This is a genomic window from Campylobacter concisus, assembly GCF_003048775.2.
GTDB lineage: Bacteria > Campylobacterota > Campylobacteria > Campylobacterales > Campylobacteraceae > Campylobacter_A > Campylobacter_A concisus_I.
The window spans coordinates 1-115,343 of record NZ_CP049272.1; the positions used below are offsets into that span (position 1 = coordinate 1).

The following is a 115,343-nucleotide window of genomic DNA, read 5'->3' on the forward strand; positions in this document are numbered from 1 at the left end:
TTGATAGCAGACGAAATTTTAGAAAATCTTTCAACACAAATTTCACCTGAAGAATACCAAAGTTATATCAAGCAATTAAAATTTAACGAAAAGGCTTCAGACGATCATATTATCGTATTTACTGCACCAAATGAGTTGATGGCTAAATTTATAAATACAAGATATGCTGATAAAATCGCTCATCTATATGAAGTTAGAACAGGCATAAAACCAAATATAGAAATTTCATCTACTAAAAGTAGCAAGGTATCAAAACAAAATCAAATAAATGTTAAGCAAATAAAAACGCAAAGTAGCATTTTAAATCCAAGCTACACATTTGAAAATTTTGTTTGTGGAGCTTCGAATCAATACGCATTTTTAAGCGCAAAAGCAGCCGCTGAAAAACCTGGCGTACTTTATAATCCACTTTTTATATATGGCACGACGGGACTTGGCAAGACTCACTTACTCCAGTCAGTCGGAAATCACTGCCTAAATAAAGGAAAAACCGTTATTTGCGTAACTAGCGAACAATTTATGATAGATTTTACCAGTCACATAAATAACCACTCAATGCCAAAATTTCGTGAAAAATATAGAAACTGCGATGTTTTACTAATAGACGATGTACAGTTTCTTGGTAAAACTGATAAAATCCAAGAGGAATTTTTCAACACATATAATGAACTTTTAGCAAAAAATGGTCAAATAGTTATGACTTCAGATCGACCTCCAAAGACACTAAAAGGCTTTGAGGATAGGATGATTTCAAGATTTGATAAGGCTTTTATGGCTGATATTACGCCGCCTGAACTTGATACAAAGATAGCCATCATCATCAAAAAATGTGAATTTGATAAAATCGATCTAAATAAAGAGGTCATAAACTACATAGCCACAAACATGGGAGATAATATCCGTGAGATTGAGGGAGCTATTATAAATCTAAACGTATTTAAAACTCTTATGAAAGAAGAGATCACACTTGATCTTGCAAAAAGTATATTAAAAGATTTAATCAAAGAAAAACGTGAAAATATAAATTTCGATACTATTGTTGAAATAGTTAGTAAAGAACTAAATATCAAACAAAGTGATATAAAAAGCAAATCAAGAGTTACGAATATCGTAGAAGCAAGACGAATCATCATATATCTTGCAAAGATGCTTACAACAAACTCAATGCCACAAATCGCAAACTATTTTGGTATGAAAGATCACAGTGCCGTTAGTCATAATATTAAAAAGATAAATGAGCTAATACAAACTAATGAAATTTTTAGTCTAAAAGTTACTGAATTAAAAAACAAAATTTTGACAAAAGGATAAAATACAATATGAAATTTGTGAATAAATGTGAAAAAGAAAATATAATTTTTCACATTTTAAATAGCTGTATTTCGATGTTTAAAAGCACTTTTCACTTTTTAACATCACCTACTAAAACAAAAAAATTAAATTTAAAAATAGAAGGAAGTTTTTAATGAAAGTTTTAATAAACAAAAATATGCTTGAAAGCATAGTAACAAATACAAATCCATATCTTGAAAAAAGAGATCTTAGTGCTATAACTTCTCACATTTATATCTCAGCAAAAGATGGTGTTTTAAATATAAAAGCAACTGATCATGAGATAGGACTAGCATATAAGCTAAGTAATGTAAAAATAGTTGATGAAGGTTATGCAACTGCAAATGGCAAAAAACTACTTGACATTATAAAAAGTCTAAAAGACGAAGAAGTGATGTTAGAAACTGTAAATAACTATCTTTACATAAAACAAAAAAACTCAAAATACAAACTTCCAATGTATAAATTTGAAGATTTTCCAGAATTTCCAACGATTGAGGGCAAATCAAAATTTGATGTTGACGCTGTTATGTTAGGAAGAAGTTTAAAGAAAATTTTACCAAGTATTGATAGCAATAACCCAAAATTTGAACTAAACGGAGCTTTTCTTGATATTAAAAAAGACTTTATAAATATCGTTGGTACTGATACAAGAAGACTTAGTGTATTTAGATTTCAAACACCAACTGAAAAAGAATTTTCACTTATAATCCCTAAAAAAGCTATCAATGAAATACAAAAATTATTTTTTGACAAGATAGAAATTTGCTATGATGAAAATATCTTAATCGCTCAAAGTCAAAATTTTGAATTTTTCACAAAACTTATAAATGGCAAATTTCCAGATTACGAGCGTGTAATACCAAAAGAGGTAAGAAAAAGACTTCAACTAAGTAGAGATAAGATGATAGAGGGCATAAAAACTATCTCGATGCTAAGTGATACAATGAAAATATCTTTTGCGAAAGATAATATAACATTTGAAAGTGTTATAGAAGATAACTCTGAAGCAAAAACTACAATAGATTATCAAACTGGTTTAGAGCTTGGAGATGAATTTTTTATAGGTATAAAAAATAGATATCTACTTGACTTTTTAAGTAGCATAGAGGATGAAAATTTTGAGCTTGGATTTAATGAAAGCTCACTAGCATTTGTTGTAAATTCAAAAGAATTAACAACAGTAATAATGCCGATAAATTTATAAGATAAGGCAAGATTATGGAAAATAATTACGGCGCAGAAAATATTAAAGTACTAAAAGGGCTTGAGGCGGTCAGGAAGCGCCCAGGCATGTATATAGGCGATACTAACATAAGCGGTCTTCACCACATGATCTACGAAGTCGTTGATAACTCTATCGACGAAGCGATGGCAGGATACTGCGATACGATAGATGTTGAGCTTACACGTGAAGGCTCAGCGATCATTAGCGATAATGGCCGTGGTATCCCAGTAGATATGCACCCAACTGAGAAAATTTCAGCTGCGACTGTTGTTCTAACTGTGCTTCACGCTGGTGGTAAATTTGACAAGGACACTTATAAGGTTTCTGGTGGTCTTCACGGCGTTGGTGTATCTGTCGTAAATGCCCTTTCTAAAAAGCTAGTCGTAAATATCAAACGCGATGGCAAGCTTCACAGACAAGAATTTGCAAAAGGCATCCCTCAAAGCGATCTTGAAGTGATAAAAACTACAAACCGCACAGGCACGCAAGTCGAGTTTTGGCCAGATGATAGTATATTTGAAGTGACTGAATTTGACGATGAAATTTTAGTAAAAAGATTTCGCGAGCTAGCCTATCTAAATCCAAAGATAACTATAAATTTCAAAGATCAAAGAAATGGCAGAAGCGAGAGCTTTCATTTTGAGGGCGGACTTGAGAGCTTTGTAACTGATATGAACAAGGCAAATGCTGTCAGCAAAGCAGTCTCATTTAGCGGCGGCGAAGATGATGTTATGGTTGATTTTGCACTGCTTTACAACGATACTTATAGTGAAAATTTACTAAGCTTTGTAAATAACATCAAAACTCCAGATGGAGGTACGCACGAGGCTGGCTTTAGAGCAGGCCTTACAAGAGTTATCACAAACTACGTTCAAGCAAACGCTGCTGCACGTGAAAAAGATACAAAGATAACTGGCGAAGATATCCGCGAGGGACTTATCGCAGTTGTAAGTGTAAAGGTGCCAGAGCCGCAGTTTGAGGGACAAACAAAGGGCAAACTAGGCTCAAGCTACGTAAAACCTATCGTTCAAAAGATGGTTTTTGACGTGCTTACAAAGTATTTTGAAGAAAATCCTATCGAAGCAAGAGCGATAATGGATAAAGCTCTAATGGCAGCTCGTGGTCGCGAGGCCGCTAAAAAAGCTAGAGATCTAACTCGTAAAAAAGAGAGCATGAGCGTAGGCACACTTCCTGGCAAACTGGCTGATTGTCAGAGTAAAGACCCAGTAATTAGCGAGCTATACCTAGTGGAGGGCGACTCTGCGGGCGGTTCTGCAAAACAAGGACGTGATAGAGTTTTTCAAGCGATATTGCCGCTTAAGGGTAAAATTCTAAACGTTGAAAAGGCAAGACTAGATAAAATTTTAAAATCTGATGAGATAAAAAATATGATAACAGCGCTAGGATGTGGTATCGGAGATGAATTTGACGCTGAAAAGCTTAGATATCATAAGATCATCATCATGACTGATGCTGATGTCGATGGTAGTCACATACAGACACTACTTTTAACCTTCTTCTTTAGATTTTTAAATAAAGTTGTAGAAAACGGCCACATTTACCTAGCTCAGCCGCCACTTTACCGCTATAAAAAAGGAAAAAAAGAAATTTATCTAAAAGATGAAAAGGCACTAAACGAATTTCTTATCGAAACTGGCATCGAGGGCGTTGATATAGAGGGCATTGGCAGTGCGGATTTGATTGATTTCTTAAAGATCGTTGCAGCTTATAGAAGCGTCTTAAAAGAGCTTGAAAAACGCTTTAACGTCCTTTCAGCGATCCGCTATATGATAGAAAATCCAGACATCGTCTCAAAAAGCTACAATGAAATTTTTGAAATTTTAAGAGACTTCTTAAAAGCTGAGGGACACAACATCCTAAACCACTACGTTAGCGATGATGAGGTTAGAATTTATGTCCAAACTGAAAGCGGCCTAGAAGAGCTCGTGGTAAATGAAAATTTATTTACAAATCCACTCTATGAAGAGGCACTTTACATCAGCCAAAAGATAAAAGAGCGCGGTCTAGACTTGCATAGTGACGTTATAGACGTGCTTGATGAAGTAGAGAAAAATGCGAAAAAAGGTGCATATATCCAGCGCTACAAAGGTCTTGGTGAGATGAACCCTGAGCAGCTTTGGGAGACTACGATGAACCCTGAGAACAGAAGACTTTTAAAGATTGATATAAACGACGCTATAAGCGCCTCTGACACGTTTAATCTCTTTATGGGCGATGAGGTCGAGCCAAGAAGAAACTACATCCAAGACCACGCAAAAGACGTTAAACACTTGGATATTTAAAAGAAAAAGGATAAAAGATGAGCGAAGAGCTAGATATAAAATATGGCGAAAAAATTTTAAAAGAATTTGACATAGAGAGTGACCTTGAGGTCTGGGAAAATAAGCAAACAAGGGATTATGTCATAAAGATCACTCTGCCTGAGTTTTGCTGCCTTTGCCCTCGCTCTGGTTATCCTGACTTTGCGACGATATATCTTGAGTACATACCAAATAAGCTTGTAGTTGAGCTAAAAGCGATAAAGCTTTATATAAATAGCTTTATGAACCGCAATATCAGCCACGAAGATAGTATAAATGAAATTTACTCTGTTTTAGAAAAAAAACTTGAGCCAAAATTTATGAAGATAGTTGGGGATTTTAACCCACGTGGAAATGTCCATACAGTTATCGAGATTAGCTCTGATCTAGTTGTAAAAAAGCCAGTTGAAGAGAAAGAATTTGCTCCAAAAAGTAGGGAGAGAAGCTTTAGCGATAAGCCACGTGAGAGACGAAGTACAAGTGATCGTGGCAGCAGCAGGGGCAGCAGAGATGATAAATTTAAAAAAGATGACAAGCCAAGAAGAAGCTCAAACAAAGAGGGCTTTAGAAAGATAAGCTATGCCGATGATAAGAAGCCAAAAGTAGTCAAAAAGGATAAATAATGATAAGTGCTAAGCTTATAGAACATATCTTTAAAGCAGCATCTATATCACGTTGGAACGACTATCCAAAGATGACAAATTTAGTCGAGCTTGATAAGCAAGCTCATAAATTTATCATCGCTTATTTCATAGCAAAACAAGAGCAAGACGCCGATATGAACTATATCATTGAGGCTGGAATTTTTGAGTTTTTAAGTAGGGTCGTGGTCACTGACATACGTCCAGACGTCTTTCACCACATCCAAAAGACAAAAAAAGAGCAGATAAATAGCTGGGTTTTAAGTAATCTTGATAGCCTTATTTCAGATATTGAAGATGGGGAGTTTTTAGAGAGATTTAAAAGTTATTTTAAAAGTGATAAAAAGCATGAAAAAGAACGCCTCATCCTAAAAGCAGCTAGCTATCTTGCCACTAGGTGGGAATTTTCTATCGTCTATCAAACGAGCCAGTTTTTAAGTGACATCGACGAGCTTAAGGCGAAGGTCGAGGAGGAGATGGAGGATTATTACGAGCTAATTGGCGTTAGAAAGATCGCTATGAATCAAAAATTAGCCCGCCTTGTTGATCTAAGTGGTAGGCTAAGGTTTCAAAAACGCTGGGCGCAAACGCCTCGTATCCCTGAAACTGCAGTCTTAGGACATATGCTAGTAGTTGCAATACTTAGCTATTTTTATTCACTAAAAGCAAAAGCTTGTAAAAAACGCCTAGAAAATAACTTCTTTTGCGCACTATTTCACGATCTACCAGAGAGCCTCACAAGGGACATTATAAGCCCTGTAAAATACGGTGTAAAAGGGCTAAACGAGATCATCAGTGAGTATGAGATGAGGCTTATTGATGAGAGGATTTTGCCATTTGTACCGGAAAAGATTAAAGATGAGTTTAGCTACATCCTTGGTATCAGAAAAGATGGCGAGAAATTTATAAAAGATGAGTTTGAAAATAGAACTTACGAGCGTAAAATCATCTGCCACGAAGGAACGATGGAGAACGTAAATGATGATAAATTTAACCCAATAGATGGTAAAGCGCTAAAATACTGCGACAAGCTATCAGCCTACATAGAAGCTGGAATTTCTATAAGCTATGGCGTCAAGTCAAAAGAGCTAACTGATGGATTTAATAATATGTATAAATTTTTTAGCGAAAAACCTAAGATCGACGGAGTGGATTTTTTAGAAATTTGTGATGATTTTAATGAACATTTTGGTTTAGAAAGACCCCCTCTCAGATAACTGCGGCACACACTTAATACAAGTGCTCTGCTGTGTTCCCACCCTGAAGCGGTGCTCATAAAAAGCATTGCACAGGTCTAAGAAGGAGCTTCGCAATCATACAGAAACTATACTTAAATTTTGTTTTATAGTTACATTTTTAAAAATTTAGCTTTAAAAGTATATAATCAGCCCAAATTTCACAAAAAGTAGAGTAATGTCTGGAAAGTTTAAACTTCGTTTTTTATCAGCTTTTAGAGATTTTTTTATCTATCATCACAAATCTTTAGAATTTCGTGCAAAAATTTTTGCCGCTATGATCTCTGCTAAATTTGACCCAGACGAAGATGATTTTTTTGTTTTAAATGACATTACAAATGAAATTTATGAAAATGACCAAACAAGAAAAGACTTTTTGATCCAAACTGTTAAAGAGTATGTAGCAAGAGTTAAAAGAAACGATAGGATCACACTTGATGCACTACTTTTAAGCATTGATAAAGACCTAAAAGATCATAAGAGATACGCCAAAAAGATAGATTTTTCTCACCTTCGTCGCTTGATGAGTGGCTGTGAGGAAGAAATTTTAGTTCAGCAAAGAGTTTATGAGTTTTTAATAAACGAAGTCAAACTCTATTCTTAAAATTATCATTCATTTTAAATTTTTAATCATCAACTAGAATAAAAATTATTTCTTCATCTGAATAGCAGTCTGGATCATCTCATCACTTGTTGTGATACTTTTTGCACTAGCCTCATAAGCCTTTTGCGTGACTATAACCTCACTTAGCGCTTGACCAAGATCGACGTTACTCATTTCAAGTTTATTTGCAAGAATTTGTGAGCCATAAATAGTCTCACCAGCTTTATTTTTATAAAAAAATGCCTCACCTGAATTTGGAGTTGCTTCATAGAGATTATCACCCACTTTTGATACGCCCTGCTCATTTTGGAAGTGATATAGAGCTATTTTTGCAACTATAAATGAGCGAGAATTGTCAAAATTTGCCATGATATTTCCACGATCATCGACGCTATATTTTGTGAGATTTCCCTCGGCATAGCCATCTGCTTTTATGACGAAGTCTTTTTTTGTATTGGCTGAGCTTGTTATGCCATTATAAATATTTTCATCACCATTGCCAAGGAAATTTAAAGCCACATCCCCAACACTTGTTAGCGTATTTGACACAAGTCTACCGCTACCATTAAATGTAAGCGACCCCATGGCTGTATTTTGTACAGCACCATTTGCATCAGTTATAGTAGCTGTTGCATTCCAAATGGTTTGATCACTACCTTGAGGGATTTGTTTTGTGAAATTTATAGTTACTAAGCTCTTTGTACCATCGCTGTTGTATATCTCTGAGCTTAGTTTTTCTTTATTGGCCACTTCAACTAGTGATGTAACTTCAGCCTTTACATCTAAATTAGCAAAATCCATAAATTTTAGGCTTTTATTGTTTATATGCCAGCTTCCATCGCTCTCTAGTGTGGTTGAAAACTCACTAAATTTACCATCACCGTCTTTTACTTTTACCACCACGCTGTCACCTGCTTTTGCACCAAAGTTCGTCTGGCTTAGTGGGATTTGTCCATTTAACGAGATAGTTTTATTTGTATTATCAAGTGTATAATTAAAATTTGCCGCATCAATGGCTGTTGTTTGTCTATTTGTTATTAGACTTGAGTTTAGGTTCCCTTTAAAATCTATATTTTTTGTTTGCTTGGCTGGCATAAATAAAAAATGAGGTAAATTTATGCCTTTTTGTGAGCCAGTATCGGCTAGTTTTAGATCTTCTTCTTTTGCAGTAAATGCCTGCGTGGTACCTTTTGTCTGACCATATTTTCTAAGAGCATTAGCACTTGGAGTGACTGGAGTAAAGCTTGTTAACGTACCAAGAAGCAAGTTGCCTTTATTATCTACTAAATTTCCAGCCCCATCTATATCGAAGCTACCTGTTCTTGTGTAGTAGTTTCTACCATTTTTATCAACGACGCCAAAAAAGCCTTTACCGCCTATGGCTAGGTCAAAGTTATTATCAGTATTTTGAAAACTACCATTTGTCATCTTTAAAGCTGTCGTTTGTTTTGTAGCTCCAAGACCTACTTGATTGTTAGTTGGACCACTTCCAGCGGAAGCCATATGTTGATTGATTAAATTTTTAAACTCAGGGATTGAAGCTTTAAAACCTACGTTGTTGATATTTGAGATATTATTTGCCCAAACATCCATGCCAAAGCTTTGTGTTTTAATGCCACTAATTCCGTTGTAAAAACCTCTCATCATGGCTTTTATCCTTCGTAAAATTCAGATATTTTATCCATTGGGACATATTCGCCTGCGATTTTTATCATAGCTTTGCCATCTACAAATTTTACTGCCTCGACTGGATAGCTACCTACTTGAGTCTTGTATGAATTACCATCTTTTCCAGTGTAATTAACAGAGACTGTATATGCGCCGTTTGGTAACTGTTTTCCAGAATCATCTTTACCATCCCAAGATATTCTGCGGACTCCTGACTTTAGATCTTTTATATCGATTGAACGAACGACCTCTCCATTTGCATTTTTAATTTCGAGCTTACCATTTGCAAGATCTGATTTAAAATAAAGTGCAAAATTTACAGTTTTTTGCTCATCTGTTAGTAAAACTGAGTTTGAACCAGTTGAGACCATTTTTCCAAGAGCTGAGATAGCGTAGGCATTTGCATTTGATTTTAACTGATTTACAAGCTCTTTCATAGCTGAGTTTGTATTTTGTTGCATCTCTAGTGATGCTAGCTGGCTAGTTTGCGTAAGCATCTTTTCAGTATCCATAGGACTTGTTGGGTCTTGATACTGAAGCTCTGTTAAAAGTAGCTTCATAAATGCATCTTTATCTAGCTGTGCATTTGGGTTAGTTCCTGTGCCAGCTGCCGCATCTTGCTTTGCTTTTGCCTTTTTCTCGGCATTTTTTTGCTGTGTTGTTTGTGTAGTTATATCTGAAACTGAAGCCATAATCTCTCCTAAATATATCTTGGTATTACTAGTTCAAGCAAGCTTTGTTCCGCTTGAGCGTTTTCGCTCTCATCACTTTGATTTGAGCTGTATTTATTCTTTGCTTGTTCTCTTTTATCTTGTCTTTGATTTTGATCTGAGAAATTCATCTCAAGCTCGGTAAATCCCATATTTACAAGGCTATTTTTAAACTCGGCTTGATTTTGCAAAAAGAGATTCATCGTAGCTGTAGTTGAGTTAAAATTTACATGCAAGTTGTTGCCACGATTTACCATCGTGATCTCAACCTCGCCTAAATTTAGAGGATTAAGCGTGATGTTAAAACGAGTGATCGGCGCTTTGTAATTTTGCACCTGCTCTTTTAGCGTAGAAGAGAAATTACTAAGTGTCTCTTTTATCTCAGCCTTTGTCTGAAGCTGGTGTTTAGCGCTATTTGCGATATCTTTTACCATTTGGTTTAGCTCTGATTTATTATCGCTACTAAATGTCTCTTTGCTCTCTAAATTCTCATTTTTTTGCTGTTCTCTCTCAGGGAATAGTAGCGACTCAAGAGTTGGAGCTTTTTGCGCCTTTTGCTCGTGTAAATTTACCTTTACTTTTGGCTCTTTTGGTTGCTCCTCTGGCTCAACATCCACTATCTCATCATCAAGCTTTACTTCACTATCTAGCTTTTTAGGCTCTTCTTTTACTAAATTTTTAGTTTCATTAGTTGGATTTGCCACTACCTCTTTTAACAAAGTATCAAGCTTTACGACCTCTTTTGGCTCGTTTTTTATGATGGTTTGCTCGACCTCATTTTTTAGCTCTTTTAGGTAAAAAGGCTTCTCTTCGGTCTTTATCGGTGTGAAAAATTCTTTCTTGCCTAAATTTTTAAACATCTCGTTTAGTTTTGGCACGTCTTCATTTGAAATTTCTATATTTTCAAGGCCAAGGTCAAATTTCTTAGCAAGGTCGATAAGATCACTAACGCTTTTAACATTGCTAAGCTCTTCAACGTTTTCAGGCACACTTAAGAAATTTGCTATTTTGTCGCTGAAATTTGGAAATTTACTTACTTTTTCATTGCCGTTTAAAATTTCTAAAACTTGTAAAAGCTGCATAAAATTTGCATTTTCATAGAGCTCATTTTTTGTATTTTCATCTAAATTTTCTTCAAGTGCAGTTGAAATTTTTGCCGCACTTTCGCTTTGTGCTTTTTGCAGTGTCTCTTTTTGAGTGGTAACCGTTTTTACTATCTCTTTGACATCTTTTTCAGTGATTTTTTGGCCGCTATTTGCCTTGCTCGCAGCTGCATCTAAAACCATCGACAAAAATTCGCCGTTGTTTTGAGATTTTTTAGAAACAGAGGGCTTTTTATTCCCAGCAGGAGCCAGCAAATCTACGTTGTTTTTCGCTGTATAAGCTTGCATTTAAACCTTTCAAATTTTTAAACTTAATGCCAAACATGCAAAATCTATTCCAAAAATTAATTTCTTGATATCAGCTTAAAATTTATAAAAATTTGGCTATAATCTGCCCCTATTTTAAAACTGACAAACGAAAAATAGCAAACTAATAAACGGAGAAAAATTTGGAAAAGATACGAAATATAGCCGTTATCGCACACGTCGACCACGGTAAAACAACAATGGTTGATGAGCTTTTGAAACAGTCAGGAACATTTAATGAGCATCAAAACCTTGGCGAGCGTGTAATGGATAGCAACGACATCGAAAGAGAGCGTGGCATCACGATCCTTTCTAAAAACACTGCTATTCGCTACAAAGATACAAAGATCAACATCATCGACACTCCGGGCCACGCCGACTTTGGTGGAGAGGTAGAGCGTGTTCTTAAGATGGTTGATGGTGTTTTGTTGCTTGTCGATGCGCAAGAAGGCGTTATGCCACAAACTAAATTCGTCGTCAAAAAGGCACTCTCACTAGGACTTCGTCCAATCGTTGTTGTAAATAAGATAGATAAACCTGCAGGCGATCCAGACCGCGTTATAAATGAAATTTTTGATCTTTTTGTTGCACTTGATGCAAACGATGAGCAGCTAGAATTTCCAGTCGTTTATGCCGCTGCTAAAAATGGCTATGCAAAGCTAAAACTAAGCGATGAAAACAAAGATATGCAGCCACTTTTTGAGACTATCTTGGCTCACGTACCAGCTCCAAGCGGTAGTGATGAAAACCCACTCCAGCTTCAAGTGTTTACTCTTGATTATGATAACTACGTCGGTAAGATCGGTATTGCAAGAATTTTTAACGGCAAGATATCAAAAAACCAAAATGTCATGCTTGCAAAGGCTGATGGCACAAAGACAACTGGTAGAATTTCAAAGTTAATTGGTTTTATGGGTCTTGAAAGAACCGATATTAACGAGTCTGGCACTGGCGATATCGTAGCGATCGCTGGCTTTGATGCGCTTGATGTTGGCGATAGTGTTGTTGATCCAAACAATCCTCATCCGCTCGATCCTCTCCATATCGAAGAGCCAACACTTAGCGTTGTATTTTCTGTAAATGATGGGCCATTAGCAGGTACTGAGGGCAAACACGTCACATCAAATAAGATTGATGAGCGCCTTGCAAACGAGATGAAGACAAATATCGCGATGAAGTATGAAAACATCGGCGAGGGCAAATTTAAAGTAAGTGGCCGTGGTGAGCTTCAGATTACTATTTTGGCTGAAAATATGCGCCGCGAGGGGTATGAATTTTTACTTGGCAGACCTGAGGTCATCGTAAAAGAGATAAACGGCGTAAAGTGCGAGCCATATGAGCTTTTAGTCATCGACGCACCTGATGATACGACAGGCACAGTCATAGAAAAACTAGGCAAAAGAAAGGCTGAAATGGTCTCTATGAACCCAACAGGTGATGGCCAAACAAGGATCGAATTTGAGATACCAGCGCGCGGCCTTATCGGCTTTAGAAGCCAGTTTTTAACTGACACAAAGGGCGAGGGCGTCATGAACCACAGCTTTTTGGAGTTTAGACCACTTAGTGGAACAGTGGAGCATAGAACAAACGGCGCACTAGTTTCTATGGAAAACGGCGTAACGCTTGCCTATTCGCTATTTAACTTGCAAGATCGTGGCGTGCTATTTCTTGATCCACAAGCAAAAGTCTATGTGGGTATGATCATCGGCGAGCACAGCCGTCCAAACGACCTTGACGTAAATCCTATCAAGGGTAAAAACCTAACAAACGTGCGTGCAAGCGGTAGCGACGATGCGATCAAGCTTGTGCCACCTAGAAAGCTAAGCCTTGAGCGCGCGCTAGAGTGGATAGAAGATGACGAGCTAGTCGAGGTTACGCCTATAAATATTCGCGTTCGCAAGCGCTATTTAGACCCAACAGAGCGCAAAAGAAAAGCGAAACTTTAATCAAATTTTATCATTTTAGCCCCTTTGTAAAGGGGCTAATAATTAAACTCTAAAAACAGTAAAAAATTTACATAAATTTCTCATACTTTTTTGCATTATTTATTTAAGTTGGCTTTGTTCAAGACGAAATAGAGCCATTCTCTCTCATCTAAAATTTATCAACCTTAAAACTATTTATGCTTTAAAATACCATACTTACTTTTCTATTTTTGCTTTTAATGTAATCAATACAAAAATGCTTAGTTTATGCTAGAATCGGCGAAAATTTAAAGGAAACCGATGAAAAAACTAAAATTTATCTTTGCTCTCGCCGCAGCGTTTATTTTTAGTGGCTGCTACGAGACTACGCTACTTACTCGCGTGCCGATCTCCGCGCTTGTTTCGGACAAAGGCTCGGACGTTAAATCCACGATCGTACTAACGGATATAACGCCGCAGACGCACGTTACGAAAACGGTAACGGACAACGTGCGGGTTTTCGTCCCGGACGCTAAATTTAAGGATTTCCCGACGGGAGAAACCGCCTATGAGATGAGCGTTAGCGTAGGCAAGGGCGAAAAGGGCGGCAAAAACTCGGATAAGCGCGCCGTGCGGATATATCTAGGCTCAGACGGCGACGTCTACGGCAAGCTTAGTAAAAACATGCTCGAGCAGTACGCGGGCGCGGCGAAGCAGAAAATGGAGCCGACGCTAAAAGCGGCGATCAAATTTGAAAACGACACGAAGGATGTCTATGAGCTGGTCGTGGGCAACGAGTTTAAGGCGAGCGACGAGGCGCAGACGGGCGGCGTTTATACCTTGGCGCCGGGGCAGGTTACGGGCGCGATCTGGGCGGATAGCGCGGCGGTAAATACGGCGATCGCGGGCAAGGCGGTCATTTAAAAAAGACGGCGAAATGAAAAACGTAAAAATAGGCTTCATCGGCGGCGGAAATATGGGCGGCGCGATGATAGAGGCGCTTTGGCGAGTGCAACCTGACGAGGTCGGCGTAGTGCGAAACTCGGCCGAGGAGGGGCGAAAATCCAGCGGCGGCAGCGAGGCGCGCGGGACTGAAAATTTAGCGCAAACGGATAAAACCCCAAGCCTGCATGAATGCGAAAAAAAGACGAAATTTGAAATCATAGCCTGCGCCAGAAACAAAAACGAAGCTTTACGGCAGAGATTCGGTATAAAAATAGCCGCGAGCGAAACGGATCTAGCGCGCGAAGCGGACGCGATCGTGCTGGCTACTAAGCCCGCTAGCTACGAGGCTATCTTGCGTCTGATCGCGCCTGATCTTGCGGGCAAAATTTTGCTTCTTTTGGCGCCTAATTTTGACATAAAACGCGCTAGGCAAATCGTAGGCGAGGGCGTTTATATAGCTCGTGTGATGCCAAATATCGCGGCTTGCATCGGAGCGTCGGCCACGGCTCTTTGCTTTGACGCTGGATTTAGCGAGGCCAAGAAAGAGACCGTGCGCGAGATAATCGCTAAAATCGGTAAAATTTACGAGATAGACGAGACTGGTTTTGCCGCATTTACGGGCATCGCAAGCAGCCTGCCCGCGTATGCGTGCGCCTTTATCGAGGCTGCGGCCGATGCCGGCGTGCGGGGCGGACTGCCTAGGCAGCTTTGCTACGACGCCGTTGCGGCAGCCGTAGAAGGGACGGCGCGTCTGATCCAAAGCGGCAAGCACCCGGCCGCGCTAAAAGACGAGGTCTGCTCGCCCGCGGGAACCACGATCGAGGGACTTGCCGCGCTTGAAAAGGGCGGATTTCGCGGCGCCTTGATGGATGCCGTCGCCGCTTGCATCGCCAAAGCGAGGGGTTAGGTAAATTTAAAGGATAAAAATGAAAATCTTATTATTTGCGCTACTTGCGGCGATAAATTTATTCGCTAGCGAGCCGGGCCTTTCGCCATTGCTAGCTGCAGATACGCTAGAAAAGCTCAAAAAATGCAAAAATCCCGACCTAAACGCCACCAAAGAGTGCGTGCAAGCGGGCATGGTAGCGGCTAACTTAAAGCAAGACTACGGCGCGGCGGAGGGGCTATTTAGCCTAGCCTGCGCCAAAGGAGACGGCGAGGGCTGTTTTTATCTGGGCGAACTTTATAAAAATAACCTAGTAAAAGCCGCGGATAAGAGCGAGCGCGAGACTAAGATTAGCGCGTATTACAAGGCTAGCTGCGTCCTTTACGAGTATTTGCCGGGTTGCTTGGCGCTAGCCAATTTCATGCAAGAAGAGTTGGGCGACGAGGCGCAGTCGTTTGCGATAAACAATACCCTATGCAACAAAAAAATACGCTCCCGGATGCTACAACGTGGGCTGGATGATAGAGCGAACGGGAGGCGATATAGGCGAGATGATGGAGTATTACGAGCGCTCGTGTAAGCTAGGCTACGTAGGCGGCTGCGCAAGAGCGGCGTGGCTGTATGAGGGAAATTTCAACGAAAACAGATACGAGCAAGTAAAAAAAGACGCGAAAAAGGCAAAGCAAATGCGAAAAAAGGCGTGCGAGCTAGGCGATAAGCAAAGCTGCTAGATTGATAATAAGGCGTTTTGATAAAAAATTTAAAACGATAAAACTCCAGAAAATCTTAACATAGCTAGCAATGTAGAGTAGTAACTTTTAGTATATTTTTGAATTCTGTAAGAAGTTTACTAGTTTTTATTTTTAAGTTTATCAAAGTCTTACCACATTTTTTGTGGTAAGTAGTGAAGTAAAGTAAAGTTTTTACTTCACTAGATCCAAAAGTAAAATTTTTACAAAACTTGTAAGCTAGAAAAATTTTACTTATACCTTCAGTAATTAAGCCATCCAATAAAACTCATTGATAAATTTTCTTCTAAATCTTATTTTTAATAAAAATGAATATTAAATTTCTTAAATAAAGCTAAATATAACAATGTAATTTTAAGCCATTAGGTTATAAGATTTTTTTAAATTTTATTTTTAAGGATTGCAACATGAAAATGCTATTTTTAGCCCCAGTGCTAGCATGTAGTCTTGCCTTTGGTGCTGATGTGATCGCAAAAGACGCAAACATTACGCTTGATGGTAAGATGATCGGTAAGATCGAGGTTTTAACGCCAGTTGAAGTCGTTGAAAAAGGCGATAAAACGAGCAAGATCAAAGTTAGTGGCGTCGTGTCGGCAAACTACTTAGCCCAGCTTCAAAGAAGCGTAGAAGATCCTGAAGTTTTTGTAGCTTTTGATGACGAGAGCGAGGCAAATTTCAAAAAAGTAAAAGACCTTGAAGATGACTACGGCGAGGTTTGGTACCAAGCTGATGGCGTTTATGAAGTGCCAAATGACGCGCTTGGTGGCAACCAAAAAGAGCTTTACGCAAAGGCAAAGAAAATTTACGAAGAGACCTGCTCAGCATGTCACAGGCTGCATGAACCAAACAGCTTCACAGCCGCTCAGTGGCCAGCAAATTTATCTGGCATGGTCGATGCGAAATTTGTTGCACTAGATGAAACTGATCTAAATTTAGTGCTTAAATACCTACAACACAATGCCAAAAAAGTAAAATAAATTTTCATAAGGGAGAAAATATGAAAAGGCGAGATTTTATAAAATTTTCTGCACTTGCTGCCACAGCAGCGCAGGCAAACAAGATAGAGGGCGTGACTAAGACCATTTTTGACCAAAACAAAACCTTTGGCGCAAATAGATTTGGGCTATTTTGGGCAAATACCAACTCAAACCAAATCGTATCTGTTGATCCATTTGAGGGCGATAAATTCCCAAATACCATGAACAACAGCTTGCCAGACCTCATCCAAAACGAAAGTCGCGTGCTCTATCCATACGTGAGAAAGAGCTACCTAAAGGCAAAAGGTGCAGCAAAGAGCGAGCTTCGTGGCAAAGAGGAATTTGTGCGCGTTAGCTGGGATACCGCCCTTGATCTAGCAGCAAAAGCCTTAAAAGAAAATTTCGACAAATATGGCCCTGAGAGCATCTACGGCGAGTGCTACTGGTGGGGCGGCAGCGGTAAGATCAGCTGGGGCAGGACTGTTGGTCACAGGATGCTAAAAGTGCTTGGCGGATATGTCGAAGAGAGCGGCGACTACTCAACGGGTGCTGGCCTTGTTATCATGCTTCACGTCCTAGGCAACAGCGCCGTTTATGATGCTCCGACAAAGTGGGAGGCTATCGCTAAAAACGCTAAAAATGTTGTATTTTGGGGCACTGACCCACTTGTAACTGATCAAATTTCATGGCAGCCACCAACACATGATGGCTATCTTGGCATCAAAAAGATAAAAGAGGCAGGCATAAAAACTTATAGCGTTTGCGTCTTTAAAAACGACACCACAAGATACCTTGACTCTGAAACTATCATCGTTCGTCCAAATACCGACGTAGCAATGATGCTTGGCATGTGCCACTATCTATATGAAAACAAGCTTTATGACGAAGAATTTATCAAAAAATACACAGTTGGCTTTAATAAATTTAAAGACTATCTACTTGGCACAACCGACAAGGTGGTAAAAGATATCAACTGGGCGAGTAAAATTTGTGGCGTAAAAGCTGAGGATATCGCTAAATTTGCAACAGCACTTGCAAAAGAGCCAAGCGTCATCATCGCAGGCAGATCACTTCAAAGACAAGATCACGGCGAGATGAGCTTTTGGGGTATCGTAACACTTAGCGCGATGTTAGGTCAGATCGGCAAAGAGGGACTTGGCTTTGAGTTTAACCTCTACCACTCAAATGGCGCTACAGACAAGATCGCTCCGTCACTAAAAGGCATCAGCACTAGCATCAGCGAAAAATACGACAACGTAGATGGCGCTCCTTGGAAGAAATTTAAAAACGTCACCATCCCATCTTCAAGATCAATCGAAGCTTTGCAAAACCCTGGCAAAGAGATAGACTATGACGGCTCAAAGATCAAGCTACCACACATGAGAGTGGCTTACATGGCGTCTGGATCGATGTTTACAAGGCATCAAGATGTAAATAACGCCGTAAAAGCGTGGCGTAAATTTGACACTGTAATAACCGCTGAGCCATTTTGGACAAGCACAGCAAAACTAAGCGACATCGTCTTGCCAGTAGCCCTTGAAGTCGAGAGAAACGACATCAACCAAAGCGTGCCTACAAACGAATACATCGTAGCTTACAAGCCTGTTGTTGAGCCTATGGGCGAGAGCAGGAGCGATTACTGGATCTGCTCACAAATTTGCAAACGCTGGGGCAGAGAAGAGGTCTTTACAGAGGGCAAAGATGAGCTTGGCTGGGCGAAAGAATTTTACGCAGACGCAGCCGAGCAAGCTAAAGGCATAAATGTCAAGATGCCAAGCTTTGATGAGTTTTGGAAAGAGGGATATGTTAGATTTGAGCAAGATGACGAAGCTAGCAGATACTACACAAGGCTTAGCGCTTTTAGAGAAAATCCTCACAAAAACCGCCTAGGCACGCCATCTGGCAAGATAGAGCTCTACTCTCCAACTATCGCTAAATTTGGCTACAAAGACTTTGCACCGCACGTTGCTTGGATCGAGCCGTTTGAGTGGCTTGGCAGCGAAAAAGCCAAAAAGTATCCATTTAGCGTCACAACCCCACACTCAAGATACCGCCTCCACTCACAGCTAAATAACTCCGTGATCAGAAACTACGCTGAAGTATGCGCAAGAGAGCCAATGCTAATAAACGTAAATGACGCCAAAGCAAAAGGTATCGCAACTGGCGACGTGGTGAGAGTATTTAACGACAGGGGCGAAATTTTAGTTGGTGCGCTTGTCACTGACATCATCCCAGAGCACGTCATCGCCATCTGCGAGGGTGCATGGTACGATCCTGAAGTGCTGGGCGAAAAGAGCCTTTGTAAGCACGGATGCATCAATGTCCTAACACGCGACAAAGGTACGTCTAGCATCGCTCAAAGTAACTGCGGACATACGATACTAGCGGATCTTGAAAAATATAAAGGCGAGATCAAGCCAATAACTGCGTTTTCTAAACCAAAAATTTTACAATCTTTGTAGAATTTATATAAATTTAGCCCTCGCATGGGGGCTAAATTATTTTTAGGTCATTTATATCTTCAAATTTGATCCTAGTTTTTACAACCATAAGAGTTTTGTTTTTGAAATTTACGTCAGAGATTAGTCCGCTAGCACTTGCATAGGTATAGCCGTCATGATAGCTCACATATACTTCATCAGCTGGTCTTAGCTCGCTTATCTTTTTTAAAATTTCATCGATCTTGCTCTCATCAAGATCTAGTTTTTCGCATTTTTCTCGCTCTTTTTGTCGCAGGGCTCGCTCTAAGGTTGAGAGAGGATTAAACGAGCTAAAAATTTTTGCTCTATCTTTACTCGCCACTTTTGTGCCCTCCGATCTTTTTATTTCGGTCTTGCCCAGTGGCTTCTGGTAGTAGATCGATCGCTCTTAAAACCGAGTTTTTACCAAATTTTTCTTTTAAGAGATTTAGGGATTTTAAAACCGCCTTTTCTTTAGCGCCATCCTCAAAAAGACTTTGATGAGCTAGGCTCTCTTTTACTACGTCGTTTGCACTGATGCTAATTTGCCTAATCAGCCCAACATTTTTTATCTTGTTTAAAAGTAGCTCTTCGGCCAAACTCATCAGCACACTTGAGATATTTGTTGGTGTCTTAAACCTAATACTTGCACGCTGGTGTGGCTCAAGCTTATCGGCAAATTTTATATTTATCGTTATTCCACTTGCCATTACTTCTTTGTTGATCATCCTAAGCGCTAGCCTATCAGCCATCTCTTTTAGTATGACTACCGCCTCGCAACGCTCATAGTCTCTTGGTAAAATTTCAGAGCTAAAGTAGGATTTTGTACTTGGTTTATATGCTTTTATATCAGCTATTGTCGTTGGCTCTATGCCATTTGCGTGATCTATCGTTATATAGGCATCAACTCCAAAAAATTTCTCAAGCAAGCTTCGCGGAGCATTTGCTATATCTTTCATACAAAAAATTCCATGTTTTTCCAGCTTTAGCCTAGTTTGCTTACCGATACGCCAAAAGTCATCTAGCGGTTGATACGTCCAAAGACGTTCTTTATAAAGCTGCTCGTCTAAAAATGCAATCCCATCATCACTATGCTTAGCCAGGATATCAAGGGCGATTTTTGCGAGGTATAAATTTGTGCCCATGCCACAGGTGGCCGTCACGCCAGTAGTTTTTAAAATTTCATCCATTATCTTTTTGGCTATGGATTTTGCATCGGTATTATAAAATTTAACATAAGAAGTAAGATCGATAAAGGCCTCATCGATAGAATAGACATAGATATCATCTTTTGAGACATACTTTAGGTATATCTCATAAATTTTAGCCGCATAGTCGATGTAAAACTGCATCCTAGGCGGTGCAATGATAAATTTTATAGCCTTTGGTATTTCAAAAAGCCTGCATCTATTTTTCACACCTTTTGCTCTAAGAGCTGGGCTAACAGCTAGGCAAACACTTCCGTTGCCACGACTATCGTCAGCTACGACTAGGTCGGCTTTAAACGGATCAAGCCCTCGCTCCACGCACTCAACTGAGGCGTAAAAGGACTTTAGATCAATGACGGCATAAAATTTTTGTACTTCGTTTTTCATGGAGTGATTATAGATGAAAATTAGTAAAAGTTCGTTTTTGAAAAATCGATCTTAAAGCTAAAATTTCTAATAAAAATTTTTTAGAAACAAAATAAGCAAAATGGATAAATTTTACTAGTGGAGCTAGGGTAAATGCAATGCACAACGAAGTTAATATAATTGGTTCTACTATCGAAAAAAGTAGACAATCAGGTGTTTATATTGATTTAACAGATAGAAGTGATGTAAATTTTAACAAAGTAAAAGCAACTCTCGTATCAAAAAGTAAAAATAAAAATGGCGAGTCTATGCTTGGGGTTTTTGCTATACCAACATTTGATAACAGCAATGAAGATGCCAAAATAGATGGTAGAGTTAGAAATTATGGACTTGGTATTTTTTCAAGGCTAAATTTACCACGTGATTTTTATATCGATCTCATGGCAAAAGCTGGTAGGAGCCAAACTAAGGTTGATGCAAAAGATGTGGATTATAAAATCTCAATACCATATTACAATGCTAGCTTTGGCGTCGGCAAAAAGATAAAATTTGATAGCTTTATACTTGATAGTGGTCTAAACTACGCACTCTCTTATGCCGGTAGCGATGAGGCAGATATCGGACAAAGCATATTAAAATTTAGCAGCGTTACATCAAGTAGAGCTAAAATTTACTCAAAAATAGCTTATGATGCTGGTAAATTTAATCCTTATGGAAAAATTAGTGCCGAGTATAAATTTAACACCAAGTCAAAAATAGCAGTGATGCAAGAAGACGAGGAGATCAGCCTAACTCAAAAAGGCACAAGCTCAGAGGTTGAGGTCGGTCTAAGATATACGCCAACTTATGCAACACTCATAAATTTTGGCATAGCACGATCTTTTGGTAAAAAAGATCAAAGCAGCGCAAAACTTCAGTTTGCTTATAGATTCTAAAAATTTAGTGGCTTTTTTGGCCACTAAATTTACTTATTTTTATAGATTTAGCTGTAAATTTTCTTTAAATTTTCAAGCTTTGTACTAGCATTTAGTAGCAACATATCGGCGATAACTAGCCTTATCATCGCGGTTGCAACGACACTTCCTCGTATGCCTATACAAGGATCATGCCTGCCTCTTAGCTCAAAGTCTACCACTTCGCCAGCTAAATTTAGCGTCTTTTGTTCTTTAAATATCGAAGGCGTCGGCTTAAAATGGCTCTTTAACACGATCTCAGCGCCACTGCTTATGCCCCCAAGTATGCCACCAGCGTTGTTGCTCAAAAAGCCAAGCTCGTCCATCTCGTCATTGTTTGCTGAGCCAAGCATAGAGCTTACATTCACGCCAGCACCTATCTCAACGGCCTTTACACCATTTATGCCCATCAAAGCCGCTGCTAACGCGCTATCTAGCTTATCATAAAGTGGCTCACCAAGACCAGCTGGCACTCCTCTAGCCACGCTTAAAACCACAGCTCCTATGCTATCGTGCTCGCTTCTAGCTTTATTTATCACTTCTTTAATCGCTTCTTCATTGCCAAGAGCATAAATTTGAGAATTTTTAGCAAAGTTAAAGTCTATTTTGTCGCTAAAAACTTTACCGATGCCAAGCACGCCGCTTAAAATTTCTATATTAAACTCATTTAAAAGCAGCTGCGCAAAAGCCCCACCAGCTACTCTAACAGCCGTCTCTCTTGCGCTTGAGCGTCCACCGCCTCTATGATCTCTAAAGCCGTATTTTTTAAAATAGGTAAAATCAGCATGGCCTGGACGGAAAATTTCACGTAAATTTTCATAGTCGTTTGATTTTTGGTTGTTATTAAAAATAGCAAAACCTATTGGCGCGCCAGTGCTCATGCCATCAAAGACGCCGCTAAAAATTTCTATCTTATCGGCTTCATCTCTTGCGGTTGTAAAGTTGCTTTGCCCAGGGCGGCGTCTATCTAGCTCACTTTGGATAAAATCTACATTGATCTTTAGTCCAGCTGGAAGTCCGTCTATCACGCCACCGATCGCCACCCCGTGGCTCTCACCAAAGGTTGTTAAGGTTAGTTTTTTGCCAAATGTATTCAAAATTTTTCCTATTTTTTGATTTTTTCTAGTGCAATTTTTGCTGCAAGCTGTTGGGCTTGCTTTTTAGAGCTGCCAACGGCGCGTGAAATTTCTTTGCCATTTAGTAGCAAGGCTATCTCAAATTCTTTCTTGTGATCAGGACCTGACGTGCCGATGAGTTCGTATGTCGGGATGACACCAAGATTAGCCTGAGTGACCTCTTGAAGAGCGGTTTTGTAGTCCTTTTCGAGGTGTGCAAAGTCGATCTGTGGATAGCAAAGTTCAAGCAGAGCGATCGAAATTTCTCGCACTTTATCAAGTCCAGCCTCAAGGTAGATAGCGCCCATCACAGCCTCAAATGCATCGCTTAAAATGCTATCTTTCTCACGTCCGCCATTGTTCTCTTCAGCCGTACTTAGCCTTAAAAATTTACCCATTTTTAGATGCCTTGCCATATTTGCAAAGCTTTTTTCATTTACAAGTGCGGCTCTTAGCTTACTCATGTCGCCCTCTGCGATCTTGCTAAATTTTTTAAAAAGATACTCAGCCACAAGCAGATCCATCACCGCATCGCCCAAAAATTCAAGCCTTTCGTTGTTTAACGCCTGTTTGGTGCTCTTGTGTGTTAGCGCCTCTTCTAAAAGCTCAGTTTTTTTAAATTTATATCCAAGATTCTTTTCAAATTCTTCTAAAATTTTCATCTTTCATTCTCATCTTTTATTTTTAATGCCTCATCTCTTGCCATCTGGTCGCACTCCTCGTTTTCAGGGTGTCCAGCGTGCCCCTTAACCCAGCTTGCCACGACTTTGTGAGGCTTTGAAATTTCTAAATACTCCTGCCAAAGCTCGACATTTTTTACGTTTTTAAAATTTCTCTTTTGCCAGTTGGAAAGCCACTCATTTATGCTATTTACCACGTATGAGCTATCGGTAAAGAGCCTCACTTCGCAAGGCTCTTTTAGCGCTTTTAGCCCCATTATTGCAGCTTTTAGCTCCATTTGGTTATTTGTCGTATATGCCTCGCCGCCACTCTCTTTTTTCTGCGCTTCGTTAAATCTCAAAATATAAGCCCAGCCGCCAGCTCCAGGGTTTCCAAGGCACGAGCCGTCGCTAAAAAGTGTTACTGTCTTCACTTGGTTTTTCTGTGATGTGGGATAAAATTTTTACACTTCCTAGCTCGTGGCAGACTGGACAGCGGTAAAAGTGCATCGGAAATGAGTTTTTGCAGCTTTTACAAACGTAGTTAAAGCTTAGCCCAGCCGCCTCAAATTTAGCATCTTTTAGTTTTTTGATGACGTTTAGCTCAAAGCCATAAATTTCGCAAAGCTCATCTATATCGCCCTTTGCGTAAAAGAGTGATTTGTACTTTGGATCGCTTAAATTTATAGGCGTTTTTAGGTTGTAAAGCAGATCGATCACATCTTCAAAACGAGCAAAATCTTTTAAATTTTCTAAATTTTCATTGTGCCTTATGAAAAGTGCTAAGATCATACGTCTTAAAAGCTCAAAATTTTGGCTAAGACGGGAGAGAATTTCTACCTTTTCATTAAAGCTTAAATTTCTATCATCAAGCGTACTGATCGCCTTTATATAGGCCTTTTGATCTTTTACATTTACACCAAGCTCTTCAAGAGAATTTAGCGCATAAAGGGCTTCTTTATAGTTTTTAAGTTTTTCATCTATCATCGTTAAAAAGCGAAGTGCAAGTACATTTCTTGGGCTTAGTTCAAGCACTTTTTCAAAGACTTCGCTAGCTTTTTTTAAAAATCCAGCCTTAAAATAGACCTCTCCAAGCTCATTTAGGATAAATTCTTTTTCATTTTTATCTCTAACTTTGCCAAGTGCTATGAGATAAACACTAATTGATTTTTCAAAATCACCATTTTTAGCAAAAGTTTGCCCTAGCATGCAAAGGCTTTGAGCGTCTATCTCTGGGCTTTGTAGCATCTGTTTATGCTCGCTACTTATGCCATCTTTGCTATCAAATTTTCTTATAAATTTTTCAATGCGTTTTTTCTCATCTTTGCTTGAAAAGATACCCCAAGCATAGCTTAATGCGGCTATCATCAAAATAATGCTAAATAAAATAATAAGGCTAAATATCGGATCTCTGTGCCCAATGAAAAAAATATCCACGCTCATACTTTGTAATAAAATTTTACTTTAATTATAACAAAGCGGTTGTATAATTTTGCTTATGATAGATCCAAAATCCATAGAAAAACTCAAAAATCAAATCGATATCGTTGACATTATAGAGCACTATTTGCCTGTTAAAAAAATGGGTGCAAACTACAAATGTGTCTGCCCATTTCACGACGATAGAAATCCTAGTATGAGCATAAGTCAAAGTAAGCAAATTTTTCACTGTTTTGCTTGCAAGGCCGGCGGAGATGCGATCAAATTTGTAATGGATTATGAGAAATTAACCTATCCAGAAGCTATCGAAAGAATAGCTAGCCTTGTAAATTTTAGCCTCGAATACACAAGCGATAAAGCCCCAACACAAAAAGAAAATAAGCACATTTTAGAAAAGGCAAATGCTTTTTATAGGAGCGAATTTTTCAAGCATGAATCCGCTGTGAGATATATCTATTCTCGTGGTATAAATGACGCGATGATCGAGAAATTTGAGCTTGGTTGGGCTGGGGATAGTGCTAGTACCATTAGGCTTTTGCAAAATGAAAATATCGAACCAAAAGAGGCGCTTGAAGTTGGAATCGTAAAGCAAAACGAGAAGGGAATTTATGCTAGTTTTATCGAGCGTATTACATTTCCCATATATGCGCACACGGCAAAACTAGTTGGCTTTGGCGGTAGAACGATCTCAGATCATCCTGCAAAATATGTAAATTCTCCACAAAGCATAGTTTTTGACAAGTCAAAGCTGCTTTACGGCTATCATTTAGCTAGACAAAGCATTTTTGAAAAAAAGCAGATTATCATCACAGAGGGATATTTAGATGTTATCATGCTGCACTTTGCTGGCTTTACAAACGCCGTTGCCGTGCTTGGGACTGCGCTTACGACTAATCACTTACCACTTTTAAAAAGAGGAGAGATAAGCGTAGTGCTTTGTTTTGATGGTGACTCGGCTGGTATAAATGCCGCTATAAAATCATCTCGTCTTTTGGTTCAAAACGAAATAGATGGAAGCGTTGTCATTATAAAAGATGGTGCAGACCCTGCGGATATGGTCTTTGCAGGCAGAAGTGACGAGCTAAAAGAGATGTTTGGCTCTGGAACTGAGCTTGGTGAGTTTTATATCGAGCAAGTTGTAAAAAAATATGATATTACGCGCCCAGTGCAAAAGCAAAAATGTTTAGAAGAGATAGTGGAATTTACAAATTCTCTAAAGCCAATAATCGCAAAAAGTTACGAATTACTAGTTTCAAATTTACTCAAAATAGAGCTAAATACTTTTAGCCTTCATGGACAAAGATATATAAACAGACAAGATCAAAATTTTACAAATGCTGCAACGACAAATAAACAAACGGCTCAAAAAAAAGATAAAACTGATATTTTGGAATTTAGCGTTTTAAAGAGTATGCTTGCAAATAAAAATTACGAAGCTATTGTTTTAAACGAGCTTGAGGAGAAATTCTTCTTGCATCATAAAGATTATTTTCAAGCTGTTTTATTGCCAAATATTGAAGATAATGCGGTGCTTGTTAGAGAAATTTATGTTGATGAGAGCTCAAATGTAGCTTTGAGCGAAGATAGCCTTAAAGAGGCCATTTTAAAGCTAAAGCTAAAATACTATGAGAAGTTTCGCGAAGATACTAGAAAATCACAAAAACCAAATAAAATCGAAATAATGCAAAAAATTTCAGAGATCATTAAAGGCTTGCACAACAAACTACAAAAGAATTAGATTTCAAAATTTAACACTTATTCAGCTTTAAATCATAAAACTAAATGTAAAATGTTCAAAGTAATAAATGTTTTTAAGATTAGTTTTATTTTTAAGGATTTATTATGATAAATTTTAAAAGATTTGAGGCGAATTTTAATGCTATAAGCAGATTTGGAGCATTAAAAGGTGGAGGGCTAACAAGGCTTGCATTTAGCAAAGAAGACTTGGAAGCTAGAAATTTTCTTATAAATTTAATAGAAGAAAATGGCTTTAAACTTAAAATTGACAATGTTGGCAATATCTTTGCCATATATGATGATGGCTGTGAGTCAGACGAGAAGCCAGTTTGTGTGGGCTCTCACATAGACAGTGTGCCAAATGGTGGCTTTTATGATGGCACGCTTGGTGTCATGGCAGGACTTGAAGCTTTAACCTCGATAAAAGAAGCTGGCATTAAACTAAAGCGTCCGCTTTGGTTAATTAACTTTTGCTGTGAAGAGTCAAGTAGGTTTAAGACAGCGACCATTGGCAGCAAGATAATAAGCGGCAAACTTGGTTTACAAAGGCTTCATGAGCTAAAAGACGAAGATGGTATCTCGCTCTTTGAAGCGATGAGTAAATTTGGACTTGAGCCACAAAATTTAAATGATTCTATTTTAAAAGAACACTCACTTCATTCATATTTAGAACTTCACATTGAACAAGGCCCAGTGCTTGAGCGAAGCGGCATAAGCGTTGGCGTAGTAAGTGGTATCGCCGCTCCTATTAGATTTGAAATTATTATTCATGGTAAGGCAGATCACAGCGGTGCAACTCCAATGAATATGCGTAGTGACGCGCTGCTAGCTGCTTCACACATCATAATCACTGCCAATAAATTTGCTAAAAATAAAAAAACAGCTGTGGCTACTGTTGGTTACGCACATGCAAAGCCAGGCGTTTTAAACGTCGTGCCAGGCGAGGCAAGGCTTGGAGTTGATCTAAGAGATATTGATAAGGTAAGCTTAGAAGAGCTAAATTTAGAGCTTAGAAATTTTATAAAAGAGCTAAGCGGTGAGCTAAAATTTAGTTATGAGATAAGAGAACTAAGTAGTGATGAGCCAGTAAAACTTAGTGAGCATGCTATAAATTTACTAAGTGAAGAGGCTGCTAAACTTGGCATAAAAACGCTTACTTTGCCAAGTGGAGCTGGACACGATGCGATGAATCTAACAAAACTTGCAAGTAGCGTTGGCATGCTTTTTATACCTTGCATTGGTGGCATCAGTCACAATATAGCAGAAGCTATAAATTTTGATGATGCTTTCAAAGCTACACAAATTTTAACAAATGCACTAATTAAACTATCAAATGAATAAGGAGAAACCTATGGATAAGATAGCAAATTTGGCTCTTTCTTTAAAAGACGAGCTGATCAAGGATCGCAGGTATTTTCACTCGCATCCAGAGACTGGCTGGTTTACATTTTTTACAACCGCCGTACTAGCAAAGAGGCTTAGTGATCTTGGTTATGAAATAAGCCTTGGTGACAAAGTCGTTAAAGCTGATGCAAGACTTGGCCTTGGCTCAAAAGAGCAATGCGAAAAAGCAATAGAAAGAGCCAAAAAGCTCCTAAGCCCTGAAGAGGCAAAATACCTTCCTTATATGAAAGATGGCTTAACAGGCCTAACTGCCTTTATAGATACGAAAAGGCCTGGTAAATTTACAGCATTTAGATTTGACATTGATAGTGTTGATGTGACAGAGAGCGACGAGCCTACTCACAGACCTTACAAAGAGGGCTTTGGTGCAGATATCGCTGGTATCACGCATGCTTGTGGGCATGATGGTCACATGTCAATAGGTCTTGGTGTGGCAAAACTTATAGCTGAAAATTTAGATGAGTTTAACGGCAAATTTAAATTTATCTTCCAAACGGCAGAAGAGGGCACAAGAGGAGCTGTAGCTATGGAAGCTGCTGGTGTGCTTGATGGTATAGAGTACCTACTTGGCGGACATATCGGCTTTCAAGCAAAAACTAACGGCGGCATCATCTGCGGAACAAATAAGCTACTTGCAACTTCAAAATTTGACGTACATATCACCGGTCGTTCAGCTCATGCAGCAGGTGCACCTCAAGACGGCGCAAACGCTCTTTTGGCCGCATCTCAAATGGCACTAAGCATGCATGGCATCACAAGACATGCAAAGGGTGTGACTAGGATAAACGTAGGCGTTTTAAAAGCAGGTGAAGGCAGAAACGTCATCGCGCCAAATGGCTATATAGCTTGCGAAACAAGGGGTGAAGATACAAATTTAAATGATTTTATGTATGAAAGATGCATGGATATCGTTAAAGGCGTTAGCCAAATTTACGGAGTAGAGAGTAAGGTCGTAATGACTGGTGGCACAAGCGGAGCCGATAGCGACAAAGAAGTAACTGAAATTTTCTATGAAGCAGCAAAAGAGAGTCCATTTATAGATGACGATAAGATCGTAAAAGAGCTTGATTTTGGTGCTTGTGAAGATTTTGCTCATTTTATGAGAGCCTTGCAAGATAGGGGCGCAAAGAGCGGATATATGATGATAGGAACAAATTTAAAAGCAGGCCATCACAACTGCAAATTTGACTTTGATGAGGAGTGCTTGGTGGCTGGGGTTGATGTCTATCTAAGATCTGCTTACAAACTAAATGGAGTGAAAAAATGAAAAATGCTTTACTAATCAGCGCTTCAAGCTATCAAGATACTGGCTATTTAAGGCACTGCAAAAACTGGGTTAAGGAATTTTTAGGTGAATGCGGCAAGGAAGAAATTTTATTTATCCCTTACGCTGGAGTTAGGCGAACAAATGACGAGTATGAGCAAAAAGTAATTGATAGATTAAAAAATAGCAATATAAAATCAATCCATCACTACGAAGATAAAATTTCTGCTATCAAAAATGCTAGAAGTATCGCAGTTGGCGGAGGAAATACCTTTATGCTTCTTTACACGCTTTATAAGCTAAATTTGATTGAGCCTATAAAAGAAGCTGTGGCAAATGGCGCAAAATACTTTGGTTGGTCGGCTGGCGCAAATATCGCCGGTAAGACGATGATGACGACAAATGATATGCCTATCATCATGCCAAAGTCCTTTGATAGCTTAAATATCTTCCCATATCAGATCAATCCGCACTTCATAAGTGGCAAGCTAGCAGGTCATAACGGTGAGAGCAGGGAGGAGAGATTGGAGGAATTTTTAATAGCTAATCCAAAAGAGACCATTTACGCACTGCCTGAGGGCACGGCTCTGCTTATAGCGGACAACGAGGCTGAGGTCATAGGACATAGTGAAATTTTAAAATTTGAGTATCAAAAAGAGATAGAAAAAATAGAAGTTGGAACTAAATTTAAAATCTAAGCAAGGAGAGAGGTATGGAAACATTTAAGCTAATTGCTGCCATTCTTGGCATCGCGGCTGTTGTAGCACTTCTAGTCTTAAAAAAGGAGACAAGAACGGTGCTAATAGGTGTTGGTTTGGTGCTTTGTATAATCGCACTAAAACCGATGGGGGCACTAAGCGCTTTTACTGACTATATGACTAAAGCAGGGCTTATAAAAGCGATTTGTGCGAGTATGGGCTTTGCTTTTGTTATGAAATATACAATGTGCGATAAGCACCTTGTTGCGCTTCTTACAAAGCCACTTAAAAATGTAGGCTTTATCTTGATCCCCGCAACAACCGTGCTAACTTATTTTATAAATATCGCTATCCCTTCAGCTGCAGGATGCTCCGCTGCTGTTGGTGCGACACTTATACCGCTCCTTATGGCCTCAGGTATCCGCCCAGCTATGGCTGGTGCTGCTGTTTTTGCAGGGACATTTGGTGGAGTCTTAAGCCCAGGATCGGCTCACAACGTCTATGTAGCTGATCTTGTTAAAAAAACGGTTGAGGGCTACACAGTTCAAGATGTTATAAAAGTACAAATTCCAAGTGCATTTACTGCTCTTGTTATCGTAGTGATCGCGTTAGTTATTGTTGCGATACTGCTTAAAGACTATCAAAAAAATACAAATTTCACTCTTGAAAGTAGTGCTGCTAGCGAAGAGAAGCCACTATTTAAAGTAAATTTCATCTACGCTATTATGCCTCTAGTTCCACTTGTTATCTTGGTTATTGGCGGAACAAGCCTTGCAAAAGATTATAGCTTTCTTGCGTGGACAAAGATGGGCGTTGCTGAGGCGATGATACTAGGTGCCATCATAGCTATCTTTGCTACACTTACAAATCCGCAAAAGATCACAAAAGAATTTTTTAACGGAATGGGCCACGCTTATGCCGATGTTATGGGTATCATAATCGCAGCTGGTGTCTTTGTCGCTGGTTTAAAGGCATGTGGAGCCGTTGATGTGGTCATCGCATGGCTAAAAACAGATCAAAGTTACGTTAAATTTGGCGGAACATTTGTGCCATTTATCATGGGTATAGTTACAGGTTCAGGTGATGCTGCTACATTTGCATTTAATGAAGCCGTCACAACAAACGCCGCTGCGCTTGGCTTTGAACAAGATAAGCTTGGTATGGCAGCAGCTATTGCTGGTGCTTTAGGTAGATCAGCTTCCCCGATTGCCGGTGCTGCTATCGTTTGTGCAGGTATTGCGATGGTTAGTCCAGTTGAAATCGCTAAAAGAACATTTTTAGGTATGTTTGTCTCTGTTGTAGCGATTGCATTTTTTGTCATCTAAAAGGATAAAAAATGGATATCGTAGAGAGATTTTTAAACTATACAAAATTTAACACCACAACAAATAAAGAGAATGGATTAAAAGGCGTCATGCCTTCTAATCCAACCGAGTATGAGCTGGCTCGTTTTTTAAAAGATGAGCTCAGCTCGCTAGGTATAAAAGATATCATTTTGCAAGACAATGCTATCTTGATAGCAAAAATTCCTGCAAATTGCGAAAATGCTCCAAGTATCGCCTTTTTTGGGCATTTAGATACAAGTAGTGAGCAAAAAAATGATACTAAAGCCAAGATAGTAAAATACACAGGTGGCGACATCTGCCTAAACGAAGAACAGGGAATTTATCTAAAATTTAGCGACAATCCAGAGCTTAAAAAATACGTTGGTGACGACATAGTCGTGACTGATGGCACTAGCTTGCTTGGGGCTGATGATAAGGCGGCGATCGCAAGTATCGTAAATATGGCTAGCTATTTTATGCAAAATTCTGAGATTAAGCACGGCAAGATCGTGATCTGCTTCGTGCCAGATGAAGAGCAGGGCTTGCTTGGTGCAAAAGCACTTGATGTAAATTTGCTGGGAGCTGATTTTGGCTACTGCCTAGACTGCTGCGAGATAGGCGAGCTAATATATGAAAACTGGAACGCGGCTGACTGCACGATGGTCTTTAAAGGCGTTTCGGCTCATCCGATGAATGCAAAGGGCAAGCTTGTAAATTCGCTACTTCTTGCGCATAAATTTATCTCGCTTTTGCCAGGCGGCGAAGTGCCAGAGTGCACCGAGGGCAAAGAGGGCTATTTCTGGGTGAAAGAGCTTAGCGGAAACAGCGCAAAAACGACGCTTAAGATCGACATTAGAGAATTTGACGAGGGGAAATTTCAAAAAAGGCTTGAGTTTTTAAGCGATATGGCAAATTCTTTTAATAAAATTTATGGTGAGTGCTGTGAGATTACGCTAAAAACACGCTATGAAAACGTCTTTAAATTTTTAAAAGATGAAAGCTCACTTCCGATAAAACTAGCAAAAGATGCCTTTAACGAGCTAAATATCACGCCAAATATAAAGCCGATGCGAGGCGGATATGACGGCGCTGTGATATCTGTAAAAGGTGTACCAACGCTAAATTTATTCACAGGGGCAAACAACTTTCACTCTATTTACGAGTATTTGCCAGTTAGCAGTCTAAAAGCCGCGAGCGAAGTCATTAAAAAAATCGTAATTAACGCTGCTAAATAAACTTCATAAAAGCCTAGATTTAGTAAATTTAGGCTTTAAATTTTACTTTCAGGATAAGAATGAAGGCTTTAGCTTTATTTAGCGGAGGGCTTGATAGCATGCTCTCAATGAAATTAATAAGCGATCAAAATATCGAAGTGGTCGCACTTTATATGGATACTGGATTTGGCGTAGACGAAGAAAAACATGAAATTTTAAGACGCCGTGCAGCTTTGGCTGGAGCTAGCTTAAAAGTGGTTGATATGAGAAACGAGTATCTTCGTGATGTGCTTTTTAACCCAAAATACGGCTACGGCAAGCAGTTTAACCCTTGCATCGACTGCCACGGATATATGTTTAAAACAGCTCTAAATATGCTAAAAAGTGAAAATGCAAATTTCATCATCACTGGCGAAGTCGTGGGTCAAAGGCCGATGAGTCAGCGCAGAGACGCACTCTTTCAGGTTAAGCGTCTAGCTGATGATGAGGACGATCTTGTGCTTCGTCCGATGTGCGCTAAGCTCTTGCCGCCAACTAAACCAGAGCGCGAGGGCTGGGTCGATAGAGAGAAGCTACTTGACATAAGCGGACGCGATAGAAAGCCGCAACTTGCTTTGGCGAAGAAATTTGGCTTTGAGGACTTTGCAACGCCTGGAGGTGGGTGTTTGCTAACGATCGAGAGCTTTGCAGTAAAGATAAAAGACTACTTGAAATTTGACAAAGAGATGCGAGATATCGATGTAACGTGGCTAAAGCTTGGTAGGCATCTGCGCTTGCCAGATGGTGCTAAAATGATAATAGGACGTGACGAGAGCGATAATAACGCACTTTTGGCTCATCCAAATGATAAATTTGACCAAGTAAATTTTAAAGAGAGCGATGACATCGTGGGAGCTGTTAGTTTTATAAGTAAAAATGCTAGTAAAGCTGATAAAGAGTTAGCTGCAAGGCTCGCATTGGCTTATACAAAAGCAAGCAGAGAAAATAAATTTGAAGTTAGCATCGATAGCGAGAAATTTAGTATCACACCTGAGGATAAATCTCTAGCTCAAAATTATTTCGTGAAATAGACATTTTATTGATTCTTGGTGCTTTTACTTTGTGTTTGTAGATAAAGATGGTTTTTATCTACAAATAAGTTTAAAAATTATATAATCCGAAACTTATTTTAAAGTGTCACGGTAGCTCAGCTGGTTAGAGCGCTGGTCTCATAAGCCGGAGGTCGGGAGTTCAAGTCTCCCCCGTGACACCATAAATACCTAAACTACGATGTTTCTACAATTTTATATTGCAGTCACCTTTCATTAAATATAGCTTAATGTTTGTAGCAAAATAAAATTTTATGTAGCAAATTTTTAAGCTTGCAGTAATTTTAACACGTTTTTTGTAAAATTTTAAAAAACAAGTAAAATTTTTTAACGAATCATCTACTATGATATAATCTGTCACTCTACTGTGTTAAATTTTTATCATAACTTAAATAAAATGAGTATAGATGCGTAGTAAAAATGGCGTTTATAGCTATTGAATATGGGCTAAAAAATATTTTTGATGATTATGATTCATTCATATTTCCTAACAACAAAACACAAAATAGAGATAGACCACATAAGCATTACGAGATCCTGCGCGTGGTCAAATACTGGCTGCCATTTATAAAGATAAAAGAACCAGAGAGCCTTAGGGTGAAATTTGATAATTTGCTTGGGGAGTATCTAGAATGCAGTTGGTAATTATGTAATCGTTTTCGTTTATTTTTAAAAAATATACATGTTATTAATAAAACATTTTTATCTTTCCGCTTAAAAATAAGGCCATTCATGGTCTATAATTTTAAGATATTTGTTTCGATTCCTAATATATATACTAGCATTAAGTAATTTATAAGTATTTTTATGCTATAAAGCCAGGAAAACCCTAGTATATCGTGCTTCTGAAATAAAAGTCAACAATTATTTACCACTTTAAACGATTTAGCCACCAAAATATCCTATAATACACGCAAATTTAAAAAAATATTTTACTCAAGGAGGTTAAGATGATTAAAACCAGTTAAAAGCAGAGGCTCTATTTAAGTTGTTAAAAGAGAACCTCTACGATAGGTTGTTAGGACTCCTATTGTAATAGTTCTCTACTTTTAAACTACTTAAATAAAAACCTATCAACATCTATCATATCAAAATAAAAGGCACACTATAAGTATGCCCATTTGGTGAGATGGCTATTGCTGTCTTTGTAAAATTTAAAAAGCTATAGGAGAAAAATATGGCTACCAAAAGAATACTTTTAAAGGACTTAAAAGTCATTAGAAAAAACGAGAAAAAAGAGGAGATTAAACAAGCATGTATTGAGGTCTTGTTTCCACAACAAGCTACGATCAAAGAGTGCAGATTAGTAATCGAAAATCGTTATAGCGTAAAGCTATCAAACAAGGAATTTTCCAAATGGAGGAAAGAGTATGATGCAAAAGACACACATCAAGCCTCTCATGCATATCATATTCCAGAGTCCAAAGAAGACGAAAAAAACGATGAGGAGCTAAGCAATGGCACTAACAATCAAGAGTAGCGATACAGCAGTTGCGGCAAATGCCGTAATTGCTCTACAAGAACATATCGAAATGAGCAATAAGGCTAGTGAAAATATTGGAAATAATATTGAACTTTTTAATCAAGCCGCAGATATCTTTGATAAAAGCTTTAAAGAAAAAATAGAACTTATAGAGCAAGGAAGTGTTGAACTTACAAATACAACAAAAGAGATTCAAAGCAACTTTAAAAATACTCTAAAAGGTGCAGACAAAACCATATCGAAGATTAACTCATCTTTTACCTCTTTGATGAAAAAGATAGTATATGCATTAATTGCCTTTGTATTTATAGAAGTGATCTTCTTTTTTGGCTACTTGTTTTATGATAGTCATAAGACGAATGAAGCCAAATCTGCACTACAAAGCAGTCTAGATAAGGCACTTTATGATGTGTCTAACCTTAAAGGCTTTATTATCCATATCTACAACCAAGATAGCCAAAAAGCTAGTGAAGATTTTACTAAATGGCTAAACACAAATGGTGACAGCAATGTTTGGTAGTAAGCAAATTTTTCTAATAGCAAGACACATACAATGTATGACACTTCGTTTTCATACCTTGTATAATCTTGCTCTGCCGAGGGCTACAATGCGAGATATAAGAAGCGTTAAAACGCTTCATCTCGCTAACACATTTTATGAAAGGATATCATATGCCAAAAAATATCAAGGATAAAGTGCTCTCCACAAGGATCACTTCTCAGCAAAATAGCAAATTATCTGATATGGCTAGAGAACTAAAAATATCAAAATCAGAAATCATTTCCTATCTTATAGATAATGGCACTGTAAATTCTGAATCCATAAAAAAGAAAGAGCTATATCCAACAATCATTACATATTTTGCTAGACCTTTTAATAACATCAATCAAATAGCAAAGAGACTAAATATAGCTTATAAGACTAGTGGTAATATAGCTTTAGAAGTGATACTGCGAGCACAAGAAGATTTGTACAAAATTCAATCAGTCCTAACTGAAATTTTAAGCCTAATAAGGAGTAGCTATGATAGTTAAGATCTCAAAGGGAGAAAAAGGCGTAGCTGATTATTTAAAAACTGGCAAGAAAAGAGATTCAAAGCTAACTAGAGATGAAAAAGATGATAGATTGCCACTGGCTGGAAATTTAGATCTTATCGAGATGTCTGAAAGGCACCAGAGCAAGAAAAAGAATAAGAAATATAACTACTATCATATATCCTTGTCATTTACTTCAGAGGAGTGGAGCAGACTATATGAAAGTGGCAATATAGATGATCTTATAATGGATTTTTTGAAGCTCACTTTCCCAAATCACGACATAGATGAGTTACTTTTTTATGCTGAAGCTCATCTGCCTATAATCAAAGAAGAGCCATATATTCCTCGCCCAGAAGGGGCGCTAGAAAACAGAGTATTAAATAAAAAACATAAAAATGGTAAACCGCTAAAAAGAGAGCCTCATATTCATCTAATAGTCTCTTTTGAAAATATGAAATTTACTCATAGCGTAAAAACTGGTGGAGCCATATATGCAAAAGGTGCAGCCAAGCAACAAGTAAAAGCTATCATGGCTAAATCAGTAGAGAAATTTAAAAGAGTGGTTAATGACATCTTATCTAACAAGTATGGTCTAAATAATATAGAGCCTTTAGGTATGGATGAAGATAAACTAGAAAAGCAATATGAAAGCTTTAAAAGTGCAGCACAAAAGGTTAAGAAAGGCAAAGAAAAAGATACGCAAATGAAGATAGAAACAGATGTAGTTATCGAGCCAAAAGACAGCACAAAAGAGCAAAACATAAGTGTTGAAGAGCTGCTAGCTGATGCTAGAAATTCTACAGCTGATTATCTATTAAGAATGATAGAAGAAGATGAGAGTTTCAAAAAAGACTACTATGATAGAGCAAAGAGGCTTAATAAAGTGGATATAAGAGAATTTTTACCTATGATCAATGCAAAATTTAACATCACCGCAAAACCTGAAGTGGTAAATGACAAATATAAAGTAAGAGTAGATGGGTTTAAGGGAACTTATAATCTAACTGATCTAATGTGCAAGATAGTCTATAATGGCAGAAAAGGAGTGTTATTTCACGTAGTTAATGAGCTAGAGCAAATGCTTATAGAACTTCAAGCTAATAAAAATGAGCCAAAGATAACATTAAGTGTAAGTAGTGACTTTAACACGCCAAATAAAGACCCAAAAACTCAAGTGCTAAATAGCTGGGAAACGATACAAATAGAGCCATACAATCTAAAATCAATACTGAAAAACTATTCAGCTATATCAGTGGCAGGTTTCAAGAATAAAAATGAAGAAGCTGGTAATATTGATAGTATAACTCCTACTCTTATATATGATATAGATAACTCTAAATTTACTGCAAATGATGCTCAAAATTTACTACAAAGTAAAGGAATAAAAGGCTTCATATACCCAACCACCTATCAAACGCCAGGCACAAAAGTAGAGAAATTTAAACTCATCATACCCACAACAAAGGCTCCAAGCTTAAATGAATATGATGAATACATAAAGGAGATAACAATAGAGCTTGGGTTATATAACATAGTAAATAACCAGAGCCTATATCCTAGTAAATTTCACTACACTCCAGTGCCAGGATCTGAACTTGTAAGCATTAGTGGAAAAACTTTTGATAATACAAGAGCCATTGAAGATGCCAGCCTAAAAACAGACATTAATAATATGGATATTAGAGCCATATATGAAGATTTACAAAATCAAAGAAAATATGAGCTTAGCCATGAGCCAAAAGATACAAACTTGCGTATTAAAAGAGCAAGCTACCAAGCCATATCATCAAAGATTTCAATAAAAGAGCTAATAGAATACTTTGACGAGAGTGCTGTGCTTAAAGAATATAAAAATCATCAAATACTTTCTGGCAAGAGTGGCAGATACCTATACCTACCAGAAGAAAACACAGCCTACTCTTTTAACCAAAATAGACACTATACTCCATATATCTACATTAGAGATAAATTTTATGAAGCAGCCAGAAAGATAAAAACTAGATTTTATGATGATGATCTCATTAAAAAGCTAGGTATTACACAAAATGAATGTGGAGGCTTTGTAAAAGGTATTGATGGTCATCTAGATATAAATAGGTACTATTTGGTGTTTATCAGTAGAATGGAAAACTTTAAAAAATATCTATCAGATATAGTTCAAATTAACTACCAAGGCCTAATTTATAACATAAAAACCTATATGAAAGATTGGCAAGATATGCAAGGTTTTAATAAGCTAAAGGAGCGTTATAAAACAGATAAGATATATCTAACAGAGGATCATATATCATTTGGTTCACTAAAAATAACAAAGCAAGAGCTATACAATCAAGGACTTGATAAGGACTTTGGAGTGGAGCAATCAAAACAACAATCAAATGAGATAGAGAGCAAAGAGCAAAATGTAAAGTTAGGATATGATGGTTTGGGGAAGTAGATTATCGTAAGCTGTTATAGAAGCCAAATTATTAGCCATCTCTCACCCCATAAAACCAAACGGCAAAGCAAACATATCTTCATCTAGCTTCATAGCCGTATCTCCAGCATAAAAAACTATGCCTTTATCAAATTTACTTTGTAAATTTTCTTTTAAGTGGTAGATATGTTTAAAGTCATCTTTGCTGATAGTTTTTGAGGATTTGACCTCTATGGCTATGAGCTTACCTGATATCTCAAGGATAAAGTCTATCTCTTTTTGATCGCTAGTTCTATAGTAGTATATGTTTGCTCTTTTTTTGCTACTTGTATTTGCCTTTAGTAGTTCATCAAATACAAACGTCTCATATATGGCACCTTTATATGAGGAATTTGCAAGCTCTTGTGCTGAAGAAATTTGCAGTAGATGTGATAGCACTCCTGTGTCAGTGGCAAAAATTTTAGGAGTTTTTATAAGTCTTTTTAGAACGTTATTAAAATACGGCTGAAGCTTTTGGATCTGATAGGTATGCTCAAGCACGCTAAAATAGCTATCAAATGTCTTATTGTCAAGCCCAGACTCTAGACATAGCTCATTTTTATTAAAGATGTTGCCGCTTCTTAGCATACACAGACGATACATCGTGATAAATTTATCCATATTTCTTATGTTACCTATCTCTTTGGCGTCTGATTCTATATATGTTCTTATATATGAGCTAAACCAGAGATATTTTGATTTTTCAGAGCTTATCTTTGTGATCTCCGGGTAGCCGCCGTTTATGATCTTTTCAGATAAGCCGCCGTTGTCATATTTTCTAAACACCAGATGGTCTATATCGCTACTTAAAATATCTATCAAATTTTCAGGACTATGACTTAACTCTTTTTGAGAAAGCGGATATAGCTCTACTATACCTATCCTACCAGCAAGTGAGTCTGAGATATCTTTAAAGCCTTTTAAATTTGCAGAGCCAGTTAGTATAAACTGACCGTTTGTTCTATCCTTATCTACAAATTCTTTTATTGCTAAAAGCAGTATAGGCACTCTTTGTATCTCATCTATCACGATAGGCTTATTACAGTGCTCTATAAAGCCTTTGGGGTCGTTTCTTGCGGATTCATAGATATTTATATCATCAAGTGTTATGTAATTTGGTATATCTAAATTTAAAGCAAGGGTTGATTTGCCAACCTGCCTAGCTCCGCTTATCAAAAGCACTGGAAAGCTTTTCATATACTCTTTTATTTCGTCGCTTATGGCTCGTTTGATGTACATAGTATTTTATCCTTAAATATTTAGGAGTATAATACTACAATATATATAAATTTACAAGGATGGGTTGGTTAAGATAATTGTGTATTTAAATTTAACTCGAACTAAAACTGGTAAGATTAAGTCAGTCACTGTGATTTTCTATCACACTGAGTATTTTATTGGTAGAGCTTTAAACAATATCACCTCAGATTTTCATATTGGCAAATGGAAGTCAAATTTTCCCTCAAAAGGAGCAGCACAATAACCATTTTTGGAATATTACACAGGCTCTTTTATGCTACGACCTAACTTCCCAATAAATTTTTTACCTCATAACTTTATCCAGTAGTGATTTATAGCTATCCACTACGTCATAGACCACGCTATCATTGCTTATAGCCTTAAAATGCTCCTTTGCGCAGTGGATTTTAGACTCTTCGACTTGGCGAAGCTGCATAGAGTTCATAGACCCTTTAGTCTCCGCAACAAAATAAATATGCTTAATATTGCCCTCATAAAACGCGATCGCCCAGTCGGGGTTGTATTTTCCCACAGGCGTGCTTATATAAAAGCCACTTGGAAGCTTAACATAAACGGCAACGTCCTTGCTCGCATCTAGTTCCATTGCAAAATTCTTCTCATTTGTCGAGTCATATACGACATGATCGTAAAGATGCTTTTTTGTTTTAACCGCATTTTTGTCTAGCTGACCTTTTATCGTAGGATCCGTAAAAACTGCAGTATCGTATTTTTCATCTAGCGCATTATAAGTAATATGTTGTATAATCGCCGTCGCTTTTTCATCATTCATAAGAGCAGCTGCTTTTATGATAAATTCCTCAGGATTTGACTTAAATTGTTCAAACGTAGTCTGCTTTATCCCTCTAAGAATTTGGATAACAGCTTTTCTTGTAAGGCCTGTCTCATCTACCAGTTTTCCTATCAAGTCATATTTGATACTTGAATTTAGAGCTATTACATGGTTGTAGTTTTGGGCTTCTTCTTTGACAAAAGATTCTCCAGACATCAACTCTTCTTTTGAGCGGATTTGCTCCATTACTCCAGTTTCGACTCTAAAGTAAATTTTTGAAACTTGCAAATTCTTATCTAAAGACTCAATTGCCTTTTTTACAAGCTCATCCGTATCAAAGTCGACTACATATACGGATTTTGAGTTGATCTTGTTCCATAGCTCCTTAAATTCAGGCATAGCAAGTTTGTCTTCATCTACTGTTAGCTCGACGTTGTTTTTACGCGCATCTTCTGGCATCAGTGCTTTGCTATCATAAACAGAGTCGATAATCGCAATGACGGATTGAGCAAAGTCAACCACTTCATCAGCAAGCTTTATATTGCCATTTGCCTTGTCTGCATAATATTTATCAGTTAGCGATCCTTGCTTGTCTATATAGCCTTCCGTACGTAAGCAAACGTATATTTCTCTAGCGGTATCATCAGTTATCACGTCGCTATTGCCGCTCGAGTCAACTATAACTTTACCGGTAAATAGCTCAGGCGTTACCGCTCGCGGTCTATCCGAAATAGCCTGGGCAAGCTCACTTTGAAGCCCTTTGGCAAAACTATCATAGCTTTCGCTAGCGATAACGGTAAGTACGTTTACGTTGTGAACATCATTTCCAAGTACATTACTATCCATACGCTCGCCGTTTTGATTTACACAAAGTCTAAGGCCACGACCGACCTCTTGGCGTTTTCTTGTCTCGCTAGTGCTTTGTTTTAAAGTGCAAATTTGAAATACATTGGGATTATCCCATCCTTCACGAAGCGCAGAGTGCGAGAATATAAATCTAACAGGGGACTTATTTGGATCTCTATCAAGTAAAAGCTCTTTATTTTTCATGATAAGATCGTACGCATCGACGTCATCGGTCGTAGTTTCTTTGCGACCTACTTTAGGATCAATCATATTTCCTTTTTTGTCGATAGAAAAATATCCCGCATGCGTACTTTTAGCGGGAATTAGATCAAGATACTTCAAATAATCATTCTCGTTTGTGTCAATCTGTAAATTTTCAACAATATCCTTATATTCTTCTTCAAACATATCAGCATAAGCACCGTTTGTAGGCTCTCCGGCTGCGCCATACTGCCTATATTTGGCTACTTCATCGATGAAAAATAGCGAAAGTACCTTGATGCCTTTATAAAAAAGCTCGCGCTCTCTTTGAATGTGAGAAATAATAGTCTCTCTTATCTGTATTCGGCGAAGCTGGTCTTCGCTTACTTTACCGATAACGTCTCCGGCGTAAATTTTAATGCCGTTAAGAAATTCCACAGAGTCGTCGCGTCCATCTATTTTTGAGATAATAAAATTCTGTTTATACTCCTCTAACTGACCGGAGTTATCATATAGGTTGTATCCATTGGTTACCGTTTTTGTGATCTTGCGGATACCGCTTGCGCCCTTGTAATCAAACTGGATGGTAGCAGTCGGTGCGGATTTTGAGAGATTAATGCTTTCAAGATAGACATAGCCCTCCGTAGCCGTGCTAGCTGATTCTGTGATGCCTTTGACTGCGATTTTCTTCACAAGTCGTTTATTGTATGCCTCCATCGCGTCTAGGCGGTAGATCATATTATAGGTACTATCGCTTTTATGCGTTGCAGAGTATCGAAGCGTCATCAGCGGATTAAATTGCTTTAAATTTTCCTTTGTTTGTTTGCCTTCCACGGATTGGGGTTCATCGATAATAACAATAGGATTTGTCTTGGCAATGATATCTATTGGCTTGCGAGAACGAAACTCATCAAGCTCCATATGAATTCGTCTCGCGTCTTTTCCTTTTGCGTTAAACGCTTGAGAATTTATGATCATAACGTTTATAGAGCTATCCGATGCGAACTGATCGATCTGCGTAAGCTGAGCAGAATTGTAAATAAAAAAGCGAACTTTTTTGCCGTATTGTTCGGCAAAGTGCTCCTGCGTCATCAAAAACGACTTATACACACCCTCACGGATAGCGATACTTGGGACAACAATGATAAATTTGCTCCAGCCATAGTGTTTATTTAGCTCAAACATCGTCTTGATATAGGTATAGGTCTTGCCGACTCCCGTTTCCATCTCGATCGTTAGGTTGTATCTGCCTTCTAGTTTGGCTGAGGGCTTGATTTGATTATCTCGTTGTAGTTTTTGTATATTTTCTAAGATGATTTTATCATTTAGCTCGGGTACTATTTTTTGATTGCTCCAGCCGGTAAAGTCCTCAAGCTCCAGTGTTTGTTGGTAGCTCCCCATGCCCTTATCTATCATATAAGTCGGCGTTAGATATGGCTGCCCGGCAAACACATCCACCACGGCTTTGGCGGCATCTGCTTGAAATTTTTGATGCTTAAATTGCAGTTTCATATCGCTTGCTCCTTATATGACTTTTACTCTAGTATCAGGTGCGAGCAGTTTAAATATCTCCGAAACATTGATCTTTGATGGACTATCCGCAAAGCTACTATCTCTAAAGACCGCGCGAAGCGGGCGTTTCTTTGCGATCTCTTTTATCACGCTCTCAGGGATATCTTCATCAAAACAAGCTATCAAATCTCCATTGTTATAATTATGTACCGTGTACTCTCCGATCTTTTCGCAACTATAAGGAAACGATAAAGGAAGCCCCCACTCTAGTAAGCAACCAAAAAGCAGGTCTAGATCGCTCCTATCAGGTTTTACGTTTGACTCGAGCTTTGAGAGTAAATTTTGGCTATATTCGCTTGGGCTATAGTAAATATCTCTCATATTTGTATCATCTAGCTTAAGCACTCTAAAGCCTGTATCTAAATTTTCAATGCCCTCTTTGCCTTTGTTCTCTTCTAAAATTTTCTTACCGGCACGGCGTATGCGCTCTTTGCCTATTTCGCAGATATTTTTATAGCCCGCTTTATAGGCTTCGCTTGTTTCGTCGCAGAGCTCTGGAAGTTGCACCATGATAAATTTACGATTTCCGCCATCTTCTAAATTTTGAGCCATTACAGCGTGAGCGGTTGTGGCTGAGCCGGAAAAGAAGTCCATGATGATGGAGTCGGAGTGAGTAGCTCTGCCTAATAAATAACTAATTAAATTTTTATCTTTAGGATAATCGAAGTTTCCTTTCCCTAGCAAACTTTGTATTTGCTTAGAGCCCTGTGTACTAGAAAATTGCTCAATAATCCCCATCGGTCTTTGTGTTCGGTCTATTTTATTACCCTCATTATCATAGTTAAGATATTGTTTAGTATATACTATCCAAGTATTATTTTTATCCTTTTTAAAAACAATATAATTATTTTTTATACCCCATGTTAGTTTTTCTTCGCTCCATCTCCAACATGCTCTATTTCCCGAATTGTTTTCTGTAGGGGTAACACAAGAACCATCCGGACATTTTATAGGGTAATCCAATCTACTTGAGTACTGAATTGACCCCATGCCTAGTTTTTGTAAATAATATTTCCCTCGATATTCATCAGCTAGTGAATATCTATCTATATTACCTATTTCTACTCCTTTAATTTCTATAACTTCAATATTTTTTGAATAACATAATATGTGCTCGTGCTTTATTCTAAATAATTTACTGTCTGAACTGCCTCCACCTTCCTTATTCATCCATATTAAATCAGCTACAAAATTTTGCATTCCAAAAACTTCATCGCAAATTTTCTTTAAATTTGCCTGCTCGTTATCATCGATACTGATAAAAATCACCCCATCATCGCTAAGCAAATTTCTTGCAAGCAGTAGTCTTGGATAGATCATAGAGCACCAATCAGAGTGAAAACTCCCGTTACTATCTGTATTTTTAAGCATACGGTTGCCATCTTCGTCGATCTCGCCTGACTTATTTGCATACTCATTTCTTTTTATCTTAAAATCATCGTTGTAGATAAAGTCGTTTCCAGTATTATAAGGCGGATCAATATAGATCATCTTTACCTTGCCTAGATAGCTCTCTTGCAAAAGTTTTAAAACCTCAAGATTGTCGCCTTCGATATACAAATTTTGCGTGTCGTCCCAATTTACGCTCTCATCTTTGCAAGGTCTAAGCGTTTTTCGTATCGGCTTGTTTGCCTCAATGATAGATGCCTTTTTGCCAACCCATGTAAATTCGTAAGCTTCGTTGCTGTCTATAGCCTCTTTTGATAACATCTGCTTTAGTAGCTCAAAATTTATAGCTTTTTTATAGACCTTGTTTTGCTCGGTACTCTTTTCTTCATCTAGCATTTCGGTTATGAAATTAGGAAACAAAGCTCCTATCTTTTCAATATTAAGAGCGGTAATATCTGCGGTCTCCATTCTCATTTTATCCATCATAGTTCCTCCAAATCTCTTTTAAGTTTTTTAAGCTCATTATTTATCTGTATCTGTTTATTTAGTTGCTTTTCTTTGCGAATTTTGGACTCTAGCGCTAAAATTTGCTTTTGCAACAGCCCCTTTTGCTCTGATCTAGCCACAGAATCTTTAAGACTTTCATCTGAAACCATTTTTTGCAATGTTTCGCCGGCTATTTGGCGAACGAAATTTTCATAGGCTGCGTCAAGGTTTAACCCCTCTAGTTTCAAAGGCAAATCTTGCTTATCTAGCCAATCGGTATAGTAGTATGAATTTACTTTAAAAGCCCTGTTTCCAGATGTAGCAGCCTCTTTATAGCTAATACAAGCCTTGTATCTGCCCTGATACTCTAAGATAAAAACTATATGATACGGCACCGCTCTATCTATATGGCGCAATAGCTCATCATCTAGGTTTGGGCTCTTTAAAGACACCTCAAAGACCTCGATCTCTTTTACGAGATTGCCGTCTGCAAGGTTAGTGCTTGAAGATGCGATTTTATAACTCCAAAGAATTTTATCTACTTGCTCTATAAATATTTTCTTTAAAGCAGGCGATATCTCTAAATTTTCATAAAATTTCTGTTTTGGGATCTTTTTATTAAACTCCGTGCTTTTTGGTAACTCTATAGCCATGGATAGCTCCGTCATTTTATAACCAAAAAGCAGATCAGCTCAAAATCATCTAACCCTGATATATCAGACATCAAGGCAGAAGTACCGCCGGCTGAGAACAAACTATCGATATCGCTTTCTTCTTTTTTGTCGATAATGGAGCTAATTGCTTCGCTTAACAGCTTTGACATTTTACTCATATCTTTTCCATCGTTGGTTTCTTGGTTAAATTTCTGACATAAAGGCGAGATAGGCTCTTTCTTCCCTCTGCAAAGAAGCCTTAAGTTGTCTAATATACTTTTTGGCTCAAGATAATCGCGGATAACGTTACCGCTTGTCCCTATATATACCATATAAAAAGGATGGATCCTGTTTCTGTTGTCGATATTGACGCTATTATTTACATTTTTAAGTATAAAAATAACGCCTCCCGGTAGCTCATTTGTCGCTGGAACAACGGCGTGTAGTCCTTTTGGCTTATTGTCCATATCGCCGTTATTTTTTACGTATTCTAGTAGATCAAGCCTAAATTCATTAAGGCCTAAGTCCATGATCGAAATGCCTGTGGCCATATCCTCGATATCCACCACCTCTTCTTGAAGTTTTTTTAGCTGTTGTTTGCGGTATTCAAGGTCGCCGTTTTCTTCCGGATTTATCAAATCATCATCGCCCGTAGAGGTCATGATGGAAATCTTCATTCTGGTTTCGACGCGTGCTTTTAAATTTATATACTCATCCAAATCCATATCCGGCCAGAAATTTACCAGCTGAATAACTTCGTTTTTACTTCCTATACGATCTATACGACCAAATCTTTGAATAATACGGACTGGATTCCAATGAATATCATAATTGACAAGATAGTCGCAATCTTGCAAATTTTGACCCTCAGATATACAATCTGTGGCAATTAGTATGTCTATTTGTGCTTTATCATCAGGCATTAGAAGGTCTTTGCCTTTAGATAAAGGCGAAAAGCATGTTAATACGTTATTTAACGTGGCTTTAAATCCTTTAATGGTCGTTTTGCCATCAATAGATCCGGTAATGACCGCCGTATCAAGGCCATATTTTTCTTTGATAAAGCTACTGACATTATCGTACAAATACTCCGCCGTATCTGAAAATGCCGAAAAGATTAGGATCTTTTTGTTTTCACGATTGATCGGATTTTCAATTTTTGCAGACATAAGCCTAAATAGCTCTTGTAGCTTGCTATCATGCTCAGGGGTAATATCGCTTATCATATTATCAAGAAGCCCTAGTATCTCCGCATCTTTAGTAAGTTCGGTCTTCCATGTCTTATAGTCCATATCGGCAAGATTGATTTTGACCTTTTTGCCCACAGTGAAAAACTCGGTATTTCCATCGTCTATATCAAATTCGTCATCTGAAGTTTCAAATATATCTATATCTGCAACGCCATTTGCTTCAAATACATCTATCGCATTAACCGTAGTATCTATATAAGATTTTATTCTTTGCAAGGTTAGTCTGAAAGAATTTATGGAGCTTTCTAGGCGTTTTAGTAGATTAATACTCATAAGCTTTCTAATGCCTTTTTCGCGGCCTACTTGGGTTAGCTCGTCGCCTTTATTATGCGTCAAGTCGATATATTTTTGCATTCTACTTGGGAAAATATAATTTGAAGGCGTGTATATACATAGCGATAGCATCATCAGGTGCTCATAAATTTGATTATAGTTTATGGCCGTGCTTATATCCGTAAGCTGCGGCCTAAGCGAAATAGGCTTATTTCTCTCCGGGAATTTACCGACTTCTGCCGTGTCATAATATTTTTCAATATGTTTTCTAGAGCGAGCAATGGTTACGCTATCAAGAAGCTCAAAAAAATCAAAATCCAAATTTCGTAATAACTTATCCGTAGTCCTTTGTTCAGGATTAAGCTTGCTCCAAGCGCTAAACGCTCTTTGAGCTTGCTTGAAAATTTCCTCTATTGTTTTATCGGTATCTAGTTTTTTGTTTATATATTCAGAATCGCCCTCGTAGGCGATGGCTAGCTGATTTTTTAAATCGATAAAGCGATTATTTACAGGAGTTGCAGATAGCATTAAAACCTTTGTCTTAACGCCGGCTTTTATGATCTTATTCATTAATTTTATATACCTATTTTCTTTTGTATTAGAGTGAGTGCCGGTGCCGTTGCGGAAGTTGTGGGATTCGTCAATCACTACCAGATCATAATTCCCCCAGTTTAAGCGATCTAGATCTAAGCCATTAGAAAAGCCTTGCGATCTTGATAGGTCGGTGTGAAATAAAACATCGTAATTTAACCTATCTGCGGCAATTGGGTTGTTTATATAGTTATCTTTATATGTGTTCCAGTTTTCTGCTAATTTCTTTGGACATAGCACGAGAACGCTTTTGTTTCTGTTTTCATAGTATTTAACGACGGCTAATGCGGTAAAGGTTTTGCCAAGTCCTACGCTATCGGCAAGGATACATCCGTTATACCGTTCTAGCTTAGAGATGATGGCAAGGACTGCATCTTTTTGAAAATCATATAACATGTTCCAAATTTTACTTTGTTTGAAGCCCGTAGCCTCATTTGGAAGTTCATCTTCGGAAATATCACTAAGAAACTCGCTAAAAATATGATACAAGGTCATAAAGTAGATAAATTCCGGAGAATTTTCCTTATATACGGCAGTAATATTTTCAATCACGACATCAGTAACATCTTGCAGTGTTTCTTTGTTGTTCCACAGTGATTCAAAAAGTGCAATATAATGATCTGTCAAGGCGGCTTCGTCAAATCGATTTACGGTGTTGTATATATTATTTCCGCGTTTATACCCAATATCTATTGTTGTAAATCCATTGATGGGAATATAGACGGTTTTATTTGTTTTATTTATTATGGTAGTAAATCCTGAGCTCATACCCGCATCTGTAGTATTAGATTTAAATTTTGCTTTTTTTCTAATCCACTCAGCGCACTCTTTAGCAATTGATTTTTGCGTCATTTCATTGCGTAGTTTTAACTCGAATTCCGTACCGTAAAGGCTGTTTTCTCTGTTTAATCTTGGAATATAAAATTCCCGCTTTTGTTTTTCTGTTTTTTCAGTTACAAATGTGGGTGAAGTAAAAATAAAACGACACTCATCTACAGAATCTAACTGCTTTTTTAGTTCTTGGTAAGCGTATATAGAAAAACAAGATGCTACGATAGATATCTTGCTGCCTTTTTCGATGGCGACCTTGAAATCGTCTCCAACGATACTATTGATGTTGTCAAAAACTTGCATAAATTTACTCCAAAACTGTATATGAATGTGAATATAGCATAGTCGTTATTTTAACATTATTGTTTATGGAATACAAAAATATCCAAACAATATCAATGAATTTATTGCAAATAAAGTCAACTATTAATTCTATATTTATTTAAAGTACTTACTACATACTGTTGTTGGTTAAATTTAAACTTTAAAATCTAATATTTGCCTCTAACCACAATTTCTTTTTAAATCCAAGTATAATAATCCTCTCTTGCTAGCCAATAGTCAAGCGGATCAAAATCGCTATACTCTTTTTCATAGTCTATGCTTTCTGCACAGTAGTCATAACACTCAAGCCCTTTTATGCTAACCTTATCTTTTTTTTGTTCAATATGCTCATATCTAAAACTTATCGCACGTTTTAAGATCTCTCTTATAAATTTTCTATCGCTGCTAAATTTTTGTGCCGTACTTTTTAAAGTTGCTATGATATTTTTTATAAACACACCTTTATAATAAGCCACACTTAGAGCCTGAAGTAGCATTATCTTTGCCTTGTCTATAACTCCATTTTCATAAAAAATTTCTGCTATTTTTATGCATATTAGCGTATCTGTTTCAAAGTAAATTTCGTTATCCCAAAGGCCAAATTCGCTTGATATTTTATGCAAACATATATTTTCTTCTACACTGCAGTTATTATAGGTGTCAAATTCGGCATCAGACCTTAAAAACCACTCAAATTTTATCTTCGCGTTTTTGCAGATGACGTAAGTTTGCCAGCTTCTCATAGAAGCTCTTATAGCGTAGTTAAATAGCTTGTGCTCGAGTTTTACGAAGTAGCACTTGTTTTTTAGTGGGATTATCTTCACTACTTCGCTTTTTGAAATTTGATCTGCGACCTCTTTGTAGTATGAGAGTGGTTTTATCTCGCTTTTGATATATTTTTCTGCCTCATCAGCTACAACGATAAATTCTTCTTTTGTTGTGGCGGCTTTTATGAGTTTTTTGAAAACTTCACGAGCCCATTTGTGAAAGCCTATATGTGAAAAAACCATCCTCTAGTTCATATACTCGCCCAAATATCTTGGCGCTTTTGTTTTTTTGCATGAGCTTGAATATAGCGGCTGCACCGGCTATGCCGTTTTTGGGCCCACCACACATCGTGCGGTATATCCATCTTGTACAGGCAAAGCATTGATTTGTCGAGTCATTTAGCAACTGACCTAGCATATCCTTTGCTTGCTTCTCTTTGCCAGCCTCAAATAATAGCTCTTTTATCTGTCTTATCTTTTTCATCATCACTCCTTTTTCTGATAAAGTTTAAAATAAAAAATGGACATTTTTTATTCCTATTTTATTGGTATGATCCCACAAAAAGACATTAAAATAAAGATCTTTTTGACGATATAGAGTAGATAAAGGAGGAATGTAATGGAAAATGAAACAAATTATATTTTAAGTGCTGGTGATATACTAGGTTGTCAAAAATATAAAATTCCAGACTATCAGCGCCCATATGTGTGGAGTGAGGATCTAGCTTTGGGACTATTTTCAAGCATTAAAAGGTCGTTTGAGAATGGAGTCTCTAACGAAATTTTATTAGGACACATTATATTGCATGTAGATGCAGGTGCCATAAATATAGTTGATGGACAACAGCGCATAACTACGCTGGCCCTTATTTTAAAAGCTTTAGGCGATAATGATGTGCTTTTTTTGGATAATAAGCTAAATATTTTATCGCATAAGGCTTTGAAAAGAAATTTTGAGCTTTTAAAATTAGAATGTGCCGATATAAAAGATAGAGAAGACCTTGTAGAGCATATAAAAGAAAAGGTTAAATTTACATTCGTAAAAACTGAAGACTTGGATGAGGCATTTTTATATTTTGATACGCACAATACTAGTGGCAGAGCTCTTAGCGAAACAGATCTACTCAAAAATCACCACCTAATGTTTATGGATGAGACAAAATCAAAACAGCTAATGCTTCACTATGCTAAAAAATGGAATGAGTATTCTTTATATGGCGTTAATACATCTTGGTTTTTGAGGGAAAATTTGATATTTCGCACACTACGAACCGCACTAACCATAAGAAATATAAAAACTAATGCATATTATCCATATATAGTATTTGGTTATTATGGAGCAGATGATGAGTGGTACAGGATAAATTATTCTATTTTTCAAGAATTTAAAAACCATTTCGATGAAAAAATAAAAATTTACAAAAGCAATATATCAGTAGCAGATGATGTGCTTGGTGGTGCAAATTTTTTTGAATACGTTTTTAAGTATTGTGATATCTTAAAATACATTGAAAGTAATTTTATATTTTTTAATGGAGATTTTACGGGATGCAGTTATTTAAATCACGCTTGTCACGTGGTTTTGCTCTATATCGCTGATAAATTTAGCGTTGAGGCACTAGACGAACTTGCGGAGCTAGTTTTTTTTAATATTCTAGGTATAGCTTGTGGATATACGAAAATTTCCTATAATAGTATGGCAAATATAGTTGAGAGGTTGGTGCAGCTCATAGATACTTCAAATGCCATAGAGACTTTAAAAACAAAGATAGAAAAAGAACTAAAAACAAATACTAACATAGCTTCTGTTTCAAGCAAAAACAGAGAAAAACATTACAATAGAATAAAAGATAAGGCCAAATATACAAAAGAATATATAACCAAGAGCTCATTTAATGTCATAAATTTTGAAGGAAAAGAAAATGGAAGCGAGCAAAAATAATATAGGCAGTTTAGATAATTATAAATTTGAAATACCTTTTTACCAAAGGGCATATTCTTGGAAAAAACAGGATATTGAAAAGTTAATAAATGATATAAACACCAAAGATAGACACTATCTTGGCAATATCGTAGTTAAAAAAAATGATGATGAATTTATAATTATAGACGGACAGCAGAGGCTAACCACTATTTATATTATTTTTATGGCACTAGGAGAAAAACTATTTGAGTTGGATTATGAAATAGATAGTGGTGACGGCGAAAAGCTAACAAATTTCGATGTAAATGAACGCAGATATACAAACAAGCAAATTTTAGATGCCGTTCTTTTTACAAAAGATAATAAAGCTTTGCTTGAGAATTCTTTTAAAGAAAAGCTAAATTCGGCTATTTTTACAATGACTATTATCCCAGAAAATGTCAAAGCTACTGAGTATTTTGAACTAGTTAATACAAAAAGTATCCAGCTTGAAAATCATCAAGTATTAAAGGCTAGATTTTTAAGTAATATTAAAGAAAACTATGCAGATGTAGCAAGAAAATGGGATATGATCTCAAATATGGATGAAAAATACGAAGATCAAATGTCAAAAAAAGGCAATAAATATCCACAATACGGCGAGTTAAGAACTATAAATGAGTTTATAGAATTAAATTTTGATGACAAACAAGAAAAACAAGACAAAACAAATTCCGATGCAAAAAGTCTGGTGAAATTTCCAGTGTTTTTGCTCCTAGTTTTAAAGGTCTTTGTTGCCAAAAAAGGCCTCAAAATAGACATTATCATAAATAAAGACAAGCTTTTAGGTGAATTTGATAAGGTTTTTAAAGAACAAGCCAATATGCACTCTGAATTTATTAAGTTCCTAGAAGATATGCGTAACAAATTTGATAAATTTGTTTATAGAGATGATGAGATGCAAAACAAAAGATTACTAAATTTACAAAGGATGTTTTACTATACCAGCGAATACGATAAGCCCGAATTTATAGCTGCACTACTAGCCTTTTTAGATAAAAGCTCGCTAGGAGAGTATAATGAGGAAAATGCGCAAAAAGTTATCAAATTTCTCGAGCAATTAGATAACAAGCTAGCAAAAAGTGCTTTAGATAGCAGTGGATATCGTAAGGTAGTGGAAACTATAAATAACGTTGTAGAAAAAATTTATAATGGTGAAAACCTAGAAGCGCCAATGCTTGAAAAAATAAACTCTAGTTTTTTGGATGATGGAACTGGGGTACCACACTATTGGTTTTATAGGTTAGAGTATCTGCTTTGGCGAGATTTTGAAAACCTAAATGTCTGCGGTATTTGCGCTGATGATATAAAAAGAGTATTTCCTAAATTTAATAAAGATGAATACCTAATCAAACCCCAAGATACAATAGAGCATATGTGGGCTACAAATTTGCAAGAAAATGCCAAAGCACTAGATGATTTTGGAAATTTGGCCTTAATAAGAAAGGATTTTAACTCTAGCTTAAGTGATTATAATTTTGGTGAGAAGCTAAAAAGGATAAAAGAAAATCCAAGCTCAAGTATAAAAATGCTGATATTTTATACACTTCAACAAGGCTATGACAGTGAAAAAATCAAAGGACTGGGAGATGTAATGAGACAAATTCTTTTTCAAGGCATAACAAATGACCCTCTCTAAATCTCTCTACATTCGCGGTCTTCAGTGCGAAAAGAGCTTGTGGCTTAAAAAGAAAAAGCCTGAGGTTTTGCAAGCTCCAGATGATGGTGCGCAGGCGGTGTTTGACACTGGTACGTCAGTTGGCGAGCTAGCCTGTGAGCTTTTTAGCGGCGGCGAGAGGATAAAGTACACTGGCGATTTTAACGCGCAAATGGCAAAAACAAAAGAGCTTATAGAGCGCGGCACAAAGGTGATTTACGAAGCTACTTTTTGCTTTGATGGCATCCTTGTGATGGTCGATATCCTTTGTGTCTGCGAGGATGGCCTCATCATCAATGAAGTAAAGAGCTCAACATTAGTAAAAGACGTCTATATCGATGATGCAAGCATCCAGTATTATGTCATTAGCTCGCTTGGCTACAAAGTAAGCGGTGCAAATATCATTCACATAGATAACACCTATGTAAGAGGCGAGAGGCTTGAACTTGAAAAGCTTTTTCACGCCGAAGATGTGACCGAGCAGATCATACAAAAACAAGCAGAAATTCCTCAAATTTTAAGTAAATTTGATGAAATTCTTAGCAAATACGTTGAGCCAGAGATTGATATCGGTCCTCACTGCTCAGACCCTTATAATTGCGACGCTTGGGAGTACTGCTGGTGCGAGCAGCGCGGCATACCAGAGTATAGCATCTTTAACATATCTAGGCTCAGAAGCGATAAGAAATTTGAGCTTTATAAAAATGGCGTGGTTAAATTTGAAGATATCAAAGATCTGGATAAATTTAACGCCTCTCAGCAGATCCAAATCCGCTCCGAGCTCTCACAAGAAGAGATCATAGACAAGGATGCCATAGGGGAGTTTTTAAAGACGCTTAGCTATCCGCTCTATCACCTTGACTTTGAGACCTTTCAGCAGGCGGTGCCAGAGTTTGTGGGGCTTAGTCCATACGAGCAGATACCTTTTCAGTTTTCTATCCACAAAGAGGACGGCAAAGGAAATTTAGAGCATTTTGAGTTTTTAGCCGAGGTCGGAGCTGATCCTAGATATGAGCTGGCGCTAAATTTGATCAAATTTATCCCGCAAGATGCCTGTGTGCTAGCCTATAACATGAGCTTTGAAAAAGGAGTGATAAGACGTCTTGCCGCAAATTACCCTCAAATTTCAAGTGAGCTTATGGCGATTCATGACAATATAAAGGACCTAATGGCACCATTTGCGAGCAAGAGCTACTATCATCCAAAGATGCAGGGCAGCTACTCTATAAAATACGTCCTGCCAGCTCTAGTGCCTGAATTTGAGTTGGCATATAAGGATCTAAATTTGATCCACAATGGCGGCGAAGCGATGCAGGCATACGAAAACATGACGCGTATGTCAGCAGATGAGCGTGATGCCTATAAAAGTGCACTTTTAGCATACTGCAAGCTAGATACTCTAGCGATGGTTAAGGTTTTAGAAAAACTGCGTGAAGTAGCAAAATAGACAAAAAAGTGTCTGATTTGCCGGCTATAATGCTTTAAAAATTAAAGGAAAAAAGTATGGATATAGAAAAATTTGAATCTATGCTAAAGCAAATCAAAATCCTAAATAACAAGCTAGAGATCAAAAACTACGCGGTAATAACGATTATAATTTGTTTTTAGCACTTCTAGATATAAACGATGAGGTGCAATTACACTCACGATTTATCTATTCACTACTTGATCCAAATTCGTCACATTATCAAAAAGAGTTATTCTTAGAGCTTTTTATAAAAGCATGCGGGCTAGAGGATTTTGGGCTAGACCCGCAAAGCGCAAAAGCCTATAAAGAATACGAAAACATAGATATCTATATAACTGATGGCGCGAAGCATATTATCTTAGAAAATAAAATAAATGCCGGCGATCAAGAGGCTCAGATTAAAAGATACATAAAAACCGTCCAAAAAGAAAACGACGGCGAAGCTGAAATTTACGTACTATTTTTATCGCCGCAGGGGCGAGAGCCTAGCGGCTATAGTTTAAGTGGGCTAAAAATCGAAGGCGGCAAAATTTTAGAAAAAAACGGTGATAAAGTGGCTAAATTTAAGGCGATTTCATACGACAAAGAGATAATTACGTGGCTTGGTTTGTGTCTTGATGAGGCTGGAAATTTGGCAAATTTAGCCGCCGTGATATCGCAATACAAAAATGTAATTGAAAAAATTTATGGAAAATATAAAGGAGTACAGATGGACGAAAGAAAAATAATCGAAATAATACTTAAAAACTATGACGTAGTTGATGAAATAAGAAATAAATACTTTGATATGGCCAATGCAAATAGACTTAACGAATTTATGTCAAATGTAAAAACTGAGCTTGAAAAAAGATTATCACAAGAATGGTGCGTAGAAATAGAAGAGGCTGATCCTAGTAGATATTTTACGCCTATATATATTTTTAAAAGAAGTTGGGATAATGGCTATTTATTGGCATTTGTTTTAGAATTTGATAGTAAAAAATTTTTATATCCATATATCGGACTTGCTTATGATACAGATAGAATAAATAAGGCATACATTGATAGCATACAAGTTAAAATTTCTAGCGAATGGAATATAGGTACAAGATTTGCCAGATGGAAATGACTAAAAAAAGATCAGTTTTTGAGAGAGATGGTTTTTTATAAATATAGCGAAGATGAGCTAGTAGACGAACTAATAAAGATGAAAGACGAACTAGAGCCACTAGCCGATGAAATCGCTAAATTAATCGAGGCATAAGTCATGCACGGCACAATACTTCAAGCAAAAGAGATCATTAAAAACGCAGACGCCATAGCCATCACAGCAGGTGCTGGCATTATTTGGATATTAATTCTTATAAAAATATAAATTTAGTTATAATGATAATATAAAATTTTACAAGGGGTAAAATATGGCTGGATTCCAACAAATAAAAATAGCAGAGGCGATACGAGAAATCGAGACGGATAAATATCTTATTCCCGCATTTCAAAGGGAGTATGTTTGGTCTGGAGAGCAAGTAGAAAGGCTATTTGATTCTATTATGCGAGGCTATCCTATTAGCTCTATGCTTTTTTGGAAAGTTAGAAGCGAAAGCGCAGAGCAATGGAAGTTTTACAGTTTTTTAAGATACTTTAGAGAATGGTATCATACTCATAACGAATACAAGCCCACCAAGAGTATTGGCGAATTTTCGGCTATACTAGATGGGCAACAAAGATTAACTTCGCTATATTTGGCGCTTTGCGGCGAATACCATACGCATAGGCCGTATAAAAAATGGGAAAATACAGACGATAAATTTAAAATTTGCGAGTTTTATTTTAACCTAACCGCAAGTCAAGAACCTAAAAATGATAACGTAGAATATGAATTTTTATGGTTGGAAAAAGCTGAAACTGGCAGAAAAACCATTTACATGGATAAATTTGGTCAAAAATGGTTTAGATGCAAAGATATATATCCTCATAGCAATAACGACGTAAAGGCTATGGAAATACAAGAAAATTTTGGTTTATCCAGCAAAGAAACTAAAAATTTAGCACTTTTTGAAAAAAGAGTATTTTCAGAAGATATTATCAGTTTCTATCAAGAAGACGACCCAAATCCTGAAAAAGCGGTGAATATATTTATTCGTATTAACTCAGGCGGGACACACCTTAGCTATTCTGATATCTTATTTAGCTATGCTATCGCTAACTGGAAACAAAAAGATGCCAGAAAAGAGATCAATGAACTTGTTGATTTTATAAATAACTCTAAAGGCTTTAATATCTCGAAGGATTTAGTACTTAAAGCGTTTTTATATTTATATCACGAAAATATAAAATTTGACATAGGTAGTTTTAATAACGGATTTATAGAAAATATCGAACAGCAATGGGATAACATAAAAATGGCCTTTCATAGCGTTTTTGATCTGCTTGAAAATTTTGGGTTTAATGCGCAAACAATGAGTTCGAATAATGCAATTTTACCAGTACTTTATTATGTATATCATAAAAATTTAGCCAGCTCCATAGTTCACGGTACTGGACAAAAACAAACTAGAGAAGTTATAAAAAAATACTTACTAAGAGCTACGCTATTTAAGCCGTTTGGAGGAAGCGCAGATAGTGTTTTAACCGCAACGAGAAAAGTATTTAAAAAGGATTTTAACGGTAAAGTATTTTTTGACGAAAACATTGATGAATTCCCATTAGAAGGTATTGAAAAGTCTTATAAATATAGCAATACTGTCGATGATGACTTTTTGCAAGACTTAATGCTGTATAGAAAAAATAGTCCAGAGGCTTTTGCCGTCTTATCTATCTTGTATCCGAATTTAGATACAAAGAATAACTTCCACAAGGATCACTTGCATCCAGAAAGTAAATACAAAGAGTATAAAAAATTGATGGAAAAAAATAAAAAAGAATACTATGACTTTTCCATGTACGATGCTCTCCCTAATTTACAGTTGCTAGATGCAAACGAAAATATGGCTAAAAACGATAAGAGTCTTGAAGAGTGGGTTGAAAGCGAATGTAGAAATAAAGACAAGAGTAAATTTTTAAAGGATCATTTAATACCTGATGTTGATTTATCTTTAGATAATTTTGATGATTTTTATGAAAAGCGTGAAAAGCTAATGATAAGCAAATTACGGGAGTTACTATAGGATATGCTTTATAGTTGTATAAATAAATTTAAGCTCTGATCTTTGGGCTTAAATATTTTACATAGCATAGCTCTATACCACTAAGATCATCATCTTCAAAGTAAAAGTCCTGTAACTCAACAGAGAGAATTTCCTCCTCGTAGTCTTTCATATAAAAACTAACCTCGCAGACAATGTCTATCATATCTTTATCATGGTCAAGATATGTCTTAAAAAGCTTCTTAATGCGCATATACTCTGCCGTCATCTCACGCTGTATCTCAAGTAGCTTTTGATCAAAAGCTACCAAAAGCTCTTTTTCTTCTTTGGTGCAAACCATTTTTACCTCCTAAAAATTTAAGAAGATATTAGCAAGAGTTAAAGACAGAAAAATGTCTGCTTTTTGGATATTTTATAGACAAATTTTGTCCAAATTTTTATTTATAATAAAAAGATAGGAACAAAAATGAGCGAGCAAGAAATTTGGCAAGAGTATGATGAGTTTTCTTTTTTGGCGCAGGCTAAGTCAAGCTATGACTACGTAAATAACGCAAATTTTACTAAGTATAGCAACACTGAGATGTCAAAAGATTTTTACAGGCAAGCTGTCAAGGCATTGAATAACCCTCATGATGTCGTTATTGAAGCTAAATTTATACTGCAAAATCTAAAAAACGACTTTGGCTGTGACGGCGAATTTATAAAAGAGATATGCTCTGAAATTTTAAATACAGAAATGACGCCATATGAGTATCAAGAGGTGGCTAAAATGATAGAAAACTATAGCTCTATCTCTTGATAAAATGGCTCTTTTGTGCCGTTACTTGCTGAGTTGTAAATTTTAACTCCGTTTAAAATATCCATGTGTGATTTTGGCTCGTGGATATGCCCACAAAGGATGATCTTTGCCTTTAAAAGATTATTTTTGATAAGCCTTGCAAGCTCCATGTCTCCGTAATCTTTACTGTCTTGACCGATACTTGTTTTTGTCTTTGCTGGTGGGACGTGGGTTAGTAAAATATCACACTCCGCAAATTCAATCAGATCATCACACAAGTAAGGTACGCAGCCAAATTTAACGCCATTTATAGTTTTTATAGCACCATCAGCATATATGCCATTTATAGATTTTAGCCAAGATGGTGGCATATCGTGGTTGCCAGAACATACAAATACCGACTTTTTAAAGCTTTTTAGCCACAAAGTAGCTTGCTCTTTTTCCTGTTCGTTCTCTTTGCATAGAAAATCACCGCTAAAACAAAAAATGTCAAATTTGTCTTGAAGGGTCAAAATATAGTCAAAATAGCCAGCATTAAAGTGTAGATCGCTAGCGTGAAAAAGTTTTAAGCCACTCATTTGTATCTATCAGCCTTTAATCCACAAGTAAATTTGTGATCAAATTTACCACCATATCTTTTTGCTTTGGCTCGCTTTGAGCAATGAACAGTGCAAGTGCAACAAGGGCGTTGTCGTTTATCCTTAGCTCGCCACTACTTTTATAAAGAAGCCTGCACTTTGATAAAAACAAGATAAATATAAATGATCCGATGCGTTTGTTGCCATCGCTAAAGGGGTGGTCTTTGATGATGTAGTAGATCAAATTTGCCGCTTTTTCTTGTGGGCTTGCCAAAAGATCACGTCCTCCAAATGTCTGATAGATATTTTTTATGATCCCTTCAAATTCGCTCGCCTTTTGAATGCCAAAAATTTTAGATGCCTCACCCTTTTTTGCTAGCTCTCTTTTTAGTTCATCTACTGCCGTTAGCGCTTCGTCATATCCAAGGATAAAATTTTCGCCCACATCGCTTTTGCAAAGACCAAGTGAGCCATCATCAAATTTTTGCAGTAGCGACCAGCTCTTTTTGTAGTATCTAATAAGCTCTAGCGCTTCTTTATCGTTGCTGCTCATGGCTTAGAAATTTATCTCTTTTAGATACTCACTAACGTCCTTTTTGACCTCATCAGCTAGCTCTTTTGGCTCAAGCACCTTGATAAATGGTAGGTAGTAGTATATGAGCGGTTTTATCTCCATTATGTGCGTAAATTCTATCTCTATCTCGACTGAGCCGTCGCTATCTTGACCAGTTATACGCTGCTTTGCGTGTGGTTTTCGCTCAAAGTATTTCGCCACTTCTGGCGCTAGTAGTAGTCTTGCTATTTTTGGGGCTTCTAAATTTGCCCATGCTGAGTTCATCGCCTTTACACGCTCATCTAGCTCACTACTTAGCTCAAATTTATCCCCACTACGCTTTATATCTTTTATGCTCTTTAGGTGAAATTTCTTAAATTTATTGCCCTTTTTGCTATCAAGTAAAAGCAGATACCAAAATCCCTCAAAAAGTGCTAGCTTTAGAGGCTTTACAAGAAACTCAAAGCCATTATACGTGCATGTTATCTCCGCTTTTTCTCTTATAGCATCCTCAAGTGTTTGAAAATTTACGAGGTCATCCTCGCTTAGCTTTTCGTTGTTTATGTTTGTAAGTATCGGGTGGTTTAGCTGCTGAGAAATTTGCTCTAAAAGCACGTGAGCCTTGCTGTAAAAATTTGATCCCATGTTTTTTGCCACGTTATCAAGGATATTTAGCACCACTCTATCATCGCCGTCTAGTCCGTCGTTCGCGTCCTCGTCGTTTAGACTCCAGTAATGCCCCTTTTTGACGGCGCCATACTCTCTTAGCGTGTCGTAAAGGTCGCGCTGGATGGTCTTTGAGGTCACTCCAAGCATGGCTGTTAGCTCTTTTATCGTGTGCGGTCTCTCTCTTAGCTTTTGAGCTATCGTATTTATGCGTTCAAATTTGCTGTTTTCTTGTTTGGTTATGATGGGTTTCATGTGGCCTCCTAGTTTGGCGATTATATCCAAATTAGGACTAGAGGATGTCTTTTCTAGCATAATATCTGCCTAAGGCCATCTAGTGCGCCACATTTTAGACTTATGCCGATATACTGCGAGATGTAGTTATCTCGTGGGTTTATGCGGATAAGCGTTGCTTTTTTGGAGCGTTTAACGAATTTCTCACCAAAATTTCTAATTGTTGGCACCGCAAGCCCAGCGCCTAGCTCTATGATCACAAAGCGGCTATCTTTGTTTTGCTCTAGCCATGCTTCATATCTTTTATACTGCTCGTTTATGCGCCTTGTATTTACCATCCAGTCGTAAAACATCACGATGTTTGGGCGGCTCACGCAGCCACACTCTGGACAAACTGGCATATCTAAAGCGATAAATTTCTCTTCATCTATTTTGATGTCGCTACAAGTCTGCCATATAGCGCCATCACGCTTGTGGATGCACTGAGAGTAGTGGATAGAGCCGTGGCACTCGTAAATTTTTTCTTCGCTAAAGCCAGCCTTAGCAAAGTGTCCATCGACGTTTGAAGTATAGACGAAGTAGTTTTCGTTTTTACTTTTTACAAGATCTAAAAGCAGCCTAAAGCCCTCATGAGGCTCTGTGTTTTTGTATAAATTTAGCCTGTGACCATAAAATGCCCATGCTAGCTTTGGATCATCTAAAAACCACTGCGGATTTGCCATATCTTCAAAGCTTAAATTTCTATCCCTTAAAAGTGGATACGCCCTCCAAAATCCCGCATCTCCTCTAAAATCAGGCAATCCACTATCCACACCCATGCCAGCACCTGCTGTGATGATTACCGCATCAGCCTCTGCGATGATCTTTTTGATCTTATCTATCTTCTCTTGCATTTTGATCCTTTCAAAGAAATTTGGGTAATTGTAATGAACTGATCAGACACTTTTATGTCCGCTCTCTTTTGGTAAAATAGTGAAAATTTTATAGGAGAGTAAAATATGATAGAGAAATTAACGCTTAGAACAAGAGCATATATTTTAACAGACAAGAGATTTGAGAATTTTGTATCTAATCCTGGTGACTGGTTTTATGCCGAAAAAGACGATGAAAAGGTGATTGTAAAAAGTATTTCAAAAAGAGTTGATAAGAAATATAGGCTTTTATTAAAAAAAGAAATATTGGAAAAAGTTAAAAATAATGTCAATGTAATTATTGGATGCATTGATGATGATAAATTTTATAGGCTTGAGCTTGAGATAAAAAATTTTGATGCTGATATAGAGGTGCTTTTAAATGATAAATTTGAAATTTGTAAAAATGGGGATATCGTAAAAGTAATACAAAAAGATATGATTGACTTAAATATCGAATCATTTACCGATTATGTCGATGATAATAAAAGAATAAATAGTCTAGCTACTGCGGATAGAATAGAAGGGTTTGGTGGAAGAGATGAATTCTTAAATTGGTACAACAGTCAAGAGAAAAAATGTTGCTATTGTGGAGTTAAAGAAGCTGATTTAAAAGAATACTTTAAAAGCGAAAATACGCAATATAAAAAAGCTAGGCAAAGAGGAAAATTTTTAGAAGTTGAACGAGTGATAACAGCGCCAAAAAGTGAAAATAAATATTCAAAAGAGAATTGTCGTTTGGCTTGTTATATTTGCAATAATGCAAAAAGCGATTTTTTGTCGGCTGAGAGTTTTGAACCTATTGCCAGAGGTATAAACAAATTTTGGAATAACTATCTAAACAAAAAAGTAGAATTTCCAGAAGATTTTGAATATTGTAGCAAAAACAAAAAATAGCAAACAAGGCGGTAACTCTACCGCCCAAATTTTTCTGCCGTTATGCAGTGTAGCGCACCGCCAAGCTCTATGATCTCGCTTAAATTTATCGTCTCTACTTTATAGCCACTATAAATTTTCTTGATCTGCTCCAACGCAACATCGTCATCATCTATCCCATATATTGGAACTATTAAAATATCCTTAATTTTAATAAAATTTAAGTAAGCACCCCAGTCTCTTTTTTTATTAAAAAATCCCTCTTTATACTTCATAAATTTCACATCCAAGCCGCTCTTTTTAAGCGCCTTTACGAGCCTATAGTTAAAGCTTTTGCTCTCATTTGAAAAGTCATTTACTAGCACACTATTTTCATCTATCCACCTCACCATGGCGTCGCTGTGCCCTAGCATATCGTAAGGCTGCTTTGGTATGATGATGAGCTCATTTAGCACGCATTTTTGCTTTATGGTCTCAATGATCTCTGCCTTTGTTTTTGATGGATTTTCTCTAAAAATTTTATCAGTCATGATGGCTTTGCCTCCAAGCCTTACAAAATTTCCGCCATCAATGACTAAATTTATATGCTCTTTTAGTGGCTGGATATTTGTTCTTAGGTGGCTATATTTTTCATCTTTTAGGTAGTCTGGATCGTAGTCGTAAGAGATAAGGCGCCCATCATCAAGCAAAATCGGCATAAAGTCCCTCATCCAAATGTCTTTAGTCTCTAAAAACTCGTATTTGACCCCGTGTCTGTCAAATATCTGACACAAGCTTTTGGCTGTTTTGGTGTGGTGTTTTGCTAAAAGTGCGGAGAGTAGGATAGTTGGCTGCATATTTGCTCCTAAATTTGATAGTTTTTGTGAAATTTTACTAGTAAGTTTCTAGACATTTTTTGTCCATTCTAGTTGCTATAATTTCACAAATCGCAAAAAATGTATCGGCGATAAAAATCAAAAAAGGATAATTAATGATCTACGAAGAGCTCAAAATTCTCACACAAAATAGCGACAAGAAGACACTCTCAAAAGCACTTGGCTACGCAAGAGAGCAAAATTTCATAAGAGCACTTGCAAATTTAGAGGCGGCAAAGAGCTTAGATGAGTTTATCACAAAGGGGCACTTTGACTGGGCGCACAGCTCAGAAACGCTGATCCTTGCTCTTAGCAAGCACTTTGGCCTTAGCATAGAAGCTGAGCTAGGCGAAGTGCAAAAACTCTATAACGAGCGAGTGAAATTTAGAGGCTCATATATCTACATAGATACAAATTTCAAGCGCAAGAGTGAACCTATATTTGCCCTTGCTATGGTGCAGCACCTAAGGTATATTAGCCTAACGCCGTTTTTAGATGAGCTTTGTTTTAAAACCTTAGATGAGCAGCTAAAAGTTATCTCAAATATCACTAAAAACTACTATCAAAAAACGCAAACTCTGCCTATTTTTGGAGCTATAACTGGCTTTAAGCTCTACTTTCTAGGCAAAAATTACTCGATTGATACGGATGGAAATTTTACAGATAAAGAGATCGCCGAGCAGGTGGCAACGATTAAATTTTAAAGGACAAAAATGGGAAAATTTACAAAGGAACAAAGGCGAAAGCTAAATAGCATAAACGAAAGGCTCTATGACCTTGAGCGCCGTGTCGTGCCACGTGCAAAGCAGATAGACCTCTCTGTAAAAGATATAAAAGAGGCATATGATCATTTTTGTGAGCTATTGCTCTCTTTTTACTCAAAAGATAAACTTCTTATGCGATATGGGCAGTTTATGAATCACATAGATGACTACTTTTATACGGAAAATCAAAACGAATTTAGAAACTGGCCCACGCATGAGATGTCTGGCGAGTGGCACTGCTGGTTTTATCACTGCTTATATGACCATACAGATCTTAGCTGGGATGAAATTTTGACTATCGACAGGATGGAGGGCAAGCTTCGCTCATACTACGACTATACGCCTATAGATCTTTGCCTAGAAAAGCTAGAGTGCAGCGAGAGAGAAGAGTATATCTCTGATGCCAACAAAGATCAGTGGGAGCAAATAGAGAAGATAAATAAAGCGCTAGCTAGCTACCAAGATATCCTAATAAGAGATGCAAAAATGCTTGAAAACAGGCTAAAAGCAAGGTTTGAGGGTGGATTTATCGAGGATTATGCTATGGAATTTCGTTTAGTCTTTCGCTTGCGCGAAGACGATCCAGATTATGATGAAAATGACGACAATTTCTTAGCTATCATAAATGAGCCTATCATCCCTGGAGAAATGAGTAAGCAAAAGAGCCGTTGGATGCAAAACTGCAATGAATATTTTGGTAGCTCTGTCTATTTTGATAAGAAGGCATATTTTTGCTATCTATTTGCAGCTTTTAACAATAACACACATATCAATAAGATCAAAGATATACTTCGTATAGGCTCTGTTGATATGGCGCTTTGCTGGGATGAGTACTATGAAATTTAAAGCAAGATAGCATAAGATAAAGATAAAAATGGAGATAAAAAATGACAAATCAAACAACGATAAAGTGTCCAAACTGTGGGTGTGAAATAGATATAAATGACGCCTTATATCATCAACTAGAAGGTAAATATAAAGGCGAATACCTGGCCCAAAAGAAGCAGCTTGAAGCCGAACTTGAGGCTAAAAGAAAGGAGCAGGAGGCTTATTTTGAGAGTTTAAGAACAAAAGAACAGCAACTGCAAGATCAAAAAGAGAAATTTGAGGAAGAAATCAAAAAAGCTACGCAAATACAGCTAAAAATGGAAAGAGCAAGACTTCAAGAGGAGCTGCGAAAAGAGATACTTGACGAGCAAAATGAGTCGGTGGCACTCTTGCAAAAACAGCTTGAAGAGAAGTCAAATCAAGTAAAAGAGCTAAATGTCGCAAAGGCTCAAATTTTGCAGCTTCAAAGGGAAAAAGAGGAGATGGAGTCTGCCATAACCGCAAAGGCTGAGCTAGCATTAAATGAAAAGCTAAAAGAAGAAAAAGAGAAGATACAAAAGGCTGCAGATGAGCAAAATGAGCTTAAATTTAGACAAAAAGAGGAACAACTAAAACAGCTTCAAGAGCAACTTCAAATAGTCCAAAGAAAGGCCGAGCAAGGCAGCATGCAGCTTCAAGGTGAGGTGCAGGAGCTCGCGATAGAAGAGTGGCTGAGGGAGAAATTTCCATTTGATACTATTGATGAGATCAAAAAAGGTGCGAGAGGCGCTGACTGCGTACAGATCGTGCATACAAGGGAGTCTCAAAATTGTGGAACGATATATTATGAAAGCAAGAGAACAAAAGAATTCCAAAGGTCTTGGATAGAGAAATTTAAGGCTGACATGAGAGAAAAGGGCGCTGATATCGGTGTCATAGTTACTGATGCTATGCCAAGTGATATGCAAAGGATGGGGCTATATGAAGGTGTTTGGATCTGCACGTTTGAGGAATTTAAAGGCTTAAGCGCTGTTTTAAGAGAACAACTCATAAGGATACACCACGTCTTGATCGCACAAGAGAACAAAAGCGACAAGATGAGCTTGCTCTATCACTTTTTAACCAGCAATGAATTTAAAATGCAAATAGAAGCGATAGTAGAGGCATTTTCAACCATGCAAAGCGACCTAGATAGTGAAAAGCGCGCGATGCAAAAGATATGGAAGCAAAGAGAAAAGCAGATAGAAAAAGTGTTAAATAACACCATAAATATGTACAGCTCTATAAAAGGTATCGCTGGAAATGCAGTGGCAAATATAAAAGCTCTGGAGCTGCCATACAGTAGCGATGCGCAGGAGTAAATAAAGAGCATTTTAGGACGCTCTTTTTAAATTTTATCTTTTTTATCTTTATGGACATAAAAATGTCTTTTCTGCTAAGTAAAATAGCTCCAACAAAAGCAAAAAGGAGCTTGTCATGCAAAAAGAAAATTTTTTCGTAGATAGTGAGATATACGAGCTTACGACACTTTGGATACTTCGTGCCATTTTTTATGCTGGAGGAGAGAAAGAGTTTTTAAGATGCAGAAGCGATGATGTTTTGGAGTTTTTGGATATATGCACAAGTGAACCCAAAGAAGAAGACATTGAGGCTCTAAAAAATAGACTTTGGCTCCTTGAAAAAAGCAAAATTTCATGCGAGCTAAAAGAGCTTGAGCACAACCTAAATTTACTTCAAGAAAATTTAGGCCTAAATGAGACTGAGAAAGAGATCTTGAGATTTGTCGCTATCATGTATAACTATGAAGTAGTCTCAAACGCTTGTGATCTGCTAGGGGAGCTAAACACCAGACAGGCTATAAAAGCGATCTCAAAGATACTAAAACTAAAATTTAGCGATGTGCAAAATGCCTTTAGAAAAGATGGGGTTTTTGCTAGGACCTCGATACTAAAAATAGATAGTTACGGACGCAGTCTAAGGTCAAAAACCGATGTTATAAATAATAGTTTCATGGGTGATTTGTTTGTTGAGTGCAAAAGCATAGACGAGATATTTGAAAGTGCGATAAAGCCATGCAATAAGACAAATTTAACTACAAAAAACTACCCTCACATAAAAGAAGATGTGAAAATTTTGCTCTCGTTTCTAAAAAACGCCACTCGCAAAAAGCAAAAGGGAGTAAATGTTCTCCTTTATGGCTCTGCAGGAACCGGCAAAACCGAGTTTAGTAAAGCAGTAGCTAGTGAGCTAAATTTAAAACTTTACGAAGTAGCTTATGATGATGGAGATGGTTACGCAAATGAGTACCAAAGGATAAGATCGTATTGCCTTGCGCAAAGTGTATTGTCTGCTGGATCAAATTTACTTATGTATGACGAAGCAGAAGATATATTTAATACCAAAAATGATGAGAAAAGACAATACGGCAAAGCCTTTATAAATAGATCCCTTGAGACTAACGAAGTGCCAACTATCTGGATAACTAATAATATCCTTGATATGGATGAAGCTGTGGTTAGAAGGTTTAACCTAGCTATAGAGATAGGCATACCAACTGAAGATGTAAGAGCCAAGATCATAAAAAAATATAGTGAAAATTTGATAGATAATAAGCTTGTTAAAAAACTAGCTAAAAATCGATTTGTAGCTCCAGCAGTCGTTAGTAATGCAAGCTTAGTCGTTTCAAATTTAAACACAAAAGACAAAAACAAAGCCTTTGAGCGAGTGATAAGCAATACTCTAAAAGCGCAAGGCTACGATGAGATAGAAAAAGATGAGAAGCCAAGCATTGATCTGCCAAGCAGCTATGATCCAAATTTTGTAAACTCAGACTGCGACCTAAACGAGCTAATGCAAGGCATAAAAGTAAGTAAAAACGCAAGGATGTGCCTTTACGGTGTGCCTGGAACTGGCAAAAGCGCTTACGCTAAATTTATCGCCAAAAGCCTAAAAAAGCCGATCATTATCAAAAAAGGAAGCGATCTTTTGTCTATGTTTGTAGGAGGAACTGAGAAAAATATAGCTCTAGCCTTCAAAGAAGCCAAAGATAAGAAAGCGGTGCTAGTCTTTGACGAAGTTGATAGCTTTTTGCAAGATAGAAGCATGGCTGCAAGAAGCTGGGAAGTAACTCAAGTGAATGAGATGTTAGTGCAGATGGAGAGCTTTGATGGTATCTTTATCGCTACGACAAATTTGATAGATAATCTTGATAAGGCCTGTCTTAGAAGATTTGATCTAAAGCTTGAGTTTAGATATTTACTGCCAGAGCAAGCGCAAAATTTGTTTAAAAAAGAGTGTGCTTTGCTAAAAGTCAAATTTGACGAAAACGTAGCTAAAAAAGTTTCAAATTTAGGGTTGCTAGCGCCTGGAGACTTTGCCAGCGTGAGAAGACAAGCTAAATTTAGACCTATAAAAAATGGCGACGACTTTTGCCATAGGCTTGAGCTAGAAGTTGCACTAAAAAATGAAGAAAAGAGCGTGAAGATAGGGTTTTAGGGATAATCCCTAACGAGGTCTTTTGTCTGCATGTCAGACAAAAAGTATCCTCGCCCAGATGAAATAAAAGATAGATTTTTGATAGATAATATCATATGTATGCGAATAGTGAGCTGGTTATGAATTTTGCTTTTTATTCTCTATTGATCCATTTAAGACAAGCTAAAGAATATATGGTGAAATCTTAAAAGCTATTGCACAAAATTTACATCCAGCCTATATCCCGCAGCATTTGCATAGGCATTTAAAGTAGAGATTGTTGGGGAAATTTTAGAGTTTAGGCTCTCTAGTCTTGAGATGTTACTTTTACTAGTATTCATTCTGCTAGCTATCTCTTCTTGAGTCAGATTTGCCGCTTTTCTGATCTTAATAAGCTTTAATTTTAAATCAAATTCAACTTCAAGTCTATCGTATTCTTTTTTTACTTCATCTTTTTCTAGTGCTTTTGCTTTAAAATCTTCAAATGTTGGTCTCATTTTATCTCCTTTGCTCTTTGTATGATGATCTTCATATCTTTTTTAGGGATAGCGTCTGATTTTTTAATGAGCGTATGTAAAATCACTATTTCTCTATTTACGACATTTACAAAGACACTTCTTGCAATACCTTCTTTGCCTTTTGCCCTAAACTCAAATAGTCCATCGCCAAGAGGTGCGCTATGAGGTCTGCCTAAATTTGGTCCAACCTCCCTAGCCATTTCAAGTATGCGAAGTAAATTAGCCAAAATAGTATCTGGCAAAGACAGTGTCTCGTCTTCAGCGCTCTTATCATAAAATGTGATTTTCCATAATTGCTCTTTCATGCCAGCTATATTATCATATTTGATAACTTATTGTCAAATATGATAACTTTTTAAGAACACTCACCCTTTCCCTCCTTGATCAAATTTTACCTCTTCAACTAGATCCTTTAGAATTTTTGAAGTTACAGCTCATCGTAAGTGCTTATAGTAATCTTGTTAGATTTAATATCATAATTACAAGCTAGAATAATTTTTATTTTAAAAACACTAATACCGGCTTTTCCCTCATTAAAGTATTTTTTAAAATCTTTCAAAAGTTTAGGACTATTTCCGATTTTTGTGTTGTATATTCTAAAAAATATAATCCCCGCCCTTTAGGCAACTCTTGTTCTATTTGGTTTATCTTACTCATATATAAATCCTAATACAAAAACCCAAACAACCATAATGGTATCTTATTGCTAATACCAACTTCAATATCATCTGCTGCTATAAAAGAATTTGGCATATCCTTAATCTGCTCAAAACTCTTTTTTGCTCCACCTATTTCAAATGTAAATTTATCATCCACTATAAAGTCGCCTTGTTTTGGGATATTTAGCCTATGTTTTACCCTTAGCTGATTGGCAAAAAAAGTCTCTCTTATGGTACCAGCCTTGCAATCATCGCCGTAAGCGTAAATTAAATTTGTATTATTCATATATATTTTTGCCGGCTTTACTAGCTTACTAAGTCCTCTGCTTTGCTCATCTATCATGCTTACTAGCCTTACATCGTTTAAATAGGCAATGTAATCATATAGTTTGGCTCTACTTATCTCGGCAAGAGCCGCAATTTTAGTATAATTCACCTCAAACGGCTCGCTTTGGCAAACTACTTCAAGCAGTTTTTTAAGCTTATATGTATATTTTTGCTCAACTAACCCAAGAGACGTTAGATCTACGTCTATACTTAAATTAATAGTATTTAGCAAGCTTTCGTAGTATGAGCTTTGCTTATTAAAGTAGAATGGATAGTAGCCAAATTTGAGATATTTCTTAAATAGATTTTGCTTTATTTTTAAGTCATTTGCTATTGCCTGGTGGTCTTTTAGTATTGTTTCTAGGGCAAATTTATCTATCGTCATACTGTTTTCAAGCTCTAAAAACTCTCTAAAACTAAGCCCCTCTAGGCTAAATACGCTAACTCTACGCGATAAATCGCTCTTTGCATTTAGTATGCTTACCGCCGATGAGCCCGTAAAAATTACATTTAAAGGGCTCATGTCATATATGGTTTTTAGATGTGCAGCAAAATCTTCGTATTTATGAACTTCATCTAGTAACAGATATTCGCCACCATTATCTACAAATTCAAAAGCAAGTTCGCTAAGACTGGTAGAACCTAAAAATGGATAATCAAGACTTATGTATAGAGCCTTTTTATTTTGAGCTTTTAATTCAAGCAGCTTTTGAAATAGCATTGTAGTCTTACCAGCGCCACGAGCTCCCACTATACCGATAAGCTTCTCACTAAAATTTATTTCATTGTATAAATAACGCTTGTATGTTGTATTAAAATTTTTAAGAAATCTTTCTTGATACTGCTCTATTAAATTTAACATTTTTATTCCTTTATGTAATTGTCTATAAACGTAAACAATATTGAGGCATACTAACATGAAAATTTTTTTTTAATTGTCAATGTCTATAAACGATTATACTTTAATATAGTATTTTCAAAAAAATTTATGTAGTTTAGCAAACTTGAAGTTGGACGACAATTGTTTTGTCTGTCAGCTTATTAAAGTCACTATTAAACTTTAAATATACTTCTTTCTCTGTCATTATCTACGGGTTTATTTTAAATACTTGTATTATAATCCTTGAATATTTAGGATTATAATAGAATATTCTTATATTTGTAAATTTATTTGATATGCTGATTGGTGCTAATAAAAAGTAAAATCTTATTTGGTCTTACTTTTCTACAATAAAGCCATCTTGCTTGTGAGATGCGAAAAAACCGTAATGGAAAATCAGCTTAAATCAATATCTCTGGGCAAATAGTTAGAAAAAATTTTAACTACCGTATTTTTATCTTCTCTCTCCAGGAAGCGCAACACTTGATTGCAGTATTCTTTATTTTTTAAATTGAAATAATGCCCTACGCTTTCTACAATTCCTTTTTCATTGAAAATTTTTAATATTTCTACATAGTCTTTAGCATTATCATATATTGTTAATTTTTCTTTTTGTATATCATCTATTTTAATTTTTGTACGTATGTCTTCGTATATTGTTTGCAAATCACATATTTCTAGCATAGATAGTTGATATTTTAATTCCGAAATAACCGCATTATTGATCTGTTGCTGTTTTTGTTTTAAAAATCTATCTTCAATTTGTTTTTCTATATCTGTAAGGTCAAATTTATCGCATGCCATTTTGTTTGACATAAATTCTATAAGCTCTTTCGCTATAAACAAGTTCTCAACTTCCGCAACTTCTATTGCAAATACATTATCTTTTTTATATTTAGATATCTCGTATTCTGACCTAAAATCTCTATCTATTAAACCAAACGCTTCGTTATCGTGCATATTCTTTATGGCATTAAAAGCTTTTGTGTATTCAATAACCTTTTCACAACTTCCGCAAGGTATTATTTTATGATTATTGTAGATTAATGCGTATAAACGCGCGTCTAAACTATTACCATTTCCTTCTACAAAAATTATTCTTTTTCTGCTTCCTAATATATCAAAAAGCATATCCTCTGGAAATATATCGTCATTTACGTACTCATACTTCCACATCCCACTATTATATTCTTTTACCCAGACAATGTCTGATCCTGAGTGATTGGCTGCAAATTTTGTGTCATGAGTTATGTATATAAACAAACAATCGTTTCTAATTTTTTCTAACTCACTCCAAAGCTTATTCATTATTGAACCATGCAAGTGCAACTCTGGCTCATCTATTATTATAGTTTTATTTTCCGGTATGCATAAAACCTGTGCCGCCAAATAAAGTACCGAACGTTCACCATCGCTCATCTGCGTTGCAGAATATCTTTCACCATTGCAATTGCAAATAGCATAAAACTTGCTATCCTCTTCTATAATGGCTCTATGTGGGAAAATGGCACTCCAAATAGACTTTAATTTATCTAGCGAATTAAGTGGAACATTTGGTTTTTCTTTGCCTTCACATTCAGCCTTTTTACAGTTTTCAACAAACTTTGAATTAGTAGTATTTTTATTGGCCAATAAAGCAGATAATACATAATCAAAATCATCAATAAGTTTTGTCACATATTCTTTACCATCCGACCAACGAAAATTTTTATTCAACGAGTAGCTATCGGATGCATCTTCATATGCATACATGAAACCATTAACCGAAGCCTTTTCGCTTTTTAAAGGGACCTCCTCATGAAAATTTAATTTTCTTTGACCACCTATTCTGTGAATTTTATCTAGATCCTGCTGCTCCATCCATGCTCCAAGTCTGCTTTTGCCAGAACCATTGGCACCTATAATTATTACACTATTACTTTCTGTTAATTTTAGATCAAATCCACCATCTTCTTTTGGTACTTTATATTCAAACACAGCATACTCCTAGTTTTAAATTATTAATACAAAAACCCAAATAGCCATAATGGTATCTTATTGCCGACACCAACTTCAATATCATCTGCTGCTATATATGAATTTGGCATATCTTTTATCTGCTCAAAGCTTTTTTTTGCTCCGCCTATTTCAAAGGTAAATTTATTACCAATCATAAAGTCGCCACCTTTGCCAGAGTAAATTTCGGTGATATTTCCAAGTTGATTGGCAAAAAATGTCTCTCTCACATTTCCTATATCTGGGCTATTTATGTACATTAAATTTGTATTTTCAAGGTAAATTTTGTCTGCCTTATCCATATTTTTTATAGCAAGCTCGTTTTTCATTAAAAGCCTTATAAGTCCAGCACTATCAAGCATAGCAAGATACTCTTTTAGCGTCCTATCATCCCTTATATCAACAAGCGATTTTAGACTTGAGTAGTTTGGTTGATATGGGACGTTTGTACTTATGGCATGAGTTAAGATCTTTAGCTTTCTTGCCGTGTTGCCGTTTAAATTTGGATATATGCTTAAAAGATCGCTATCTATCGTGGCTTCTATGCTTTGTCTTAGGGTCTGATAAAAGGCCGTATCATTTGGCATATCGTTATAATATGGATAGTAGCCTACTTTTAGATACTCTCTAAAAAGTTTAATAACTGCTAGATCTTTTTGCTTTAAGACGTTATTGATATTAACAGCTATTTCCTGATGATTTGTAAGTAAATTTGTAAGCTCAACTGTTTCTAAATTTATACCATAACTTAGCCCTATATACTCCCTAAAGCTCATTCCACTCATCTTATATACTATCGCTCTTCTGCTTAGATCATGAGAGCTTTTTAACACTTCAAGAGCAGATGAACCAGTAGCTACTATATTTAACTCTTTAAAATTATCATAGGCAAATTTTAATACGGCCGATATATCTTTGCTTTTATGAATTTCATCTAGATATAGGTATTTGCCGCCATTTAGAACAAACTCTCTTGTAATCGAGGTTATATCATTTGATATCTCTATGTCATCTAGGCTTAAGTAAAGACTATCTTTGTTTTTATTAGCTAGCTGAGCTAGAGTGGTTGTTTTACCTATCCCTCTTTGCCCTAGAATAACGATAAGTCTATGAGATAAGTCCTTGGAGTCTATAAAATATCTTTTAAACTTATGATTGTTTAACCTTATAAGGTCATTGCTCTTTAAAAAAAGTTGATCTAGCATAGTTTATCCCTGAATTATGTAATGCAATACAATTATATCATAAAAGGGTATGTAATAGACTACAAATATGGTTGATCTTAAAAGCATAAACCCTTTTTAATTGTAAATGGCTATATACATTTACAATTAAAAAGCACTCACCCTTCCCCTCCTTGATTAAAATTTACCTCTTCAACTAGATCCTTTAGAATTTTAGGAGTTACTGGTTCGCCATAAGTATTCATAGTGATCTTGTATTGTTGTTCGTGTCCTACCAGGGCAGCTATATGCTCAACCCTTTGGCCACTTTGAATGAGCTTGTTTATGAATGTGTGCCTAAATGAGTGAAATGTCCTTGTCTTATCATCATCTTTTATAACTTTAGTATTGATCTTTTTTCTAAAATATTCAGAGAAGTCTTTGTTGTCGCAATTAAATAGCCTAACTACTTTGCCACATTTCCTAGCTAGCTTCTTTTTACTCTCTATAAATTCAAACAGCCCAATACTACTTAGCTTAGAATGGATAGGAACAATCCTAGCAGAGTTTCTGGTCTTTAAAGTCTTACTCTTGCCTGTTTTTACATCTACTTTTGTATTTAAACTAAAGCATACTATGTTATATTTTTCAACTATGTCATCTGTGTTTAGCTGAATTATCTCATTTAGTCTCATGCCAGAGTAGGCTGCTATATGAGTAACGAAAAATAGCTCATCTTTGCTAATTCTTTGACTTTTAGTATCACCACTTGATCTAATCTTACTAACAATATCCAAAAGTGCGTTTACGTCACTATCTTCATAAGGGTTTTTATTTGTAACATCATCTTGGTTTATACTTATTTGTAGATCCACCGCTGGGTTCTTATCTATATAGTCGCTATCGTAGCAGTATTTAAAAAACTCACTAACTCTAACAATATACTTCTTGATGGTTGATTTAGAAATTTTTGGTTTATCTTTTGCTAAAGCTATGATCTCATCTAAGCTTTTATCTTTATAGAGACTATTTTGAGAGAGTTTGGTTGGTAGTTGTAGCAAGATATTCCTAAAATTTAGCAAGTCATCTCTTTTTATCTTTTTGATGTCTAGCCCATCACCAAATTTCATAGACATTAGCCGTCCTACATGTCTAACAAGACCAAACGTGCTATCACTCCAGTTGTTTGAAATACTCGTGTTTGATACATAGTTTTCAAAAGCACTCTTTAGCGTGACCAAGTTAGCTTTACTCTCATTTTTAGTAGAAGAGTCTAGTTTGTATCTAAGACTTTTAGCTCTATTTGAGAAGAGCTTTTGAAAGAAATTTATAGCTTCATTGAAAGTCATGCCACTAGCATCACTTGTATCATCTATTGCAAGATCTTTAGCCTCAATGTCGCTTAAAACTATGCCCTTATCTTCATATTTATCTGCCTTATATAGCTTCACCTGACCACCAAAGCTAGGATCATTTAAATTTCCATATCTAAATTTTAGATCATCACTTAGCTCATTATCTCCATCTGGTGATAACTCACAACCAAATATTCTTAGGATATCGTTTTGTGTGAGTGCGCCTTTTTGTTTAGCTAGCTCATTTATAGAATCTCTTAACTCGCAAACAGAGTGCTTTAAAGACTTTTTAGTAAAAGGTAGCACCAAATCCTGCCTTTTTAAAGTCTCTATGTCGTCTTGATAGCTATCTAAGTTACTCTCTTTAACGCCTTTTGCTATCTCGTCTTTAGTATTATCATCTAAATTTGCACTATTGTGCTTTTTACCAAGTGGTACAAATGTCTGTTGCTTATCATTTAATAACTTTTGGGTTTTGCACATCTTATATGATATGTGATTTATGTTATCTATCGTTGCCTCAAGCACTCTTTTACCAAGAAGCTTTTTGGTTTGAGGATCGGCGCAAGATAGCTTTTTGCAGATATCATCAACCTCTTTTGATATGACACTAGGCAAGCTATCTTCTTTTAAACTCTGTTTTAAAAACAAATTTAGTGATAGTAGTCCATCTAAATTTATATATCTGCCAAGCATATCATGCTCTTTGATACTTTTGGCCTCCTTGGCTTTTAAAAGCATAAGCACCAAGTGCTCTATAAGTTCGCTGCTCAAATTCATCTTCCATGCCTTTTTGATCGCGTTAAAAATTATAGAGTAGATCTTAGCACGATTTTTTGCTGTATCAAAGCGTTTTGTGAGGAAGGAGGTTATGTATTCGGTTTTATTACCAAAATAAGGTCTCAAATATAGTGGAATGGCTACTCTAAAGTAGTATATGCCGTTTCGTTTGACTAGATATTGCATCTTTGTTACCTATGCAATATAACTTTGTAGCAAAATGTAGCAGATACCTAGTGTAAAACTGGCTGTGTGCCGTCTTTTTGGTGCTTACACAAGGTTTATTTTAAACCCTCATAAGCCGGAGGTCGGGAGTTCAAGTCTCCCCCGTGACACCATAGATGTCCTACTTATCGATACTTTAACTGCCCTTTTTGCAGTTTCCCTTTCTTTAAAATTTCCTAAAAGTATGGTACAGTTTTTATAAAAAGCGGTACATTTTTTCAGGATTGATTTATTTTACAAGATGCTTTCTATAAATTTGCTTTTATTTTTGCCCATAGGTAAAATTTTATTTCAAAGCGAGCAAACATAAATTTATCTCGCTTAAATTTTCGGCACAACTTTTGCTTACTCTTTGAAGCTAAATTTCAAGGAGTAAGCTATGAAAGTCTCTTATAACTCCATCTTAACAAAACAGCACTACCAAAAACAGACAAAAAGCGAAGGCTTTGCAAATTTCTTGCCTAACACTCCAAATATAAATTCGATCAGCCAAACCACTACTCCTAAAAATGACTTTGTTTCATCTAGCGCTATCGACTCTCTTTATCAGGCTAAATTTACTTCACAAGAGGGTTATGGATATAGTGTAGATGCTAAAGGATTTATGGGAGCTGATTTTAACAAAGCAGCAGGCTTGCCACAGGACTTTAAAATCCACAAAAGCACGCTTGATGCGATAGTGCTGCACAATCAAAAACACCCAAACTTTACAAATTTTTCAATGAATACAAAAAAAGATAATGTGCTATTTGGAGAGGATAGCTTTGCAAATATCGATCTAGCAAATACCATCAAACAATACTATAAAATTTTTGATCAAATTTCAGCTGGAGTGATCAGTAAGGGTAAAGAGTTTTACTAAAATGAAGATCTAGCAAAGATGCCAAAGGGCTACTTTTCAAAAGATAAAAAAATAGAGCATTACGAATACCTAATGGGTAGGATGTCAAGTGATGAACTAGATGGACTAACCGATAGGAGCAATGAAAAGATAACTCATATCTTTAGAACGACTCAAGACGTAGAGAATGCACGCAAGCTAATAAATGATCTAAGCGATATAAATGTAGAAGTTAATGGAAATTTCCTTGACTTTTCTCCAGAAGTGATGACAACTGAGCATACTATCCCTTATATGTGGGTTAGTAGTGCTGGGTATGACTTCAAGCCTGATATGTCTGTATATGATAGCGAACAAGGCTATACAAAGGAGCAAATCTTTGTAGCATTTTTGAAAAACGAGCAAGGTCTTGTGCTGCAAGGTGGCACAACAAGGATAACTGATGAGGCTCTTAGTGTATATAAAAACTATCAAATAATTACAAAACAAGATAGAAGTGAGATAGGCATACCAAAGGCTTATTATGATGAGATACTATCTGGCAAGAAAGATCTAAAAGATATACTAGCTAGGATTTTAAAGCTTAGAAATTTAGAGCTTAAAAAAGATCAAACGCTTGAGGGACTAGCAAGCAAGATAATGGATGTTTTAAAAGAATTTGATGAGAGGACGAAGGTAAGAGAGCTTTAAAAAATATAACATAGTAGGCATTCGCTCTAAGCCCTTTTGGCTACCATACTACTAAACATTTTTTACTTTTGCCGATATAAGCTATATATTTTAAAAGGATTTAAAATGATGGTAACACAAAATTTACAACCCATAAAAATAGATTTGCCAAAAAACATGATCCACTCAAGGCTACTTCTTGGTGTAGATAGAGTGCAAACTTTAGACAACACAAATTTAAAGTCTGAGCTTAAAGACATCGCTACTAAGCTTATCTCAAATAGCACTTACTCTATCATCCAAAGCGCCAGCACCAGTGGCGTGAAGTCAGACTACTCTAAAACAGATATTGGGCTAAATCAAGCTTTTTCTTATAGAGACATCGAGAGGAGAAACTGGAGCAAAGAAGACTTTGAGAACAAGTATCTATTTGGACAAGATGCCTCAGCGCTAAGGAAAGTGGATCAAACTAGCACCTATTTTTCATCTATAAATTCAAAAACTCCCATTAAGCCCATTGCGGCAGCAGATACTAAATTTACAAATTTAAATGACTATGCCTATGAAAAAACGATAAAAACCTCACTGGGTGACGTGGAGGTCTTTTTGGATCTTTATGACGATAATGACAAACTAGGCATAGGCAAACTAGATGCAAATGGATTTTTATTTAACTTTGATAGCAACAAGGACGGAGTGATAAATTCTGGTGATAAATACTTTGATAAGCTAAAGGTTAGAGGCTACGACAAAGACGGAAATGAGAAAATTTTCAAACTAAGCGAAGTTGTAAGCGAGATAAACCTTAACGACTTTATTAAAAAAGATATTAGAAATTTAAGCCATGAGGCTATGGACTTTGCTAGCAAGAACACAGTTGATTACAGAGTTAGTTTAAATAACTCAAACCCTTATACTCTATTTTCAGCCGAGTATCGCTACCAAAAGATAGGCAAAGAAGAGACTAATAAATTTTTTAAAGACCATGCAGACCAAGACGGCTGGGTAGATCTTAGGGATAATAAGATATTCAACGAAGAGAGCGGCTTAAACAATTTTGCCTATGAAAAAGTTGGCTTTGACGGAAAGAAAAGGCTTAGCGAGTTTAACCCTATCATAAAACCTACTGGGTCTAAACAAGATGAGAGTTTTTCATACGCAGGCTATCAAAAAGATAGCTTTATGAAATTTTATAACGACTACCAAAAAGAGTCTAGCGCTCACAGCAAAGATGTAGAGTGGATAAGCAAAAATTTAAAAGAAAATGATGTAGAAGACGCAGATGATCTCATCTCAAAGCTAAAAACCACAAAGTCATCTTATATGATCGCTATGCAGAGTGAGTTTGAAAAAGCGACTGGGCTTGAGTTTAGCCTAGAAAATTTAGAAAGAGTAAAGCATGCTTTTGAGAGTGATACGAGCAAGGCAGCAGCTGCTCTAAAGGACACAGACAGCGTAATAGCTATGAAGCTAAACAAAAATGGCACGATTACGCTTAAATTTGATAGTGGAAGAGAGCTAGAGGTAAAAGAAATTTATAACGACACTGGCAAGCTAATAAGCAAAGATGACAAAGACAGCAAAAGAGCAAGTATAAATTTAGATGCTAAGAGCATGAATGATGTAGAGCTAAATAGACTTGACTTTAAAGAGATAGGCATAAAGCAAGATGATAAGATATCTAGCCTAAAAGAGCTTGGGGCAAAGCTAGTTAAAAACCTCTCTGATAAATTTACAAGTAAATTTCTAATCGGACTTGAAAATGGCAAAAGTATCACCACCAAAGAAATTTACAACATCACCTACCTTGAAAATGACCTAAAATTTAAAGAACTATCTAGCAAAGATAGGCTTTACAAAAAGGTAGATACAAGAGTTTAGGAGTAAATTTATGCATACTAGAAAGCCTTGGCGAAATAAATCTTTTCATAAAAAAGACGATATCTTTAGCATGAAGCTAAAAGGATATTAGATGATAAACGCACTTGGTAGCTACCCCTTGAATTTAGAGCAGAATATAAAGGTATCAACCAAAGCTTCTACCAACCAAACCAGCTCTCTAGTTTTAGGCTATAAGGTAGATAAGGATGGCTACTTTACAGATGAGTTTAACAAGCAAGCTGGAATTCCAAGTGATTATAAAATTCACTCAAGCACGCTGGAGTCATTAGTCAGGATAGAGACGCAGCCTGACTATATGCAAAGGGCTTTTGACAGCATCGATATACTAAAAACAGTAAATAATGCCTACAAAATCCTCTCCCAAGTCGTTGGCGAAGACACACTAAACTCAAAAGATAGCTTTAGCTTAGATGAGATAAGAAATTTCCCTCAAGGCTTTTCTTATAACCGCCAAAGTATGCAAGTAACCAAAATCCATAACTCCATTCATGAATTTGGCTCGGCTGCGGCTGATTTTAACGGCAAAGAGTCAAATAAGCAGATGATAAGCACGCTCTTTTTCAATCCAAGCTTTAATGGCGGAGATGGCAGGCAGCCATTAAAGCCAACAACAGATATCTTTAACAACAACAATGGTGGCAAAGAAAATACGGTCATTGGTGTATTTATGGATCCGCATGGAGAGAAATACACTAATAAAGACGGCTCAATAACCAAAGGCGGACTTATAGCAGCCGTCATAAACAACAACCTTGATGTGAGAGAGGGCGAGACAACAGTACAAGGCAAAAGAGAAGGCTATGATAAGAGCATAGATAGTAAAGAATTTAATAGAGCTTTTGAGCTGTTTGATCTAATGGGTGAGATGAAATTTGGACCTGGCTTTATAAATGCTACCGATAACGATATAGCAGGTATGCCTAAATATATGCAAGATCATATTAGGTCTAAAAGAGACTTTATCTATATCGACTTACAAAGTGGCTTTGTCAGCACTCCTAAAGATAGACGTAGGGGGTATGAAGAAGACGAACTATCATTTAAAAAGATGATGGAGCATAATCTAAAAATGTTAAAGCTACTCTTTGGTGAGATAGATAAGGACGGCAAAAAGAGCAAGGACTTTATGGATAGCTTTTTGAAATTTAGCATGCCGCCTTTAAATTTAGTAAAAGAGCTAAATGAAAACCCAGCTGGAAAACATCTAGTAGATATGCTTGGTATAAAAAGAGATGTTGATATAAAGGCGTAAGGGGGGGGCTGAAATGATAACTAGCATAAACGGACTTAGCAACACATCGATACAAGAAACCACTATCCAAAAAGAAAATATCCCTAAAGATACCAAAGATGATGAAAAGGCCAAAATAGAAGCTTTATGGTATGGTCCAGTTGGAAAGAGCATAAAAGAGATTATTGACATAGACGAAAATGAAGATAATTGGGTTGCAAAAACGATAAGCAAAATAGATAATATGCTTTCTAAGCGTTACAATACCGAACAAGATCGCAACGCCATGTCGATGAAACAGCCAAAAACTTTAGAAGAAGCAAAAGATCAAGTCCTTATAATGTATTCTGATATATTAAGGGAAAACTCTGTTGATGGCAAGCCAACCATGATGGGCAAACTAATAGGTCTTGGCACAAAAGAAGAGGAGGCTGACCTAAGAGCTTTTATGGATAGCATGTCTTCTCTTTATCCAAATGAAAACAAGGAGTCGCTTAGTCTTTTAGATAGAACCGACCTAAGCATAGATGAATTTAAAACATTATTTGCCAAAGCAAGAGAGAAAGCTACAAAGGATGTTGAAGAACAAAGAAAGCAGATAATCAAAGAAGAACAAGAATACAATGCAAATTTTGCCAAAGAGCAAAGTGAGAAGAAATTTAAACCTATGCAGGTTAAAAAGAAGTATGAGACCTATGATATAAACAAGGATCAGAAATTTATATATGCAAGAGAGCTTTTAAATTTCAAAGAAAAAAGAGGCATAGACGTCTTAGAGCTTATGCAAAAGATAGATAAGAAGCAAATTTTAAATAAGATGGTTTAAATTTAAAGGATCAACATGATAAACGCACTTGGTAGCTACCCCTTGAATTTAGAGCAGAACATAAAGGTATCAACCAAAGTTGCCACCAACCAAACAAGCTCAGAGGTTTTAGGCTACAAGGTAGATAAAGATGGCTACTTTACAGATGAGTTTAATAAGCAAGCTGGCATCCCAAGTGATTATAAAATTCACTCAAGCACACTAGAGTCGTTAGTAAATGTTGCAGAAGGAACTTCATTTTTTAGTCGAACCTTTAAAAGCATAGATATAGCAAAAACTGCTGGCAATGCCTACAAAATCCTCTCACAAGTAGTCGGCGAAGATACATTAAATTCAAAAGATAGCTTTAGCTTAGATGAGATAAGAAATTTCCCACAAGGCTTTTCTTATAACCGCCAAAGTATGCAAGTAACCAAAATCCATAACTCCATTCATGAATTTGGCTCGGCTGCGGCTGATTTTAACGGCAAAGAGTCAAATAAGCAGATGATAAGCACGCTCTTTTTCAATCCAAGCTTTAATGGCGGAGATGGCAGGCAGCCACTAAAGCCAACAACAGATATCTTTAACAACAACAATGGTGGCAAGGAGAGTGTGGGAAGTGGTGTTTTTATCGATCCACACGGCGAAAGATACACAAATAAAGATGGCTCTATAACTAAAGGCGGACTTTTAGCAGCTGTTCTAAATAGCAACCTTGACGTCAAAGAAGGTGAAACCACCGTTTTTGGAAAGAAGCAAGGCTTTGATAAGAGCGTAGATAGCAAAGAATTTAGTAGGGCATTTGAGCTATTTGAGCTTATGGGTGAGATGAAATTTGGAGCAAATTTCAACAAAGCAAGCGACTCTGATCTAGCTGGTATGCCTGAGTATATGCAAGAGTATGTTAAGTATAAAAGAGACCTTGTCTATGTAGATCTAACGACTGGGTTTGTCGGTAAGTATTCAGATGAAGAAGACGAACTCTCATTTAAAAAGATGATGGAGCATAATCTCAAAATGCTAAAGCTACTCTTTGGTGAGATAGATAAGGACGGCAAAAAGAGCAAAGACTTTATGGGTAGCTTTTTGAAATTTAGCATGCCACCTTTAAATTTAGTAAAAGAGCTAAATGAAAACCCAGCTGGAAAATACCTAGTAGATATGCTTGGTGTAAAAAGAGATGTTGATATAAAGGCGTAAGGGGGGGGAGTTAAAATGACAACTAGCATAAACGGACTTAACAACACACCGATACAAGAAACAACTATCCAAAAAGAAAATGCAAAAATGTCAAAGGAGCAAGAAAAGGCTCTAATAGATAAACTAATGCACAAACCACTTGTAGAGGTATTGCCAAAATTTATTGATATAGATGAAAGTAAAGAGGGCTGGATAACGGATACTATAAACAAGATAGATACTATGCTTTCTAAGAAATATGATTTTACTATCGAGCAAAGACGTGCGCTGATAGCAAAATATCCAGAAAACATGGAAGAGCTTGAGATTAGTGTCTTACAAGGACACATGGACTGGTTACTTACCTACTCAGTAGATGGCAAGCCAACAATATCTGGACTGATGGTTGGTCTTGGCACAAAAGAAGAAGAAACAGAGTTAGAGAATTTTATGCGATCACTACCTGATGATGCGATGTCAAGTAAAAAAGGCTCTGCTCTACTTAGCCGAGCAGATCTAAGCATAGAAGAGTTTAAGAAGCTTTATAGAGAAGATGTAGAAAAAACTACAAAAGAGCATAAAGAATTTCTAGCCAAACTACACAAAGAAGAGCAAGAATACAATGCAAATTTCGCCAAAGAGCAAAGCGAAAAGAAATTTAAACCTATGCAGGTTAAAAAGGAATACGAGACTTATGATATAAATAAGGATCAAAAATTTCTCTATGCAAGAGAGCTTTTAAATTTCAAAGAAAAAAGAGACATAGACGTCTTAGAGCTTATGCAAAAGATAGACAAGAAGCAAATTTTAAATAAGATGGTTTGATAAATGAAGATAGCCACCTTATTTATTATAGAAAACATTGATTGCTTTAAATTTGACCATCTATGCGGTTTTATCCACTTTTGTATTTGCGACTTTTTCTAAAATTTCAAATATGCTTTCGCCATTATCAAATTCAGTTTTTATAAATTTGTAAAATGCTTTAAATTTCTCATCAGCTTGCATATCATAAGTTTTAAATTTTTTAGTTACTTGCATAGGCTTAAAGGTTTCTTGTTTTTGTGTATCAGTTTGATTATCTTGTTCTTCATGATCGCTTTTTTGATCCATTAGTCTATCATCACCAATCTCTTGTGGCATACTACTATTTATAACTTTAGAATACCTCTCAATAAATTCATCTACACTTATATTAGACGACTCGAGAAGCTCACGACCCTCATTACTAAAAGACAAACCAAATCTTGCTAAAGTTTGACGTATCTTTTGTCCTTCTAAATCATTATCTGATGTTTTGCCCCAAATGGTTTTTTGTTATCATTGTAGAATTTAAAAGGTCCAGTAAAGTTTGTGCTATTGCCCATCACTTTCTTATAATTAACTCTACTTCCTTCAAATAGTGAATCGTTATTTAGATTTGGCGAATAGGTTATATTATTAAGCATTGTTAAGGTCTCACTTTGTTTAGATATTCCAGCATCTCTTTCATAGGTTTTAATGGTATTAATTTGCATTAGAGCATATTACCACCTATCCAGCAGTGCTGTTTTATACACTAACACACATTCAGCTAAAGAATATGAATTCAACCTACTTAGGTTTAATGCTTTTATGGGCTAGAGTATAATCAATAACTAAATCGACCTTTTAATAATTTAGTTTATATATGGCTTATCTCTACACAAAAGTCTTGCTGATAGCGCTTATCCTCTCACTCCAAGAATTTGCTAGAGAATTTATATCCTCGCCAGTTGGCTTAAATTTCTCATATTCGTTTGAAGTGACACTTTCTGTACTAGTGTTCTTTGATCTTGCATACATTAAAAGAGTTAGCTCTTTAAGTCTTTCTTTTATGAGCGCTTTTATGCTCTCACTATCCTTACCCACTTTTTCAAAATCCACAAAGTACTCTTTATGCTCTCCAGTGCTTGAGATATCATTTAAGGCAGCGCTGCTTAGCTTAGTCTTTGCACTATCACTTGGTAGCGGTCTAGAGCTGTGCAAAAATCCCATAAAAAGAGCTTCTTTGCTGTAGCCTTCATCTGCTTGATATACCGACATATCAGGGTTAAAACTAAACTCATCACCTGCTTCGCTCATCGTAAAATCAACCTCTTTTACTATGAGCCTAACACCTGCACTTGAAAGCTCTTTGCTAAGAGTTTTGGCGCTATTTAGCTCATCGGCGCTAGAGTAGATGTTTGAGATAGTAGAGTTTGATAGATCTTTTAGCAAATGTCCTTTGGCATCATAGTGAGTGCCTTTTGTGCTGTAACCTTTTGGTGGTTTGCCTATATCTGCAATGGTGTAGCTCTTTTTATCATCGCCTAAAGTGCTAGACGTCATTTGATCAAATAGTCTGTAGTAGTGCTTTATAGTATCGGCCATATCGATGTTATCAAAGATCTTTATCTGCTCGTCCTTGCTCTTGATACGGTTTACCACATGGTTGCGCTCGGCAAATCGACTAAGCTCATCAAGCGTACTTTTATGGATTTTAAAGTCATGTGGCAAGCCTGCTGCTTTGTTAAAGTCAGCTCCCATAAAACCTGCTTTATCTACTGTGTAGCCGTAAGCTTGAAGATCACTGAAATTTAAAGAGATGAGGCTGTTTTGAGAGGGAATAGTATAAGTAAATTTAGCTGGCTCTTGGAGTAATAGAATTAAGGAGAACACTTAATCACTATATTAGTGAAATATGTACTTCTTAATTCTTTTTTATTTAAGAAACTAAGAGAAAGGGGGTAAAAATGAGGAATTATGAAAAGATAACAGCACTCTATGAGAGATTAAGTCGTGATGATGAACTTCAAGGAGAAAGCAATTCTATTGTAAATCAAAAGAAAATCCTTGAAGAATATGCAGGTAAAAATAATTTAAGCAACATCATACATTTTACAAATGATGGAATAAGCGGAACACAGTTTGATAGACCGGGCTTTATGGCAATGATGAACGGAGTTAATCAAGGTAATATAATAGGTTGTATAATCGTAAAAGATATGAGTAGACTTGGCAGAGACTATCTTAAAGTCGGTCAATGTATGGAAATCTTAAGACAAAAGGGAGTTAGGCTCATTGCTATCAATGATAATGTAGATAGCTTTTATAGAGAAGATGATTTTACCCCTTTTAGAAATATTATGAATGAATGGTATACAAGAGATACTTCAAGAAAAATACAATCTACATTCAGGTCAAAGGGGGAAAGCGGAAAGCATACGGCAAGCTCTCCACCTTATGGATATATCAAAGATGAAAAAGACAAAGATAAGTGGATTGTAGATGAAAAAGCAGCGGAGATAGTAAGGAGAATATTCAATCTGACCATGCAAGGCAATGGTCCGTATCGAATAGCAAAGATATTGGAAAGTGAAAAAGTAGATATACCTGCTTACCATCAGCAAAAATTAGGATATGGACTACATCAAAGCAAAGTGTTTGAACATCCTTATCGTTGGTGCAGTTCTACAATTGTAAGTATCTTAAAGAAACAGGAATATTTAGGTCATACTGTAAACTTCAAAACAAGAAAGCATTTCAAGGATAAGAAAAGCAAATATGTATCTGAAGAAAACTGGCTGATATTTGAAAATACCCACGAGGCAATTATAGACCAAGAAACCTTTGATAATGTGCAAAGGATAAGAGGAAATGTAAAAAGGTATCCCGATGGTTGGGGAGAATATCACCCTTTAACTGGGCCTTATGTATTATGCAGATTGTGGCAGTAAAATGTATGTTCATAGAACAAGTAATTACAAAAATATTCCCTACTACACTTGCAGTGCTTACACGAAAGTACCCTGTGGAACGCTTTGTCCATCTACTCACAGGATAAAAGCGGAAGCAGTCTTAAACCTTATACAGGAAACCTTAAAAGACATTAAAAAATATCTTGATGAAGATCACGAAGCCTTTATCCGTTCCATTTAAAATGAAATGGAAGAAAAGGAAAAAGTAGAGATAGAAAAGACAAAAATAAGATTAATGGAAAGTAAAAACAGGCTTCAGGAACTTGAACGATTGATGTGCCGTATTTACGAAGATATGATACTTGAAAAAATACCAAGTAATAGATATGAGATACTTAACAGTCAATATGAAACAGAGCAAATAGCTTTAAGCAAAGAAATTAAAGACTTAGAGTTTGCAATATTAAGATATGAAAAAGAAACAGATAAGGCGAAAAAGTTTATATCTCTAATAAGCCGATATGAAAATTTTGATGAACTTACAACTACAATGATAAATGAGTTTGTAGAAAAGATTATTGTTCATGAAAGGAATAGAAAAAGTAGTCAAACATCAAAGCAAAAAAATAGAGATATATTTTAATTTTATCGGTAACTATGAGCCACCAAAAGAAGAATTGACTGAAGAAGAAGAAAGATTAAAAATTGAGGAAGAAGAGAGAAAAATCAAGGAAAGAAAAGATAGACTTCATCAAAACTACTTAAAGCGTAAAGTAAATGGAAAACAACAGGAATATGAGGAAAGGTATAAGGCAAGGAGAGAACAGAGAAAACAAGAAAAATTAAAGGTTCTGAAAAGGGCAGGTATACAAGTTAATAAGTTAGAAAAAAGAGATTGAAGTTAGTTAATCTCTTTTTTAGTACAGGTATCAAGTATATCAATTATGTTATTTGCAATTGCATGGATAACAGTAACGGCAACAGAATTACCAAACTGTTTGTAACTTTGAGTATCACTTACAGGAATGATATAGTTTTCGGGGAAGCCTTGAAGTCTTGCAGCTTCACGAGGTGTTAGTTTTCGTGGATTTTTTCCTTTTTGCTCAATAAGTATTTCACTCCCGTCTTTATAATATCTTGCAGATAATGTATTTGTATAAGGACTGTTTTCATTGAACAATGTGTAACCAAATCCATTTCCCTTTATTTTATGTTCTTTCTTTCGTCGTTGATGACCTTGCCAAAGTGCATTTGAAATGGTGTATTTAGTATCAACATTTTGCTCTAAAATATTTCCCACAGAAACATCTGGGCAGGGAGGAATTGGAAAAGAAAAATCTTTATAGTTATCTATTTTATCCTTATCAAATCCAACAATGTAAATACGCTCTCTATTTTGTGGAACACCGAAGTCTTTTGCTTTAAGTATAATAGAATGAACATCGTAGTTTAAATCCTTTAATGTTTTTTCTATTGTTTTATAGGTACGACCTTTATCGTGAGATTTTAGGTTTTTGACATTTTCAAGAAGAAATGCCTTAGGTCGTTTCTCTTTAATAATTCTTGCAATTTCAAAAAATAATGTTCCACGAGTATCTTCAAAACCAAGCTTTTTACCGGCTTGACTAAATGCTTGACAAGGAAAACCACCGACAATAATATCATGATTAGGAATATCTTTTTCAGATATTTTTGTAATATCTCCAAAAGGAGTTTCACCAAAATTTGCCTTATATGTTTTTACTGCAAATTTATCAATTTCACTACTGAATACGACATTTGTTTTACCTGTTTGGTAAAATCCAAGCCTTGTACCACCAATTCCGGCAAATAAATCAATGATTTTATAGGGGGCATTTTCATTATTGGGGAAAGGTACTTTTTCAGGAAATGATAAAATATGTTTCAGCTCAATGGACGATGGCTGACTTTCTCCATTTTCCCATCTGCGAATTGTCCTATCTCCGAATTTGGACATACCAACAGCATCAGCTAATTCTTTTTGAGTCATTTGTAATCTGATACGCTTATTTTTTATTAAAATAGCAGGGGAATTATCTATGATTTGTGGTATAATATTCATATATATTCTCCTTTTTATATATGTTATTTCAAGGACTAACTGTCCTCTATTTGACACTATTGTACCATATAGAAGAAAATTTTTCAAGAAAGGAAAAGAGTTATGGCAAATATTTCTCTTGATGAATATAAAAACTTAGTTAAAGAAAAAAGGAAAGAAGGCTTTAAACAGCCTTATGACTTAGTTTATGATAATTTTATTACATTAGGATACGACAAAGTCCCTAAAGAATTCTTTTTAAGTAATGCAAGTGAAGTTGTTGAAAAACTTAGAAATAGCTGTTGGAGTGAATTTCAGCCATTAGAAAAAGACTTTACTTCAAAAATGCTAAAAGAGTTAGTTGATGATGAGTATATCAAAACTCTTACACCAATAGAGGCAATTACTTGGTTTGTGGAAGAATTTCCGGAACATATATATGCTTTGACTTTGTCAAATACTCAAAGTAGGAGGAGTAGAGCAGGTAAAGAATTTGAAAGTATTATAGAACTCATTTTGATTGGTGCAGGGATTCCACTTGACAGTCAAGGTAATATAGGTAAACAAGAGTTTGTCAATAAAGGTCTTGGTAAATTGGTAGATTTAGTTTCTCCGGGTGTTTTAGAATACATTGTAAATAAGAGAAATACTGTCTTAATTAGTGCAAAAACCACATTAAGAGAAAGATGGCAAGAAGTACCTGAAGAAATGGGAAGAACAGGTGCAAGAGAAATGTTTTTAGCAACTCTTGATACTTCTATTAGCTCTGATGTATTGAACACTCTATATGAGGCTAATATACAAGTTACAACAACAAAAAATATAAAAGAAACATATTATTCCGATAATGAAAGGGTATTAACCTTTGAAAAGTTGGTTGAAATATGTTTAGACAATGTTTCTCATTGGAAAAATTTCAACTACACAGTAGAACAAAATGAGCAAATGATAGAGCTTATCACTAAGCAAATTGAAAAACACCAAAATCATAAATTTGTAGAAGAATATTATGATGAGAGATTAAAAAACATAAAGAAGTAGACAAATTAGAATTTGTCGGTATATCATTAAATCGCATTTTTTCGATTAAACTATGGAATACAAAGGAGCAAATAATCATGAGCGAACAGAGAATCTATTGCATGGACCTTGTAAAAAAAGAGGATCCGGAAAAGGCTGTCAGAACACCGTTTTATCAGACAGAATCTACAGGCGGATCGGTCTGGGTTATCAAACCCGGTCAGACATTGCAAAAGCACTATCACCACAATTCCGACGATATATGGATCGTCCTTCAGGGAGAGGGAATATTCTACCCCCAGCCTAATGAAGAGGTTCCATTCAAGAAAGGCCATGTCATAGTATCGAAGAAAGACTCCTGCCACGGAGCAAAAAATACTGGAGATGAGGATATCATCTTTGTAAGTATAGTAGCACCTGTCCCTTCCGACTATGATCCTATAAACGAGTGACAGGAAAATAAAATTCCCGTTTGACAAAGGATTGTGATTATACTTGAGAAAGAAAAATGTTTATATAACATTGGGATACATAGCTGTATATCTGGTGATATATTGGTGAGAGCAACTTGATTGGTTGGCTATTTACTAATATTTCAACTGGTGAGCATAGTTATTTATATGGTTGGTTGCTCAGTAGTAATCTGTTTTGGTATGCACTTGCGATTTCTGCGCTTCCTTCTCTTTGGGGTAAGTTTAAGTTTTCGGCTGTTACTACGGCGGGATTTATTGTAGGTATTGTAGCAGGCATAATCGTTGAGAAATACAAGAAGTAAGTCAAATTTCAGTTTGTCGAGCTGAATAATACAGATTCAAGACGATAGAAAGTAAAACATCTATCGTCTTTTCTTATGAAAAAAACTTGAAAGGAGATGAAATTTATGGACAATAAAAACAGAATTAGAAAAAGTAAAAGAAAAGATTGAAAGCAAGTAAGAAGAAAAAAATATGAAAAGAAACTATCTCAGCTTAAAAATCAGGAAAAGAAAATCAGAAAGCAAACGAGCCTTGAAGAAAGAAAAAAGCGAAACCATAGATTGATAGAGCGAGGAGCAATCTTAGAAAGTTTAATTGAGGGAGCAAGCGAGAAAAGTAATGAAGAAATAAAGGCTATTTTGCAAAGAGCATTTCAAAAAGACTAAGAAACGCAAGGACATAGTATAATTGTAATTCCCTTAGATTTTCTAAGGGCGCAATTATACACCCTTTAGGTGTCCTTGCGACCTGCGGTGCTTTTACCCTTGCGGGGAGCAAAGAAAAAAGCCGAAGCATTTTTCCGTATTAAAGGCAAAAGACAACTGAATATAATTCATTCGCTTTTTTATCATCAAGGGTAAAGCACATTCACTATCGCTCACCCTTGACAATAAAAATTTGAAACAGATAGCTTACATTAAGCCGACATACTGAAACAACAAAAGTTAAAAGTATAGTCGGCTTTTTCTATTGTACCGTTTCAAAACGCTCATTCAGTTTATAGAAAAGCAAAAGTATTTTTAAGACCGACATCTAAAACAACAAAAGAAAAATAAGAAGATGACAAATGCCACATTCCCAAAATGGGAGTGTACCTAAATCAAAGACAGTACTAATCAAAGGGGGTAGTGAAACACGACTTCCTTAAAAGATAAAAGGAGTAACGATTTGTTGCTACATTTTCATAACAAAAGATAGGAGAGAAAAATGGCAGATAAAAGGATGTTTTCAATAAAGATAGTGGATAGCGACTTATTTTTGGATATGCCATTAAGTAGCCAATGCCTGTATTTTCATCTATCTATGAGGGCAGATGATGATGACTTAAAAATTCTAATTACAAAAGGTTTTGTAATTGTCTTTTAAAGAGGGGTTATAGTCATTACCTATTGGAAGATAAATAACTACATCAGAAATGACAGACGAAAAGAAACGATGTATCTTGAAGAAAAGCAAAGTATAACGCAAACGGAAAATGGAGCATATATCAAGGTTGAAAATCTTGGTATACCAAATGACAACCAAGTGTCAACCGTTTGTCCGCATAGTATAGTTAAGGGTAGATTAGATAAGAGGAGAATAGAACAGGTTGCCCCGGTGTCCCTTTATGGAGAGTATCAAAATATTCATTTAACCGATGAAAAATACCAAAATCTAAAAGATAGGCTGAAAGGTCATACAGATACAATGACTGAAAAGCTATTAAGATATATCAAAAGTAAAGGCACAGACTACAAAGACCACTATGTAACAATCCTTAATTGGTATGAATTGGTATGAACAGGATAAAGAAAAGCTATCACAGAAAAATAATCAAAATAAAAGCCATAGAACCTATTCAACCAACTATGAAGACAGCGACAGCCTATAAAAGGTGTTTTTAAGGGTTTAATCATAAAAGAGGTGTCAGACTATGGTTAAGATAAAAATAAGCCTTAAAAACGCATTATAGAGCCTGATGTAGAAAAGGAGACTAAAATTATGAATGATAAAGAAAATATGATTACTACAAAAATTCAAGGGACAGATTTTATCTACAACAAAGATACTCACTATGAAGAAGACGGACATATCTATTGCAAGATTTGTAATGAAAGAATAGACGGTAAGGTAATTCCGATGTTGGATAAGCCTATGATTATCAGAACGGCTTGTAAATGTGATAGAGATAGAGCTGAACAAGAAAAAACTGTTAAAACAAGATAGGTTGAGACAAAGCTGCTTTATATCCAAAAATCAAATAGCCTACACCTTTAAAAATGCCGATGAAGATACAGATAAGGAAATCATCAAAAAAGCAAAGAACTATGTAAAACATTTTGAAGAAATGAGAAAAGATAATGTTGGACTGTTACTTTACGGAAATGTAGGAAGTGGCAAGACCTATGTAGCTTGTGCTATTGCCAACGCTATAATTACAGAATATAGCCATACAGTAAAAATGAGGAACTTTGCACAGATATTAAACGACTTACAAAAAGGCGGCTTTAATCTTGATAGAAACGAATATATCGAATAGATAACAAGCCCTACCCTACTAATTCTTGATGATTTTGGAATAGAGAGAAATACAGAATATGCCTTAGAGCAAATTTACAATGTAATCAATGCAAGATACCTAAAGGCAAGACCAACCATTATAACTACTAACCTTAATTTCAAAGATATAGAAAAAGAACAGGAAGATATAATGCTTGGCAGGATTTATTCAAGGATAATCGAGATGTGTTTACCTCTTAGGATAACGGGACTTGATAGAAGAAAAATACAGAGCAAAGAAAAGCTGAAGAAAGCACAAAACTTAATAGATGAATGAGAGCGATTGGAAAAGTAAAAAATTCTAATCGCTTTTTAATTGCAAGAAAAGGAATGATGATATGCAAAAAAATAATACAGAAACAAAAACAATAAAGAAGATTGGAAAAACTACCTATGAAGTTGTTGTACATTTTAATAAAAATACTACTGAAACAATGCAAGACAAATTGAAACGCATAATGCTTAGAGAAATTGAGAGTGAAAAACATCAAAAAAATGATAAAAATGATTAGAAAGTCCTTGACAAGTTGTTACAGGTTTGGCTCGCTAATCTTTTCTTTGGTCTTTTGGTTAAAAATATCACTAAAATTTGCAGACCTGCCTTGTTTGTGCTGTTGCTTAGTGTATGAATTTATATTGGTGCTTAAGATGCTAATATCATTCGTGGTTTGCCTCCTAGCTTCTTGCTTTTTAAGTTTTAATTAAAGTAACCATAAAATAATTGACTATCCAAATTTATCAGTCAAAATAAACAAGTGACAAATATGCCAATCACAAAAATTACAAAAATTTACTTTTACTAAGTCATTCTTTGGTGGGACTGATTTAATTCCAGTATGCGCCAAAATTCAATTCAGATATTAGGGCGAGCATACTCTATGTAGCTACAAAATGTTACCATTTGCATCTCCATAGAGGCTCGCAAGGATAGCTTGCCGCTCCCTTGACCCACGCTTAAAAAATATTTTCTTTATTAAAGTGGCCATGCAAGATAGGCTTTTTTTAATAAAAGCTTAAGTTGATTAAAGGCAGCCATAAGAACAAAAATAATTAGACTAAATTATTTTTTATGATCTACAAAATATATTTTAGTATATTTTTAAAATGGCAACGTAACAAATAATGTTTGGAAGTAATAAATGAGATGATTATGTAATAAACTTAGTAGAGTCTCTACGTTTAAAACATATCTAGACTTTGAGTTTTTTCCTTGCATACATCACCCACATGGTGATATATGCTGGCTTTTTGGGAGTATTCACGCTCCTCTATAAATTCTCTACATATTCTTGTAGCATCTTGTGCTCTATCTGTAAGCTCTCGTATGCTTCTCTCAAATTTTGGAATTTTTCTTCTGAATTTTTTAATTTTTCTTCCAAGCAAGATATTGAACTCTCGTACATATCTCTTTGTTGCTGCAAAGATTCCGTTAAGGCGTCGTTGCAATCTTTGTTCAAGCTCTTGACTTTCTTTATTAGCGCTGTCACATTTGTCCGTAATATCACAAGCTCCTTCTCGCAGTCTTGTTGCAAATTCATTATTTCTAATTCGTGTCTGTTCCTTTCGTCTTCGATCATCTTGGTCAAGCGCTCGTTCTCTTCTAGCAATGCTTTCTCTAATGCTGTCATCCTCTACTCCATTTTCATTAATATAAATTTCCTGCGCTCGTTCTCTGTTATCTCTTCGTCTTTTGGAATTGATATGTAATATTCCCTCTGGGTCTTGTCTGCAGTAGGTTGGCTGTATCTCCATTGTTTTGGTATCGCCCAAGCTACTTCTTCCTTTAATATCATTGCGTGCACTACCCAGCCAATTGCTATTCCCAAAATTAGTGCGGTAGCAACTGATAGCGAGATTATCACCGATCTGTCCTTGTGATGCAAGGATATTGTTTTTTGAAGTTCTTTCGACATATCTTTCTTGATTAAATCTATCTCTTTTAACAATAAGCTCCTCAAGTTTTCGCCTATTTTCTCTGCACTCTGCTTGTGTATTTCTATCATGGAATTCTCTAATTCTTCTGCTTGAGCTTTGGCTGAGTTCTCCAAGTCTTTGAGCACTGGTGAAGTCTGCATCGTATATTCCTCCTTTTAGACGATTTTTTGTTTTTTTAGTAGGCAGTATGATCGTTATGCCTTTTTTGTTGATCCTGGTTATTTCGATACCATTTTGTTTAAGAAGTTCAATCATGTGGTCTCTATTTTTAATATAGCCTTGCTTAACCAGATCGTGCAGCTTTTGGTCGAGCTCTTCCAAATTTTTATAATGATTGATGTTTTTCTTGCTAGACAATATAGTTTGCTCTTTTGCTGGATCATCTGGACTTGATAGTCCATACTCATCGTTAATGATCTTTTTAATTAGATCTATTCTAGTTTGATCATATTTAGCAAAATAAGGATTAAATGACCTGTCTGTTTCAAGATCTATCTTAGGGATAAGGAAATTTAACTCAAGCCGTCCATCCTTATCAGAATGCTCTACCCATAATACATTTGTACGTTCAAGCATATATTCACCCAAAAGAGCACGTTCAAAATCCTTAATGATTTTTAGTTTTTGCTCTTCAGTCAAAAAGTCATACTTCTCTTCAAATGATAAAACACCAAAACAGGTCTTTTGTTTATAGGTGATGCCTTTTATAATAGCTCTAGTTAAATTTTCATCACCTTTTATAACTCTTGCTGTTCCAGCAGCTTTTCTCTCATTTAAAAGATAATTTATGCTCCCAAGGCCACCACCAGTATAAGTACGAAGAAATTTAACTAGCATCACTAGTGCCTTTATTTGTATTGATGCAAAGTAAATCAAGCAACATATTATTTACCCAATGCTTCATACACTTTATGTAAGACATCATTATCGTCCGCTATGATCTTGATACCAACTCTATCTAGGCTTTGCCCACTATTTAATTTGGCAGCTATTTGGTTCATGTTTTGTCCATGTCTAGATAGTTCAGCTAAAAGCTCTCTCATAATTGGTGCATAAATCTGCTTAGACAACATAGATCTTAGGGCAAATTTTGAGAAAGTTAGGCCACTTTCTTGTAATTTATCATTAATTACCAACCATTCTGCATTACTTAGCCTAAGTCTTTTAGTTATGACTTTGGTTACCTTGCGTTTTTTTATCTTTTCAGAACTCACGTAAATTTACTCCTAATCCAAGAAGAAGCCACTCAAAAATCCTATGTCATAAAATTTTTGGCAGACTTGCTCTTTAAATATCTTTTAAGGTTATTTTATAAAATTTCACAACCTAAAACAAGGAATTCGGTAGGCTTCAGGCCGCTAAAATGCGTATTTTTTAAAAATACTATGAAATATATAATATAATTTTTGTAGCTTTTAAATTTCTCTTAGAAAATTAGTCTAGTATGAAATCAAGAAAATAAAATAATAAAAATATAGAGGTTGTGCTCATCATAAAAAGAGCACTTTAGATAGGACAAGTTAGTAACATAAAAATAGTTACTAACAAATCAAAGATGACTGAAAGTCTAGCTTTATGCTTAGCTAAATTTATCCTTTAGCATCTCGTATACTTCGTTATTCTCTCTTTTGCCGACAACTAGCACTAACACTACTATCTCACTATCTTTTACTTGATAGGCCAAGCGGTAGCCGACATCTCTTAGCTTGATCTTATAGACATCTTCATAGCCTCGTAGCTTGTCTTTGGTAACCTTTGGGTTTTCTAGACGCTCACTTAGCTTCTTTTTAAACTGCACTTTTATGCTATTGTCAAGCTTTTGCCACTCTTTTAAAGCACTTGGTAAGAACTCTAACTCATAGCTCATCTAGACTTACTTTTACTGGCTTTTCACCACTTACTAGAGCAGCGTCTACTGCTTTGTTTAGATGATACTCTTCTATTATTTCTATCATTTTTTCATAGACAGCACTAGGTACTAGATATGCACTAGGGACATTGTGGTTTAGTATAGCTACGACATTATCTCCAGCTTGTTTTAAAATTTGAGCTGGAGACTTTTTTAGCTCGCTTATGCTAGCTGTGAAATTTGCTTGTATGGTTTGCATTTTTATCCTTTATTTAATACCTAAAATAATACTAAATAAGATATAAAGATAGTCTTAAAAGTTTATGCTTTGAAATTTACTCCTATTCATTATCATACGATACCATCTCTACTTTAGCTTTGAGTGTATTAGCGTTAATAGGCTTGGCATAAGTGTTTAGCAAAATTTTATACTGCTTTTCATGTCCTACTATCTGGGCTATAAGATTTGCTTCGACTTCACGTTGCACTAGATAGTCTATAAAGTAGTGCCTAAAAGAATAGAATGTCTTTTTAGAGTCTTTGTCTATAAACTTTCTTTGGATCTGGCTTCTAAAAATTTCAGAGAAGTCCTTATTGCTTACCTTAAATATATTTCCGCTTTTCTTACTATTAACATATTCTAGCAGGCCTAGATCTATGAGCTTACTATGGATAGGCACAAACCTAATGCTGTTTTTGGTCTTGGTAGTTTTACCATCATTTGTGTTTATGTTAAAGCAGTAAATTCCATCTTTTAAGACTATATCTTCCTTATGAAGCTGTGTGATCTCTTTTATCCTCATGCCACTATAAGCAGCTATCATTGTGACATAGTAAAGCTCACTAGCCTCTATCCTTGAACTTGGTGATTTACTACTTCGTTTGATACTAGTTACTATCTCAAAGATCTTTCTAGCTTCTGATGCTTCGTATGGAAGCACTGCCCTTTCGCTAGGGTCTATGTCTATCTTGACGTTCATTTTTGCAGTTATGCTTTTACCTATATAGCCACTATCAAAGCAGTAGTTAAAAAACTGAATAACCCTTATCATATATTTTTGGATAGTAGGCTCAGAGAGTTTATCGTCCTTTTCTCCTAGCTTAAGTATCTGAGATAAACTTTTATCTTTATACCTACTCTTTTGAGCTAGCTTGGTTGGAATTTTATAAAGAAGATCTCTAAATTCAAGCAAGTTATCTCTCGTGATCCTATAAACTGGCGTATCTTCGTTAAAGTATAAAAATAAGAGCTTTTGTACGCCAGTAACTAATCTTTGCGTATCTGGCGACCACTTGTCAGCTCTTTTAGTGTTTGTCTCAAATATCTCGAATGCATCCTTTAAGCTCTTTTGATCTTCTAAATTTAAAGCTGAGAATTGATTGCTAGAGCCAGATGTCGCTTGCAGTACTTGCCTGATCTCATACTCTTTGGTTATTTTGGCGCTAGGATTAAAAATACTAAAGCTACTATCGTCATCTAATTTGATCTTGATATTTTTTGGTGGATTTGGGTCCAATATAATATCTTCCATGCTTCTATCGCTATTCTTTGTTCTTACTAGCTTTAAATTTGAAGTTGAGCCATACTTTTGATCTAGTATGGCATAAACCGTTTCGCTAATCCTCTGAGCCATAGCCTTAAGCTGTCCATCCGTAATAGGCAAACAACCGCTATCTTCAAGCTCTTTTATATTTTCTTGGAATGAAGCTATGTCCTTAGCGTCAAACGAACTAGGTTTGGCATGTTTGGCTAAGTTATCACTAGAATCATCTTCAAGGAAACAGTGCTCACGCTTGTCATCAAAGAGCACACTGCTCTTCTCAAGCTTTGATACAAGATAGTTAAGTGTTAGTATGTTTTTCTCTAAAAGAGTTTGCCCTATGTTCTCTTTATTCTTGCTACCAAGAGCGCCAGCAGTGTTAGTGATATTACTTATATCCTTAATTAAAATTTGAGGCAGACCGCCATCTATCAAACTTTGTTTAAAGTAGTCATTGAGCGCATTTAGAAATTCTACATCCATCTTCTTATTAAGAAGAGAGTGCTCTTTGATGCTCTTACTAAGCTTTACTTTCATAAACGAATTTACAAAAGATTGGATTATGCTATCACCAAGATTCATGTGAACCGCCCTTTTTATCAAGTAAAGATTGTTGTCTAGAATTTTAGCCCTTTTTCTGGCTTTTTCCAAGAGATTAGTGGATGTGGAGAAGCAAATTTCTCGCTTTTCGTTAAAAAATTTTCTAATGCTTGGAGCAAGTGTGGCTCGGTAGTAATATATACCGTTTCGCTCCCTTAAGTGTTGTCCCATATTTAATAGCCAACCGGTCAAAAATGGAACAGTTTTATGTAACTACTAAGTAAAAATCGTCTAAAGTGCGTATTTCAGGCTTTCAGGAGCTCATATAAAAAATCCTCATAAGCCGGAGGTCGGGAGTTCAAGTCTCCCCCGTGACACCAAAACACACTATTTTAGGCACTAGCAGTGATGCTTTTGTTCTTTCCCTTTCTTTAAAATTTCCTTTAAGAGTGGAACACTTAGTTGCTAAAGTGGGACAGTCTCTTAAAAATTCTAACGATTATAAAGTCATCACCCTTTTAATACCATAAAAATAAATTTGCTTTAAATTCTTGCTTCTATCTTTTATTTTAGGTTACCTTTAAAATACCCCAAGGAATATCCAGCTACTGCCAACTGTTAAGCTTCAGTAAGCTTAACAGTAAAGATGAAGAGCTTCATAGTAGAGCCTTTGTAAAGAATTTTCTTAAAGGCTTTCAAGAAAGCTTTGAGAAAGACTATACCGCATAGCCTTACGTACAAAAAATGAAAGAGGAGGATATAATGACGAAAAAATAAAAGGTTATACGAGTTTGCAAACCGGTGCTAGTTATATAAATTTCAAAAACATAACCGATACGAAAGATCTGGTAAAGACCATAACTCATGAAAACCAAAGATCGATGGATATACAAGATCATAGAGATATAAACAAAAATAGAGATGATGATACTAAGTATGAATCAAATTTCTCAAATTTTGCGAGAAGTAAAGCATTCAATTGGGGCAATATCAAAGCAATGGAGAGATTTCTTAAATACAAAATCAATAAATAGGGAAGATAAATTATTAAATAATATGATAGAAAATGGTGGAAATATTTTTAGACATACAATTTTTCAAGGAGCAAATTATGAACTTCGCAATACAATAAAAGACAATACTATCGGCGGTAATGGTAATGAATGATTTTTTTAATGCTTTCTGGCGAGAATTTCAATATAAAATCGTAGATTTAATCGTATATTTAGCCAATCATCACCCATTAGTTGCTTGGATTATCTTATATTTTTTGGGTTTGCTTGTACTATATTTTTGTTTTAAGTTTATTCGCCATTGTTATATAATCTATAATAAGTCTAAAAATATAAAAATTTTAAAAATAGGTATATCATTTTTTATTCCTATTGTTATTGTTTTTTACTTTCTCGTTAAATTCACAATCTACAAATCAAATGGATGTTTAGTTTATTTTTGCGTCTTTTCGTGGATTTCTACTATTGGCGTGATTTTTTGGGCTTTTCGACCTGAAAAATTTATACCAGATAAACCACAGAATAGAAACCCTAAAAAACAAAAGAAGCAAAAAGTTAAATTTGAAAAAAGTAAGAATTCGTTAAATTTTACAAATGTAAAATTAAAAAATAAACAAAGCAGCGGCGATAAATAGAAATTTTAAAAATATCTTTAAAATAGGAACGACTGAAAGAATAAACGAAAAACTATTAACCAATACTCCAAAGGGAGGAAAGTTGGGTAGCGACGGTATATTAAGACACAACGGTAAAGAGTATGTAGCTCATAGTATGGATATAACGGGAAATAAAGTGATATATCAACAATTAGGTAAAAATAATAAACCGGTAGAGGTTTATAAAATTACTAACGATAAAGGTTATTTAGTGACAGCTTCTAAACCAAAGCTCTCTGCTTCGCAAAGCAGTCCTAGTACTTTAATAAAAGACGCAACAAAAGATATTAAATTTTATGATAGCTCAAAAACCCCGGGTATAGTAGCAGGCGCCACCATAGGCGGAGGTATAGATATTGGATCGCAGTATATAAATAACGGCTACAGTTTTAAAAATATTGACCATACAGAAGTAGTAATAAATGCATTAGGCGGTGCATATGGCGGAGCTGCTAGCGGTTTATTCTCAGCAATAGTCAGAGGTGCTTTCGTGAACTCACCTACTGAGCTATACTCTCAGCTTAAAGATAGATCAAAAGATGTGGATAAAGATAGAGTGTTTAATAAATTATTTTTAGGTGGGGCTTTTGGTGCATTCGGCAATATAGCAGGAAATTTTGGTAAAAACATAAAAGTCGGCGATGGGGATTTGCAGACTGAGGCTGAAAGTATAGTATCGGTTGTGACAGGGGTAGGTCAAGCAGTAGCCGATAGCATAAAAAGCAAAAATGACAAAGATAGAAAGGATAACAAAAAATAAAAAAATTTCTAATTATTTTTTTGGTAGCATATTGTGTATTAGCTTTATAGTAATCCTAAAACTTCTCTTTGGAGAACACTACGGTGACGTTATTTTTGCTGGGATAATCTTGACTAATATATATTACATAATTAAAAACGGTATAAAAAAGAGCGACTTTTCGAAAAAGAATTTGAAAGAAATGGACGTCACGATAGGCGGTATTTCTTTGATACAGGCTATATTTGTATTTATAATGTGGATTGGTTACAACGCCACAAGAGGGTAAACATAAAAGTGGGCGAGTAGAATAAGACCGCGGCTGAAGCTGGAGCAAGTATACTTACTGGAAATAACACAGGTGGCTGTAGATAGTATGATCAATAAATATAATAAAAACGATAAAAAAGAATAAGAACAGATATAAAAGTTTTGTTTAAGAACATTAATTTTAAAATGAGCATCATCTAAATTTTTTAGATATAATTACGCAAAAATAATATTATTAAAATAAGGTAAAGGGACTCATGAAAAAAATATTTAAATTTCTATCTTTTTTAGTATTTATGCTATTTCTTACAGGATGTGCAAAAGATCTTATTATAAGCAATATGCCAAATTCGAATTTAAACTATCATGGCGATAATGTTCCTATAACTATCATAGCTTATAAATTAAGAGATGTGGCTAAATTTAAAGAAGCTAGTATTATCGATCTAGCCGAGAGAAATGGTGAAATACTAGGTTATGACAAGATTGACTCTATAAAAACACAAATTCAGCCAAATACAAATAGATATGCTTTTACAAATGTATATCCTGACGAGGTTCCGTATGTCGGTATTTTGGTACTTTATGCTGATCAGAGCAAGACAAATATCAAGGCTTACAAAGCTACAAAAGAAATAAAAGAAAAAAATATAGTTTTTGAAATAACAAAAAATGGCGTAAATGTTTTAGACGCTAGTAGCTCTAAAATACAAGCAAGCAAATAAAATGTCTGAAAAGCTAAAAGTCGTTTGGTATAACGGAATGAACGTTGATAAGGTTCATTTCGAGCAACAAGAAAGATATTTTGAGAGAAATTTAAACCTAAAAACCATCTCTTCTTTTTCAAATTTATATGGTGTTTTAGATTTAGAAATTTCAAGCGATCTTTTGCTTCAAGGTAAAATAGGGCTAACTAAAATTTCTTGTATCTCTCAAGATGGCACGATTTTTAACGCGCCAGATCAAGATGAATTACCAGAGCCACTTGAGATAAGCCCAAGTGAACTAAACTCAGCCATTATAGTGTTAAAACTACCTATTAGCTCAGGTTTGGTTGATATTAGCTTGCAAAATAATTTACCAAATCTAAAATTTACAGCCAAGCAAGCACTTATTAGCTCAAGAGTGCATGATGAAGCTAGCAATGATATATTAAACGAGCTAGATGATAAAGATGATTTTGAACTATCTTCTGCCTTTACACAAGATAAAGAAAATCTAATCCTAGCAAGCCAAAGATCATCTCTTGGAGTATTTGGCTCAAAGATGCCTTACGAGCTTAGCATACCAATTTGTAAAATAAAAAATATAGACCTAAATAAACAAATAACGCTTGACGAAAAATTTATTCCAACTTGTATTGACATTAGTAAAAACACCTTCATAACAAATTTTATAGAGGAACTTAGCTTTGCTACAAAGCAACATCAAGAGAGTTATTTTGGGTTGCTAGGAGGTGTTGATCAAGCTAAAAATAGACTTGATTTTTCAACGTATTTAACACTAAATATGCTAAAAAAATGGCATTTGATATTCTCTTATTTGTTAAAGAAAGATAAATTTCACCCAGAGTATTTGTATGAAAAATTAGTTGATTTTCAAGCTGATCTGTTGGCACTTAGTCAAGATAATAGTTTTGGCGAATTTATAGCCTACGATCACAACAACCTAACTCAAACTTTTGTGCCTTTGATAAATAATCTAAGACTTTTATTCTCACACATCTTATCTCCAAAATATATAATGGCACAAATTGTTAAAAATAATCACGGCTTTTATGACTGTATTTTTGATAATCCAAGCATTATTGAAAACTCAGAAATTTATTTTGCTATTCACAGCGATACGAAAAATGAGTATCTTCTTAAAAATTTTAAAGAGCAATGCAAAATCCATACTCAATCAAATATAAAAGGCATAGTTTCTTCACAGCTAAGGGGTATAAACGTAGAGCAAATTTCTGTTGTTCCTAGTACTTTACCGAAGTTAAACGATTATATTTACTATAAGATAGACAAAAAAGACGAAATTTTTAAAAGCTTTGCAAATCAAAATGTGATTAGCGTTTATATAACGGCAAATTTACCGAATGCTGACATTAAAATGTGGGCTTTATTATAAGGATAAAAATGAACGAAAATCAAAATGAAACCTCAGTTTTAAGTCAAACAAATCTTTTGGGTCTTGGTACAAATCTTGCACTAGATCATGTGTTGCCATTGCTTCTTTTGGTAAATAGGGTTTCAAAATTACAAAATTTTTCACAAAGTGAAATGGCAAATTTACGTGAAAAATTGATAAACGATATCTTAAGCACTACTTCAAAGATATCAAATCTAGGCATTTACGAGGAAGACGATATTATTAGGCTTAGATATTGTCTTTGTGTTTTTATAGATGAGAGCTTGCTAAAAAATGAAATTTTTATGAACAGCTTTTGGGCCAATAATACCCTGACAACAAGATTTTTTAATGAAAATCTAGGTGGAAATAAATTCTTTGGCATTATGGATAAGTGGTTTGAAAATGTTGGTAAAAATAAAGATTTCTTAGAATTTATATATGCTTGTTTGGTGCTTGGCTATAAAGGAAAATATGAAACACAAGAAGATTGCAATGAAAAAATTTCTTATCTTTGTGAAAATATAGCTGCAGCCGTTTCTCCGCTCATAAAGGCCGATGAAAATGTATTTGAAAAGAGTTACTTAAAACAGACAAAGAAAAGTTTTCTTGAGGTATTTTCGTTAAAGCGTTTAAAATTTTATTTCATTTTGCTAGCTATTGCCATGATTGCAGCTGCATTTTTATATAGTACATATTCTATGGATCAAAACAATATCAGAAACGATAGCATCCTAAATAATAAGATAGAGAATTTTATGGATAATAAGTAAGTGCAAGATAATTTTTGTAATAAATTTAATGAAGATTTTTTAGAGAATGAGCTTTATATTAGTTTAACTGATGAAATGTCAAAGTATAAAACTTTGATGCATGATAGCATAAAGTGGGATCACGTATTTAGCTCATCTTTAAAAGCCTTAAGTGAGTTTAGTCTTGATGCCAAGCTTTTAAATTTTTTAGCGATTTCTGCTATAAATTTAAACGATAAAGAGGCTTTTAAGACGCTTATAAAAGCTTTTGCCTTTTTTCTATCTATTTTAAAAAAAGAGCCAAATTTACTTGCAAAAAATGAAAAACAACTACCTGCTAAAAAAAAGATAATAGCTCAAACAATAGAGCTTTTTACGCAAGCTAATGATAAAGCTTTGGATCAAGCTGACGCAAAAGCGTTTAATGACCTTGTGCCTGAGCTTTCGCAAGAGTTTGGCACACATTTTGATACGCTTTATATAGAAGAAAAAAAAGAAGAAATTTTAAAAGCTAAAGAGCCAAAAGTAATTACTAAAACTGAGCCAACTTACCATCAAAGCGTTTCATTTAGCGGCAATGACATTAGCACATTTAATGATAGAGAATTTAGAGAATATTTTATAAATTTATCACTAATACTTTTAAGGAGTGATATTAAAAATTTTACCGCTTATACTTTAATTTTTGAAGCAATGTGGGGCAGAATAAAGGCACTTCCATCAAGTAGCGATCAAATAACTCAGATACGTTATCCTGATGAAAATCTAATTATGCTTTTTAAAAAAAGTAAGGAACTAAATCTTGATAATTTAGAAAAATTTATAAGAAATTTAGCGCTTAATCCATTTTGGATAGAAGGCATTAAGATATTTTGCGAGTTTTTAAATAGTGCTGGACTTGCAAGGCAAAGTGATCTTGTTTGTGATATGGTTTTAAATTTTATTGATAAATTTCCAGATATAAAAAAGCTCAAATTTCAAAGCGGAGAAGCTTTCTTTAGTGAAGATATAAGTAAATTTTTTATTAAAAGTAACTCTTTGGAATTTACTCCTAGTAGTGATAGTAAAAAAGATATGAGTTTTGAAGATCTAATAAAAGAACTAGACAAAAGCAAGCATGCTTCAAGTGCTCAAAGTGAGCTTAATTTTATGCTTGAATTATCAAAAATTTTTACTGCTCAAGGCATGAATAATAATGCAAAAGCTACCTATGCACAAATAGTTAATTTCATAGAAAATACCGAGCTTAAAGATTATTTATCAGACGTATATATAAAGGCAAAAACATTTGTGTGATAAAATATGTTTTTTTAAATCACCTTTAATTTTATTTAAATATAATTCTTAAATCATTTACGAAAAAAGGATGTTACTATGGCAGATAATCTAATCCCACCAAAAGAACGCATAAATATAGTTTATAAAACTAAGACAAATGACCAAGAGGCCGATGTAGAGCTTCCATTAAAACTTATGGTAGTTGCAAATTTAACTGGCGAAAACCAAACTCCACTTGAAGATCGCGAAGTGATTTCTATCAATAAAATAAATTTTGATCAGGTTATGAAAAGCTTAGATATTCATACAAATTTCTCTGTAAAAAATAAGCTAAATTCTAACAATGAAGATTTAAATATTGACCTTGATTTTGAAAGCATCCATGATTTTAATCCAGATAATATTATAAATCAAATTCCTGAGCTAAAAAAACTTTTACAGCTTAGAAAAGCTTTAGTTGCATTAAAAGGTCCTATGGGCAATATACCTGATTTTAGAAAAGCGGTTTTAGAAGCTATAAAAGATGAAGATAGTAGAAAACAACTTCTTTTAGAGATTAAAGACGAACAAGATAAGGAATAAAAATGTCTGAAACTAAAGTTAAAACTCCTATCATTGAAAGCATAATGCAAAGGAGTAAATATTCAAAAGATGACGAGAGTTATAGCGTTGTAAAGCAAGGAGTTGCTGAGTTTATTTCAAATATAATAACAACAAATAATGCTGAAGATAAAATAAATAAGCTTGCACTTGATGAGATGATAGCCCACATTGATACCCTTTTATCTGCTCAAATGGATGAAATTTTACACAATAAATCTTTTCAAGAGCTAGAATCAACTTGGCGTGGAATTAGGTTTTTGGTTGAGAGAACAAATTTTAATGAAAATGTAAAAATTGATCTTTTAGACGCCACAAAAGAAGAAATTTTAGATGATTTTGAAAATAATCTAGATATAACTCAAAGTACACTTTATAAACAAATTTATTCAGCTGAATATGGACAGTTTGGTGGAGAGCCAGTTGGTGCGATAGTGGCTGATTATGAGCTAGATAAATCAAATCAAGATATGACTTTTTTAAATAAAATGTCATCAATTGCTGCAATGAGCCATTCACCGCTTCTTACATCTCTTTCTGCTAAATTTTTCGGACTTGATAATTTTGGTGAGCTTGAAAATATAAAAGATCTAAAAAGCATGCTAGAAGGCCCACAATATACAAGATGGAGAACTTTTAGGGAAAATGAAGATGCAAAATATACAGGTTGTATGGTAAATAGATTTCTTACAAGATCTCCTTATGTGCCAGAAGATAACCCTATAAAGAGCTTTAATTATAGAGAAACTGTAAATAATCACGATGATATGCTTTGGGGCAATGGAGCTTATGCGTTTGCTACAAGGCTTACAGATAGTTTTGCTGATTATAGATGGTGTGGTAATATCATTGGGCCAAAAGGTGGCGGTGCTGTAAAGGATCTTCCAACTTATACTTATGAAAATTATGGAAGCGTCCAAACAAAAATTCCAACCGAAGTTTTGATCACAGATAGAAGAGAATTTGAACTTTCAGAAAATGGATTTATCGCTCTTACTTTAAGAAGAGATAGTAATAACGCTGCATTTTTCTCAGCAAACTCTGCATTAAAGCCTAAAATTTTCCCAAATACTCCAGAAGGTAAAGCTGCTGAGACAAATTTCAGACTAGGAACTCAACTACCTTATGTATTCTTAATCTCTCGTTTGGCTCATTATCTAAAAGTGCTTCAAAGAGAAGAGATAGGTACATGGAAAGAGCGTAGCGATGTTGAACGCGGCTTAAATGAATGGCTAAGACAATACATCTCAGATCAGGAAAACCCACCAGCAGATGTTAGAAGCAGAAGACCATTTAGAAGTGCAAAAGTAATCGTCAGTGATATAGCTGGTGAGCCTGGATGGTATAAAATAGAGCTTTTGGCTAGACCTCACTTTAAATTTATGGGAGCAAATTTCGAGCTTTCTTTGGTCGGAAAACTAGACAAAGAGTAAGCTTACTATGTCGCTGATAGATAAAATTTTATATGAATTTAGTGACGAATCAAAACTACGTCCATATTTTAAAGATCTAGACAGCGACATAAAAGATCACATTGATACTATCTTAAACTCTAGACTTGGTAACTACGGTCGATTAAATGATAGCATTATTGATCTTTGGTCGATGGGTGTTGAAATAAATGAGCTTGGTCATAAACTTGGCATGGCGATATATGAACTAATCAGCTCAAATGAGAATAGAATAGAAGTAACATCTATCGGATACGATGACTCACTAAAGCCTTGGCGTATCATCTTTAATATAAACTACAAGCATAAAAACGATAATTTCAAAGAGTATTTGCTAAAAGTTATTTTTAAAAACAATAGATATTGTGAGATTTTATAATGGATTATAATGAAAATAATCTAGCTTATTTTCAAAAAGAGATGGCATATCTTGATGAAACAAGAGCCCTTTTTATTAAAAATTTTTCAAAAGTAGCACCCTTTTTAGATACTAAAAGCAAAGATCCTGATGTTGAGAGCATAATAGAAAATATGGCTATTTTAACATCTAGGATCAGGCAAGAACTAGATGAAAATATCCCGCTAATCGCTGAGTCTTTAGTAAATATTTTAATGCCAAGCTATACAAATCCTTTTCCATCAGTTTGTATGCAAGAATTTACCTTAAGAGATGACTTCTCGGGGGTGAGAGAATTTATACCAAAAGGAAGTATAGTTGAGTCAAAGAAGATCAATGGCATAACGTGCAAATTCCAAACGATCTTTGACATAAATTTGCTTCCATTAAAGATAACAAAAGCTTTTATGTCAAACAATAAGAGTGATTATCTTCTAAATTTAAATATAAGCGTTACAAAGGACGAGCTTAGCACTAAAGAACTTGATATAGACTTTTTAAATTTATATCTTGGAGATAATGTTTACTTCTCTTCTACGCTCTTAATGTGGCTAAAAAATTACTTGAAATTTATTACAATAAGTTTTGAAGATAGCGATCAAGAGATAAAGTTAAGCCCTGATAAACTTAGTTTAGATGAGTTTGACGAGCGTTTGATAAAGAGTGATGAGTTTGGATTTGAAGCATTTGAGCTTTTAAAAGAGCTATCATTTTTTCCTTCAAAGTTAAATTTTGTACGATTAAACGGTCTTAGTTTTCTTAAAAATTTTTCTACAAAAAGCTTTAATGTTAAATTCATATTTTCAAAAGATATGCCAAGTGGATATGTGCCAAGGCTAGAATATTTTTCTCTTTTTGTTACGCCTGCAATAAATTTATTTGCAATGAGTGCCGAGCCTATTTTGAATAACAATAGACGAAGCGAATATAGAATTTTTCTAGATCGCTCAAATATCGATGCTTACGAAATCGTTTCAATCAATAAGGTGGTCGCTCATAGTAGTAATAATGAAAAAAGGATATTAAAAAACTATAAAAGTTTTGAGAGATTTGAATTTTTAAATGATGAGCGAGCAAAAGATTATTATTTTGTCAGCAATAAAACAGATATAAAACTAAACTCTTATAAAGAAATTTCCTTTTTTAAAAGCGACACTAAAGATCAAACCATTAGCATAGATACACTTTGTTGCAATGGTGATTTGCCTTGTAAATTAAGACTTGGCGAGATAGATAGAGTTTTGTCCCATCAAGGCGTAACAACTAAAAATTTAACCATTCCAACTAGTGTAAAGCGAGTAAAAATAGATGGAAATCTTCTTTGGAAACTGGTTAGTATCTTATCTTTTAGCTATCAAAGTATACTAGAGAAGGGCTCTTTTTTAGCACTTCTTAATACCTTTAGCACACCAGATGATGAGTTTTTTAAAAAATTTGCAAACTCGCTTTATGATATAAAAACTAAGCAAATTTATAGAGTTGACCAAGGCTTTGCAAAAAGAGGGTTACTATGCATATTCTATATAGATGAAAGCGAATTTGAGAGTATTGGAAATGTATATACTTTAGGTATAAATTTGGCTAAATTTTTATCAAAATTTGCCTCAATCAATTCATTTTGCGAGCTTAAAATAAAGTGTATAAAGAGTAAAATTTTGCTTAATTATGACTTTTTAGGTGGTACAAAAAAATTAATATGAACAAAGAACTAAATCAAGCTTCTTTTTTTAAGTTAGTAAAAAACTGCCTAAAGCACCACGATAGAAGAGATATTTTTTTAAAAAATAGCCCAAGTTTTGCTTATCCGATTAATGAGCTTGAGAGCTTAAATAAAGAGGATGCAGTAAAAATCGTCGTAAATTTTATGGGTCTTTTGGGAAGTGGTTCGCATCTTACAAGCTATATTTTAGAAAAGATTTCAAAGAGTAGCGATAATAATTTCGAGAAATTTTTTGACTTTTTTGACAATTACTTGCTTTGGCTTTTCTTTGATAGCATTAGTCTAAAAAAATTATGCAAGATCCTTTGAAAAAAAGAGCTTGATGATAAAAATTTCAAAGATTTTATTGGATATATTAAACATAAGCAATAAAAAAATTAGCAAAAAAATTCTTACCATTTTCTCCGCTTATTATTAGCCAAAGAAGACCTAAAAAGAGATCGAATTTGCCTTGCAGCGGCATTTTTAATTTAAAAAAATAAACTATTTTTGCTAGAAAATCTACCAAATCAAATTTTTATATCTCCTTCAAATTTAAATTCACTTGGTATTAAAAATAGGACTTTGGGCAGAAATTTTATACTTGGCAAAAAGCTTTTTGAGAAACAAACTAAGATAGCAGTTTATATAAATGGTATAGATTATGAAGAAGCTATTGATTTTTTCCCAAAAAGAAGAAAATTTAAAGAGCTTCAAGATACTCTTATCTTTTTTACAAACAATGAATTTGTCGCCGATTTATACATAAAAATAAACTATTCTCCAAAGATGCAATTAAAGCTTGGGATGGATGAAGGTTATAGTAAAATAGGCCTTGGTGCAAGGCTTAAAAGTAATAAAAATATGTCAAATTTTATAAAATTTAGGCTTTGCTCTTAAATTTTTAGATATAAAATCTAAAATATTTGTTATTATTACATTAAAGAAATATATTTATTTGTAAAAGGATGTGCATCAATGGCATTTATCGATTACCTAAGAAGATTTTTTGTCTTTTTTAGATTTAAACACAGTACCATTTTGGTAGCTTCTATTGCATTAAGCATCTTATTTTGGCTTTACGCTCCACTTATAGCTTTTAACGATGTATATAGCTTTGCTAGTATAAGTTCAAGAGTCACTATATTAATTGCATTTTGGGCAGTTATTTTATTTTTTGTTTTAATCAAGCCATTAATGCACTATTTAGCATCTCAAAAAGATGAAAAAAATAATAAGCTAAAAGAGATAAAAAAAGAGTCTATGGATAGCTTTGGTAAGGCAAAAAGAAATTTTATGCTTTCTTTGAAAGATGCCAAAACAACATGGAAAAAAGATATAAATTTTAAAAAATTACCTTTAATAATGATAATGGGTAACGAAGGTGCTGGAAAGAGTGCGTTTATAAACTATTCAAATATCGAATTTCCACTATCTGATAGTTTAGATACTTATAAAAAAATACACAAAAGTACAACAAACTTTAATCTTTATATTTCAAAATTTGGCGCACTTTTAGATACTGAGGGTATACATTTTGCACAAGAGAGCTTGTACCAGCCAACAGCTACTGAAGAGCTTCCTGAAGATGATGTGGATAAAAATAGGGATTACTTGCTTAAAAAAAGTATCTGGAGTGAATTTTTACACTTTTTAAAACGAAATGATTTTAACGCTAGATTAAGTGGTGCGGTTTTAATAATAGATACTAAAAAATTCCTTGAAGGCACGCAAGAATATTTTGATGAATTAATTAGATATATGATAAAAAGGGTTAATGACTGTGAGAAACATCTAAATATTAAATTCCCTATTTATATTGTTTTTAGCAAACTTGACTTAATAGATGGCATGGGAGATTATTTTAGGCTTTTCAATGAAGATGTGGCAAATAAGGCTCTAGGAATAAACTTAGATTCAAATTTCTCAAAGCAATCACTAGAAACAGAGTTAAAAAGCTTAAGCGAGTCACTATTTAAACATCTCATGAGTAAGAACTCGATTTCACACCTATTGGAAGATAAGAAGCGTTCATATCTCTTTTTAAAACAACTTGATAATTTTTTTGCTTTAGTGAAAGATTTTGTAATAAAGCTAAGCTCTCAAAATACACTTAAAAATAGCTCAACCATAAATGGAATTTATTTCGTAAGTGCTTATCAAGAAAATATACCTATAAACTACCTTACAAATACTATTTGCGATAGATATAACATCAAAAAACCACTTTTAAGAGCAGTAAACAACTATAGCAAACAAAGCTATTTTGTAAAATCATTTTTAAAAGAGATAGCTTTTAAAGCTAACTTAAATAAATTTGGTGCTCAAAATAGATTTACAAAATTTGTAAATTTTGTTTTAGTAGCCATACTTTGTGCTGGAGTATATTTGGGTTCTAGTTTTATTTTAGATACTAAAAATATAAAAGAGCAAAATGCTATAAATAATGCAAATAAAATTTCTTCATACCTTGATGGTAAAAAATACAAGGATCTCTCTCCGACACAAAAGATTGAGCTTCTAAATTTACTAAAACAAAGTCTAAATGACTATCCAAGAATCTTTAGCGGCGATACTAAATTTGAGTATATAACACTAGATACTTCGTATAAAGGCTTCACTCCAGTTAAAGCGCTTTACTATGATTTGAATGCTGATTTTTTCAAAAATACAGTTTTAACTGAAATGGAAAATATACTAAAAAATGAAATTGATCCAGATAAGCTAATAAAAGCATTTTATATGTATGATTCGCTCTTTGACAAAGACTATACAAATGTGGATTTATTTAAAATTTGGATTAGCACAAACTGGGATAAATTTGAAAAATATGGCGTTGCAAAAGATGAATTCTTAGCTCATATTGAGGCTATTTTAAAGGCGGAAAATTTAAACATAACTGCAGATACAGTTGCTCAAAGTATAGCAAATACGAGGCTATCACCTGTTCAAAGAGCACAAAGGCTCTACTATATACTTGAGTTCATATCATTTAAAGATGATAAGTCTTTTTACGATATTAAAAAAGATGTTGAAAATTTATACACAGTAGTCCAAGAAAAAGAAGCATTTAAGCCATTTAATAAAATTTATACAAAAGAAAATTTAAGAGATTTCTTATCAAAGCTTAGCTCAAACATAGATCAAACAGCTGGAATAGAATCTTGGCTAATGGAGACAAATTCTTCTTTAAAAGATATTAGCTCAAATGATAAGAAAGAGTTGAGCATTGCTGTAATAGAGCTTTATTTGCAAAATTATGCTGATAAATGGAGTCAAATTTTAAGAGAAATAGAGCCAAATGAATTTAGCACAAAAAAAGAGGTCATAGAAGAGCTCGACATCTTGTCAAAGAGAGAAAATCCTTTAAATTCTTTAATAAAATTAACTAATCAAAATACAAATTTAAATGATGAGAATTTACTAAAATATATCTATTCTCTAGGATTTGCTTCAAGTGAGATAAAACGTGTTTTCAGTGATTTTAGTGCTAAATTTACTAACTATCATGCGTTAAATTCTAATGACTTGCTAGATATTATAAGCAATGACGTAACAAGTGTTTATAAAAAAGTTAGTGACTATAACTTCGAAATGCTTCAAAGTAACGATGATAAAATAGTTTATGCAATAAATGGCATAAAAAACGAAAACGATCCATTTGTTGTCTTAAATAATGATGCTAAGAAGCTTCCAGATGATTTAAATGAATATTATCAAAAGTTATCGACACTTGCGTGGAAACAAGTAGAAAATGGCGCTTCAGCGCTTTTATCAACAGCATATAGAGATGATGTTTTTGATGATTTTGAAAGTCTTATCAAGCCATTTTATCCATTTAACGAACAATCTCCAAAGGCTGTCAGTATAGAAGAATTTAAAAGATTCTTTGGCAAAAACGGAACTTGGAATAGCTTTTATGATAGATATCTAAAACAAATCTTAAGTAAAACCGCTGATGGTTATAAAATAAGACCAAAATACGCAAAAGAGCTAAGATTTAGTAGGGATTTTCTTAAAAATATTGCCTATATAGACAGAATTTCAAATTTAATGCTTGATTCAAATGATGAGCTAAAATTAAATTATAATTTAAAAGCCGTCGACTTATCGGCAAATTTTAGCCATATAAATATTAGTTATTCTAATAACTCTTTGACTTATGATCATACAATTGCCTCAAATTTGATAGTTTCAAGCAAAAATTTTGACATATCAACACAGTTTAAATTCAATGCAGTTTCAAGCACTGGAAGCGAGAGAAAAGAGTTAAGCTTTGATGGAGAGTGGGGCTGGTATAAGATATTAAAAGCTTCAAATTTTAGTAGCGTTGGCGTTAGTACACTTAATTTTGATGGTAGAAGAGATTCATATTTTGGCTTTGAAGTAACACCAAATGGAGGAGAGCTTTTAGAGCTTATGGATATCATACCAACGATAAATTTACCAAAGAAGATGCTTTATTAAGGAAAAAATATGCAACAAATAGCAGCAGTTATACAAAATTACGATAAAGCGTCAAGCTTTTCAGCTCAATTTATCATTTTTGATGAAAATGGTGGTGATATAGGCTCGTTAGATACTACAAAATTTTCTTGTAATGATATGAGCGATTCAATCGCACCAAAACACGCTCATGTTGGATTTGAAGAGGGGGTTTTCACAATTTGTGGCTATAAAGATTGTGAAATTTTTTATAGTGATTCATATTCAAAGCTTCCAGATGACTATGAGAGCGTTATAAATTTGGGCGATGTCTTTAGGATAGGGGAGTTAAAATTTATATTTATAGACCCTTCTAGGATTGATGAATATATAGGAAAAGCCCATAAGATAATAGAAAATACGAAAAATTTTGACAAGCTTGATGATAAACGTTTTGAGCCAGTTGGTAAAATTTCAAATGTTGATTTTAAAGAAGAACCAAAGATAAACTCATTAATAAATGATAAAAAAGATATCACTTTAAATGAAAATGAGCACGATGCAGTTTTAGATTTAAATGAGATAGCTCAAAATTTTAACGAAGAAGAAAATGCAAATAGTCAAAATATGCTTACTGCAAAAAGCATGGATGAGCTTTTGACAAAGATAGTTGAGAGTATAAAATTGCAACCAAATATGAGCCCTATAAGTGAGCAGACTAGGACTTTAAATACAAAAGATATGGAAACAATCATGAAAACTCTTCCTCTTAGTGACTCGACAGAACTAATAAATACTGTTTTGGTTAAGCTTATATGCAAAGAGCTATATAGCCAAATGTATGATATAGTCGAGAATAACTCATTTTTTAAATATCTTTCAGGAGCCGTACTAAAAAGCACTAAGGAAGATAAGGAAGCGTTTAATTATCTATTGCATAAAGCTCTTCAAAGCTATATGTTAAAAAAGTAATGTTTTTAATAAAACAGAAAGTAAATAAAAGATAGAATAATTCAAACTTTTTAATAGGAGTAAATATGTCACAACCAGTGTATATTAAAGTGAAAGGTTCTACACAAGGACTTATTTCAAGTGGTGCTTCAACAGAAGCTAGTATAGGTAATCGCTATCAGTCAGGTCACGAAGATGAGATTATGGCTCAAGAGGTTTCTCATATAGTAACAGTTCCAACTGATCCACAAAGTGGCCAACCATCAGGCCAAAGAGTCCATAAGCCATTTAGTTTTACTACATCACTAAATAAAGCTGTTCCACTTCTTTACAATGCTTTAACACAAGGTGAAAGACTTCCAGAG

Annotated in this window: 107 protein-coding genes, 1 tRNA gene, 1 other RNA gene and 1 pseudogene (1 of these 110 running past the window's edge); 73 read left to right on the forward strand and 37 right to left on the reverse strand. The window is 35.5% G+C overall.

Going from position 1 to position 115,343, the window contains the following annotated elements; translation table 11 throughout:
- The 5 genes from dnaA to CVT17_RS00025 all read left to right on the forward strand — a co-directional run bounded on the left by dnaA (nt 1) and on the right by CVT17_RS00025 (nt 6,739).
- Complete coding sequence (dnaA, locus tag CVT17_RS00005; protein ID WP_054195855.1) at nt 1–1,311, forward strand: chromosomal replication initiator protein DnaA; 1,311 nt, start codon at nt 1–3, stop codon at nt 1,309–1,311.
- Between the two features lie 154 nt (nt 1,312–1,465).
- Nucleotides 1,466–2,539 (forward strand): DNA polymerase III subunit beta, encoded by a 1,074-nt coding sequence (dnaN, locus tag CVT17_RS00010; RefSeq protein WP_107769969.1) that lies wholly within the window; start codon nt 1,466–1,468, stop codon nt 2,537–2,539.
- A 14-nt stretch (nt 2,540–2,553) separates the two neighbouring features.
- Nucleotides 2,554–4,863, forward strand: coding sequence for a DNA topoisomerase (ATP-hydrolyzing) subunit B (gene gyrB / locus CVT17_RS00015; RefSeq protein ID WP_084041988.1), 2,310 nt, complete (start codon nt 2,554–2,556; stop codon nt 4,861–4,863).
- 17 nt (nt 4,864–4,880) lie between these two features.
- Nucleotides 4,881–5,504 (forward strand): preQ(1) synthase, encoded by a 624-nt coding sequence (gene queF / locus CVT17_RS00020; RefSeq protein WP_107858844.1) that lies wholly within the window; start codon nt 4,881–4,883, stop codon nt 5,502–5,504.
- Nucleotides 5,504–6,739 (forward strand): HD domain-containing protein, encoded by a 1,236-nt coding sequence (locus tag CVT17_RS00025; protein WP_107858843.1) that lies wholly within the window; start codon nt 5,504–5,506, stop codon nt 6,737–6,739. The genes queF and CVT17_RS00025 overlap by 1 nt, the downstream gene beginning before the upstream one ends.
- Here CVT17_RS00025 and ffs read toward each other — a convergent pair.
- An RNA gene (ffs, locus tag CVT17_RS00030) (signal recognition particle sRNA small type) lies at nt 6,726–6,823 on the reverse strand. The genes CVT17_RS00025 and ffs overlap by 14 nt on opposite strands.
- A gap of 112 nt (nt 6,824–6,935) precedes the next feature.
- Here ffs and CVT17_RS00035 point away from each other — a divergent pair.
- Nucleotides 6,936–7,361 (forward strand): hypothetical protein, encoded by a 426-nt coding sequence (locus CVT17_RS00035; RefSeq protein ID WP_072595304.1) that lies wholly within the window; start codon nt 6,936–6,938, stop codon nt 7,359–7,361.
- 45 nt (nt 7,362–7,406) lie between these two features.
- On the opposite strand, the gene CVT17_RS00040 is transcribed toward CVT17_RS00035, so the two are convergent.
- Genes CVT17_RS00040 through CVT17_RS00050 form a run of 3 tightly spaced genes read right to left on the reverse strand, consistent with a single transcriptional unit; the run spans nt 7,407 to nt 11,130 of the window.
- Nucleotides 7,407–9,008 (reverse strand): flagellar hook protein FlgE, encoded by a 1,602-nt coding sequence (locus tag CVT17_RS00040; RefSeq protein ID WP_196373568.1) that lies wholly within the window; start codon nt 9,006–9,008, stop codon nt 7,407–7,409.
- Nucleotides 9,009–9,013: 5 nt separating this feature from the next.
- Nucleotides 9,014–9,721, reverse strand: coding sequence for a flagellar basal body rod modification protein (locus tag CVT17_RS00045; RefSeq protein ID WP_021090228.1), 708 nt, complete (start codon nt 9,719–9,721; stop codon nt 9,014–9,016).
- A gap of 8 nt (nt 9,722–9,729) precedes the next feature.
- Nucleotides 9,730–11,130 (reverse strand): flagellar hook-length control protein FliK, encoded by a 1,401-nt coding sequence (locus CVT17_RS00050; protein ID WP_107769967.1) that lies wholly within the window; start codon nt 11,128–11,130, stop codon nt 9,730–9,732.
- A gap of 161 nt (nt 11,131–11,291) precedes the next feature.
- Here CVT17_RS00050 and typA point away from each other — a divergent pair, with 161 nt between their 5' ends.
- The 7 genes from typA to CVT17_RS00085 all read left to right on the forward strand — a co-directional run bounded on the left by typA (nt 11,292) and on the right by CVT17_RS00085 (nt 19,071).
- Entirely contained in the window at nt 11,292–13,094 is a 1,803-nt protein-coding gene (gene typA, locus CVT17_RS00055; protein WP_107858842.1) for a translational GTPase TypA, read from the forward strand.
- Between the two features lie 279 nt (nt 13,095–13,373).
- Nucleotides 13,374–13,976, forward strand: a complete 603-nt coding sequence (locus CVT17_RS00060; RefSeq protein ID WP_107858841.1) for a hypothetical protein — start codon at nt 13,374–13,376, stop codon at nt 13,974–13,976.
- Nucleotides 13,977–13,989: 13 nt separating this feature from the next.
- Entirely contained in the window at nt 13,990–14,904 is a 915-nt protein-coding gene (proC, locus tag CVT17_RS00065; RefSeq protein WP_107858840.1) for a pyrroline-5-carboxylate reductase, read from the forward strand.
- Nucleotides 14,905–14,923: 19 nt separating this feature from the next.
- On the forward strand, nt 14,924–15,463 hold the full coding sequence (locus tag CVT17_RS00070; RefSeq protein ID WP_107858839.1) for a hypothetical protein: 540 nt from the start codon (nt 14,924–14,926) through the stop codon (nt 15,461–15,463).
- Nucleotides 15,438–15,614 carry a hypothetical protein gene (locus tag CVT17_RS00075; RefSeq protein ID WP_159070456.1) on the forward strand — a complete coding sequence of 59 codons (177 nt, stop codon included), beginning with the start codon at nt 15,438–15,440 and terminating at the stop codon, nt 15,612–15,614. Before CVT17_RS00070 ends, CVT17_RS00075 begins: the two co-directional genes overlap by 26 nt.
- Nucleotides 15,615–16,039: 425 nt before the next feature.
- Complete coding sequence (locus CVT17_RS00080) at nt 16,040–16,609, forward strand: hypothetical protein (RefSeq protein WP_103613530.1); 570 nt, start codon at nt 16,040–16,042, stop codon at nt 16,607–16,609.
- Between the two features lie 20 nt (nt 16,610–16,629).
- On the forward strand, nt 16,630–19,071 hold the full coding sequence (locus CVT17_RS00085; RefSeq protein WP_107858837.1) for a molybdopterin-dependent oxidoreductase: 2,442 nt from the start codon (nt 16,630–16,632) through the stop codon (nt 19,069–19,071).
- A 31-nt stretch (nt 19,072–19,102) separates the two neighbouring features.
- Here the strand turns inward: CVT17_RS00085 and CVT17_RS00090 are convergent, their stop codons facing one another.
- A complete protein-coding gene (locus CVT17_RS00090) occupies nt 19,103–19,411 on the reverse strand; it encodes a YolD-like family protein (RefSeq protein ID WP_087577347.1) in 309 nt (102 codons plus the stop codon).
- On the reverse strand, nt 19,401–20,663 hold the full coding sequence (locus CVT17_RS00095; protein WP_107858836.1) for a DNA repair protein: 1,263 nt from the start codon (nt 20,661–20,663) through the stop codon (nt 19,401–19,403). The genes CVT17_RS00090 and CVT17_RS00095 overlap by 11 nt, the downstream gene beginning before the upstream one ends.
- A gap of 137 nt (nt 20,664–20,800) precedes the next feature.
- Between CVT17_RS00095 and CVT17_RS00100 the strand changes: the two genes are divergently transcribed.
- Nucleotides 20,801–21,577 carry an autotransporter outer membrane beta-barrel domain-containing protein gene (locus tag CVT17_RS00100; protein ID WP_107858835.1) on the forward strand — a complete coding sequence of 259 codons (777 nt, stop codon included), beginning with the start codon at nt 20,801–20,803 and terminating at the stop codon, nt 21,575–21,577.
- 47 nt (nt 21,578–21,624) lie between these two features.
- Here CVT17_RS00100 and aroC read toward each other — a convergent pair whose 3' ends face one another.
- Genes aroC through CVT17_RS00120 form a run of 4 tightly spaced genes read right to left on the reverse strand, consistent with a single transcriptional unit; the run spans nt 21,625 to nt 24,812 of the window.
- Entirely contained in the window at nt 21,625–22,692 is a 1,068-nt protein-coding gene (aroC, locus tag CVT17_RS00105; protein ID WP_107858834.1) for a chorismate synthase, read from the reverse strand.
- Nucleotides 22,693–22,700: 8 nt separating this feature from the next.
- Nucleotides 22,701–23,372: a ribonuclease III gene (rnc, locus tag CVT17_RS00110; RefSeq protein ID WP_107858833.1), complete on the reverse strand. Its 672-nt coding sequence runs from the start codon at nt 23,370–23,372 to the stop codon at nt 22,701–22,703.
- Nucleotides 23,369–23,803 (reverse strand): ribonuclease HI, encoded by a 435-nt coding sequence (gene rnhA / locus CVT17_RS00115; RefSeq protein ID WP_107775684.1) that lies wholly within the window; start codon nt 23,801–23,803, stop codon nt 23,369–23,371. Before rnhA ends, rnc begins: the two co-directional genes overlap by 4 nt.
- Entirely contained in the window at nt 23,781–24,812 is a 1,032-nt protein-coding gene (locus CVT17_RS00120; RefSeq protein ID WP_223154529.1) for a tetratricopeptide repeat protein, read from the reverse strand. The genes rnhA and CVT17_RS00120 overlap by 23 nt, the downstream gene beginning before the upstream one ends.
- Before the next feature lie 55 nt (nt 24,813–24,867).
- Between CVT17_RS00120 and dnaG the strand changes: the two genes are divergently transcribed.
- The 13 genes from dnaG to CVT17_RS00185 all read left to right on the forward strand — a co-directional run bounded on the left by dnaG (nt 24,868) and on the right by CVT17_RS00185 (nt 38,497).
- On the forward strand, nt 24,868–26,547 hold the full coding sequence (gene dnaG, locus CVT17_RS00125) for a DNA primase (RefSeq protein WP_107776002.1): 1,680 nt from the start codon (nt 24,868–24,870) through the stop codon (nt 26,545–26,547).
- Nucleotides 26,548–26,651: 104 nt separating this feature from the next.
- Nucleotides 26,652–27,887 (forward strand): M20 family metallo-hydrolase, encoded by a 1,236-nt coding sequence (locus CVT17_RS00130; RefSeq protein WP_107858832.1) that lies wholly within the window; start codon nt 26,652–26,654, stop codon nt 27,885–27,887.
- 10 nt (nt 27,888–27,897) lie between these two features.
- Nucleotides 27,898–29,217: an amidohydrolase gene (locus CVT17_RS00135; RefSeq protein WP_107769954.1), complete on the forward strand. Its 1,320-nt coding sequence runs from the start codon at nt 27,898–27,900 to the stop codon at nt 29,215–29,217.
- Entirely contained in the window at nt 29,214–29,912 is a 699-nt protein-coding gene (gene pepE / locus CVT17_RS00140) for a dipeptidase PepE (RefSeq protein ID WP_107769953.1), read from the forward strand. The genes CVT17_RS00135 and pepE overlap by 4 nt, the downstream gene beginning before the upstream one ends.
- A gap of 14 nt (nt 29,913–29,926) precedes the next feature.
- Nucleotides 29,927–31,237, forward strand: a complete 1,311-nt coding sequence (gene dcuC, locus CVT17_RS00145; protein WP_107769952.1) for a C4-dicarboxylate transporter DcuC — start codon at nt 29,927–29,929, stop codon at nt 31,235–31,237.
- A gap of 11 nt (nt 31,238–31,248) precedes the next feature.
- The gene (pepT, locus tag CVT17_RS00150; protein ID WP_107769951.1) at nt 31,249–32,472 is read left to right on the forward strand and encodes a peptidase T; all 1,224 of its coding nucleotides are present in this window, start codon (nt 31,249–31,251) and stop codon (nt 32,470–32,472) included.
- 59 nt (nt 32,473–32,531) lie between these two features.
- Nucleotides 32,532–33,521, forward strand: a complete 990-nt coding sequence (locus CVT17_RS00155; RefSeq protein WP_107769950.1) for an argininosuccinate synthase domain-containing protein — start codon at nt 32,532–32,534, stop codon at nt 33,519–33,521.
- 105 nt (nt 33,522–33,626) lie between these two features.
- A tRNA-Met gene (locus tag CVT17_RS00160) sits at nt 33,627–33,703 on the forward strand.
- A 256-nt stretch (nt 33,704–33,959) separates the two neighbouring features.
- Nucleotides 33,960–34,184, forward strand: a complete 225-nt coding sequence (locus tag CVT17_RS09240; RefSeq protein ID WP_035170182.1) for a hypothetical protein — start codon at nt 33,960–33,962, stop codon at nt 34,182–34,184.
- Nucleotides 34,185–34,716: 532 nt separating this feature from the next.
- The gene (locus tag CVT17_RS00170) at nt 34,717–35,019 is read left to right on the forward strand and encodes a hypothetical protein (RefSeq protein ID WP_107858831.1); all 303 of its coding nucleotides are present in this window, start codon (nt 34,717–34,719) and stop codon (nt 35,017–35,019) included.
- Complete coding sequence (locus CVT17_RS00175) at nt 34,997–35,542, forward strand: hypothetical protein (protein ID WP_107858830.1); 546 nt, start codon at nt 34,997–34,999, stop codon at nt 35,540–35,542. The genes CVT17_RS00170 and CVT17_RS00175 overlap by 23 nt, the downstream gene beginning before the upstream one ends.
- Nucleotides 35,543–35,694: 152 nt before the next feature.
- Nucleotides 35,695–36,057, forward strand: coding sequence for a plasmid mobilization relaxosome protein MobC (gene mobC / locus CVT17_RS00180; RefSeq protein WP_107858829.1), 363 nt, complete (start codon nt 35,695–35,697; stop codon nt 36,055–36,057).
- The gene (locus CVT17_RS00185; RefSeq protein ID WP_107858828.1) at nt 36,047–38,497 is read left to right on the forward strand and encodes an aminotransferase; all 2,451 of its coding nucleotides are present in this window, start codon (nt 36,047–36,049) and stop codon (nt 38,495–38,497) included. The genes mobC and CVT17_RS00185 overlap by 11 nt, the downstream gene beginning before the upstream one ends.
- A 42-nt stretch (nt 38,498–38,539) precedes the next feature.
- On the opposite strand, the gene CVT17_RS00190 is transcribed toward CVT17_RS00185, so the two are convergent.
- The 7 genes from CVT17_RS00190 to CVT17_RS00220 all read right to left on the reverse strand — a co-directional run bounded on the left by CVT17_RS00190 (nt 38,540) and on the right by CVT17_RS00220 (nt 50,211).
- On the reverse strand, nt 38,540–39,754 hold the full coding sequence (locus CVT17_RS00190) for an ATP-binding protein (RefSeq protein WP_107858827.1): 1,215 nt from the start codon (nt 39,752–39,754) through the stop codon (nt 38,540–38,542).
- Nucleotides 39,755–40,058: 304 nt separating this feature from the next.
- Nucleotides 40,059–43,103: a type III restriction-modification system endonuclease gene (locus CVT17_RS00195; protein ID WP_107858825.1), complete on the reverse strand. Its 3,045-nt coding sequence runs from the start codon at nt 43,101–43,103 to the stop codon at nt 40,059–40,061.
- A gap of 12 nt (nt 43,104–43,115) precedes the next feature.
- On the reverse strand, nt 43,116–45,035 hold the full coding sequence (locus CVT17_RS00200; protein ID WP_107858824.1) for a site-specific DNA-methyltransferase: 1,920 nt from the start codon (nt 45,033–45,035) through the stop codon (nt 43,116–43,118).
- A complete protein-coding gene (locus CVT17_RS00205) occupies nt 45,035–45,691 on the reverse strand; it encodes a DUF4391 domain-containing protein (RefSeq protein WP_107858823.1) in 657 nt (218 codons plus the stop codon). Before CVT17_RS00205 ends, CVT17_RS00200 begins: the two co-directional genes overlap by 1 nt.
- Before the next feature lie 11 nt (nt 45,692–45,702).
- Nucleotides 45,703–48,939, reverse strand: a complete 3,237-nt coding sequence (locus CVT17_RS00210) for a helicase-related protein (RefSeq protein ID WP_107858822.1) — start codon at nt 48,937–48,939, stop codon at nt 45,703–45,705.
- A 218-nt stretch (nt 48,940–49,157) separates the two neighbouring features.
- Nucleotides 49,158–49,970, reverse strand: coding sequence for a hypothetical protein (locus tag CVT17_RS00215; RefSeq protein WP_107858821.1), 813 nt, complete (start codon nt 49,968–49,970; stop codon nt 49,158–49,160).
- Nucleotides 49,930–50,211 (reverse strand): hypothetical protein, encoded by a 282-nt coding sequence (locus CVT17_RS00220; RefSeq protein WP_107858820.1) that lies wholly within the window; start codon nt 50,209–50,211, stop codon nt 49,930–49,932. Before CVT17_RS00220 ends, CVT17_RS00215 begins: the two co-directional genes overlap by 41 nt.
- Before the next feature lie 135 nt (nt 50,212–50,346).
- On the opposite strand from CVT17_RS00220, the gene CVT17_RS00225 reads away from it, so the two are divergent.
- The 5 genes from CVT17_RS00225 (at nt 50,347) to CVT17_RS00245 (ending at nt 57,961) form a co-directional block, all read left to right on the forward strand.
- Complete coding sequence (locus CVT17_RS00225; protein WP_107858819.1) at nt 50,347–51,669, forward strand: DUF262 domain-containing protein; 1,323 nt, start codon at nt 50,347–50,349, stop codon at nt 51,667–51,669.
- Nucleotides 51,650–53,329: a DUF262 domain-containing protein gene (locus CVT17_RS00230; RefSeq protein ID WP_107858818.1), complete on the forward strand. Its 1,680-nt coding sequence runs from the start codon at nt 51,650–51,652 to the stop codon at nt 53,327–53,329. The genes CVT17_RS00225 and CVT17_RS00230 overlap by 20 nt, the downstream gene beginning before the upstream one ends.
- Entirely contained in the window at nt 53,316–54,794 is a 1,479-nt protein-coding gene (locus CVT17_RS00235) for a DUF2779 domain-containing protein (protein ID WP_107858817.1), read from the forward strand. Before CVT17_RS00230 ends, CVT17_RS00235 begins: the two co-directional genes overlap by 14 nt.
- Before the next feature lie 151 nt (nt 54,795–54,945).
- Nucleotides 54,946–55,923: a PD-(D/E)XK nuclease family protein gene (locus tag CVT17_RS00240; protein WP_107858816.1), complete on the forward strand. Its 978-nt coding sequence runs from the start codon at nt 54,946–54,948 to the stop codon at nt 55,921–55,923.
- 289 nt (nt 55,924–56,212) lie between these two features.
- Complete coding sequence (locus tag CVT17_RS00245; protein ID WP_107858815.1) at nt 56,213–57,961, forward strand: DUF262 domain-containing protein; 1,749 nt, start codon at nt 56,213–56,215, stop codon at nt 57,959–57,961.
- Between the two features lie 28 nt (nt 57,962–57,989).
- Here CVT17_RS00245 and CVT17_RS00250 read toward each other — a convergent pair whose 3' ends face one another.
- Nucleotides 57,990–58,280: a hypothetical protein gene (locus tag CVT17_RS00250; RefSeq protein ID WP_107858814.1), complete on the reverse strand. Its 291-nt coding sequence runs from the start codon at nt 58,278–58,280 to the stop codon at nt 57,990–57,992.
- A gap of 126 nt (nt 58,281–58,406) precedes the next feature.
- Here CVT17_RS00250 and CVT17_RS00255 point away from each other — a divergent pair, with 126 nt between their 5' ends.
- Nucleotides 58,407–58,739 (forward strand): hypothetical protein, encoded by a 333-nt coding sequence (locus CVT17_RS00255; RefSeq protein ID WP_107858813.1) that lies wholly within the window; start codon nt 58,407–58,409, stop codon nt 58,737–58,739.
- Here the strand turns inward: CVT17_RS00255 and CVT17_RS00260 are convergent.
- From CVT17_RS00260 to CVT17_RS00275, 4 genes are read right to left on the reverse strand one after another with little or no spacing between them, the layout of a single operon-like run.
- Nucleotides 58,721–59,296, reverse strand: coding sequence for a metallophosphoesterase family protein (locus CVT17_RS00260; RefSeq protein WP_107858812.1), 576 nt, complete (start codon nt 59,294–59,296; stop codon nt 58,721–58,723). The two genes, CVT17_RS00255 and CVT17_RS00260, sit on opposite strands and share 19 nt — an antisense overlap.
- A 16-nt stretch (nt 59,297–59,312) precedes the next feature.
- On the reverse strand, nt 59,313–59,849 hold the full coding sequence (locus CVT17_RS00265; protein WP_107858811.1) for a type II toxin-antitoxin system death-on-curing family toxin: 537 nt from the start codon (nt 59,847–59,849) through the stop codon (nt 59,313–59,315).
- 3 nt (nt 59,850–59,852) lie between these two features.
- Nucleotides 59,853–60,770 (reverse strand): helix-turn-helix transcriptional regulator, encoded by a 918-nt coding sequence (locus CVT17_RS00270; protein WP_107858810.1) that lies wholly within the window; start codon nt 60,768–60,770, stop codon nt 59,853–59,855.
- Nucleotides 60,771–60,823: 53 nt separating this feature from the next.
- Entirely contained in the window at nt 60,824–61,642 is an 819-nt protein-coding gene (locus tag CVT17_RS00275) for an SIR2 family NAD-dependent protein deacylase (protein WP_107858809.1), read from the reverse strand.
- Between the two features lie 105 nt (nt 61,643–61,747).
- On the opposite strand from CVT17_RS00275, the gene CVT17_RS00280 reads away from it, so the two are divergent.
- Nucleotides 61,748–62,557: a hypothetical protein gene (locus CVT17_RS00280; protein ID WP_107858808.1), complete on the forward strand. Its 810-nt coding sequence runs from the start codon at nt 61,748–61,750 to the stop codon at nt 62,555–62,557.
- Nucleotides 62,558–62,574: 17 nt separating this feature from the next.
- On the opposite strand, the gene CVT17_RS00285 is transcribed toward CVT17_RS00280, so the two are convergent.
- Nucleotides 62,575–63,372, reverse strand: coding sequence for an agmatine deiminase family protein (locus tag CVT17_RS00285; protein WP_107858807.1), 798 nt, complete (start codon nt 63,370–63,372; stop codon nt 62,575–62,577).
- Between the two features lie 134 nt (nt 63,373–63,506).
- Between CVT17_RS00285 and CVT17_RS00290 the strand changes: the two genes are divergently transcribed.
- From CVT17_RS00290 to CVT17_RS00305, 4 genes are all read left to right on the forward strand, one after another.
- Nucleotides 63,507–64,094: a hypothetical protein gene (locus CVT17_RS00290; protein WP_107858806.1), complete on the forward strand. Its 588-nt coding sequence runs from the start codon at nt 63,507–63,509 to the stop codon at nt 64,092–64,094.
- Between the two features lie 9 nt (nt 64,095–64,103).
- The gene (locus CVT17_RS00295) at nt 64,104–65,000 is read left to right on the forward strand and encodes a hypothetical protein (RefSeq protein WP_107858805.1); all 897 of its coding nucleotides are present in this window, start codon (nt 64,104–64,106) and stop codon (nt 64,998–65,000) included.
- Nucleotides 65,001–65,041: 41 nt separating this feature from the next.
- Complete coding sequence (locus tag CVT17_RS00300; RefSeq protein WP_107858804.1) at nt 65,042–66,322, forward strand: DUF2130 domain-containing protein; 1,281 nt, start codon at nt 65,042–65,044, stop codon at nt 66,320–66,322.
- A 115-nt stretch (nt 66,323–66,437) separates the two neighbouring features.
- Complete coding sequence (locus CVT17_RS00305; RefSeq protein ID WP_107858803.1) at nt 66,438–68,456, forward strand: AAA family ATPase; 2,019 nt, start codon at nt 66,438–66,440, stop codon at nt 68,454–68,456.
- A gap of 191 nt (nt 68,457–68,647) precedes the next feature.
- Here CVT17_RS00305 and CVT17_RS00310 read toward each other — a convergent pair whose 3' ends face one another.
- The 6 genes from CVT17_RS00310 to CVT17_RS00335 all read right to left on the reverse strand — a co-directional run bounded on the left by CVT17_RS00310 (nt 68,648) and on the right by CVT17_RS00335 (nt 76,298).
- The gene (locus tag CVT17_RS00310) at nt 68,648–68,932 is read right to left on the reverse strand and encodes a helix-turn-helix domain-containing protein (protein WP_103641932.1); all 285 of its coding nucleotides are present in this window, start codon (nt 68,930–68,932) and stop codon (nt 68,648–68,650) included.
- The gene (locus CVT17_RS00315; RefSeq protein ID WP_107858802.1) at nt 68,929–69,258 is read right to left on the reverse strand and encodes a type II toxin-antitoxin system RelE/ParE family toxin; all 330 of its coding nucleotides are present in this window, start codon (nt 69,256–69,258) and stop codon (nt 68,929–68,931) included. Before CVT17_RS00315 ends, CVT17_RS00310 begins: the two co-directional genes overlap by 4 nt.
- Before the next feature lie 361 nt (nt 69,259–69,619).
- Nucleotides 69,620–70,801, reverse strand: a complete 1,182-nt coding sequence (locus CVT17_RS00320) for an ATP-binding protein (protein WP_107858801.1) — start codon at nt 70,799–70,801, stop codon at nt 69,620–69,622.
- 414 nt (nt 70,802–71,215) lie between these two features.
- Nucleotides 71,216–72,796, reverse strand: a complete 1,581-nt coding sequence (locus CVT17_RS00325; RefSeq protein ID WP_107858800.1) for a DUF4435 domain-containing protein — start codon at nt 72,794–72,796, stop codon at nt 71,216–71,218.
- A gap of 23 nt (nt 72,797–72,819) precedes the next feature.
- The gene (locus CVT17_RS00330; protein ID WP_107858799.1) at nt 72,820–74,019 is read right to left on the reverse strand and encodes an ATP-binding protein; all 1,200 of its coding nucleotides are present in this window, start codon (nt 74,017–74,019) and stop codon (nt 72,820–72,822) included.
- A gap of 137 nt (nt 74,020–74,156) precedes the next feature.
- Nucleotides 74,157–76,298, reverse strand: coding sequence for a tyrosine-type recombinase/integrase (locus CVT17_RS00335; protein WP_107858798.1), 2,142 nt, complete (start codon nt 76,296–76,298; stop codon nt 74,157–74,159).
- A gap of 418 nt (nt 76,299–76,716) precedes the next feature.
- Between CVT17_RS00335 and CVT17_RS09245 the strand changes: the two genes are divergently transcribed.
- From CVT17_RS09245 to CVT17_RS00365, 7 genes are all read left to right on the forward strand, one after another.
- Nucleotides 76,717–77,199: a Cj0814 family flagellar-dependent secreted protein gene (locus tag CVT17_RS09245; protein WP_230853294.1), complete on the forward strand. Its 483-nt coding sequence runs from the start codon at nt 76,717–76,719 to the stop codon at nt 77,197–77,199.
- Between the two features lie 18 nt (nt 77,200–77,217).
- Nucleotides 77,218–77,868, forward strand: a complete 651-nt coding sequence (locus CVT17_RS09250) for a hypothetical protein (protein WP_230853295.1) — start codon at nt 77,218–77,220, stop codon at nt 77,866–77,868.
- A gap of 105 nt (nt 77,869–77,973) precedes the next feature.
- On the forward strand, nt 77,974–79,728 hold the full coding sequence (locus tag CVT17_RS00345; RefSeq protein WP_103612478.1) for a response regulator: 1,755 nt from the start codon (nt 77,974–77,976) through the stop codon (nt 79,726–79,728).
- 91 nt (nt 79,729–79,819) lie between these two features.
- Complete coding sequence (locus CVT17_RS00350; protein WP_107858797.1) at nt 79,820–81,001, forward strand: Cj0814 family flagellar-dependent secreted protein; 1,182 nt, start codon at nt 79,820–79,822, stop codon at nt 80,999–81,001.
- 13 nt (nt 81,002–81,014) lie between these two features.
- On the forward strand, nt 81,015–81,806 hold the full coding sequence (locus tag CVT17_RS00355) for a cell surface protein (protein ID WP_107858796.1): 792 nt from the start codon (nt 81,015–81,017) through the stop codon (nt 81,804–81,806).
- A 15-nt stretch (nt 81,807–81,821) separates the two neighbouring features.
- On the forward strand, nt 81,822–82,988 hold the full coding sequence (locus tag CVT17_RS00360; protein ID WP_107858795.1) for a Cj0814 family flagellar-dependent secreted protein: 1,167 nt from the start codon (nt 81,822–81,824) through the stop codon (nt 82,986–82,988).
- Between the two features lie 15 nt (nt 82,989–83,003).
- Nucleotides 83,004–83,792 (forward strand): cell surface protein, encoded by a 789-nt coding sequence (locus CVT17_RS00365; RefSeq protein ID WP_107858794.1) that lies wholly within the window; start codon nt 83,004–83,006, stop codon nt 83,790–83,792.
- A 60-nt stretch (nt 83,793–83,852) separates the two neighbouring features.
- Here CVT17_RS00365 and CVT17_RS00370 read toward each other — a convergent pair whose 3' ends face one another.
- Both CVT17_RS00370 and CVT17_RS00375 read right to left on the reverse strand, forming a co-directional pair.
- Entirely contained in the window at nt 83,853–84,110 is a 258-nt protein-coding gene (locus CVT17_RS00370; RefSeq protein WP_072595340.1) for a hypothetical protein, read from the reverse strand.
- A 537-nt stretch (nt 84,111–84,647) separates the two neighbouring features.
- Nucleotides 84,648–85,646, reverse strand: coding sequence for a Cj0814 family flagellar-dependent secreted protein (locus CVT17_RS00375; protein ID WP_230853296.1), 999 nt, complete (start codon nt 85,644–85,646; stop codon nt 84,648–84,650).
- A 74-nt stretch (nt 85,647–85,720) separates the two neighbouring features.
- Between CVT17_RS00375 and CVT17_RS09470 the strand changes: the two genes are divergently transcribed.
- Genes CVT17_RS09470 through CVT17_RS09485 form a run of 4 tightly spaced genes read left to right on the forward strand, consistent with a single transcriptional unit; the run spans nt 85,721 to nt 87,564 of the window.
- Nucleotides 85,721–86,704, forward strand: coding sequence for a recombinase family protein (locus CVT17_RS09470; RefSeq protein ID WP_021086466.1), 984 nt, complete (start codon nt 85,721–85,723; stop codon nt 86,702–86,704).
- Nucleotide 86,705: 1 nt separating this feature from the next.
- Nucleotides 86,706–86,906, forward strand: coding sequence for a recombinase zinc beta ribbon domain-containing protein (locus tag CVT17_RS09475; protein ID WP_429807978.1), 201 nt, complete (start codon nt 86,706–86,708; stop codon nt 86,904–86,906).
- Between the two features lie 6 nt (nt 86,907–86,912).
- Nucleotides 86,913–87,308, forward strand: a complete 396-nt coding sequence (locus CVT17_RS09480; protein WP_009295471.1) for a DUF4368 domain-containing protein — start codon at nt 86,913–86,915, stop codon at nt 87,306–87,308.
- Complete coding sequence (locus CVT17_RS09485; protein ID WP_009295470.1) at nt 87,250–87,564, forward strand: hypothetical protein; 315 nt, start codon at nt 87,250–87,252, stop codon at nt 87,562–87,564. Before CVT17_RS09480 ends, CVT17_RS09485 begins: the two co-directional genes overlap by 59 nt.
- 2 nt (nt 87,565–87,566) lie before the next feature.
- Here CVT17_RS09485 and dcm read toward each other — a convergent pair whose 3' ends face one another.
- On the reverse strand, nt 87,567–88,748 hold the full coding sequence (dcm, locus tag CVT17_RS00395) for a DNA (cytosine-5-)-methyltransferase (protein WP_021084971.1): 1,182 nt from the start codon (nt 88,746–88,748) through the stop codon (nt 87,567–87,569).
- Between the two features lie 102 nt (nt 88,749–88,850).
- On the opposite strand from dcm, the gene CVT17_RS00400 reads away from it, so the two are divergent.
- The 8 genes and pseudogenes from CVT17_RS00400 (at nt 88,851) to CVT17_RS00425 (ending at nt 93,273) form a co-directional block, all read left to right on the forward strand.
- Entirely contained in the window at nt 88,851–89,768 is a 918-nt protein-coding gene (locus CVT17_RS00400; RefSeq protein ID WP_009495139.1) for a type II restriction endonuclease, read from the forward strand.
- 77 nt (nt 89,769–89,845) lie between these two features.
- Nucleotides 89,846–90,199 carry a cupin domain-containing protein gene (locus CVT17_RS00405; protein WP_009295467.1) on the forward strand — a complete coding sequence of 118 codons (354 nt, stop codon included), beginning with the start codon at nt 89,846–89,848 and terminating at the stop codon, nt 90,197–90,199.
- Nucleotides 90,200–90,699: 500 nt separating this feature from the next.
- Nucleotides 90,700–90,888, forward strand: a pseudogene (locus CVT17_RS09260) (DUF3847 domain-containing protein); the annotation flags it as partial.
- 769 nt (nt 90,889–91,657) lie between these two features.
- A complete protein-coding gene (locus tag CVT17_RS09265) occupies nt 91,658–92,002 on the forward strand; it encodes a hypothetical protein (protein WP_009295465.1) in 345 nt (114 codons plus the stop codon).
- Between the two features lie 201 nt (nt 92,003–92,203).
- Entirely contained in the window at nt 92,204–92,428 is a 225-nt protein-coding gene (locus tag CVT17_RS09490; RefSeq protein ID WP_009295464.1) for a hypothetical protein, read from the forward strand.
- On the forward strand, nt 92,382–92,741 hold the full coding sequence (locus CVT17_RS09495; protein ID WP_009295463.1) for an ATP-binding protein: 360 nt from the start codon (nt 92,382–92,384) through the stop codon (nt 92,739–92,741). Before CVT17_RS09490 ends, CVT17_RS09495 begins: the two co-directional genes overlap by 47 nt.
- Nucleotides 92,742–93,038 (forward strand): ATP-binding protein, encoded by a 297-nt coding sequence (locus CVT17_RS09500; RefSeq protein WP_107698022.1) that lies wholly within the window; start codon nt 92,742–92,744, stop codon nt 93,036–93,038. It abuts the gene before it with no gap.
- A gap of 61 nt (nt 93,039–93,099) precedes the next feature.
- The gene (locus tag CVT17_RS00425) at nt 93,100–93,273 is read left to right on the forward strand and encodes a transposon-encoded TnpW family protein (protein ID WP_009295461.1); all 174 of its coding nucleotides are present in this window, start codon (nt 93,100–93,102) and stop codon (nt 93,271–93,273) included.
- A 667-nt stretch (nt 93,274–93,940) separates the two neighbouring features.
- Here CVT17_RS00425 and CVT17_RS00430 read toward each other — a convergent pair.
- The 5 genes from CVT17_RS00430 to CVT17_RS00450 form a co-directional block, all read right to left on the reverse strand.
- The gene (locus CVT17_RS00430; protein WP_107858791.1) at nt 93,941–95,533 is read right to left on the reverse strand and encodes a relaxase/mobilization nuclease domain-containing protein; all 1,593 of its coding nucleotides are present in this window, start codon (nt 95,531–95,533) and stop codon (nt 93,941–93,943) included.
- Nucleotides 95,534–95,580: 47 nt separating this feature from the next.
- Nucleotides 95,581–95,910 carry a plasmid mobilization protein gene (locus CVT17_RS00435; RefSeq protein ID WP_107858790.1) on the reverse strand — a complete coding sequence of 110 codons (330 nt, stop codon included), beginning with the start codon at nt 95,908–95,910 and terminating at the stop codon, nt 95,581–95,583.
- A 365-nt stretch (nt 95,911–96,275) separates the two neighbouring features.
- Nucleotides 96,276–96,563 (reverse strand): type II toxin-antitoxin system RelE family toxin, encoded by a 288-nt coding sequence (locus tag CVT17_RS00440; RefSeq protein WP_107858789.1) that lies wholly within the window; start codon nt 96,561–96,563, stop codon nt 96,276–96,278.
- Nucleotides 96,553–96,804 (reverse strand): type II toxin-antitoxin system Phd/YefM family antitoxin, encoded by a 252-nt coding sequence (locus CVT17_RS00445; RefSeq protein ID WP_103609401.1) that lies wholly within the window; start codon nt 96,802–96,804, stop codon nt 96,553–96,555. Before CVT17_RS00445 ends, CVT17_RS00440 begins: the two co-directional genes overlap by 11 nt.
- An 82-nt stretch (nt 96,805–96,886) precedes the next feature.
- Nucleotides 96,887–98,857, reverse strand: coding sequence for a site-specific integrase (locus CVT17_RS00450; RefSeq protein ID WP_230853297.1), 1,971 nt, complete (start codon nt 98,855–98,857; stop codon nt 96,887–96,889).
- A 693-nt stretch (nt 98,858–99,550) separates the two neighbouring features.
- Between CVT17_RS00450 and CVT17_RS00455 the strand changes: the two genes are divergently transcribed.
- From CVT17_RS00455 to CVT17_RS00530, 16 genes are all read left to right on the forward strand, one after another.
- Nucleotides 99,551–99,793 (forward strand): hypothetical protein, encoded by a 243-nt coding sequence (locus CVT17_RS00455; RefSeq protein WP_159070455.1) that lies wholly within the window; start codon nt 99,551–99,553, stop codon nt 99,791–99,793.
- Nucleotides 99,786–100,274, forward strand: a complete 489-nt coding sequence (locus CVT17_RS00460) for a hypothetical protein (protein ID WP_107858787.1) — start codon at nt 99,786–99,788, stop codon at nt 100,272–100,274. The genes CVT17_RS00455 and CVT17_RS00460 overlap by 8 nt, the downstream gene beginning before the upstream one ends.
- Before the next feature lie 82 nt (nt 100,275–100,356).
- Entirely contained in the window at nt 100,357–101,055 is a 699-nt protein-coding gene (locus CVT17_RS00465) for a hypothetical protein (RefSeq protein WP_107769945.1), read from the forward strand.
- A 506-nt stretch (nt 101,056–101,561) separates the two neighbouring features.
- Entirely contained in the window at nt 101,562–102,029 is a 468-nt protein-coding gene (gene tssJ / locus CVT17_RS00470; protein WP_054195914.1) for a type VI secretion system lipoprotein TssJ, read from the forward strand.
- A 1-nt stretch (nt 102,030) separates the two neighbouring features.
- A complete protein-coding gene (gene tssK / locus CVT17_RS00475; protein ID WP_107769942.1) occupies nt 102,031–103,425 on the forward strand; it encodes a type VI secretion system baseplate subunit TssK in 1,395 nt (464 codons plus the stop codon).
- A gap of 8 nt (nt 103,426–103,433) precedes the next feature.
- Nucleotides 103,434–104,198 (forward strand): type IVB secretion system protein IcmH/DotU, encoded by a 765-nt coding sequence (icmH, locus tag CVT17_RS00480; RefSeq protein WP_107858785.1) that lies wholly within the window; start codon nt 103,434–103,436, stop codon nt 104,196–104,198.
- A complete protein-coding gene (locus CVT17_RS00485; protein WP_107858784.1) occupies nt 104,199–105,473 on the forward strand; it encodes a type VI secretion system domain-containing protein in 1,275 nt (424 codons plus the stop codon).
- Nucleotides 105,474–105,551: 78 nt separating this feature from the next.
- Nucleotides 105,552–106,037: a type VI secretion system contractile sheath small subunit gene (gene tssB / locus CVT17_RS00490; protein ID WP_107769940.1), complete on the forward strand. Its 486-nt coding sequence runs from the start codon at nt 105,552–105,554 to the stop codon at nt 106,035–106,037.
- Between the two features lie 2 nt (nt 106,038–106,039).
- Nucleotides 106,040–107,488 (forward strand): type VI secretion system contractile sheath large subunit, encoded by a 1,449-nt coding sequence (gene tssC / locus CVT17_RS00495; RefSeq protein WP_054195919.1) that lies wholly within the window; start codon nt 106,040–106,042, stop codon nt 107,486–107,488.
- Between the two features lie 7 nt (nt 107,489–107,495).
- Complete coding sequence (locus CVT17_RS00500; protein ID WP_054195920.1) at nt 107,496–107,885, forward strand: hypothetical protein; 390 nt, start codon at nt 107,496–107,498, stop codon at nt 107,883–107,885.
- Entirely contained in the window at nt 107,885–109,603 is a 1,719-nt protein-coding gene (tssF, locus tag CVT17_RS00505; protein WP_107858783.1) for a type VI secretion system baseplate subunit TssF, read from the forward strand. The genes CVT17_RS00500 and tssF overlap by 1 nt, the downstream gene beginning before the upstream one ends.
- Nucleotides 109,600–109,932 carry a type VI secretion system baseplate subunit TssG gene (locus CVT17_RS00510; RefSeq protein WP_196373569.1) on the forward strand — a complete coding sequence of 111 codons (333 nt, stop codon included), beginning with the start codon at nt 109,600–109,602 and terminating at the stop codon, nt 109,930–109,932. The genes tssF and CVT17_RS00510 overlap by 4 nt, the downstream gene beginning before the upstream one ends.
- A 180-nt stretch (nt 109,933–110,112) precedes the next feature.
- On the forward strand, nt 110,113–110,502 hold the full coding sequence (locus CVT17_RS00515) for a type VI secretion system baseplate subunit TssG (RefSeq protein ID WP_196373570.1): 390 nt from the start codon (nt 110,113–110,115) through the stop codon (nt 110,500–110,502).
- 78 nt (nt 110,503–110,580) lie between these two features.
- Complete coding sequence (tssM, locus tag CVT17_RS00520) at nt 110,581–114,069, forward strand: type VI secretion system membrane subunit TssM (protein WP_107769937.1); 3,489 nt, start codon at nt 110,581–110,583, stop codon at nt 114,067–114,069.
- Nucleotides 114,070–114,078: 9 nt separating this feature from the next.
- Complete coding sequence (locus CVT17_RS00525; RefSeq protein ID WP_107769936.1) at nt 114,079–114,999, forward strand: hypothetical protein; 921 nt, start codon at nt 114,079–114,081, stop codon at nt 114,997–114,999.
- A 65-nt stretch (nt 115,000–115,064) separates the two neighbouring features.
- Nucleotides 115,065–115,343, forward strand: partial view of an Hcp family type VI secretion system effector gene (locus tag CVT17_RS00530; protein WP_054195925.1) — the 5' portion only. Its footprint extends 243 nt past the window's final position; only the first 279 of its 522 coding nucleotides appear in the window; it begins with the start codon at nt 115,065–115,067; its stop codon lies beyond the right edge, outside the window.

Coding starts and splice junctions, on each gene's coding strand:
- CVT17_RS00075 (WP_159070456.1), top strand. CDS start 15,438: ATGGAGTATTACGAGCGCTCGTGTAAGCTAGGCTACGTAGGCGGCTGC.
- CVT17_RS09485 (WP_009295470.1), top strand. CDS start 87,250: ATGAAAGGAATAGAAAAAGTAGTCAAACATCAAAGCAAAAAAATAGAG.
- CVT17_RS00045 (WP_021090228.1), bottom strand. CDS start 9,721: ATGGCTTCAGTTTCAGATATAACTACACAAACAACACAGCAAAAAAAT.
- CVT17_RS00260 (WP_107858812.1), bottom strand. CDS start 59,296: ATGAGTGGCTTAAAACTTTTTCACGCTAGCGATCTACACTTTAATGCT.
- CVT17_RS00425 (WP_009295461.1), top strand. CDS start 93,100: ATGCAAAAAAATAATACAGAAACAAAAACAATAAAGAAGATTGGAAAA.
- CVT17_RS00440 (WP_107858789.1), bottom strand. CDS start 96,563: ATGAGCTATGAGTTAGAGTTCTTACCAAGTGCTTTAAAAGAGTGGCAA.
- mobC (WP_107858829.1), top strand. CDS start 35,695: ATGCCAAAAAATATCAAGGATAAAGTGCTCTCCACAAGGATCACTTCT.
- icmH (WP_107858785.1), top strand. CDS start 103,434: ATGAACGAAAATCAAAATGAAACCTCAGTTTTAAGTCAAACAAATCTT.
- CVT17_RS09250 (WP_230853295.1), top strand. CDS start 77,218: ATGCCAAAGGGCTACTTTTCAAAAGATAAAAAAATAGAGCATTACGAA.
- gyrB (WP_084041988.1), top strand. CDS start 2,554: ATGGAAAATAATTACGGCGCAGAAAATATTAAAGTACTAAAAGGGCTT.
- CVT17_RS00355 (WP_107858796.1), top strand. CDS start 81,015: ATGATAACTAGCATAAACGGACTTAGCAACACATCGATACAAGAAACC.
- queF (WP_107858844.1), top strand. CDS start 4,881: ATGAGCGAAGAGCTAGATATAAAATATGGCGAAAAAATTTTAAAAGAA.
- CVT17_RS09490 (WP_009295464.1), top strand. CDS start 92,204: ATGAATGATAAAGAAAATATGATTACTACAAAAATTCAAGGGACAGAT.
- CVT17_RS09475 (WP_429807978.1), top strand. CDS start 86,706: ATGTATGTTCATAGAACAAGTAATTACAAAAATATTCCCTACTACACT.
- CVT17_RS00225 (WP_107858819.1), top strand. CDS start 50,347: ATGGAAAATGAAACAAATTATATTTTAAGTGCTGGTGATATACTAGGT.
- CVT17_RS00035 (WP_072595304.1), top strand. CDS start 6,936: ATGTCTGGAAAGTTTAAACTTCGTTTTTTATCAGCTTTTAGAGATTTT.
- CVT17_RS00525 (WP_107769936.1), top strand. CDS start 114,079: ATGCAACAAATAGCAGCAGTTATACAAAATTACGATAAAGCGTCAAGC.
- tssK (WP_107769942.1), top strand. CDS start 102,031: ATGTCTGAAAAGCTAAAAGTCGTTTGGTATAACGGAATGAACGTTGAT.
- CVT17_RS00040 (WP_196373568.1), bottom strand. CDS start 9,008: ATGATGAGAGGTTTTTACAACGGAATTAGTGGCATTAAAACACAAAGC.
- CVT17_RS00270 (WP_107858810.1), bottom strand. CDS start 60,770: ATGAAACCCATCATAACCAAACAAGAAAACAGCAAATTTGAACGCATA.
- tssF (WP_107858783.1), top strand. CDS start 107,885: ATGGATTATAATGAAAATAATCTAGCTTATTTTCAAAAAGAGATGGCA.
- CVT17_RS00285 (WP_107858807.1), bottom strand. CDS start 63,372: ATGCAGCCAACTATCCTACTCTCCGCACTTTTAGCAAAACACCACACC.
- CVT17_RS00280 (WP_107858808.1), top strand. CDS start 61,748: ATGATAGAGAAATTAACGCTTAGAACAAGAGCATATATTTTAACAGAC.
- tssM (WP_107769937.1), top strand. CDS start 110,581: ATGGCATTTATCGATTACCTAAGAAGATTTTTTGTCTTTTTTAGATTT.
- CVT17_RS09470 (WP_021086466.1), top strand. CDS start 85,721: ATGAGGAATTATGAAAAGATAACAGCACTCTATGAGAGATTAAGTCGT.
- CVT17_RS09240 (WP_035170182.1), top strand. CDS start 33,960: ATGGCGTTTATAGCTATTGAATATGGGCTAAAAAATATTTTTGATGAT.
- CVT17_RS00510 (WP_196373569.1), top strand. CDS start 109,600: ATGAACAAAGAACTAAATCAAGCTTCTTTTTTTAAGTTAGTAAAAAAC.
- CVT17_RS00130 (WP_107858832.1), top strand. CDS start 26,652: ATGATAAATTTTAAAAGATTTGAGGCGAATTTTAATGCTATAAGCAGA.
- CVT17_RS00085 (WP_107858837.1), top strand. CDS start 16,630: ATGAAAAGGCGAGATTTTATAAAATTTTCTGCACTTGCTGCCACAGCA.
- CVT17_RS00070 (WP_107858839.1), top strand. CDS start 14,924: ATGAAAATCTTATTATTTGCGCTACTTGCGGCGATAAATTTATTCGCT.
- CVT17_RS00190 (WP_107858827.1), bottom strand. CDS start 39,754: ATGTACATCAAACGAGCCATAAGCGACGAAATAAAAGAGTATATGAAA.
- CVT17_RS00050 (WP_107769967.1), bottom strand. CDS start 11,130: ATGCAAGCTTATACAGCGAAAAACAACGTAGATTTGCTGGCTCCTGCT.
- CVT17_RS00345 (WP_103612478.1), top strand. CDS start 77,974: ATGATGGTAACACAAAATTTACAACCCATAAAAATAGATTTGCCAAAA.
- tssB (WP_107769940.1), top strand. CDS start 105,552: ATGGCAGATAATCTAATCCCACCAAAAGAACGCATAAATATAGTTTAT.
- CVT17_RS00205 (WP_107858823.1), bottom strand. CDS start 45,691: ATGGCTATAGAGTTACCAAAAAGCACGGAGTTTAATAAAAAGATCCCA.
- CVT17_RS00405 (WP_009295467.1), top strand. CDS start 89,846: ATGAGCGAACAGAGAATCTATTGCATGGACCTTGTAAAAAAAGAGGAT.
- CVT17_RS00300 (WP_107858804.1), top strand. CDS start 65,042: ATGACAAATCAAACAACGATAAAGTGTCCAAACTGTGGGTGTGAAATA.
- CVT17_RS00195 (WP_107858825.1), bottom strand. CDS start 43,103: ATGAAACTGCAATTTAAGCATCAAAAATTTCAAGCAGATGCCGCCAAA.
- CVT17_RS00155 (WP_107769950.1), top strand. CDS start 32,532: ATGAAGGCTTTAGCTTTATTTAGCGGAGGGCTTGATAGCATGCTCTCA.
- CVT17_RS00365 (WP_107858794.1), top strand. CDS start 83,004: ATGACAACTAGCATAAACGGACTTAACAACACACCGATACAAGAAACA.
- CVT17_RS00445 (WP_103609401.1), bottom strand. CDS start 96,804: ATGCAAACCATACAAGCAAATTTCACAGCTAGCATAAGCGAGCTAAAA.
- CVT17_RS00215 (WP_107858821.1), bottom strand. CDS start 49,970: ATGGTTTTTTCACATATAGGCTTTCACAAATGGGCTCGTGAAGTTTTC.
- CVT17_RS00295 (WP_107858805.1), top strand. CDS start 64,104: ATGGGAAAATTTACAAAGGAACAAAGGCGAAAGCTAAATAGCATAAAC.
- pepT (WP_107769951.1), top strand. CDS start 31,249: ATGGATATCGTAGAGAGATTTTTAAACTATACAAAATTTAACACCACA.
- tssC (WP_054195919.1), top strand. CDS start 106,040: ATGTCTGAAACTAAAGTTAAAACTCCTATCATTGAAAGCATAATGCAA.
- CVT17_RS00235 (WP_107858817.1), top strand. CDS start 53,316: ATGACCCTCTCTAAATCTCTCTACATTCGCGGTCTTCAGTGCGAAAAG.
- CVT17_RS00335 (WP_107858798.1), bottom strand. CDS start 76,298: ATGCAATATCTAGTCAAACGAAACGGCATATACTACTTTAGAGTAGCC.
- CVT17_RS00025 (WP_107858843.1), top strand. CDS start 5,504: ATGATAAGTGCTAAGCTTATAGAACATATCTTTAAAGCAGCATCTATA.
- CVT17_RS00455 (WP_159070455.1), top strand. CDS start 99,551: ATGATACTAAGTATGAATCAAATTTCTCAAATTTTGCGAGAAGTAAAG.
- CVT17_RS00310 (WP_103641932.1), bottom strand. CDS start 68,932: ATGAGACCAACATTTGAAGATTTTAAAGCAAAAGCACTAGAAAAAGAT.
- CVT17_RS00290 (WP_107858806.1), top strand. CDS start 63,507: ATGATCTACGAAGAGCTCAAAATTCTCACACAAAATAGCGACAAGAAG.
- CVT17_RS00350 (WP_107858797.1), top strand. CDS start 79,820: ATGATAAACGCACTTGGTAGCTACCCCTTGAATTTAGAGCAGAATATA.
- CVT17_RS00305 (WP_107858803.1), top strand. CDS start 66,438: ATGCAAAAAGAAAATTTTTTCGTAGATAGTGAGATATACGAGCTTACG.
- CVT17_RS00320 (WP_107858801.1), bottom strand. CDS start 70,801: ATGTTAAATTTAATAGAGCAGTATCAAGAAAGATTTCTTAAAAATTTT.
- CVT17_RS00315 (WP_107858802.1), bottom strand. CDS start 69,258: ATGAAAGAGCAATTATGGAAAATCACATTTTATGATAAGAGCGCTGAA.
- CVT17_RS00185 (WP_107858828.1), top strand. CDS start 36,047: ATGATAGTTAAGATCTCAAAGGGAGAAAAAGGCGTAGCTGATTATTTA.
- tssJ (WP_054195914.1), top strand. CDS start 101,562: ATGAAAAAAATATTTAAATTTCTATCTTTTTTAGTATTTATGCTATTT.
- dnaG (WP_107776002.1), top strand. CDS start 24,868: ATGATAGATCCAAAATCCATAGAAAAACTCAAAAATCAAATCGATATC.
- CVT17_RS00135 (WP_107769954.1), top strand. CDS start 27,898: ATGGATAAGATAGCAAATTTGGCTCTTTCTTTAAAAGACGAGCTGATC.
- rnc (WP_107858833.1), bottom strand. CDS start 23,372: ATGAAAATTTTAGAAGAATTTGAAAAGAATCTTGGATATAAATTTAAA.
- CVT17_RS00250 (WP_107858814.1), bottom strand. CDS start 58,280: ATGGTTTGCACCAAAGAAGAAAAAGAGCTTTTGGTAGCTTTTGATCAA.
- CVT17_RS00500 (WP_054195920.1), top strand. CDS start 107,496: ATGTCGCTGATAGATAAAATTTTATATGAATTTAGTGACGAATCAAAA.
- CVT17_RS00170 (WP_107858831.1), top strand. CDS start 34,717: ATGGCTACCAAAAGAATACTTTTAAAGGACTTAAAAGTCATTAGAAAA.
- CVT17_RS00460 (WP_107858787.1), top strand. CDS start 99,786: ATGAATGATTTTTTTAATGCTTTCTGGCGAGAATTTCAATATAAAATC.
- CVT17_RS00095 (WP_107858836.1), bottom strand. CDS start 20,663: ATGAAAAACGAAGTACAAAAATTTTATGCCGTCATTGATCTAAAGTCC.
- pepE (WP_107769953.1), top strand. CDS start 29,214: ATGAAAAATGCTTTACTAATCAGCGCTTCAAGCTATCAAGATACTGGC.
- CVT17_RS00360 (WP_107858795.1), top strand. CDS start 81,822: ATGATAAACGCACTTGGTAGCTACCCCTTGAATTTAGAGCAGAACATA.
- CVT17_RS09245 (WP_230853294.1), top strand. CDS start 76,717: ATGAAAGTCTCTTATAACTCCATCTTAACAAAACAGCACTACCAAAAA.
- CVT17_RS00275 (WP_107858809.1), bottom strand. CDS start 61,642: ATGCAAGAGAAGATAGATAAGATCAAAAAGATCATCGCAGAGGCTGAT.
- CVT17_RS00370 (WP_072595340.1), bottom strand. CDS start 84,110: ATGCCACAAGAGATTGGTGATGATAGACTAATGGATCAAAAAAGCGAT.
- proC (WP_107858840.1), top strand. CDS start 13,990: ATGAAAAACGTAAAAATAGGCTTCATCGGCGGCGGAAATATGGGCGGC.
- CVT17_RS00210 (WP_107858822.1), bottom strand. CDS start 48,939: ATGCAAGTTTTTGACAACATCAATAGTATCGTTGGAGACGATTTCAAG.
- CVT17_RS00430 (WP_107858791.1), bottom strand. CDS start 95,533: ATGCTAGTTAAATTTCTTCGTACTTATACTGGTGGTGGCCTTGGGAGC.
- dcm (WP_021084971.1), bottom strand. CDS start 88,748: ATGAATATTATACCACAAATCATAGATAATTCCCCTGCTATTTTAATA.
- CVT17_RS00245 (WP_107858815.1), top strand. CDS start 56,213: ATGGCTGGATTCCAACAAATAAAAATAGCAGAGGCGATACGAGAAATC.
- CVT17_RS00175 (WP_107858830.1), top strand. CDS start 34,997: ATGGCACTAACAATCAAGAGTAGCGATACAGCAGTTGCGGCAAATGCC.
- CVT17_RS00080 (WP_103613530.1), top strand. CDS start 16,040: ATGAAAATGCTATTTTTAGCCCCAGTGCTAGCATGTAGTCTTGCCTTT.
- CVT17_RS00230 (WP_107858818.1), top strand. CDS start 51,650: ATGGAAGCGAGCAAAAATAATATAGGCAGTTTAGATAATTATAAATTT.
- CVT17_RS09265 (WP_009295465.1), top strand. CDS start 91,658: ATGTATCTTGAAGAAAAGCAAAGTATAACGCAAACGGAAAATGGAGCA.
- dnaN (WP_107769969.1), top strand. CDS start 1,466: ATGAAAGTTTTAATAAACAAAAATATGCTTGAAAGCATAGTAACAAAT.
- CVT17_RS00120 (WP_223154529.1), bottom strand. CDS start 24,812: ATGAGCGTGGATATTTTTTTCATTGGGCACAGAGATCCGATATTTAGC.
- CVT17_RS00450 (WP_230853297.1), bottom strand. CDS start 98,857: ATGGGACAACACTTAAGGGAGCGAAACGGTATATATTACTACCGAGCC.
- dcuC (WP_107769952.1), top strand. CDS start 29,927: ATGGAAACATTTAAGCTAATTGCTGCCATTCTTGGCATCGCGGCTGTT.
- CVT17_RS00060 (WP_107858841.1), top strand. CDS start 13,374: ATGAAAAAACTAAAATTTATCTTTGCTCTCGCCGCAGCGTTTATTTTT.
- CVT17_RS00255 (WP_107858813.1), top strand. CDS start 58,407: ATGAGCGAGCAAGAAATTTGGCAAGAGTATGATGAGTTTTCTTTTTTG.
- CVT17_RS00400 (WP_009495139.1), top strand. CDS start 88,851: ATGGCAAATATTTCTCTTGATGAATATAAAAACTTAGTTAAAGAAAAA.
- CVT17_RS00265 (WP_107858811.1), bottom strand. CDS start 59,849: ATGAGCAGCAACGATAAAGAAGCGCTAGAGCTTATTAGATACTACAAA.
- CVT17_RS00220 (WP_107858820.1), bottom strand. CDS start 50,211: ATGAAAAAGATAAGACAGATAAAAGAGCTATTATTTGAGGCTGGCAAA.
- CVT17_RS00200 (WP_107858824.1), bottom strand. CDS start 45,035: ATGGATAAAATGAGAATGGAGACCGCAGATATTACCGCTCTTAATATT.
- CVT17_RS00330 (WP_107858799.1), bottom strand. CDS start 74,019: ATGCTAGATCAACTTTTTTTAAAGAGCAATGACCTTATAAGGTTAAAC.
- CVT17_RS00100 (WP_107858835.1), top strand. CDS start 20,801: ATGCACAACGAAGTTAATATAATTGGTTCTACTATCGAAAAAAGTAGA.
- CVT17_RS09480 (WP_009295471.1), top strand. CDS start 86,913: ATGGAAGAAAAGGAAAAAGTAGAGATAGAAAAGACAAAAATAAGATTA.